101 protein-coding genes (2 of these 101 cut by a window edge) are annotated in these 115,343 nt (G+C 31.6%); 59 read left to right on the plus strand and 42 right to left on the minus strand.

The window, feature by feature from the left end; translation table 11 throughout:
- The 13 genes from ACP15M_RS01005 to ACP15M_RS01065 all read left to right on the plus strand — a co-directional run.
- Positions 1 to 1,012, plus strand: partial view of a PDZ domain-containing protein gene (locus tag ACP15M_RS01005; RefSeq protein ID WP_425075300.1) — the 3' portion only. Its footprint begins 359 nt before the window's first position; 1,012 of the gene's 1,371 nt are visible here — the last part of the coding sequence; its start codon lies off the left edge, out of view; it ends in the stop codon at positions 1,010 to 1,012.
- The gene (locus ACP15M_RS01010) at positions 1,013 to 2,548 is read left to right on the plus strand and encodes a hypothetical protein (RefSeq protein WP_425075301.1); all 1,536 of its coding nucleotides are present in this window, start codon (positions 1,013 to 1,015) and stop codon (positions 2,546 to 2,548) included. It abuts the gene before it with no gap.
- Position 2,549: 1 nt separating this feature from the next.
- Positions 2,550 to 3,035, plus strand: coding sequence for a hypothetical protein (locus ACP15M_RS01015; protein WP_425075302.1), 486 nt, complete (start codon positions 2,550 to 2,552; stop codon positions 3,033 to 3,035).
- Positions 3,036 to 3,143: 108 nt separating this feature from the next.
- A complete protein-coding gene (locus ACP15M_RS01020) occupies positions 3,144 to 4,349 on the plus strand; it encodes a DUF885 domain-containing protein (RefSeq protein ID WP_425075303.1) in 1,206 nt (401 codons plus the stop codon).
- Positions 4,350 to 4,610: 261 nt separating this feature from the next.
- Positions 4,611 to 5,408, plus strand: coding sequence for a sulfite exporter TauE/SafE family protein (locus ACP15M_RS01025; protein ID WP_425075304.1), 798 nt, complete (start codon positions 4,611 to 4,613; stop codon positions 5,406 to 5,408).
- A gap of 1 nt (position 5,409) precedes the next feature.
- A complete protein-coding gene (locus ACP15M_RS01030; RefSeq protein WP_425075305.1) occupies positions 5,410 to 6,015 on the plus strand; it encodes a methyltransferase domain-containing protein in 606 nt (201 codons plus the stop codon).
- An 81-nt stretch (positions 6,016 to 6,096) separates the two neighbouring features.
- Complete coding sequence (locus tag ACP15M_RS01035; protein WP_425075306.1) at positions 6,097 to 6,246, plus strand: hypothetical protein; 150 nt, start codon at positions 6,097 to 6,099, stop codon at positions 6,244 to 6,246.
- 152 nt (positions 6,247 to 6,398) lie between these two features.
- The gene (locus ACP15M_RS01040; protein WP_425075307.1) at positions 6,399 to 10,829 is read left to right on the plus strand and encodes a PQQ-dependent sugar dehydrogenase; all 4,431 of its coding nucleotides are present in this window, start codon (positions 6,399 to 6,401) and stop codon (positions 10,827 to 10,829) included.
- 68 nt (positions 10,830 to 10,897) lie between these two features.
- Positions 10,898 to 11,236: a DUF4870 domain-containing protein gene (locus ACP15M_RS01045; protein WP_425075308.1), complete on the plus strand. Its 339-nt coding sequence runs from the start codon at positions 10,898 to 10,900 to the stop codon at positions 11,234 to 11,236.
- A gap of 213 nt (positions 11,237 to 11,449) precedes the next feature.
- The gene (locus ACP15M_RS01050) at positions 11,450 to 14,275 is read left to right on the plus strand and encodes a histidine kinase (protein ID WP_425075309.1); all 2,826 of its coding nucleotides are present in this window, start codon (positions 11,450 to 11,452) and stop codon (positions 14,273 to 14,275) included.
- Positions 14,276 to 14,278: 3 nt separating this feature from the next.
- Positions 14,279 to 15,031, plus strand: coding sequence for a LytR/AlgR family response regulator transcription factor (locus ACP15M_RS01055; RefSeq protein ID WP_425075310.1), 753 nt, complete (start codon positions 14,279 to 14,281; stop codon positions 15,029 to 15,031).
- A 104-nt stretch (positions 15,032 to 15,135) separates the two neighbouring features.
- On the plus strand, positions 15,136 to 17,673 hold the full coding sequence (locus tag ACP15M_RS01060; RefSeq protein ID WP_425075311.1) for a T9SS type A sorting domain-containing protein: 2,538 nt from the start codon (positions 15,136 to 15,138) through the stop codon (positions 17,671 to 17,673).
- Positions 17,674 to 17,752: 79 nt separating this feature from the next.
- On the plus strand, positions 17,753 to 18,295 hold the full coding sequence (locus ACP15M_RS01065) for a hypothetical protein (RefSeq protein WP_425075312.1): 543 nt from the start codon (positions 17,753 to 17,755) through the stop codon (positions 18,293 to 18,295).
- 126 nt (positions 18,296 to 18,421) lie between these two features.
- Here the strand turns inward: ACP15M_RS01065 and dnaN are convergent, their stop codons facing one another.
- The 6 genes from dnaN to ACP15M_RS01095 form a co-directional block, all read right to left on the minus strand.
- Complete coding sequence (dnaN, locus tag ACP15M_RS01070; protein WP_425075313.1) at positions 18,422 to 19,540, minus strand: DNA polymerase III subunit beta; 1,119 nt, start codon at positions 19,538 to 19,540, stop codon at positions 18,422 to 18,424.
- A gap of 146 nt (positions 19,541 to 19,686) precedes the next feature.
- A complete protein-coding gene (gene gldG / locus ACP15M_RS01075) occupies positions 19,687 to 21,357 on the minus strand; it encodes a gliding motility-associated ABC transporter substrate-binding protein GldG (protein WP_425075314.1) in 1,671 nt (556 codons plus the stop codon).
- Positions 21,357 to 22,088: a gliding motility-associated ABC transporter permease subunit GldF gene (gldF, locus tag ACP15M_RS01080; RefSeq protein WP_425075315.1), complete on the minus strand. Its 732-nt coding sequence runs from the start codon at positions 22,086 to 22,088 to the stop codon at positions 21,357 to 21,359. The genes gldG and gldF overlap by 1 nt, the downstream gene beginning before the upstream one ends.
- A 47-nt stretch (positions 22,089 to 22,135) precedes the next feature.
- Positions 22,136 to 22,369 (minus strand): hypothetical protein, encoded by a 234-nt coding sequence (locus ACP15M_RS01085; RefSeq protein WP_425075316.1) that lies wholly within the window; start codon positions 22,367 to 22,369, stop codon positions 22,136 to 22,138.
- 51 nt (positions 22,370 to 22,420) lie between these two features.
- The gene (locus tag ACP15M_RS01090) at positions 22,421 to 22,717 is read right to left on the minus strand and encodes a putative quinol monooxygenase (protein WP_425075317.1); all 297 of its coding nucleotides are present in this window, start codon (positions 22,715 to 22,717) and stop codon (positions 22,421 to 22,423) included.
- 3 nt (positions 22,718 to 22,720) lie between these two features.
- The gene (locus ACP15M_RS01095) at positions 22,721 to 23,593 is read right to left on the minus strand and encodes an SAM hydrolase/SAM-dependent halogenase family protein (RefSeq protein ID WP_425075318.1); all 873 of its coding nucleotides are present in this window, start codon (positions 23,591 to 23,593) and stop codon (positions 22,721 to 22,723) included.
- A 208-nt stretch (positions 23,594 to 23,801) separates the two neighbouring features.
- Between ACP15M_RS01095 and ACP15M_RS01100 the strand changes: the two genes are divergently transcribed.
- The 4 genes from ACP15M_RS01100 (at position 23,802) to ACP15M_RS01115 (ending at position 27,089) form a co-directional block, all read left to right on the plus strand.
- The gene (locus ACP15M_RS01100; protein ID WP_425075319.1) at positions 23,802 to 24,755 is read left to right on the plus strand and encodes a PhoH family protein; all 954 of its coding nucleotides are present in this window, start codon (positions 23,802 to 23,804) and stop codon (positions 24,753 to 24,755) included.
- Between the two features lie 109 nt (positions 24,756 to 24,864).
- Positions 24,865 to 25,824 (plus strand): phosphoribosylaminoimidazolesuccinocarboxamide synthase, encoded by a 960-nt coding sequence (locus tag ACP15M_RS01105; protein WP_425075320.1) that lies wholly within the window; start codon positions 24,865 to 24,867, stop codon positions 25,822 to 25,824.
- A gap of 24 nt (positions 25,825 to 25,848) precedes the next feature.
- The gene (locus ACP15M_RS01110) at positions 25,849 to 26,331 is read left to right on the plus strand and encodes a hypothetical protein (RefSeq protein WP_425075321.1); all 483 of its coding nucleotides are present in this window, start codon (positions 25,849 to 25,851) and stop codon (positions 26,329 to 26,331) included.
- 11 nt (positions 26,332 to 26,342) lie between these two features.
- Positions 26,343 to 27,089: a S41 family peptidase gene (locus ACP15M_RS01115; protein ID WP_425075322.1), complete on the plus strand. Its 747-nt coding sequence runs from the start codon at positions 26,343 to 26,345 to the stop codon at positions 27,087 to 27,089.
- A gap of 105 nt (positions 27,090 to 27,194) precedes the next feature.
- On the opposite strand, the gene ACP15M_RS01120 is transcribed toward ACP15M_RS01115, so the two are convergent.
- Positions 27,195 to 27,440 (minus strand): hypothetical protein, encoded by a 246-nt coding sequence (locus tag ACP15M_RS01120; RefSeq protein ID WP_425075323.1) that lies wholly within the window; start codon positions 27,438 to 27,440, stop codon positions 27,195 to 27,197.
- Positions 27,441 to 27,461: 21 nt separating this feature from the next.
- Positions 27,462 to 28,532, minus strand: a complete 1,071-nt coding sequence (locus tag ACP15M_RS01125) for a serine hydrolase domain-containing protein (RefSeq protein ID WP_425075324.1) — start codon at positions 28,530 to 28,532, stop codon at positions 27,462 to 27,464.
- Between the two features lie 131 nt (positions 28,533 to 28,663).
- Between ACP15M_RS01125 and ACP15M_RS01130 the strand changes: the two genes are divergently transcribed.
- From ACP15M_RS01130 to ACP15M_RS01190, 13 genes are all read left to right on the plus strand, one after another.
- The gene (locus ACP15M_RS01130) at positions 28,664 to 30,469 is read left to right on the plus strand and encodes a helix-turn-helix domain-containing protein (RefSeq protein ID WP_425075325.1); all 1,806 of its coding nucleotides are present in this window, start codon (positions 28,664 to 28,666) and stop codon (positions 30,467 to 30,469) included.
- Between the two features lie 559 nt (positions 30,470 to 31,028).
- A complete protein-coding gene (locus ACP15M_RS01135; protein WP_425075326.1) occupies positions 31,029 to 31,925 on the plus strand; it encodes a T9SS type A sorting domain-containing protein in 897 nt (298 codons plus the stop codon).
- Between the two features lie 85 nt (positions 31,926 to 32,010).
- A complete protein-coding gene (locus ACP15M_RS01140) occupies positions 32,011 to 32,481 on the plus strand; it encodes a hypothetical protein (RefSeq protein ID WP_425075327.1) in 471 nt (156 codons plus the stop codon).
- Between the two features lie 163 nt (positions 32,482 to 32,644).
- Positions 32,645 to 33,268 carry a hypothetical protein gene (locus tag ACP15M_RS01145; RefSeq protein WP_425075328.1) on the plus strand — a complete coding sequence of 208 codons (624 nt, stop codon included), beginning with the start codon at positions 32,645 to 32,647 and terminating at the stop codon, positions 33,266 to 33,268.
- 159 nt (positions 33,269 to 33,427) lie between these two features.
- Positions 33,428 to 33,802: a DUF2200 domain-containing protein gene (locus ACP15M_RS01150; protein ID WP_425075329.1), complete on the plus strand. Its 375-nt coding sequence runs from the start codon at positions 33,428 to 33,430 to the stop codon at positions 33,800 to 33,802.
- 146 nt (positions 33,803 to 33,948) lie between these two features.
- A complete protein-coding gene (locus tag ACP15M_RS01155; protein ID WP_425075330.1) occupies positions 33,949 to 34,116 on the plus strand; it encodes a hypothetical protein in 168 nt (55 codons plus the stop codon).
- 66 nt (positions 34,117 to 34,182) lie between these two features.
- Positions 34,183 to 36,252 carry a glycosyltransferase family 9 protein gene (locus tag ACP15M_RS01160; RefSeq protein WP_425075331.1) on the plus strand — a complete coding sequence of 690 codons (2,070 nt, stop codon included), beginning with the start codon at positions 34,183 to 34,185 and terminating at the stop codon, positions 36,250 to 36,252.
- 67 nt (positions 36,253 to 36,319) lie between these two features.
- Entirely contained in the window at positions 36,320 to 36,898 is a 579-nt protein-coding gene (locus ACP15M_RS01165) for a Crp/Fnr family transcriptional regulator (RefSeq protein ID WP_425075332.1), read from the plus strand.
- A gap of 64 nt (positions 36,899 to 36,962) precedes the next feature.
- Positions 36,963 to 37,427: a carboxymuconolactone decarboxylase family protein gene (locus ACP15M_RS01170; RefSeq protein WP_425075333.1), complete on the plus strand. Its 465-nt coding sequence runs from the start codon at positions 36,963 to 36,965 to the stop codon at positions 37,425 to 37,427.
- Between the two features lie 11 nt (positions 37,428 to 37,438).
- On the plus strand, positions 37,439 to 38,188 hold the full coding sequence (locus ACP15M_RS01175) for a DJ-1/PfpI family protein (RefSeq protein WP_425075334.1): 750 nt from the start codon (positions 37,439 to 37,441) through the stop codon (positions 38,186 to 38,188).
- A 125-nt stretch (positions 38,189 to 38,313) separates the two neighbouring features.
- Positions 38,314 to 38,739 carry a lipocalin family protein gene (locus tag ACP15M_RS01180; protein WP_425075335.1) on the plus strand — a complete coding sequence of 142 codons (426 nt, stop codon included), beginning with the start codon at positions 38,314 to 38,316 and terminating at the stop codon, positions 38,737 to 38,739.
- 11 nt (positions 38,740 to 38,750) lie between these two features.
- Positions 38,751 to 39,137, plus strand: coding sequence for a hypothetical protein (locus ACP15M_RS01185; protein ID WP_425075336.1), 387 nt, complete (start codon positions 38,751 to 38,753; stop codon positions 39,135 to 39,137).
- Between the two features lie 36 nt (positions 39,138 to 39,173).
- Positions 39,174 to 39,806 carry a hypothetical protein gene (locus ACP15M_RS01190; protein WP_425075337.1) on the plus strand — a complete coding sequence of 211 codons (633 nt, stop codon included), beginning with the start codon at positions 39,174 to 39,176 and terminating at the stop codon, positions 39,804 to 39,806.
- 26 nt (positions 39,807 to 39,832) lie between these two features.
- On the opposite strand, the gene ACP15M_RS01195 is transcribed toward ACP15M_RS01190, so the two are convergent.
- Positions 39,833 to 41,107 (minus strand): acyloxyacyl hydrolase, encoded by a 1,275-nt coding sequence (locus tag ACP15M_RS01195; RefSeq protein ID WP_425075338.1) that lies wholly within the window; start codon positions 41,105 to 41,107, stop codon positions 39,833 to 39,835.
- A gap of 94 nt (positions 41,108 to 41,201) precedes the next feature.
- Between ACP15M_RS01195 and ACP15M_RS01200 the strand changes: the two genes are divergently transcribed.
- Genes ACP15M_RS01200 through ACP15M_RS01210 form a run of 3 tightly spaced genes read left to right on the plus strand, consistent with a single transcriptional unit; the run spans position 41,202 to position 45,163 of the window.
- On the plus strand, positions 41,202 to 42,572 hold the full coding sequence (locus tag ACP15M_RS01200) for an alanine/glycine:cation symporter family protein (protein WP_425075339.1): 1,371 nt from the start codon (positions 41,202 to 41,204) through the stop codon (positions 42,570 to 42,572).
- A gap of 55 nt (positions 42,573 to 42,627) precedes the next feature.
- Positions 42,628 to 44,535: an acetate--CoA ligase gene (gene acs / locus ACP15M_RS01205; RefSeq protein WP_425075340.1), complete on the plus strand. Its 1,908-nt coding sequence runs from the start codon at positions 42,628 to 42,630 to the stop codon at positions 44,533 to 44,535.
- 10 nt (positions 44,536 to 44,545) lie between these two features.
- A complete protein-coding gene (locus ACP15M_RS01210; RefSeq protein WP_425075341.1) occupies positions 44,546 to 45,163 on the plus strand; it encodes a DUF2306 domain-containing protein in 618 nt (205 codons plus the stop codon).
- A 4-nt stretch (positions 45,164 to 45,167) separates the two neighbouring features.
- Here ACP15M_RS01210 and ACP15M_RS01215 read toward each other — a convergent pair whose 3' ends face one another.
- The gene (locus ACP15M_RS01215; protein WP_425075342.1) at positions 45,168 to 47,345 is read right to left on the minus strand and encodes a DUF3857 domain-containing protein; all 2,178 of its coding nucleotides are present in this window, start codon (positions 47,343 to 47,345) and stop codon (positions 45,168 to 45,170) included.
- A gap of 2 nt (positions 47,346 to 47,347) precedes the next feature.
- On the minus strand, positions 47,348 to 49,270 hold the full coding sequence (locus ACP15M_RS01220; protein ID WP_425075343.1) for a transglutaminase-like domain-containing protein: 1,923 nt from the start codon (positions 49,268 to 49,270) through the stop codon (positions 47,348 to 47,350).
- Positions 49,271 to 49,403: 133 nt separating this feature from the next.
- Here ACP15M_RS01220 and ACP15M_RS01225 point away from each other — a divergent pair, with 133 nt between their 5' ends.
- A complete protein-coding gene (locus ACP15M_RS01225) occupies positions 49,404 to 50,354 on the plus strand; it encodes an NAD(P)H-dependent flavin oxidoreductase (RefSeq protein ID WP_425075344.1) in 951 nt (316 codons plus the stop codon).
- Between the two features lie 91 nt (positions 50,355 to 50,445).
- On the plus strand, positions 50,446 to 52,212 hold the full coding sequence (locus tag ACP15M_RS01230; RefSeq protein ID WP_425075345.1) for a serine hydrolase: 1,767 nt from the start codon (positions 50,446 to 50,448) through the stop codon (positions 52,210 to 52,212).
- Positions 52,213 to 52,269: 57 nt separating this feature from the next.
- Here the strand turns inward: ACP15M_RS01230 and ACP15M_RS01235 are convergent, their stop codons facing one another.
- Positions 52,270 to 53,130: an AraC family transcriptional regulator gene (locus ACP15M_RS01235; protein WP_425075346.1), complete on the minus strand. Its 861-nt coding sequence runs from the start codon at positions 53,128 to 53,130 to the stop codon at positions 52,270 to 52,272.
- Between the two features lie 200 nt (positions 53,131 to 53,330).
- Between ACP15M_RS01235 and ACP15M_RS01240 the strand changes: the two genes are divergently transcribed.
- Entirely contained in the window at positions 53,331 to 53,651 is a 321-nt protein-coding gene (locus ACP15M_RS01240; RefSeq protein ID WP_425075347.1) for a YtxH domain-containing protein, read from the plus strand.
- On the opposite strand, the gene ACP15M_RS01245 is transcribed toward ACP15M_RS01240, so the two are convergent.
- Positions 53,648 to 54,220 carry a GNAT family N-acetyltransferase gene (locus ACP15M_RS01245; RefSeq protein WP_425075348.1) on the minus strand — a complete coding sequence of 191 codons (573 nt, stop codon included), beginning with the start codon at positions 54,218 to 54,220 and terminating at the stop codon, positions 53,648 to 53,650. The genes ACP15M_RS01240 and ACP15M_RS01245 overlap by 4 nt on opposite strands.
- 5 nt (positions 54,221 to 54,225) lie before the next feature.
- Positions 54,226 to 54,861, minus strand: a complete 636-nt coding sequence (locus ACP15M_RS01250; protein ID WP_425075349.1) for an alpha/beta hydrolase — start codon at positions 54,859 to 54,861, stop codon at positions 54,226 to 54,228.
- Between the two features lie 40 nt (positions 54,862 to 54,901).
- On the opposite strand from ACP15M_RS01250, the gene ACP15M_RS01255 reads away from it, so the two are divergent.
- The 5 genes from ACP15M_RS01255 (at position 54,902) to ACP15M_RS01275 (ending at position 59,585) form a co-directional block, all read left to right on the plus strand.
- Entirely contained in the window at positions 54,902 to 55,327 is a 426-nt protein-coding gene (locus tag ACP15M_RS01255) for a PaaI family thioesterase (protein ID WP_425075350.1), read from the plus strand.
- Positions 55,328 to 55,329: 2 nt separating this feature from the next.
- Complete coding sequence (locus ACP15M_RS01260) at positions 55,330 to 56,445, plus strand: chorismate-binding protein (protein WP_425075351.1); 1,116 nt, start codon at positions 55,330 to 55,332, stop codon at positions 56,443 to 56,445.
- A gap of 28 nt (positions 56,446 to 56,473) precedes the next feature.
- A complete protein-coding gene (menD, locus tag ACP15M_RS01265; protein ID WP_425075352.1) occupies positions 56,474 to 58,234 on the plus strand; it encodes a 2-succinyl-5-enolpyruvyl-6-hydroxy-3-cyclohexene-1-carboxylate synthase in 1,761 nt (586 codons plus the stop codon).
- Between the two features lie 86 nt (positions 58,235 to 58,320).
- Positions 58,321 to 58,659 (plus strand): DUF2853 family protein, encoded by a 339-nt coding sequence (locus ACP15M_RS01270; protein ID WP_425075353.1) that lies wholly within the window; start codon positions 58,321 to 58,323, stop codon positions 58,657 to 58,659.
- Positions 58,660 to 58,754: 95 nt separating this feature from the next.
- Positions 58,755 to 59,585 (plus strand): CvfB family protein, encoded by an 831-nt coding sequence (locus ACP15M_RS01275; RefSeq protein ID WP_425075354.1) that lies wholly within the window; start codon positions 58,755 to 58,757, stop codon positions 59,583 to 59,585.
- On the opposite strand, the gene ACP15M_RS01280 is transcribed toward ACP15M_RS01275, so the two are convergent.
- Complete coding sequence (locus ACP15M_RS01280; RefSeq protein ID WP_425075355.1) at positions 59,577 to 60,005, minus strand: hypothetical protein; 429 nt, start codon at positions 60,003 to 60,005, stop codon at positions 59,577 to 59,579. The genes ACP15M_RS01275 and ACP15M_RS01280 overlap by 9 nt on opposite strands.
- Positions 60,006 to 60,386: 381 nt before the next feature.
- On the opposite strand from ACP15M_RS01280, the gene ACP15M_RS01285 reads away from it, so the two are divergent.
- Both ACP15M_RS01285 and menA read left to right on the plus strand, forming a co-directional pair.
- Positions 60,387 to 61,226, plus strand: a complete 840-nt coding sequence (locus ACP15M_RS01285; RefSeq protein ID WP_425075356.1) for a 1,4-dihydroxy-2-naphthoyl-CoA synthase — start codon at positions 60,387 to 60,389, stop codon at positions 61,224 to 61,226.
- Between the two features lie 15 nt (positions 61,227 to 61,241).
- Positions 61,242 to 62,147: a 1,4-dihydroxy-2-naphthoate octaprenyltransferase gene (gene menA / locus ACP15M_RS01290; protein WP_425075357.1), complete on the plus strand. Its 906-nt coding sequence runs from the start codon at positions 61,242 to 61,244 to the stop codon at positions 62,145 to 62,147.
- 70 nt (positions 62,148 to 62,217) lie between these two features.
- Here the strand turns inward: menA and ACP15M_RS01295 are convergent, their stop codons facing one another.
- Positions 62,218 to 62,700 carry a nuclear transport factor 2 family protein gene (locus ACP15M_RS01295; RefSeq protein ID WP_425075358.1) on the minus strand — a complete coding sequence of 161 codons (483 nt, stop codon included), beginning with the start codon at positions 62,698 to 62,700 and terminating at the stop codon, positions 62,218 to 62,220.
- Positions 62,701 to 62,741: 41 nt separating this feature from the next.
- Positions 62,742 to 63,818 (minus strand): 3-dehydroquinate synthase, encoded by a 1,077-nt coding sequence (gene aroB / locus ACP15M_RS01300; RefSeq protein ID WP_425075359.1) that lies wholly within the window; start codon positions 63,816 to 63,818, stop codon positions 62,742 to 62,744.
- A 95-nt stretch (positions 63,819 to 63,913) separates the two neighbouring features.
- Here aroB and ACP15M_RS01305 point away from each other — a divergent pair, with 95 nt between their 5' ends.
- Positions 63,914 to 65,086 (plus strand): proline dehydrogenase family protein, encoded by a 1,173-nt coding sequence (locus tag ACP15M_RS01305; protein ID WP_425075360.1) that lies wholly within the window; start codon positions 63,914 to 63,916, stop codon positions 65,084 to 65,086.
- Positions 65,087 to 65,123: 37 nt separating this feature from the next.
- Here the strand turns inward: ACP15M_RS01305 and ACP15M_RS01310 are convergent, their stop codons facing one another.
- The 5 genes from ACP15M_RS01310 to ACP15M_RS01330 form a co-directional block, all read right to left on the minus strand.
- Positions 65,124 to 67,472, minus strand: coding sequence for a GumC family protein (locus tag ACP15M_RS01310; protein WP_425075361.1), 2,349 nt, complete (start codon positions 67,470 to 67,472; stop codon positions 65,124 to 65,126).
- Positions 67,473 to 67,484: 12 nt separating this feature from the next.
- On the minus strand, positions 67,485 to 68,303 hold the full coding sequence (locus ACP15M_RS01315; protein WP_425075362.1) for a polysaccharide biosynthesis/export family protein: 819 nt from the start codon (positions 68,301 to 68,303) through the stop codon (positions 67,485 to 67,487).
- 21 nt (positions 68,304 to 68,324) lie between these two features.
- The gene (locus tag ACP15M_RS01320; protein ID WP_425075363.1) at positions 68,325 to 70,217 is read right to left on the minus strand and encodes an SDR family NAD(P)-dependent oxidoreductase; all 1,893 of its coding nucleotides are present in this window, start codon (positions 70,215 to 70,217) and stop codon (positions 68,325 to 68,327) included.
- Positions 70,214 to 71,338: a DegT/DnrJ/EryC1/StrS family aminotransferase gene (locus ACP15M_RS01325; RefSeq protein ID WP_425075364.1), complete on the minus strand. Its 1,125-nt coding sequence runs from the start codon at positions 71,336 to 71,338 to the stop codon at positions 70,214 to 70,216. Before ACP15M_RS01325 ends, ACP15M_RS01320 begins: the two co-directional genes overlap by 4 nt.
- A gap of 207 nt (positions 71,339 to 71,545) precedes the next feature.
- A complete protein-coding gene (locus tag ACP15M_RS01330) occupies positions 71,546 to 72,550 on the minus strand; it encodes a polysaccharide deacetylase family protein (protein WP_425075365.1) in 1,005 nt (334 codons plus the stop codon).
- Positions 72,551 to 72,675: 125 nt separating this feature from the next.
- Between ACP15M_RS01330 and ACP15M_RS01335 the strand changes: the two genes are divergently transcribed.
- Entirely contained in the window at positions 72,676 to 73,926 is a 1,251-nt protein-coding gene (locus ACP15M_RS01335) for a GNAT family N-acetyltransferase (RefSeq protein ID WP_425076054.1), read from the plus strand.
- Position 73,927: 1 nt separating this feature from the next.
- Here ACP15M_RS01335 and ACP15M_RS01340 read toward each other — a convergent pair whose 3' ends face one another.
- From ACP15M_RS01340 to ACP15M_RS01355, 4 genes are read right to left on the minus strand one after another with little or no spacing between them, the layout of a single operon-like run.
- The gene (locus ACP15M_RS01340) at positions 73,928 to 74,944 is read right to left on the minus strand and encodes an ATP-grasp domain-containing protein (RefSeq protein WP_425075366.1); all 1,017 of its coding nucleotides are present in this window, start codon (positions 74,942 to 74,944) and stop codon (positions 73,928 to 73,930) included.
- Entirely contained in the window at positions 74,945 to 75,565 is a 621-nt protein-coding gene (locus ACP15M_RS01345) for a sugar transferase (RefSeq protein WP_425076055.1), read from the minus strand.
- A gap of 2 nt (positions 75,566 to 75,567) precedes the next feature.
- Positions 75,568 to 76,716 carry a glycosyltransferase family 4 protein gene (locus ACP15M_RS01350; protein ID WP_425075367.1) on the minus strand — a complete coding sequence of 383 codons (1,149 nt, stop codon included), beginning with the start codon at positions 76,714 to 76,716 and terminating at the stop codon, positions 75,568 to 75,570.
- Positions 76,717 to 76,723: 7 nt separating this feature from the next.
- Complete coding sequence (locus tag ACP15M_RS01355) at positions 76,724 to 77,830, minus strand: glycosyltransferase (RefSeq protein WP_425075368.1); 1,107 nt, start codon at positions 77,828 to 77,830, stop codon at positions 76,724 to 76,726.
- A 333-nt stretch (positions 77,831 to 78,163) separates the two neighbouring features.
- Between ACP15M_RS01355 and ACP15M_RS01360 the strand changes: the two genes are divergently transcribed.
- Positions 78,164 to 79,132 carry a methyltransferase domain-containing protein gene (locus tag ACP15M_RS01360; RefSeq protein WP_425075369.1) on the plus strand — a complete coding sequence of 323 codons (969 nt, stop codon included), beginning with the start codon at positions 78,164 to 78,166 and terminating at the stop codon, positions 79,130 to 79,132.
- A gap of 28 nt (positions 79,133 to 79,160) precedes the next feature.
- Here ACP15M_RS01360 and ACP15M_RS01365 read toward each other — a convergent pair whose 3' ends face one another.
- The 8 genes from ACP15M_RS01365 to murJ all read right to left on the minus strand — a co-directional run bounded on the left by ACP15M_RS01365 (position 79,161) and on the right by murJ (position 88,964).
- Positions 79,161 to 79,892 carry a DUF2334 domain-containing protein gene (locus tag ACP15M_RS01365; protein WP_425075370.1) on the minus strand — a complete coding sequence of 244 codons (732 nt, stop codon included), beginning with the start codon at positions 79,890 to 79,892 and terminating at the stop codon, positions 79,161 to 79,163.
- 30 nt (positions 79,893 to 79,922) lie between these two features.
- Positions 79,923 to 81,008, minus strand: a complete 1,086-nt coding sequence (locus ACP15M_RS01370; protein ID WP_425075371.1) for a glycosyltransferase — start codon at positions 81,006 to 81,008, stop codon at positions 79,923 to 79,925.
- Positions 81,009 to 81,015: 7 nt separating this feature from the next.
- Positions 81,016 to 82,863, minus strand: coding sequence for an asparagine synthase (glutamine-hydrolyzing) (gene asnB, locus ACP15M_RS01375; protein ID WP_425075372.1), 1,848 nt, complete (start codon positions 82,861 to 82,863; stop codon positions 81,016 to 81,018).
- Between the two features lie 10 nt (positions 82,864 to 82,873).
- Positions 82,874 to 83,938, minus strand: a complete 1,065-nt coding sequence (locus ACP15M_RS01380; RefSeq protein ID WP_425075373.1) for a glycosyltransferase — start codon at positions 83,936 to 83,938, stop codon at positions 82,874 to 82,876.
- 20 nt (positions 83,939 to 83,958) lie between these two features.
- A complete protein-coding gene (locus tag ACP15M_RS01385; RefSeq protein ID WP_425075374.1) occupies positions 83,959 to 85,572 on the minus strand; it encodes a glucosamine inositolphosphorylceramide transferase family protein in 1,614 nt (537 codons plus the stop codon).
- A gap of 43 nt (positions 85,573 to 85,615) precedes the next feature.
- Positions 85,616 to 86,341 carry a hypothetical protein gene (locus ACP15M_RS01390; protein WP_425075375.1) on the minus strand — a complete coding sequence of 242 codons (726 nt, stop codon included), beginning with the start codon at positions 86,339 to 86,341 and terminating at the stop codon, positions 85,616 to 85,618.
- Positions 86,342 to 86,485: 144 nt separating this feature from the next.
- Positions 86,486 to 87,592, minus strand: a complete 1,107-nt coding sequence (locus tag ACP15M_RS01395) for an O-antigen ligase family protein (protein WP_425075376.1) — start codon at positions 87,590 to 87,592, stop codon at positions 86,486 to 86,488.
- Between the two features lie 19 nt (positions 87,593 to 87,611).
- Complete coding sequence (gene murJ, locus ACP15M_RS01400) at positions 87,612 to 88,964, minus strand: murein biosynthesis integral membrane protein MurJ (protein WP_425075377.1); 1,353 nt, start codon at positions 88,962 to 88,964, stop codon at positions 87,612 to 87,614.
- A gap of 443 nt (positions 88,965 to 89,407) precedes the next feature.
- Between murJ and ACP15M_RS01405 the strand changes: the two genes are divergently transcribed.
- A complete protein-coding gene (locus ACP15M_RS01405; RefSeq protein WP_425075378.1) occupies positions 89,408 to 94,447 on the plus strand; it encodes a T9SS type A sorting domain-containing protein in 5,040 nt (1,679 codons plus the stop codon).
- Between the two features lie 58 nt (positions 94,448 to 94,505).
- Here ACP15M_RS01405 and ACP15M_RS01410 read toward each other — a convergent pair whose 3' ends face one another.
- On the minus strand, positions 94,506 to 94,889 hold the full coding sequence (locus ACP15M_RS01410; protein WP_425075379.1) for a hypothetical protein: 384 nt from the start codon (positions 94,887 to 94,889) through the stop codon (positions 94,506 to 94,508).
- Between the two features lie 27 nt (positions 94,890 to 94,916).
- Positions 94,917 to 96,116: an alanine dehydrogenase gene (locus tag ACP15M_RS01415; RefSeq protein WP_425075380.1), complete on the minus strand. Its 1,200-nt coding sequence runs from the start codon at positions 96,114 to 96,116 to the stop codon at positions 94,917 to 94,919.
- Between the two features lie 98 nt (positions 96,117 to 96,214).
- Here ACP15M_RS01415 and ACP15M_RS01420 point away from each other — a divergent pair, with 98 nt between their 5' ends.
- Entirely contained in the window at positions 96,215 to 96,787 is a 573-nt protein-coding gene (locus tag ACP15M_RS01420) for a hypothetical protein (RefSeq protein ID WP_425075381.1), read from the plus strand.
- 4 nt (positions 96,788 to 96,791) lie between these two features.
- Positions 96,792 to 97,433: a hypothetical protein gene (locus ACP15M_RS01425; RefSeq protein ID WP_425075382.1), complete on the plus strand. Its 642-nt coding sequence runs from the start codon at positions 96,792 to 96,794 to the stop codon at positions 97,431 to 97,433.
- Between the two features lie 4 nt (positions 97,434 to 97,437).
- Here the strand turns inward: ACP15M_RS01425 and ACP15M_RS01430 are convergent, their stop codons facing one another.
- The 5 genes from ACP15M_RS01430 to ACP15M_RS01450 all read right to left on the minus strand — a co-directional run bounded on the left by ACP15M_RS01430 (position 97,438) and on the right by ACP15M_RS01450 (position 101,017).
- On the minus strand, positions 97,438 to 97,794 hold the full coding sequence (locus ACP15M_RS01430) for a hypothetical protein (protein ID WP_425075383.1): 357 nt from the start codon (positions 97,792 to 97,794) through the stop codon (positions 97,438 to 97,440).
- A 284-nt stretch (positions 97,795 to 98,078) separates the two neighbouring features.
- Positions 98,079 to 98,612, minus strand: a complete 534-nt coding sequence (locus tag ACP15M_RS01435) for a hypothetical protein (RefSeq protein ID WP_425075384.1) — start codon at positions 98,610 to 98,612, stop codon at positions 98,079 to 98,081.
- Positions 98,575 to 98,718, minus strand: coding sequence for a hypothetical protein (locus ACP15M_RS01440; RefSeq protein ID WP_425075385.1), 144 nt, complete (start codon positions 98,716 to 98,718; stop codon positions 98,575 to 98,577). Before ACP15M_RS01440 ends, ACP15M_RS01435 begins: the two co-directional genes overlap by 38 nt.
- Positions 98,719 to 98,865: 147 nt before the next feature.
- Entirely contained in the window at positions 98,866 to 99,330 is a 465-nt protein-coding gene (gene tsaE, locus ACP15M_RS01445; RefSeq protein ID WP_425075386.1) for a tRNA (adenosine(37)-N6)-threonylcarbamoyltransferase complex ATPase subunit type 1 TsaE, read from the minus strand.
- A gap of 133 nt (positions 99,331 to 99,463) precedes the next feature.
- Positions 99,464 to 101,017 (minus strand): response regulator, encoded by a 1,554-nt coding sequence (locus ACP15M_RS01450; RefSeq protein WP_425075387.1) that lies wholly within the window; start codon positions 101,015 to 101,017, stop codon positions 99,464 to 99,466.
- Positions 101,018 to 101,052: 35 nt separating this feature from the next.
- On the opposite strand from ACP15M_RS01450, the gene ACP15M_RS01455 reads away from it, so the two are divergent.
- The 10 genes from ACP15M_RS01455 (at position 101,053) to ACP15M_RS01500 (ending at position 115,005) form a co-directional block, all read left to right on the plus strand.
- Positions 101,053 to 102,276 carry an HD domain-containing protein gene (locus tag ACP15M_RS01455; RefSeq protein WP_425075388.1) on the plus strand — a complete coding sequence of 408 codons (1,224 nt, stop codon included), beginning with the start codon at positions 101,053 to 101,055 and terminating at the stop codon, positions 102,274 to 102,276.
- A gap of 128 nt (positions 102,277 to 102,404) precedes the next feature.
- The gene (gene lpxD / locus ACP15M_RS01460) at positions 102,405 to 103,433 is read left to right on the plus strand and encodes a UDP-3-O-(3-hydroxymyristoyl)glucosamine N-acyltransferase (RefSeq protein WP_425075389.1); all 1,029 of its coding nucleotides are present in this window, start codon (positions 102,405 to 102,407) and stop codon (positions 103,431 to 103,433) included.
- The gene (locus ACP15M_RS01465) at positions 103,420 to 104,826 is read left to right on the plus strand and encodes a bifunctional UDP-3-O-[3-hydroxymyristoyl] N-acetylglucosamine deacetylase/3-hydroxyacyl-ACP dehydratase (protein ID WP_425075390.1); all 1,407 of its coding nucleotides are present in this window, start codon (positions 103,420 to 103,422) and stop codon (positions 104,824 to 104,826) included. Before lpxD ends, ACP15M_RS01465 begins: the two co-directional genes overlap by 14 nt.
- Before the next feature lie 9 nt (positions 104,827 to 104,835).
- Positions 104,836 to 105,621: an acyl-ACP--UDP-N-acetylglucosamine O-acyltransferase gene (gene lpxA / locus ACP15M_RS01470; protein ID WP_425075391.1), complete on the plus strand. Its 786-nt coding sequence runs from the start codon at positions 104,836 to 104,838 to the stop codon at positions 105,619 to 105,621.
- Positions 105,622 to 105,684: 63 nt separating this feature from the next.
- Positions 105,685 to 106,251 (plus strand): elongation factor P, encoded by a 567-nt coding sequence (gene efp, locus ACP15M_RS01475; RefSeq protein ID WP_425075392.1) that lies wholly within the window; start codon positions 105,685 to 105,687, stop codon positions 106,249 to 106,251.
- Positions 106,251 to 107,189, plus strand: a complete 939-nt coding sequence (locus ACP15M_RS01480) for a UDP-3-O-(3-hydroxymyristoyl)glucosamine N-acyltransferase (protein ID WP_425075393.1) — start codon at positions 106,251 to 106,253, stop codon at positions 107,187 to 107,189. Before efp ends, ACP15M_RS01480 begins: the two co-directional genes overlap by 1 nt.
- On the plus strand, positions 107,186 to 107,590 hold the full coding sequence (locus ACP15M_RS01485; protein ID WP_425075394.1) for a nuclear transport factor 2 family protein: 405 nt from the start codon (positions 107,186 to 107,188) through the stop codon (positions 107,588 to 107,590). The genes ACP15M_RS01480 and ACP15M_RS01485 overlap by 4 nt, the downstream gene beginning before the upstream one ends.
- Positions 107,591 to 107,673: 83 nt before the next feature.
- Complete coding sequence (sucD, locus tag ACP15M_RS01490; protein ID WP_425075395.1) at positions 107,674 to 108,546, plus strand: succinate--CoA ligase subunit alpha; 873 nt, start codon at positions 107,674 to 107,676, stop codon at positions 108,544 to 108,546.
- Positions 108,547 to 108,648: 102 nt separating this feature from the next.
- Positions 108,649 to 111,621, plus strand: coding sequence for a M16 family metallopeptidase (locus tag ACP15M_RS01495; RefSeq protein ID WP_425075396.1), 2,973 nt, complete (start codon positions 108,649 to 108,651; stop codon positions 111,619 to 111,621).
- A 111-nt stretch (positions 111,622 to 111,732) separates the two neighbouring features.
- The gene (locus tag ACP15M_RS01500; RefSeq protein WP_425075397.1) at positions 111,733 to 115,005 is read left to right on the plus strand and encodes a WD40/YVTN/BNR-like repeat-containing protein; all 3,273 of its coding nucleotides are present in this window, start codon (positions 111,733 to 111,735) and stop codon (positions 115,003 to 115,005) included.
- Between the two features lie 92 nt (positions 115,006 to 115,097).
- Here the strand turns inward: ACP15M_RS01500 and ACP15M_RS01505 are convergent, their stop codons facing one another.
- On the minus strand, positions 115,098 to 115,343 hold the final stretch of the coding sequence (locus ACP15M_RS01505; RefSeq protein WP_425075398.1) for a PorP/SprF family type IX secretion system membrane protein. The gene runs 759 nt beyond the window's last position; 246 of the gene's 1,005 nt are visible here — the last part of the coding sequence; its start codon lies beyond the right edge, outside the window — the gene reads right to left on this strand; its stop codon occupies positions 115,098 to 115,100.

Consider the following 115,343-nt stretch of genomic DNA (forward strand, 5'->3'; position numbering starts at 1 on the left):
AAAAGGTAGACCTATTGAAACTTTTGAAAATGGAAATGTTACTTATGGTGAAGTTGTATATAAAGATAATATGTTAAGAAGTATTTTAGTAACGCCTAAGCATGTTCAAAAAGCACCAGTCGTATATTTTTTGCAAGGTTACACATGTGGCTCTATTGAAACAGTTTCTAACGACAACCCAATGAAAAAACTAATGAAAGATTGGTTAGATGCAGGTTTTGCTGTGTATAGAGTGGAGAAGCCAGGTGTAGGTGATAGCCAAAGTAAAAAGCATTGTTCTGAAATAAGTTTTGATGAAGAGCTTACTGCGTTTAAAGAAGGTTATAAAGACTTGCTTAAACAAGAAGCAATAGATGCAAATAATATTTTCATGTTCGGACATTCAATGGGAGGCGTAATTGCACCTCTTTTAAATGAGGTAAAAGCACCAAAAGGCATTATGGTTTACGGAACTGTTGGCAAAAACTGGTACGATTATATGGTGGACTTATACACTGTACAACCAAAACATTTTGGAGTATCTGACGCTCAAATAAAAGAGGATAATAAGGTGAATTTAAAGTTTAATGATGATTTCTTAATTAATAAACTTTCTGGAGAGGAAATGCTTGAAAATGATGCTTATGTTGCGTTTTTTAACGCAGCAGATTTTGAAAGAAACCAGTATATAGGACGTCATTTTAAGTTTTGGCAAAATTTGGCAGATGTTAATATTCCTAATGCTTGGTCTAAAGTTAAAACCAATGTGTTTGCTATGCATGGTGAATTTGATATTCAGGCAATAAACTCAAAAGGCGCAAAAAAAATTGCTGAGATCGTTAATAAAAATGGAGGTAAAGGAGATTTTATATTAATTAAAAATACTGATCATGGTTTTGTAAGTTTTAAGTCTATGCAGCATAATGTAGAAACCTTGGGTAATGGTAGTTATATGACTCATGCACGTGATAATTACAGTGTAATGTTAGGTAAGGAAAGTGCACGTTGGATGTCTTCAAAAATCAAACAATAAATGAATGTTAAGATTTTAGTCGTATTAGGTTTTATCCTTTTATCGTATACAACAAGCTCTCAAGAAGTTAATTTTAATATTGATCAAAAATCTTGGGAGGAAGACTTTCAGTTTTTAAAAAAGAAAGTAGAAAAAATAGTACCTCAATATCAAAATAAAATGTACAAAACTAGTTTTGATGCTGTGTACGATATAATAAGTGATTCAGAAGTTGGTAATAATAAAGAAGATGTGGTTTTTGCCTTACAACGATTGTTAAATACCTTAAATGATGAAGGTTGTAATGTGCCATTGTTTCAAAAAGGTGTGGCATTACCAGTATCACCTATAAAAACCTATTGGTTTAATGATGGTTTATATATTCTTGATGCAAGTGATAACTATAAAGATGTGATTGGTAAACAAGTTGTAAAAATTAATAATACAACCATAGAAGAAGCTTTTAAAAAGCTAAAACCGTTATTGAATGCAGATAATGATTATTATAAAAAATACTTGTTTCAGATTTACGGTTTTATGCCATCAATGTTAAAGTTTCTTGGTGTAGAAAACAATAATGATGAAGTGTTAGTAGAATTTGCTTCAGGTGAGTCAATACAAATTAAAGGAAGTACAATTCAAGAGTACTCAAAGTTATCAAGGTTATTACCTAATGATGAATTTTTCAGTGCTTCAAATACAAGTTATAAGAATAAAAACTATTGGTTTGAGTTTTTGCCGAATACCAAATCACTATTTATACAGTTGCAACAAATATCTAATAATGAAAATGGTGATTCGTTTTCAGGATTTGTGGATAATATTGAAAATATTATTGAGAACAACAAAGCCAATAAACTCATTATTGATTTAAGATATGGAGGAGGTGGAAATGGTTTTAAACTAAAACCACTAACAGACATGTTAAGAGATTCAAAAGTTATTAATAAAAAAGGCCATTTGTTTGTACTAACGAGCAAAGCCACTAGAGGAACTTTACTTGAGCTTGCTTCAATATTAAAGTTAAATACTAAGGCAGTTATTGTTGGTGAACCTACAGCAGAAGGAGCTAATACAGTAGGAGATATAAAGTATGTTACACTACCAAATTCCGGTTTAATCGTATCATTAACGCATACACTTTGGCCAACAAGTTGGAAAAATGATACTAGCACATTTTTGTTACCAGATGAACAGGTTACGTTTAATTATTCTGATAAAGTTAAAGGAATCGATCCTTGGCTAAATGCAGTTGGTAATTATAAGGTTAGAGAATCCCAAATACCTGTTCCGAATGATTTGAAGAATAAACTATTAGGAACCTATAAAATAAATGGAAGAAAAGTTACCATAGCAGATAAAAATGGTAGATTACTTTTAATGATGAATCGAAAAATGAAAAGCTTTTTTGAAATTCATACTGAACTTCATTTTCAATCTGAAGGCGTACTTTCTACAGATATTGAAGGTGTTACTTTAAACTATACTACAACTAATTTAAATGAGGTGACATTGCAGTCGTTGCATTGGAATCAAATGGTTTTAAAAATTCAATAATATGAGATTACAGATTTTTACACTTATGTTTATGATAACCCTATTTTTAGGATGTTCTGAAAGCGAAGTAGATTATACAATTACAGAAGCAGATAAAAAAGAAATCGAAGCGCTTAAAAAAAATATCCCTTTAATTCTCGCTAATGAAGGATGGGAAGCATACGAGAAAACTTTTTCTAAGAATTATAAAAATTGGCACATGCTTGGAGATCAAGTTCGTCATAGAGACGAGTATCTTTCTCTTGTAAAACAATGGTATGATGCAGGTAATAGAGCTAATGATAGCGAAGTGCAATCTGTTGCATTTATTCCAATAGCCAAAAACAAGGTCATGTACTTGCATAAACAAATAGAGCGTTTTGATTTAGTCAATACAGAAGAGAAGCAGCTTTCTAGAGATATTCGGTTTATTGGCATTTTTATAAAAGAAGAAGGAGAATGGAAAGTAGATTTTACTGCTTTTATGGATGCACCTCAAAATAGTTAATCTAGAAACATATAGTAAATAGAAATGATAATGTATAGAAAAAGAAATATAGTAGTAATACTTTTATTTGCATTTCAAATAATATTTTCCCAAAACACAAGTTTTGAGATGCTTAGAAAGCAATTTCTAGAAGGCTACACTGCATTAGATATTCCTAATTTACAAGTCAATTATGTACAGAACTTAATGGCTATTAAATCTGTTGAAGATGTAAACAATCAAGAAGTTTTTTTTAAAGCGATTAAGGAACAATTAGCACGTGTCAATACGTTAAATTTAGAAGAATATGAGCGTTTAGATTATTATATCATGACCTATGAAGTTGAATTGAACTTAGAGCGCATCGCTTTAGAAAAGCAATGGAATTATGACACGCAACTAGATGATTCTAAAAGTATTTATGCTATTGAAAAAGGTAAAAATTGGTATGCCTATTTGTTAAAGCGTTGGGTAAATGCTCAAGTTAAACCAGACGATATATTTCAATTCGGACTTGAAGAAATTAAGAAGGTAAAAGCTGAAATGAAAAAGATACAAATTCAGTCAAAGCTTTCAGAAGAAACCTTTAAGAGGCATTTAAATGATTCGTCTTTCTTTTATTACAATGTCAACGATGTTGAACAAGCATTTAATGATATTAAAATTGAAGTTGCTAAAATATCAGCACACATTTTTCCATATATAAAAGACATTTCAGATGTAGAGATTGCACAAGGTTCTAATCCTTCATTAGCACAAGTACCAGCTCATTATAACAACGGAACATTTTACTTTAACTATTTTGACAAACCTTTTAATAAAAGGCAAATCGATTGGATTTACATTCATGAAGGAATACCAGGACATCATTACCAAATAATGATAAATAATATCATAAAGAGAACAGAAATTCAAAATCTATTTTGGTACTCAGGATTTGTTGAAGGTTGGGGAGCTTACGTTGAATATCTTGGTAAAGATTTAGGAGTGTATAAAACCATATATGATGAATATGGAAAATGGGAATGGGATTTAATTAGATCTGTAAGAGTTGCTTTAGATGTTGGTATAAATTATTATGGTTGGTCTGATGACAAAGCAATTAGCTTTTGGAAAACACACATAGCAAATCTTGATGATATTGGATGGAGAGAGATTGCTCGTATGAAGCGTTGGCCAGCTCAAGTTGTTACCTATAAATATGGATCTGACATTTTTTTACAACTTCTTGATGAAGAAAAAAAGCATGATAAATTTGAGTTTTTAGCATTTCATAAAAAACTATTGCAGTATGGTGATATTCCAATGTCTGTTTTTAAACAAGTATTAAAATAGTTGTTCTAACCTAAGAGAACAGGTTTTCAATACGATTTTTCGTTCTTCAAAATCACTTTAACTGAGGCTTAAGGAGTTATTAATTAATATTATCTAATGGTTCATCTTGTATTTCATATTTATTTTTGAATCTCGTAAATTGCTTTGCTTTTTATAGTTTTTGTTATACTTTGTGCAGACAATATTGCCTTTACAATTTCAAATCCTTAAGGTTGTTAGAAATATTAAATTGAGTGCACTTTTGATTGACATAAAACAAACATGAACATTGAGCAGTTATTAGGTTATTTTGGAGCTTTGCTCATAGGCGTTGTTTTAGGACTCATTGGTGGAGGTGGCTCTATTCTAACGGTTCCTATTTTAGTGTATTTACTTTATGTTAATCCTGTAACTGCTACTGCATATTCATTGTTTGTTGTTGGTATTTCTGCTTTGGTTGGTGCCATTAGAAATATTCAAAAAGGCTTGGTCGATTTTAAAACTGCCATTGTATTTGCAATTCCTGCTTTTATTGCTGTGTACTTAACGCGAAAATATTTAGTGCCAGCTATTCCTGAGGAATTATTTTCAATAGCAACTTTTGTAGTTACTAAAGATATTGCTATCATGCTCTTTTTTGCTATTATTATGCTTTTGGCTTCGGTGTCTATGATACGTAATAAAAATAACGTTCTTGAAACGAATACTCAAGTTGCTTATAATTATCCCTTAATAATTGCTGAAGGATTGGTTGTTGGTGTTTTAACTGGAATTGTAGGAGCAGGAGGAGGATTTTTAATTATTCCAGCATTGGTGTTATTGGCTAAGCTTCCTATGAAAAAAGCCGTAGCGACTTCACTACTAATCATTGCTATTAAATCTTTAATCGGTTTTATTGGCGATGTTGAAAATTTGACTATCGATTGGCAGTTTTTACTCACTTTTACAGCTGTTTCAGTTTGTGGTATTTTTTTAGGAATTTATTTTTCAAAATTTATTGACGGAAAGCAACTAAAAAAAGGCTTTGGCTGGTTTGTGCTTGTAATGGCTATATATATTATTTGGAAAGAATTATCGTAATATGGAAACACTTGACGAAACGTATTGGGACAATCGCTATAAAACCAACGCTACTGGTTGGGATCTTGGAGAAATATCAACTCCGCTTAAAACATACATAGATCAGCTTACAGATAAATCTTTGAAGATTTTAATTCCTGGAGGTGGTAACTCTTATGAAGCGGAATATCTTTTTAATAACGGATTTAAAAATGTATTTGTTGTAGATATTTCTGAAACAGCATTGCAAAATATAAAAGCGAGAATACCTAAGTTTCCTAAGAAACAATTATTGCATTTAGATTTTTTTGAATTAGATAACACGTTTGATTTAATTATTGAACAGACTTTTTTTTGTGCATTGCATCCTAATCTAAGACCTAAGTATGTACATAAAATGCAGAATCTTTTAAATACAGAAGGGAAACTAGTTGGACTTCTGTTTGATGTTCCTCTCTATAAAGATCATCCTCCTTTTGGTGGTTCGAAGGCAGAATATATTGCACTTTTTGATAAGTATTTTAAAGTATTAATAATGGAAACTGCTTATAACTCTCATCCAGCTAGAAAGGATAGAGAATTGTTTTTTATTTTAAAGAATGAGGATCTTATTTGTTTGAATTCATAATTTTTTTTGAATACTGACAATTATCATAGTTGCTGTCATTTTGCAATATTAACTTTGGTGCAATAACAAACACTATATATTATGATATCTCAAAGCATTGCCTTATATAACTGGACTAATGGCGTTATTATGATTGCTATTTTTGGACTGGTTTGTTTAACACTTATTGGGTTTTTGGTAAAATTTATGACCACAAGTGATAGAGGTAAAAAGGATACTAAAAAGCAATAGTTTTTAGTTTTCAGAATTATTTCTCTCAACTTTTAGTCAATTATCGATTTTATTATCCGTTTAAATCATTTATTTTTAGATTGATAGCAATCTCTGTATTTTTATACTGATTAATAGCAACATACACTTCTCCCAACCAAAAATACTTAATTATGTTTAGCTATAATCGTATTCCAAAAATACAGACACTATTTTTTATTGGTGTGTTCTGTTTCTTATTTTCAAATGTATTTGCACAATTACCAACAGGTTTTACAGCTTCCGAAGTTCAAAATGGTTACAATACTATTATGGGTGTTGTATTTAATAATGATGGAACAAAAATGTTTGTTTGGGAAAAACGTGGCCATGTATATGTCTCAAATTGGAACGGAACCACATATGTAAAACAAACGACTCCAGTTCTTGATATTTCAGATGAAGTTGGCGATTGGAGAGATTTCGGATTTGCTAGTTTTTGTTTGGATCCAGATTTTGAAACCAATGGTTTAGTTTATATGTATTATATGGTTGATCGTGAGCATTTAATGAATTACGGAACACCAAGTTATAATCCTAATGATAATGATTATTATGAAGCGACTATTAGTCGATTAACTCGTTATCAATTAAATATTGGGAGCAGTCCACTAACGACTAATTATGCTTCACGAACAGTGCTTTTGGGTGAGTCTGTTTCCACAGGAGTACCTTTAACCCATGAGTCACATGCAGGAGGAACTGTTATTTTTGCAAATGATGGCACTTTATTAGTGTCTACAGGAGATAATGCGAGTTATAATTCTGTCGATACAGGAAGTGCAAATGAAACCTATTGGCAACAAGCAATTAATGATGGAATTATGCGTCCTGAAGAAAACGTAGGTGCTTTCAGAAGTCAGATGATTACATCACTTTGCGGTAAAGTACTACGTTTAGATCCAGATACAGGAGATGGTATTCCTTCTAATCCATTCTATAATGCATCAAATCCAAGAGCACCAGAATCTAGAATGTGGGCAATGGGATTACGTCATCCTTTTCGAATGTCAATTCAACCAGGAAGCGGAAGTACCAATCCAGCAGATGGTAATCCTGGAATCATTCATGTTGCAGATGTAGGTTGGGGAACTTGGGAAGATTTACACATTTTTGATAAAGCTGGTTTAAATGGAGGTTGGCCTTTATATGAAGGGTTAACACAACACAATGGCTATTATAATAGTGGAACTACAAATCCTGATGAAGGCAATGCGCTTTTTGTAGATAATTGTCCGCAGCCAACATCGTTTGCAGATCATACAAATCCAGCGTTAAGACGTTTTGTACATGATAGACCAGAAGTCGCTTGGAGACATGGTGGACAAAATGAAGCACGTGTGCCTTGGTTTAATGGGACAACACCAACAAATCCAAGAGTTGGCTCAAATGGTTCGCCTACTACTGGAATAGAATTTAGAGGAAACACTGCTATTGCTGGTGTTTATATTCAAGGTGATGCCTTAGGAAGTAATATGAACGGAAAATATCTTTTTACAGATTATGTTAGAAATTGGATAAACGTTGCTACTCTTACCGATGGAACGCTAAATTGGATTAGTGATATTTCTGAATTGGCACCTTTAAACTTTGGAGATGGAATTGTGCATATGATGCAAAACCCATTAGATGGTTTTATCTATTATGTGAATATTTTTGACGGAACACTCTTTCGTATTTCTTTTGTTGGTCCAACATGGACTAATGAGCCTTCAAATTTGACCTTGCAGTGTGATGCGATTTCAAATCCTACAGATGAGTTCAATAATTGGTTGTCTAATGTTTCAGGAAGTGTACTCTGTGGTAATGCAACACTTACCAACGATAATACTGGATTGAATTTTTCGTGTGGTTCTTCAACTTCTGAAACAGTAACATTTACTTTGGCTGACGATTGTGGAAATGAAATTACTAAATCTGCTACGTTCACTATTGAAGACAACGAAGGACCAAGTTTTAATGAATCGCTTCCAACAAATGCAACAGTTAATTGTGACAACATTCCTTCAGCAGAAACACTAACAGCAAGTGATGTTTGTGGAACCGCTTCAGTAGGTTTTAATGAGACTACCACTTCAGGAGTATGCTTAGGAGATTATACGATAACCAGAACATGGATAGCTATAGACGATTGTGGTAATGAAACCGTTCATGTGCAAACCATTACAGTTGAAGATAATGAAGGTCCAAGTTTTAATGAGTCGCTTCCAACAGATACAACAGTCGTTTGTGATGCAATTCCTTCAGCAGCAACCTTAACAGCAAATGATGCTTGTGGAACCGCTTCCGTAGATTTTGATGAAACTACAACTTCAGGATTGTGCTTAGGAGATTATACAATTACCAGAACATGGACTGCTACAGACGATTGTGGTAATGAAACCATTCATATACAAACCATCACAGTTGAAGATAATGAAGGACCAAGTTTTAATGAGTCGCTTCCAACAGATACAACAGTCGTTTGTGATGCAATTCCTTCAGCAGCAACCTTAACAGCAAATGATGCTTGTGGAACCGCTTCAGTAGATTTTGATGAGACTATCACTTCAGGATTATGTGCTGGAGATTATACGATAACTAGAACATGGATAGCTACAGACGATTGTGGTAATGAAACCGTTCATGTGCAAACCATTACAGTTGAAGATAATGAAGGACCAACATTTAATGAGTCGCTTCCAACAGATACAACAGTAGATTGTGATGAGATTCCTTCAGCAGAAACTTTAACAGCAAGTGATGCTTGTGGAACCGCTTCAGTAGATTTTGATGAGTCTACCACTTCAGGAGTATGTGCTGGAGATTATACGATTATAAGAACATGGACAGCTACAGACGATTGTGGCAATGAAACGATTCATGTGCAAACCATCACAGTTGAAGATAATGAAGGACCAACATTTAATGAGTCGCTTCCAACAGATACAACAGTAAATTGTGATGAAATTTCTTCAGCAGCAACTTTAACTGCAAGTGATGCTTGTGAAACCGCTTCAGTTGATTTTAATGAAACTACAACTTCAGGAGTATGTGCTGGAGATTATATGATTACAAGAACATGGACTGCCACAGACGATTGTGGTAATGAAACCATTCATGTGCAAACCATCACAGTTGAAGATAATGAAGGTCCAAGTTTTAATGAGTCGCTTCCAACAGATACAACAGTAGATTGTGATGAAATTTCTTCAGCAGCAACTTTAACTGCAAGTGATGCTTGTGGAACCGCTTCAGTAGATTTTAATGAGACTACCACTTCAGGAGTATGTGCTGGAGATTATACGATTACAAGAACATGGACAGCTACAGACGATTGTGGTAATGAAACCATTCATATACAAACCATCACAGTTGAAGATAACGAAGGTCCAAGTTTTAATGAGTCGCTTCCAACAGATACAACAGTCGTTTGTGATGCAATTCCTTCAGCAGAAACTTTAACTGCAAGCGATACTTGTGGAACCGCTTCAGTGGATTTTGATGAGACTACCACTTCAGGAGTATGCTTAGGAGATTATACGATAACCAGAACATGGATAGCTATAGACGATTGTGGTAATGAAACCGTTCATGTGCAAACCATTACAGTTGAAGATAATGAAGGTCCAAGTTTTAATGAATCGCTTCCAACAAATGCAACAGTTAATTGTGACAACATTCCTTCAGCAGAAACACTAACAGCAAGTGATGTTTGTGGTACAGCTTCAGTAGATTTTAATGAGACTACCACTTCAGGAGTATGTGCTGGAGATTATACGATTACAAGAACATGGACAGCTACAGACGATTGTGGTAATGAAACCATTCATATACAAACCATCACAGTTGAAGATAACGAAGGTCCAAGTTTTAATGAGTCGCTTCCAACAGATACAACAGTCGTTTGTGATGCAATTCCTTCAGCAGAAACTTTAACTGCAAGCGATACTTGTGGAACAGCTTCCGTAGATTTTGATGAGACTACCACTTCAGGAGTATGCTTAGGAGATTATACGATAACCAGAACGTGGACAGCTACAGACGATTGTGGTAATGAAACGATTCATGTGCAAACCATCACAGTTGAAGATGCGACAAGTCCAGTTTGGGATGATGTACCAGAAGATGTTATAGTCAATTGTAGTGAAGCTTATCAAACTGCTTATGAGAATTGGTTGGATAGTTTTTCGGGAACTGATGCATGTGGTACAGCAATAGTATTACATGATGGACCAGCAACTATATCTTGTCCTGATTCGGTTATAGTAAATTTTGAGTTAACCGATGATTGTGGAAATTCTTCAGTTGCAACAGCTACCTTTACTGCAGAAGGGACTTTAGATATTTCAGAAGTTGAAGCTAATACAATTAAAATGTATCCAAATCCTACGCAAGAGGTTTTAAATTTTAAAGGACTTAAACCAAATAGTAGTATTGAAATCTATAATATTTTAGGTCTAATTAAATTTAAAGGAGCTATCAACAATACTAAAGCACTTCACCTTGATCTAAACTCTGGATTGTATCTTGTTAAAATTATTTCTGGAGAAAAAGGAATCACTAAAAAGTTGATTGTTAGATAAAAATTGTAACATTTTAAAAATTGTTGCGTCAAACAAATGAATTCAATCAAAACAATCGCAATAAAAAAATGAGACAAGATAATCAACTTATCGTTTTAACACATTTAAGTCAGTTACTAACCTTCATTACAGGTTTTGGCGGATTAATAGTTCCGTTAATAATTTGGAGTACACAAAGGGATAATGTGTATAAAATGGATGAACAAGGAAAGCATATTGTAAACTTTCAGATTAGTATGTTAATATATAGTTTAATCTGTATTCCACTAATATTAGCTCTCGGATTAGGTGTTTTAGGACTCATAATCTTGTGTATAGTATCATTCATTTATCCAATAATAAATGCTATAAAAGCTAGTCATGGTGAAACACCAAGATATCCTTTATCTCTTAATTTTATTAGTTAGTTATTTTATATAGAGATAAATAAGAACGCGCACTTGTATAGTGCGCGTTTTTTATATTCAGAAAAAAAAATGACAGTTACAGAAAAATAAGACAAGCATTGTGAACATAAATATTAAGTTTGTTGATTGATATTTATGTGGCGTTATTTAAAATACATATTATTTTTACTCTTACCAGCTTTTGCAATTGCTCAAAATCCGGTAACACAGCATATGTCTAAAGTTTCAAATCTTCCAGATGTAGAATTTTATGACATTGCCCAAGACCACCAAAATTACATATGGTTAGCCGCAAATAAAGGTTTATACCGTTATAGTGGAAAAGATTACAAGCGATTTGTTCATCCTGAACAAAAATCGAATTCCCTTTTTCAATTAAAATTTGATACTGATAACAAACTGTGGTGTAACAATATTTACGGCCAGTTATTTTATGTAGAAAATGATAGTTTAAACTTGTTTTATGATGCGAGTAAATTAGTAAAAGGACAACTAGCACCTTATGCAATACACAAAGATTATATCCGATTATTTACCGTAACTGGTGTTTATGATATTGATTTAACAACAAAAAAAATCAATAAGCTTTTTGATGGCATGTGTATTAGTAACTCAACCATTAATGATGCCGATTACACCTTTGCTATTAGTTTTGAAGACAATTTAGAGCGTCATCGCATTTATACATTTAATAAAAGTAAATCCACAAAAATATTTGAAATAACAAGCACAAAAAGAATACAATCTCCAAAACTATTTGCTTTTAATACTACTATATTCTTTACGCACAAAAGCGTTAATGGTAATGTTTTGTATTCTGTGAATAAAACAAATAATGATGTAACCAAACTAAAAACACCAACGCAAATACAACATGAAACTATTTATAGTCTTCTAAATTTTAGCGACGAGTATTGGTTTTTAACCAGTTCTGGTGTGTTTATTTATACTTTTAAAAGTGAATTGTTTACGTTTAAAGAGCAACTTTTTAAAGCTGAATCTATTACAGATGTTCAAAAAGATTTCAATAATAATTATTGGTTTACAACTTTAGACAATGGTGTATTTGTATCGCCAAATCTTAATATTCGTCGTGTAGAGTTATCTCATATTGAAGCAAAAATCACAGCTTCTGCTGCATTACAAAACAATCATTTTGTATTTGGAACCAATGACGGAAAACTACTGTTTTATCATCAAAATCAACTAACAAAAACACTACAGTTACCAGGAAAAAAGATCATAGGTAAATTGTATTTTGATGCGTTAAAAGCAAAATTAATTGTAAGTATTAATGCTTCAGAATCGTTTGTGGTCGATTTAAAAACGGATAAAATAACCGACGTAAATAACCGATTTTCGGTTGCAAAAACCTTTTCTAAAATAGATGATAAGACCTTGTTTTATGGTAATTATCGTCAAGGTATTGTGTATAAAAACCCGTTTAGTAATCCTGAACAACAAATTCTTAAAGAAAGTCGTGTAAAAGCTTCTGTTGTTTCAGGAAACACTTTGTTTGTATCTTATATAGATGGACTTTATAAATACAACACCAAAACATTTGCTTCCGAAGAAATTACGTTCAATTCAAACGGTCTAATGGTTAATTCAATTGCAAATACTAACGGAATTATTTGGTTAGCCACACAGCACAACGGATTGTTAAAATACGAGAACCATATTTTAAAACCTTCAGGAATTAAACTTCCAGAGAACCTTCAAATAAATAGAATACATTCAGATGGACTTGTATTATGGATTTCAACCGATTCTGGTTTGTTTCAATATCATACAAAAACACAGCAACTTCAATCGCTAAACGCGCAAGATGGTTTAAACACAGCGGTTAATGATTTTTTGGTACTTCAAAATCAAATTATTGTAAGCTTACCAAAAACGTTTTATACACTTCCTAAGGCAAACGGTTTGTTTAAAACCTTTAAAACAGCAAAGGTTAGGGTAGAAGGGGTTTCGATAAACGATCGGGACACTTTAGTTGCGAGCAACTACAAATTGCCACACGATTTTAATAAAATAGAACTGACTTTTAATTCCAACGGTTTTCAATCTAACAAACATGTCAACTATCATTATCGTGTAAAACAGCTAGATACCAGTTGGCAAAACATTCCTTTAAATACGCATTTTGTTAACTTTAATAGTTTGTCTAGCGGAACCTATACTTTTGAATTAAAAGCGAAAAACATCAGTGCTAAAAATCCTGTTTTTGCAGCACCAATAACCTTTATAATTGCCAAGCCCTTTTGGGAAACCTATTGGTTTTATGGTCTAGTCTTAGTGTCAATTATAGGTTTAGTTTGGTTGTATTTTAGATGGCGATTACAACAAAAAGAACAACAACGTATTGCCGAGATTGATAAAATTTTAATCGATAAAAAAATCACGAATTTAAGGTTGGAAAATTTGCGCTCTCAAATGAATCCGCATTTTATTTTTAATGCTTTAAATTCCATTCAAGATTATATTATTTCGAATGAAAAAGAATTGGCAAGCTCGTATTTAGTGAAGTTTAGCCGATTAATCCGTATGTATTTAGATTACAGTCAGCAAAACGAAATTACTTTAGAAGAAGAATTAAACGCTTTAAAACTGTATTTAGAATTAGAAAAAGTCCGTTTTGAAGATGAATTGGAATATACTATTTCTGTTGATAATCAATTGAAGACAAAACAGATAAAAGTACCATCATTATTCATTCAACCCTATGTTGAAAATGCTTTAAAACACGGATTATTACACAAATTAAGTGACCGAAAATTGCATATTGAAGCAAAAATTATTCAGCAAAATAAATTAGAAATTACCGTTGAAGACAACGGAATTGGTCGCGCACAATCCGAAAAATTAAAACGACCAAACCAACAGCACAAACCCTTTGCTACCAAAGCAAACGAAGAACGTGTGCATCTTTATAAAAATAAATTAAAACGTGATATAGCCATAACGACCAACGATTTGTATGACGAAAACGACGCTGCTGCAGGTACAAAAGTGGTCATCACCATGTCAATACATTAAGATATGAAAGCGATAATTATAGACGACGAAAAACGCGCCAGACATTTACTATCAAACTTGTTAACCGAACATTGTGCAAGTATTACTAGCATTGAAGAAGCGCAAGATTTAGCATCTGGTGTAGATTTGATTAAAACCAGTAAACCAGATGTTGTTTTTTTAGATATTGAAATGCCAAATCAGTCAGGATTAGATATTTTAGAATATTTTCCAAATCAGATCGATTTTAAAATCATTTTCGTGACGGCATACAATCAATATGCCATTGAAGCTTTCAAACTGTCGGCTGTAGATTATTTGTTAAAACCAGTGGACACAACCGAGTTAAAAGAAGCGGTTGCAAAAGCTGAAGAAGCCATAAAGACCAACAATTTAAACGACCAGCTAAACAAGTTACGCGACTCGTTAAAGCAGCTCTCAATGGATAAAATTGCTTTAGAGATACCTAAAGGGATCATGTTTGCATCGCATAATGATATCGTGTATTTTGAAGCTGATGGCATGTACACCAACGTACAACTTATGGATGGCAAACAAAAAACCATTTGCAAACCGTTGAAGCATTTTGTAGAGCAGTTAGAACGTAATGCGATGTTTTTTAAATGTCATCGTTCGTATTTAATCAACTTAAAATATGTAGACGAATTGGTTAAAGATGATGGCGATTATTTACTAATGAACAATCAAAAACGCATTCCAATTTCAAAATCTAAACGCGATCAGTTTTTAGAAGTGATTAAGGAAACGTTTATGTAATTTTTATTCAGAAAAAAAATAGGGCTTTTCAGAAAAATCCCACTTAAATTTATTCTATAGGATTGTTGTTTTGTAGTTGAAAATTAATATTAATCTCAACTACAATGAAAAAAACATTACTCTTATTAACGACCTACCTATGTTTGGGTGTGTCGGCATTTTTTGCTCAAAATGTAAACATACCCGATGCTAATTTTAAAGCGTATCTTGTTGGTGATGCAGCAATTAATACCAATAGCGATAGCGAAATTTCTGTTGCAGAAGCGCAAGCTTTTTCAGGTGAATTATTGGTAAATGGATTATCTATTTCAGATCTAACAGGTATTGAAGCTTTTGTTAATATTACGCGCTTAGATTGTTACAGTAATAATCTAACGTCTATCGATGTAAGCAATAATCTAGCATTAACACGTTTGCACTGTGCTGATAATCAAATTGAAACGTTGGATATTAGTGCGAACACATCAATTACAGATATACAATGTCATAACAATGGTGTTTTATATGAATTAAACATTGCTAATGGTAATAACAGTAACTTTAGCTATATGAAAGCCTATGGTAATAGTTTATCATGCATTCAAATAGATGCAGGTTATGCGCCACCTACAGATGCTGGAATTTACAGTCTAGGTTGGACAAAAGGTAGCTCAGCATTTTATAGTGAAGACTGTGCTGCATTAAATCAAATAGTAAACATTCCAGATGCTAATTTTAAAAGTTATTTAGTAAACAATAATAGCATCAATTTAAATGGTGATACTGAAATTACAGTGGCTGAAGCACAAGCTACAACAGAGCTACTTATCAATGGTTTGTCAATTTCAGATTTAACAGGTATTGAAGCCTTTACCAATTTAACACGTTTAGATTGTTACACAAATAATTTAACGACTATAGATGTTAGTAATAACTTAGCCTTAACGCGTTTACATTGTGCTGATAATCAAATTGAAACTTTAGATATTAGTGCCAATACGCTAATTACAGACATACAATGTCATAACAACGTTGTTTTATACGAATTAAATATAGCTAATGGTAATAACAGCAATATAAACTGGATGAAAGCTTATGGTAATCCAAGTTTAACTTGTATTCAAGTAGATACTGGCTTTTCGCCACCAGCAAACAGTGGTTTGTATGTGGCAGGTTGGACTAAAGATAATCAAACAAGTTATAGCGAAAATTGTATACCAGCAGTGTATTATGTAGATGCAAATGCAACAGGCGCCAACGATGGTAGTTCATGGACAGATGCTTTTACAAACGTAACAGACGCTTTAGCACTTACCAATTTAAATGATGCTGTTTGGGTAGCAAAAGGAACCTATACATTAGCAGATAAAAACATACCAATAGCTGTTAGTACAAACGAAGTAGATATTATTGGAGGTTTTGCAGGAACCGAAACGACTCTAGCAGATAGAGACTTAACAGCTATTCATGCTACAAATGCTACCATTTTTACTGGTGATATTAATGGTGATGATATTGATGGAGATTTCTCTTCGAATAAAACCGATAATGCAGAGCGTTTATTTGAATTAAGAACAAGCAACGTCACTTTTGATGGTATTATTTTTGAAAACATTTACGACACCTCGCAATCTGGTGGAGTACATGAAAACGGTGTTATATTTATACCAAATAATTTAAATGCTAATAACTTAAAAATTAAAAATTCGGTATTTAGAAATAACTATTCTAATGGCTATTTACTAAAAATTAGAAAATTTAATCAAGGATTACTTATTGAAAACACCAAGTTTATCAATAACACCATTGTTAATATGGGATTGGTTTATGTGCAATCTGATAGTACAAACGGTTATATTTTTACACGTTGGGCAAATGTTTTGGTAGCCGATAACGATATTAATCTTTCGGCATTACATATTTTCAGATCAGATTGGAATAACGGAAGCACTTTAGATGTTGTAATTAATAATAGTACGTTTGTTAATAATGATTATAATGGTACTTATGGCAATTCTATAACGGCATCAGGTAATGGTAGTGTTAACCTAAATGTTAATAATTCTATCTTTTGGCAGAATACAGTCAATGGTACAACAGCAACAAGAGATATTTCCGACGGAATGAATTCTACTTACGATGTGTTTATTAGAAATTCTATTGCAAATGTATCATCAAACGCTGGAACTTACGGGACATTTAGTGCGACAAATGTAACCACTTTAGATCCAGCAACAGATAATTTAAATTTAGATACTGAATATAAACCAACATCAGCTTCAAATTATATTGTTGATCAAGGAGATAACGCTTACTACGATGAAGCTTTATTTGGTGATTTAGATTTATCAGGTAATGATAGAATAGTTAATACTACCATAGATTTAGGTACTTATGAATATAATTCTACATTAGGTGTTGGCGATGTTGTTTTGAATGAGAATTCAGTAAAACTATTCCCAAACCCAGTTAGTGATAGATTATTTATTAAATCTACAGCGCAAATTGAAAGCGTAGCTATTTATAATATTAATGGGCAATTAGTAAAACAAGCTAATACAATAAATAGAGGCATTGATGTATCTAATTTAAACACTGGCTTATATATCATTCAAATAAAAACATCTAAAAATTCTATTAACAAGAAGTTCCTTAGGAACTAAGTTGATATGATGTCAACTTAATCTAGCGCTCACAACTGTGAGCGCTTTTTTTACCAAATTTTTCAAAAACAAATTTATTATGAAACACTTAAAACATTTTACAATTGTATTACTTGCAATAATAGTATCATCATGCGCTTCAGATGATAGTTCAAACGCTTCCGAAAATAATTTTATAAGCGTGGGTGAGTCTTCTTATGAGATGAGAGCAGCAATTATAGAACCTACTTTAAATTCAGTATTTTTAAGTTTAACCAATAGTACAGAGGCAGAAACAACCGCTTCATTTGAAGGAACTACGCTTAATAATGTAGATTATTTTTCAGCAAGAATCAATCATTTTGATCTTTCATCAGGTGAAACTTATAATTTGTCAGATATTTCTAGTTTAGAATTTGTTGTTAATGGAGATGTCATTAATTCTGAATTTGAAAACGGTTTTAGTCAATTTTATAAAAGTGGGACTAACGCTGATTTAGAAGTTACTTCTGGTAGTATTACTATTATAGATTATACGGTAGATTCAATTAGTTTATCGTTTTCTTTTACCAGAGGAGATGGAACAGAAATTACAGGAACTTACGAAGGCGGATTCTTATATATAACTTCGGTGGACGAATAAACCGTTTTTAGTACAAAAAATAAAGGTTCATCAAAATTATAATGATGAACCTTTTTTATAAAAAAAAGACTCACCATTACAGTGAGCCTTTTAATAAGTAATTATTGAAATAGCAATATTATTAGCCTAGCTATTAAGCATTACAGGCATAACAAGCATTGTTACTTGTTCACCTTCGTCTAAACCATCAATTGGTGTAAGAATACCAGCTCTGTTTGGTAAGCTCATTTCTAGTTGAACTTCGTCAGCATTAAGATTGTTTAGCATTTCAGTTAAGAAGCGAGAGTTGAATCCAATTTGCATATCGTCGCCTTGATAATCGCACGTTAAACGCTCTTCAGCTTTGTTAGAGTAGTCAATATCCTCAGCAGAAATGTTCAATTCTGATCCAGCAATTTTCAATCGGATTTGATGTGTTGTTTTATTTGAGAAAATGCTCACACGACGTACTGAATTTAAAAACTGTGTTCTGTCTATAGTTAATTTATTAGGATTCTCTTTTGGAATCACAGCTTCGTAGTTCGGATATTTTCCATCAATTAAGCGGCAAACCAATACAGAATTATCAAAAATAAATTTAGCATTAGAATTATTGTATTCAATAGTTAGCGCATCATCGCTAGTTGCTAAAATTCCTTTTAAAAGGTTTAAAGGTTTTTTAGGCATTATAAATTCTGCAACCTGATCTGCTTTAACATCTTCACGAGTATATTTTACCAGTTTATGAGCATCTGTTGCAACAAAGGTTAAACCTTCGGTAGAAAACTGAAAAAAGACACCACTCATCACTGGACGTAAATCGTCGTTTCCAGCAGCAAAAATAGTTTTGCTAATTGCAGTTGCTAAAATATCTCCAGCAATGGTTGTAGTACTCGGATTATCAAGTTCTACAGCCTTTGGAAACTCATTACCATCAGCATAAGCAAGTGCATATTTACCATGATTAGAACTAATTTCAACAGTGTTATTATCTTCAACAACAAAAGTTAAAGGCTGTTCTGGAAATGTTTTTAAGGTATCTAAAAGTAAACGAGCAGGTAAGGCAATGCTTCCGTCTTCATCACTTTCTACATCTAAAGTAGAAGCCATTGTGGTTTCGAGATCACTTGCAGATACAGTAAGTTTTGAATCTTTTAATTCAAAAAGAAAATTATCTAAAATTGGAAGTGTATTCGAATTATTAATGACACCACCTAATACTTGTAATTGTTTAAGTAAATATGTACTGGATACTATAAATTTCATCTGTGATTTAAATAATAGAATTGAACAACAAATATATTTTATTAACTGGTAATATAAAGCCTTATTTATACATTTTTATTAACACTTAATATTGGGATATGTATTAGCGTTTTAAATTATGTAAAAGTCTTCAACACACAAGAGTATTAAGCATATTTTCTTTTTCGAAAGAAGTTAAACACAAACCCGAATAAGACTAAAATAATTAAAGGTAAAGCGATATTAACAATTTGCCATTTGGCTTTTTCTTTCTCTATTTTTTGAGGATCTAAAAACTGAAGCGCAACCTCTTTAGTTCTTAAGTTTATGAGTCCGTCATCATTTAATAAATAATTCACTGCATTCTGAAGAAACTCTGTATTTCCAAATCGACGACCAGTCATACGATCAAATCCAAGTTCTTGTGGTTTGCCTTTTATAACGTCATTTTTAATAACATCACCATCTGCAATGACAATCATTTTAGTAGATTCACTTTGGGTTTTATCGTCATTGAGTTGAAATGGTTTTACTCTGTTTTTATAAACAGATGCAAATTCGCCTTCTAATAGAACCGCTAAGGTTTGATGCGGATTTGTATATGTTTTAGGATCTGGTTCTTGAGTTACGATATCTAAATCTACTTCATTTGGAACACCAACAAGCTTTGTTAATTGTGAGCTTCGTAATAAAATGGTTTTATCTACCGAATTTTTTAAGGTATCTATTTGACTTGCAAAATCAAAACGAACAGGATTTATATTTGTGGTGATTGGATGATTAGGATTATTAGCAGCCAAAGGCGAATAAGGCCATTGCACAGGTTGAAATTGAGCGTTGTTTCCTTCTCCAATAGCTAAAGTTATTGGAGCAGAGTAGAGGTCGTTTACCATTACAGGATTTATACGTACACCATATTTGAAGAAAAAATCGGTAAGATTCAAATCTTTCATAATAGCAACTGCTTTTCCAGAATTGTTATACAAACTGTCTTTGTCCATCACAACAGCTTCAGTCAGCCAAAGACTTTTTCCGCCTTGCATGGTATACTGATCAAGGACATATTTTTCTTCCTCTGTAAAAGGTTGCATAGGTTTAGCCGAAATAATCAAATCGTAATTACTAAGGTCTTTTAAAGTTTTTTGAGGATGGCTAGCTACACTATCTAAGGTAAAAGGTGCTAAAAAATAATGCTCACCTAGTTTCTGAAGAAAATCGGCAACATAAGCATCTGCGAGTTGTTGATTACCTCTTAAGACTGCAATCTTTTTTTCTTTAGGAGTGACTAGTTTTTTAAAAGCTTCGGCAAACACATACTCTAAGTTCTGTATAGAGCCATTAACCAATTCTTGGTCTGAAGCACCAATTTTATTTTTAATTAGCGGAACAATGACAGTTTGTTCGTTATAACTTGCCAAAGCCCAAGGAATCACAACTTCTTGAGAGGTTTTTCCGTTTTCTTGAACTGTAATCTGAAAGGGTTGCATACCTCTTTGTGCCAATTGCTGAAGGTTTCTTTGGCGAGTAGCTTCTTCTTCAATCGGATTGATAAAATTAAATACCAAGTTGGAATTTGAAACTGCAAATTCTTCTAGTATTTGACGAGTTTCATCACGAAGTCGTCTAAATTCTGAAGGAAAATCACCTTCTAAAAACACATCAATAATTATTGGAGCATCAACTGAAACTAAGGTTTGTTTCGCTGCTTCAGAAAGTGTGTAACGTTTATCCTTTGTTAAATCAAAACGTTTATAGACATTACTAGAAATTAAATTAACAATAAAAATTACCACTAAGGTAATCACTAAAGTTGTGATGTATTTTTTATTAGCTACCATTAAGCGTTATGAGTTCTTGATATGTTTAATTTGGTTAGTACAACAAATAATGCTGTAATGCTCAAAAAATAAATAATGTCACGAGTATCTAAAATACCACGACTCATACTTTTAAAATGCGATTCCATACCTAATGTTTCAATATAAAATGCATCACCAAATAAGTTGTAGTTAGAGAGACCTTCAAATCCGAAATAGAAAAAGAAGCATATAAAAACCGCAATGATAAATGCTACAATTTGATTGTCTGAAAGACTAGAAGCAAAGATACCAATAGCAGTATAAGCAGCAATTAAAAATAATAACCCAAAGTACGAACCCATCACACTACCAACATCTAAATTGCCTTCAGGATTTCCTAGTTTTGAAATGGTATAAGCATATAACAAAGTCGGTATTAAAGCGATGATAATTAATACCAATGCACCAAAATATTTTCCTAAAACGATCTGCAAATGGCTAATAGGTTTGGTAAGTAATAACTCAAGAGTGCCTTGTTTTTTTTCATCTGCAAAACTTCTCATGGTTACAGCAGGTACTAAAAAAATGAGAATCCAAGGCGCTAAAAGAAAGAAACTTGACAAATCTGCAAAGCCATTATCTAGAATGTTAAACTGCCCTTTAAACAACCAAAGGAATAAACCGTTAAGCAAAAGAAAAACAGCAATCACCAAATAACCAATTGGTGAAGTAAAAAAGGTATTGATTTCTTTTTTTAGAATGGCGTACATTAATTTTAGTTAAAAATTTTTAAGTTGGAAAGTTAAACGTTTATGAGTTAATCATGAATTTTTACTTGTGGTTTTCTTTTAAGATTTTTTTTGAATTTAAACATTTGAATACTTGTATAGACCATAAAGGTAAGACCAAGAATAGAACCATAGAATCCAAACATATAAATCGATCGACTACCAAAACGATAAATTAGTTGTGATATTATAAGAATTAACAATCCAATTATAAATGGTTTAAAAAGATTATTCCAGCTTTGCTTTATGTCGTTTTCTGTCATTAATTAATAATTTTACATTCAACGTTATAACCTTACAACTTTCAAACTCTATTACTTCAGCGAAGCAACTTTATCCACACTCCAAGCTTCAGGTTTAGCGTTAAATAAAGGTTTTGTATTTGCCCAAACACCTTTAAATAATTTAGAATGTCTGTAATTTTCTAAATCGGTTTCAGACGTCCAATAACTATACGTAAAAAAAACGTTTGTATTGTGTTTATCGCGATACAGTTCTAAAAACTGACAACCTTCAAAAGCTCTAATCTTATCTTTGACAACTTCAAAATTAGATAAAAACTCATCAATCTTTAGTGGATCAAATTCCATTTTTACAATTCTTACAAACATATATTATCGTTCTAACAGTTCTTTTCCTTTAGGCATAACAGGTGTGGCTACAAAGTTTACTGTAACCGTATCTCTTAATTTTAATCCCATTAAACTTGTGGCACTGCCTACAGTATTACAATCGCTTTTATAAACTGCAATTTCTAAATAACCTGCCGAATTAAAAACCACTAAACCTTTACCAGCATCGTAGCGTTTTTCTTCAGGAATATCAAAATTAATGGCATCGCTATACTTATCATAAATATGCTTGAACTTATAATTTCGAGCCGAAATTTCATAATGACGTGTCTTTTGAACCGATTCAAAAAAAACACGTTTTATATTAGTAACGACATTACCATAGTTATCGATATAGATCACGCTACCAATAATTTGATTTTTTTCATCATTTACAAACGGATTCAAATTCTTGATAGGCTTAATAGTATGAATTATTTTACCAATAACTTCAAGTGTACCTCCTCGAGCAATATGGCAAGCCACATTGACAAATACATCGAGCACAGGAAAACTTGTAGCCACACGATCGTGAATGTTAATTTCTACTATTTTTTGTGGCGCAATATCTTTACAAATCATGCTCATAATACCATTATTGGCACAAATAAAATAGTGATCGTCTAATTGCACAGCAATATGTTTATTTTCAGGATTAAGCTCAGAATCGATTCCGATCATGTGAATCGTTCCTTTTGGAAAACTACTATACGCATTTTGAATAATATAAGCAGCTTCAGGTACATTAAAAGGTGCAACAGAATGTGAGATATCAACAATTCTCACATCAGGCAATTCGCTATAAATAGCACCTTTTATGGCACCAGCAAAGTGGTCTTTTTCGCCAAAATCGGTTGTTAATGTGATGATTGCCATAAATAGATTACCATAAATAGGTTACATATAAAAGCTCAATATAATTATCAAATAAAACTGTTAAAAACTAATCAATATTTTAATTCAATGGTAAGCATGTGAATTAAATAGTTTAATTATTTTTGGTTAAGATGATAAAATGAGCTTCATTTTCTCTCATCACAAAACTAATAAAAGAAAACAGATTAATTTATAAATCAGATAGCTTTTGAATGAACTTATTTTAGAACTGGAAGAAATTACTCCTAAAGAATTTTTCGGAGCTCAAAACGCTAATATTAAAATCTTAAAACAATACTTCCCAAAACTCAAAATTGTTGCCAGAGGAAACAAAATTAAAGCCTATGGCGATGAAAACTTATTAGAAGAATTCGACCGTCGTATGGAAATGCTTATGGTGCATTTTGGTAAGTATAACAAAATAGATGAAAATGTTATTGAACGTGTGCTAACCAGTCAAAGTAGTGATGACTATACAACTTCAGACCAAAGTGGCGAAGTAATTGTTCATGGTGTTAATGGACGACTCATTAAAGCGCAAACCGTAAACCAACGTAAGCTTGTTGAAAGCATGCGTAAAAACGATATGGTGTTTGCTATTGGACCAGCAGGAACTGGAAAAACCTACACAGGAGTTGCCTTAGCCGTTAGAGCATTAAAAAACAAAGAAGTAAAACGAATCATACTAACACGACCAGCAGTAGAAGCTGGAGAGAATTTAGGATTTCTTCCTGGAGATTTAAAAGAAAAACTCGATCCTTACATGCAGCCTTTGTATGATGCACTTCGTGATATGATACCAGCAGAAAAATTAGCAGCATTTATCGAAAACGGAACCATTCAAATAGCACCTTTGGCATTTATGCGTGGACGAACTTTAGATAATGCCTTTGTAATTTTAGATGAAGGTCAAAATACAACACATGCGCAAATGAAAATGTTTTTAACGCGTATGGGAAAAAACGCAAAATTCTTACTCACAGGAGATCCTGGTCAGGTCGATTTGCCAAGGCGTACCATTTCGGGTTTAAAAGAAGCGCTTTTAGTGCTCAAAAATATTGAAGGCATTGGCATGATTTATCTTGATGATAAAGATGTTATTCGTCATAAATTAGTAAAGAAAGTCATTTCAGCATACAAGAGTATCGAAAATAGAGATTAATTTTTTTAGGAGCTTATTCCAGCTTTCAGCAGTCGCTCTTTTCAAGGAGCTCCAACAAATGCTTCAATCTGGGCTAGGACATTTTAATAACCTTACAAATTGTTCATTCGTGGCAAATCAAAATCAAACGATAACAGAATCAAATTTTAATTTTCCAAACCAAAAAAGTGTTTATAAAGGAAAAGTACGAGAAGTCTATAATATTAATGACGAAGCACTCGTCATGATTGCAACCGATCGCTTATCGGCTTTTGATGTAGTGATGCCAAAAGGAATTCCGTATAAAGGTCAAATCTTAAATCAAATAGCAACCAGCATGATGAAAGCTACTGAAGATTTAGTACCTAATTGGTTAACCGCAACACCAGATCCTAATGTAGCAGTCGGTCATTTATGCGAACCCTTTAAAGTAGAAATGGTCATTCGTGGTTATCTCTCTGGTCATGCAGCACGTGAGTATAAAGCAGGTAGACGCTTACTTTGTGGTGTTGAAATGCCAGATGGCATGAAAGAAAACGATAAGTTTCCAGAACCAATCATCACACCAGCCACTAAAGCCGAAATGGGAGATCACGACGAAGACATTTCTCGAGAAGACATTCTCAAAAAAGGCATTGTTTCAGAAGACGACTATCTTGTTTTAGAAGATTATACCCGAAAGTTATTTCAACGAGGAACCGAAATTGCAGCATCAAGAGGTTTGATTTTGGTAGATACCAAATACGAATTTGGTAAAACAAAAGAAGGTAAGATTGTCTTAATTGATGAAATTCATACGCCAGACTCATCACGTTACTTTTATGCAGATGGTTACCAAGAACGTCAAGATAAAAACGAACCACAAAAGCAACTATCAAAAGAATTTGTAAGGCAATGGCTTATTGCTAATGAATTTCAAGGACTTGAAGGACAAACCGTTCCAGAAATGAGTGACGATTATATTGAAACGGTTAGTGAACGTTATATCGAGCTTTATGAAAATATCATGGGAGAACCTTTTGTAAAAGCAGACGTATCTAATATACAGAGTAGGATAGAAGCTAATGTTTTGCAATATTTGGGGCAATAGATACTGCGTAAAAATCAACTATATATGATTAGATTTTTAATTGCTATTTCCATTTTATTCATTTTTTCAACTGCTTGTGCTCAACCTACAGATTCTAAGCTTTGGATTGAAGACCTTGAATTGTATAGAACCAATCTTGAAAAGTATCATATTGAATTATATAAGAATATCAGTAAGGTCGAGTTTGAACAAGAATTAGAGCAGATAAAATCAAACTTAAACAAAAAAACAGATACTGATATCATCATTAGTTTAATGCGGCTAACACGAAAAATTGGAGATGGACATACTGCATTTTCTTTAAGAGGAATAGAAACTCATTTATATCCCATTGAAATTTCCAAAATAGAAGAACAATGGAGAGTTATTAAAACGACCAATGCGCATGAGCATCTTTTGGGCAAAGAATTGATAGCAATTGACGGAAAAACAATGATGCAAATCGAAAATGAAATTGGTAAAGTTGCTCAATATGTTGAAATGAACAATCCAAAGTTATTAGAGTAGCTCAATATTCAATGATATCTGAATTACTTTATGGATTAAATTTAACAAATAACAAATTTGATGCAGTTTTCTCATTTTTAGATGACAACAAAAAGAGAACAGAGTTAACATTAAAAGCAATAAATAGTAACGATTATTATGAAAATGTTGAGTTCAAGACACTTGAAATTGTAATTCCTGAAATAGAAAAACCAATCGACCTAAAACAAGATTATCTTTGGTTTAGCCCTATAAAAACTACGGAAGCGATTTATATAAAATTTGAAAGTTATCCTTCGTTTGAGGACATGGATATGTTTGGAGAATCTGTTTTAAACTATATCAATAAAAATAACATCAAACAAATTGTCATTGATTTAAGAAATAATCGTGGTGGAGATTTTTTTGTAGGCACATTTTTAGCATATTATCTAAACTTAGCAGATAGTATTGATTGGAAATCGGGAGTTTATGTACTAACAGATAAAGTAACTTTTTCTGCAGCCACTAGTAATGCTTCACAATTTAGGCAAATGCTAAATGCAAAAATTGTTGGAGAACCAACAGGTTCTAATCCGACAGGATATCAAGATATGGGACAATTTAAACTTCCAAATTCAGGAATGATAGTTACATACTCAAAACGCCTTTTCAGATTTCAAGAAAAAATAACCCAAGGAGTTCAACCCGATGTTTTAATTGAATATGATTGGGAAAGCTATTCTAAAGGAAAAGATAATATGATGCAATGGATTATTAACGACCTAAAAGGAAAATAGCAGTTTAGACATATAAAACAAGAGTATAAAGCCCAAACTCATAGAAAAGAGTTCTAAAGAGCACAATAAAGGCAAATACACTACACCTTTATTGTGCTTGTTATCTTAATACCAGTTAAAACCTACTCCTATAAATATTGTTGCAGCATCTCTATATCCATCTCCTTTTAAAAAAGTTCTGCCTAAAGTAGTTTGAAGTTGAAAATCTAAAGCAAAATTGTCCTTTTTATATAGTTCATAACCTGAAGATAAACCAATAACAAAACCTTTCCGATTAGCAACTTCCTTTTCTTGTGCTTCTAATATAAAGCTTACTAATATTAAGGCAATTGTTAAAAATACTGTTCTCATTTTTTGATTGTTCTAATTATATTAATTAAATTCATTCATTAACAATCCCTGAATTATCGTATTACGCTGTGAACCTGTATCATCTTGTTCATTACTTAACAATACAATTGTTGCATTATATTGTGGCAAAAAGCCAATCATACTCCAATAACCATTAATATCGCCTCCATGCCAAAACATTGTAGTATTACCTTCTTGTGTAGTAAACCAACCTAAGCCAAAATCAACAAAACCACTAGGAACATTTTCAATAAATATTTCTTCTTTTTCAGATTCGGTAAACCAATTTGTTTTTACAGCATTGGCCCAAATTTCCATATCTTCAGGTGTACTACTAAAATCGCCAGCACCAAATGCAATAGTCATTGGGTAAGTACTATTACTATTGCCTATATGATAACCTTCTGCATGAGTGTTTTGATCAATTATATTGTTGCCTTTGTAGGTGTTAATCATTCCTAGAGGAGTTAATATGTTTTGCTGAACATAATCATGGTAAGACATTTGAGATAATTCTTGAATTAACAAAGCAGCAATAAGAAAATTAGAATTGCTATACTGTTTATTATTACCTGGTGTAAAATTGAGGCCGTTTTCTGAAATCATATCAGTAATTAGCTCATAAATATCTTCTTCATCAAAAGTTTCACCTTGCTCATAAGCTTCTTCAACTACAAATTGATAATCTGGAATACCAGATTGATGTGATAATAAATGCGCTATAGTAATTTGATTTCCATTTGGAAATGCATCATCAAATTCATTTAACGTTTGACTAAAACTACTAATCATACCGTCACGCTTTAATTGTACAATTGCAGCAGCTGTTAGCGTTTTAGATACAGAACCAATACGATAAGCTAGGTCAAAATCTTGCGGCAGAGCTGTGCTTTTGTTTGCTAACCCAAAGCCTTGGCGAACTAAATCATTGCCATCTTTAGTTACAATGGCATAACCTTGAAAATTAGTTTCAGTTAAAAGAGTTTCAACGTTGGTGTAATTGGTTGTTGCTAAATTATTATCATCATCAGATGAGCACCCAAGAAAAATACTTAGAATAATAAAAAATGAAATTGTTTGTAATGTTTTCATAATGAATAGTTTTCGATTTATATGATGCAAATATGCTAGCATTTATTACATCAAAAGTTCTGTTAGTTATTCAATAAGTTCTGAAATGTAATTCAGAACATTTTTTATATTTTAGCATTCAAGAAATTGAAATGACTGACCAAAATAAATCTATAGTAGTCCTCCCATTTGTAAACATGAGTAGCGATGAGGAAGCTGAGTATTTTTCTGATGGAATAACTGAAGAAATTATTAATGCGCTTACTGCAATTCCAGACTTAAGAGTCATAGCTCGTACCTCGGCATTTTCATTTAAAGGAAAAAATTTAGATGTTCGAAATATTGCCAATCAACTTAATGTAAATACTGTTTTAGAAGGAAGTGTAAGACGTTCGGTCAATAGAATTCGTATCACTGTACAGTTTATTAATGCAGAAGACGGAAGCCATTTCTGGTCTAAAAATTATGATCGAGACTTAGATGATATTTTTACTATTCAAGATGAAATTAGCTTATTAATAGCTGAAAAAATTCGTGAAAACTTTGGTCATTTTGAAGTTGCAGAGATGCTTGGTACAGTTTCACAACAACAATACTCTACTTACGATTTATATTTAAAAGCAAAATATGAGCTTCATAAATTTAATGTAGAACATGTTAATAGAGCAATTAGTATTTTAGAAGAAGTTATAAAACTAGACCCTAATTTTGCTGAAGCTTATGTTAGCTTACATTATGCTTATAATATTTTAGCCGCTGGCGGATTAGCTCCTGTTGGTGAATCCTTAAACAAAGGCGAAAACTACCTCAATTTAGCCTTAAAACTAAATCCTAACTTACCAGAAGCATACCATTCGTTGGGTTGGCATGCTTTAAATTACCATTGGGATTTTAATTCGGCCGTAAACTATTTAAGAAAAGCAATAGATTTGCGTCCAGGTTATGCAGACGCTTATAACAAACTTTACATTACCTTAGAATTGGCAGGCTGTCATGTGTTAGCAGAAAAACAAATACAAAAGGCTTTAGAACTAGATCCTCTTTTACCACTTAACAATTATTTTTCTGCCTATCATAATTATATTAAGGGAAATTTTGAAGTTACAAATGCTCTTTTTAAAAGAACATTTGAGTTAGATGCTTCTTTTTTAGTTGGTTACTCTATTAATGCTTTAGCTTCAGCTCATCAAAATAATTGTGAAAGTATAATTAAATTGGCTAAAAATATTCCTGAAATTGAAGGCGCTCATTTAGAGCGTTCACAAATGATGGCTATTGCTTATGCATCACGATTAGATAAAAACATGGCTCAGCCTTTTATTGCTGACCTAGAAAAGGAACTTAATGGTAAAAATAGAGAACGTATACGTTTCTTTTTAATATATGTCGAAACTTTATTGGGCAATTTTGAAAAAGCATTTAAACATATTAGCAATGGTATAAATTACCAAGAGCCGCTAATAACATTAATTAAAATAGACCCTTTATTAAAACCTTTACATAGTTTTAAACAATGGCAAGAAGCTCTAAATAAAATTTACAGTAAATGTAATAACATAGAGCAATTGATGATAGATAAACCTAATTCAAATATTCTATTAACTCCAAATGAAGTAGAGGCACTTAGCAAAAAACTAGACCGTTTAATGCGTCAAAAGGTTTTGTTTACAGATGCTCAACTCAATTTAAAAACACTTGCCCAACACTTACAAATATCTTCTAATAAACTGTCTTGGTTACTAAATACATACTATCAAAAAAACTTCAAAGAATATCTCAATCAATACCGTTTGGCAGAGTTTAAGGAAAAAGTTGTTTTGCCAGAAAATCAAAATTTAACATTAATCGCCTTAGCTTACGATTGTGGATTTAATTCAAAAACAGTGTTCAATACTTATTTTAAAAAAATGGAAGGTGTTACGCCTAAAACATGGTTAAAAAATCATGTAAATAGATAGTGAAATTGTATTGGTAATTAAAATGCATCTGTCTTTATTTAATAATCTAATTTTGAGTTGCATTAGTAATTAATATAAAGTACAACCAAAAGAATACTTTAAAACAGGAGAAGATACCATGATGCAACCTGTACCAAAAAATGTAGAAAACCACCTAAGTTACTTGTTTTACATATGCCATAATAGTTAGAGATTAATAATGACACAATGTATATGCAAAATATATTAAAAACAAATAGTTGATACAATTTGATACAAATTGACACAGATTGATACAAATTGACACAGATTGACACAATTTTTCGCCCAAAAAGCGTTTTTTGATGGGTTTTCTTCGAGTGTTGTTCGAGACTTGTTCGAGAAAAGCTTGTATGCATATTTTAAAAATTCGATGTTTTAGGAGCAATCCCGAACACATCTTGAAGCATCTTAGAAAAGCCTTTTAAAATGTAAAAAAAGAGCTACAAATAACTAGTGTTTTCATTTTAGATGAAGTATATTTATGGCTTATTAAAATACGTTAGCAAACATTAAAAACAACAATCAGAAACAATAAAACATGAATAAAAATTACACTTTTAAATTTAATGGATTTACAATTTTATTAGCCTTAATATCAACTTCACTTTTTGCACAAGTAAATGACGAAAACTTTGATGCCTTAGCTCCAGCTTTAAGAGGTCTTGACTTTACTACAAACGGAATTAGATTCCAGCAGATATCTCCAAATTCTATTAGTCAAATGGCTTCTCTCTCTGAAAGTTCTGATTTTATCATTACACCATTTGCTAATGATTTAGGTTTATTATTTAACATTGATAATTCTGGAACAGTAAATGGTCCAAATATAGGAGTATTTGATTATAGACTAGGAAGTGCTGATGGTTCAGAATTTAAAATTGTATCTATGGAAGCTGATATGTCTGCTAAGCCTTCTGCAAATGGTTATGTCTTTACCGCAACTATTACAGGATATCGAGATGGAACAAGTATTATTAGTGATAATATAGATTTTACAACAAGTGACACAAGTAATTCTGTAACATATACTAAAGATTCTAATCCTGCTGCAAATGGTGGCACTTTAACTTTTTCTTCCGCTTGGGAGAATATAGATGAAATTCGTTTTACTGGAGGTACTCCTACAGGCTCTATATCACTTTTAATGATTGATGAATTAGATTTTTCAATACCTGTGTTAAGTGTATCAGAAAATGCTCTTGATGAAAAAATTTCTATATATCCAAATCCAACTCAAGATGTCATAAATTTGAATTTTGGAGATCTAAAAAATATAGACCTTAAAGTATTTAATGTTTTAGGTGATATCGTTTATCAAAAAAGAAATATTACTGAAGCTTTATATCAGTTAAAATTAAACCAACCTTCAGGAGTCTACTTTATTCAATTAAATTCTAAAGATAAGCAACGACAAATTAAGATTATTAAAAGATAACAGTAACTGCCTGATACATAAATGTGTTAGCAAACATATGAGAAAAACGATATTCATAATAGTACAATTGGTTTTCATTTTTACAATGAGTTGTAAAGCTCAAAATACTACTAATGAAGCTAAATTAAAACGTGACGATTTAAAAAAGAACAAACTGGCAATGGATACAGTGGCAGAATCTGAAAAAACATCAGCATATAATTTTGCATATCAAACCTTTATAAATTGCGATTCTTACGATTTTCCAAAGCTAATAACCGAACACGCTACGGAAAGATTAGTCAAGTTGTGGGAAACTGAAAAACCAAAAGTGGTTGAAACTTGCGACAACTATAATGCTACTTACGGAAAGTTAACAAAACTAAATTTATCAGAAATTTTATCTGACAAAACGGGTTATAAATATTTTAGATATAAAGCTACTTTTTCTAAAACCAAAGAAATTGCAGAAATTAGAGTGTATACAAACTCTAAAAATAAACTGGACGGAATAATAATTAAACCCAAATGGAATAATGAATATTCTGAATGGAATGAAAACAATAAATCGGAATAAAAAGTACGTTTTATAATACCTTATATAATTTATTACGTCTCATTTTCATCATGCAAAACTAATGACAGTTTTTATTTATTAAATTTGTTAACAAAGCAACGCAGCATGCCATAAACAAACACATTGACGTAATAGAAATACAACATTCTAAAAAAATAAATAAATGAACAAAACACTATTTTTCGTCTTCTTTTTATTTGGATTATTAAACATATATAGTCAAGATACGATATACTTAAAAAGTGAAAAAGAACCTATTATTTCAAAAATTATAGAAATCAACTCTTCCGAAATAAAATATAAAAAATTCAATTATCAAGATGGAGCTTTATTTATAATTAATAAAGATGAAGTTGATAAAATTAATTTTAAAAATGGAGATACTCAAACTTTTACAAAAAAAAATACACGCCAAGAAAGTAAAAGTTTAATTGAGAATTCAAAGATATATCTGCAATATTTAACTACAAAAAAGAAAAAAAATGTAAAAAAAATTGATGCATTAAATATCTTGAGAAGAGAAATAAATAATTTGGCAAGTTGCAAAATTGTAAACTCAATCGAAGATGCAGATTTTGCAATTGAAATTCAAGCTACAAAATATATGATTACAAAGAGAAGAGTTAAACTCAAAGTAATCCATCTTTTAACTAAAGAAAATGTATTTGAATCTGAATGGGAAAAAGGCGCTCCAAGTGAGTTTAATGGATTTTCAGGAACAAGACAAGCTACTGGAAGAGTAATTAAAAGGCAATTATTATATGCTTTTCCTGAAATTGTAAAGTAAAAAACTATTACGTCAACAGTCTAATAATTCATTACTTGTTCTTTGTCCACTCATAGAATCCTAGCTAATTGTGAGAGAGTTTACTATCTTTAGGCAAGTCAAACTTAACGAACAATAACATAAAAATGTGGGCTTCAATTAATTCAAAATCCATTAAAAATGAAAGTTACAGCCAAAAAAAATGAACAGGTTGCCAATATGATATTTGCATCTATTTATCCACTATACTTGAATAGGTTAGAGAAAAATGGTAGAACAAAAGAAGAACTCAACCAAGTAATTGAATGGTTTACTGGTTTTGATGAAGATGCTTTACAAACACTTATAAAAGAGAAAGTAACTTTTGGTACTTTTTTTCAAAAAGCTAAAATACATCCTAATGCACACTTAATTAAAGGAGTCGTTTGTGGTTATCGAATTGAAGAAATAGAAGACGAATTTGAATTATATAAACAATGCAGACGTATGGAAAAACTCATTGATGAGTTGGCAAGAGGTCGTAAAATGGATAAAATTTTACGTGAAGAAAAGTAATAAACAGTTGTTCATAATAGATATAATCGAAAACTCAGTTTGTGTACTCAGAAAATTATAACCGATTTCCCTCTGATTCATTTTATTTTACTAACTTAGACCTAACCAATCCAACTAAACAAATACAGCATTAAAACCGTTCAATTATGAATAGAAGAAACTTTATTAAGAATTCAGGGAAAGCTTTGTTAGCATTGTCAGCAGTTACTATTACTGCGTCATTGGCTTCATCTTGTAGTTCTGATGATGATGATGGCGATGATTTTTTTAATGACGGTTATTACGATGATGGTTACTACGATGACGGTTATTAAGAGATTAAAATGTTTTAAATAAGCTTATTCAAAAATTCTATTTTAATCGTTAAATGCTTTTTAGACTTGAAATGCATATTATTTTTACATGACACAACTTTAGATACGCCTAGAGGTGCAGAATTAACCATTAAAGAATTAATGGTTTTTGGAAAAGAAAAAGGTTATGAAATAATGCATGATGCTCTAAAAAGTTTTGATGCTACAAAAACTCATATAGAACTTGCTGATCTTGTCATTATTAACAGTACTTCTCGATGTACATACGAGAAAGATTTAATCACTTATATTCTATCAAAACAACTTTTATATATTAAAGTTGAGTACGATTACAATTTTTGCATTAGAAGAAATATATTATGTACTGTTGATAAAGCAATAAGAAATTGTTGTGATACAGAAAAATTTCACCTGTTTAGATCTTTATTTGCAAAAGCAAAACTCAATGTTTTTCAATCTCCAAAACACTATCAAGCTCATTTCGAATTTTATGGTGAAGCACTTAATAATTACCTTATTATGCCACCTATGGTTGATATCAATAATTTGAAACCATCAGAAATAAAAGAAGATCAATCGATTCCGTTTTTTGGTAATTTAAACTATTTGAAAGGAGGAAATGACTATGTTGATTATGCTAAGGAACATCCAAATAAAACTTTTCCAGTTTATGGCAGAAATACATTAAAAAGAGAGCTGCCTACTAATATTACATTTCATGAGCCAATAAGTAATACAGATGTACTTAAGATTTTGGGTAAAACCAAAACGTTTTTCTGTAAACCTGTATGGCCAGAACCATCAGGAAGATTGGTAGCTGAAGCTTTTTTGTCTGGTTGTGAAATTATATCTAATGATAGAATTGGTACATTTTCATTCGATTTTTATCCTAATGATAAAGAAAGCGCAATAGAAGAAATGAGGTTGGCACCTCACAACTTCTTTCGTGAAATCGATAAAATTATTACAGAACATTCTAATACGCATCCTCAGTCACTAGGTAAAGTTTTGGTTTACAAAAGTTATGGTGGTTTAGGCGATATTTTCTTTTGTCTTCCTGCCATTTTAAAATTATCTAAAGTATCCACTGAACTTCATTTTGCTGTCGCTCCACGTTTGGTTGAATTTTTCACTATTTATTTTAAAACGGTAACTATTGTTAATGAAGAAGACGCTAGAAAAAATGAAGCAAACTACGATAAGGTTTACGAACTTGGTAATTATCCTGCATTTAGAGGTTATGATTTGCCTCATGCATTAATCTATCCTACTCATAAAAAAGTTAAGCAACACGCAATTCAGCATTATATTGATACGGTTTCAAAATTACATATTTCAATCGAAAATCATTTAGATAGATATCCATTTTTTCAACAGTCAAAAAATCCTAATAAGCCATATTTTGTGGTGCATCATGGTGCTGGTTTCCTTTTAAAAATTTGGCCAACACAAAAATTTGCAGAGCTTATTGAAAGGCTTAGTAATCTTTTTCCAAATTTAGGTTGTAAGATTATTCAAGGACCTGAAGATCCAAATATAACACAACATTTTTCAAAAGAAATGCAACATGTTGAATTAATAACAGGAGGTATGACAGAGGTTGGGAAAATTATGTCTGGTGCTTTGTTTCACATTGGTAATGATGCTGGAATCACTCATGTTGCTGGAAGTTTTAATATTCCCACTGTTGGTATTTATGGTCCAACAGGTCCAGGAAGTTGGGGAAGTTTTGCAGAACATAATGAACTCATTTGGGGAAAAAAGGGAGTTTGCAATTTAAAATGTAATTATGATGTTATTCTCAATTGTGACCATAGAATATGTCTGACATCTATAACTGTTGATAGAGTTATTGAAGCATTGTTTAAAGTTCTTAAAAAAGGTTATCCAAACACTAATAGTATTCTTAGAATAAACCCTTTGGTTTTGATTGATTTTAATGAAAATGATTGTTTGATAACTTTAAATGATAATGAATTTTTAATAGAATATCACAGTGATGAAATGAAATCTAATGTTGAAACTTTATTAAATGAGCCGTTTAGAAAACTTCAAATTAATGATCAACTTCAATCAGTAGTAGATCTTTTCAAAAACCATAACATTTTATTAGACGTTCCAAGTTTTCAATATTAAATAAGAATAGAATGTCACAACATAGAAAATCCATATACAAAGCTTAATTATATTCTAATACAAGCAAATGAGTGAAAGTGTTTTAATTAGCCATATAAAAAACTACTTAACTATTTCAAAAGAAGAAATAGATGGAATTTTACATTATTTCGATTTGCATTCGTACAATAAAAAGGAAACACTAGTACATGCAAAAAAACGATGTGACAAGTTGTTTTTTGTTGAAAAAGGATGCTTACAACTGTATTTTATTGATGATTTTGGAACCAAGAAAACCTCTCAGTTTGCTATAGAGAATTGGTGGTTATCAGATTTTTTAGCGTTTCAAAACCAAATGCCATCAGATTTCTATATTGAGACCGTCGAAAACTCAAAAGTGTCATCCATAACGTTTTCAAATTATCAAGAGTTATTAGATAAGTTTCCTAAAATGGAAAAATATTTCAGATCTATTTATGAAACTGCTTATGGTTCAGCATTACTACGTTTAAAATACATAAATAGTCTTTCTAAAGAAGAAATGTACATTCAGTTTAGAGATCATTTCCCAGAGTTTGTTCAACGTGTACCACAATATCTTCTTGCTAGCTTTCTTGGTTTAACGCCAGAATATTTAAGTGAAATTAAAAGAAAACTACTTTCTTAAACCAGCTTAAGTAATTTTAAAGGTTTCTACAATAGTTTTGTTTTAAACATATAAATTAAAACTAATGGAACGAATTATGTACCAAGATATTCCTAGCGGAATGTTTGAAAATTTACGAGCAATTGAAACCTCTATTGAAAACACATCATTAAGTATTACACTATTAGAACTTATCAGATTGCGAACTGCTCAATTAAATGGTTGTGCTTACTGTGTAGATATGCACTACAAAGAATTAAAACATTTAGGAGAAACCGAATTGCGATTATCATCGCTTTGCGTATGGGAAGAAACACATTATTTTTCAGAAGAAGAAAGAGTCGTACTTATGCTAACTGAAACACTTACTAAACTGAGTCATCAACCTATAAATGATGAAACATTTAATACCTTATTAAATCACTTCACTAAGGAAGAAATTTGTTACTTAACTCTGGCAATCTCACAAAGTAACACATGGAACCGTTTAATGAAAGTCTTTAGATTTACACCTGGAAATTACAAGATAAACCAATTTAAAACCAACTAAAAATTCCACAAATGAAAACAATAGTCACATTAGTAGCCATAGTCGCTTTTCTAACGAGTTGTAATTCCAACAAAAAAGAGCAAGTATCAAAAACTAATTTAACGCAACAAGAAGTTAAAACAGTTAATAAACAAGCAAAACACTTAAAGCCGTTTAAATCAGAATTGCCTACAATAGGTCTTTTAATGTTTGATGGTGTTTTACAAGGTGAAGTAATAGCAACATCAGATGTTTTTGCTAAACCAAATCAAGATTTTGAGCAGCTCTTTAACGTGATTACTATCGCTGAAACTAAACAACCAATTACAACTGAAGAAGGCATGCACTTTATTCCAGATTACACATTTAACGATTGCCCTAAACTAACTGCTTTATTTGTTCCGAGTGGTTACGATATGTATGCTCAAGTACGAAATAAAAAAATGATAGACTTTATAAAACAAAAAAATAAAGAGACTAAGTATATTGTAAGTAATTGTGCTGGTGCACAGCTTATTGGTGCTTCTGGAATTGCAGATGGACATAAAATTGTAACCTATATTGGAGGAGGAAAACAACTTCAAGAAGATTACCCAAATTTAAAAGTTCAAAATGACAGTTTAGTAACCTTTGTAGAAGATGGAAAATTTAGTTCGTCAAACGGAAACTTAACAAGTTATATATCTGCTCTTAATTTGTTAGAAAAAATGACAAGTTTAGAGCATAGAAAATTTGTTGAAAGTTACCTATACATTGATAGGCTTAACAACTGGAACGAATAAAAAATAGCTTATAAAACCTATTATTACAAGTAACAACTATTTAGAAAATATCGATATGTAGCTTTTAAGTTTACTTTCTTTTATTAATTTAGTTCTATCAAATGCAATACTACATAGACTTTATAATGAAGAAAAGAATCTTAACCTACGGAATTGGAGCTATTATTAGTTTTTTATCCATTACCAACTGCTCAAGTGACGATAGCAGTAATGAAAGTGACACCAATATAACACTAATAGGAACTTGGTTGGGTGTATCAAGTACATTTAATGGAAACAATGCTGGTATACCTGATAACAATATTGTAAAATTCACTTCAAATAATCGCGCTGAGTTTATTTATGAAGGCTTTGGTAATAATGGAGAAGACATATCAGAATTTGGAGATTGGTCCAGAAATGGTAATACATTGATTCTAAATTGGGATGAAGCAGATTCAGGAAATGAAACTTACACGCTACAAATTATTGAATTGACTGAAAATTCACTAAAATGGGAAACTGAAATTAGTGGAGAAGGAACTTTAACCGAAACATTTGAACGAAATTAATACTTGTAATAATGAAAAATAGTTTATCAAAATTTATAGTTGTAACATTTTTATCAATCTTCATTTTAAATTGTAGCAATAGTGACGACGATAATAATGAGCAAAGTTTTCTAACAGATATAGAAGGAACTACTTGGTATCGTCAAGAAACAACAACTCAATCTGGACAAACAATAGAAATTGATTTTTATTTGGTTTTCGAAACATTTGATACTGGATATTTAGAAGCTGAAACAAATTCTGCTGGTACGAATATTATTCAAACGTATGACTTTATCTATGTTTATTCACAAGGAAACGGAACAGCTGAGTTTGACGATAACAATATAGGAGTACAAAACTTTTCAGTATCTGGAAATCAATTAACACTAGATGGAGAAACTTTAACCAAACTATAAATACGCATAATTAACTTTTACAAGTCGAAGTCCCAAATGACAAATAAGATTACATTTTTTAGGTTTTCAAATTCAAAATCTTCTTTTGATTATGAATTAAAAGAAAAACAAATTGATGAACAAAATACACTTGAAGCACATAAAAACTATTTAAAAGACAATCCAAACAGGAGTTATAAAAAGTTAAATGATAGTGATTTAACAGCGTTACATAAACTTAATGAATTAAAGAAAGATTTTAAAGCAGGTTTATCATACAAAGATCAAACCTTATTAGACGCTTATAATATTGAAGAACGTTTATTGAAGCCAGAATTAAATAATAACTCTGTAAAGGAGCGCTTTCATACTAAAGTGCTATCTGAATTTAATTTAGATGACTTAAAAGAATTGATTTCACAGAAAAATTATAATAATCATTATGAGAGTTATGAAGAATCTAAAAAAAGAGTTTCTGATACTGATTTGCATGAAAGAATAGAGGTTAAAGACATGACTGAACTTAACGAGTTGATAGATGAGATGAATAAAAAAGGTTGGTCTGTTAAGCAAATAGAAGGTATTCAATCTGGACGATTTAATGTTAATTTTGGTGACTTTCAAAGTGGAGGAGGAGGATATGGATATGGGTTTACTGAAGGAATTATGATTTTATGGGAATACAGGTAAGCTTTACACTGTAAAGATGAATGGCATCAACGTTCCTTAAAATTGAATTTTCGAATGTAACCAACACTAAATTCGGTAAAATCGGCTTGACCAAAATTTGAATTGATAAAAGTGCCAAAATAAAAATCATGATTTGATTTTTTCTCAGTACCAATAAGGTAGTATTTAAGTCCGAATCGACCAGAAATCAAGCGTTTTAATTGGTAATAAGAGTCTAATTCTCCAAGTGCATATTCAGTGCCATGATCTTCTGGAATCTCTCTAGGAACAATACCATAACCTTGATTAAGTGTCCAATCTATTCTGTAGGCTGGTTTATGAATGTTAAACCCAAACTGTACATCAATACCAAAATGATTCATTAAAATTTCACCATTAAGAGTTAATCCAAAATTGGTAGCATTCCAAAACGGACTGCTCTTTAAATAATCAAACGCTCTACCATCTTGAACTAAAGATTCGTTATTTTTTATGTAATCGTAGTAATTCTGATAAAATCTGTAATAAAAACCGATGCCTAATTTAAACGTATTATTGATTAGCTTACCATATTCACCAGAGAGGTTGTACACAGCTTTTTTGCTTCCGAAGGTTTCTGATAACGCATTGATTCCTAAACCAAAATTTACAATATAATAATCTGAAATACTTTTATTGAATGACTTAAGCGTTGATGTCTTATTTTTTGAAGGTGAAGACACCGATTTAATATCGGCAGAAAGACTAAATAAAAATGAATTATAACCTTGATTTGGTAAACGTGTATGACCATTTGAATGATGCGCGTAACCAAGACCAATTCTCCAGTCTATAGTTTCAGTTGGAAACAAATTATAATACGAAAACAATCTAAACGACCAAGTTAAATCGGTAGACACAGCTCTGTTGAAGAAGTTGTGTTTAAAATCATATTGTGTATTAAAATAAGACACTCCAGTACCAATATGAACTTTAAAGCGCTCTTGTTTAAAACCATTAAATTCAATAAAAGGCAAAACAGAAAAAGCATAGCCTAGTTTGTCATTATTTCCAAAATTGGTATATCCTAAACTTAAACCTGTTCTTGGATGCTTAAGTCGTTTTGCCCATTCTTGGTCACTATTAAAATGATTCCAGCCAAAACTAACTAGAAACTGTTTTTGCAACGATCGGTCTGGAAATTCTGAGTTAGACTCTCCAGTGATTCCAATTAGCAATTCTGGAGTTATAATAAAATCATTAGACAAAGATGTTGTGTTAGACTCTTGACTAAAACTGAAAAAAGTAAAAAATATAACGATTAGAGTAGTTGCTTTATTCAAAAAGAAATAATTTTAAAAGCCGAAAGATACTTTAATTTTTGTGAATGGATAAAACTAAAATAATATCTTAGAGCTATATTTTTAAATTCTGATAATGGAGCAACTTAATGTGATTTCTGAAAAGTTTTCTTCACTAGCTTGGGGAATTCCATTGCTTGTATTGCTCATTGGTGGAGGTTTGTATCTACTTATAATCTCACGTTTTTTGCCTTTTCGATTTTTTGGTCATGCCATTCAAGTGCTTCGTGGTAAATATGACAACCCGAATGACTTAGGTGAAATTAGTCACTTTAAAGCTTTAACAACAGCATTATCTTCTACAATTGGTATGGGAAACATTGCTGGTGTTGCTCTTGCCATTTCAGTTGGTGGTCCTGGAGCTATGTTTTGGATGTGGATTAGTGCTATTGTTGGTATGAGTACAAAGTTTTTTACATCTACGTTGGCAATTATGTATAGAGGAAAAGATAGCAATGGAGAATTGCAAGGTGGACCAATGTATTTTATTAAACAAGGTTTAGGGAAAAACTGGACATTTCTCGCCATTATGTTTTCGGTTTTTGGAATGTTTGGCGCATTACCAGTCGTTAATGTTAATCAGTTAAAACAAGCCATTAATGATATCGTTTTAATTCCGAATGGAGTAGAAGTATCACTAAGCTCTAATTTGATCATAGCCGCAATTCTAGTTTTACTCACTTCCATAGTCATTTTAGGAGGCTTAAACCGAATTAGTACAATTGCATCTAAGCTAGTTCCATCAATGGTGATCCTATACTTTGTTTTAGTACTTATCATTCTTGTAATCAATTACAGCGAAGTCCCAAAGTACTTTATAATGATTTTTACAGATGCGTTTTCAGCAGATTTTATTAAGGGAGAAAAAGTATTTGGAGGCATGTTAGGTGCTTTAATTCTCTTAGGTGTAAAACGAGGTGCTTTTTCAAATGAAGCAGGTATAGGAACTGCTCCTATGGCTCATGGTGCTGCAAAAACAGATGAGCCTGTTCGTGAAGGACTCGTTGCCATGCTTGGTCCAGTAATAGATACACTAATAGTGTGTACATTAACAGCTTTGGCTATTTTAGTGACTGGAGTTTGGGAAACAACATCTAATAATGGTGTGAGCTTAACAGCTTCAGCGTTTCAAAATGCAATACCAAAATACGGACAATACTTACTTATGATTTGTGTGTTTGTTTTTAGTATATCATCACTGTTTTCATACGCGTATTATGGAACAAAATGTATGTCTTTTGTATTTGGAGCAGATAAGAAGCACTATTACAATTACTTGTATATTTTGAGTATTATTCTAGCAGCTACAACCTCGTTTAGTACCATGATAAATTTTATTGATGGCATATTTGCATTCATGGCTATTCCTACAATGTTGGCCACAATTATATTGGCTCCAAAGGTTGTAAAAGAGATAAAAGCCTATAGAACTCGTATTAAATCGTAAATTAATATCATTTTTTTTCTAATAATTATTAAATTGACGTTCTAATCAACTATTTATGAGTAATTATCATATAAAACATCTTGAAGAATACTACCAAGTATATCGTAAATCGGTTAGAAATCCTGAAGTCTTTTGGGAAGAAATTGCCGAAGAGCATTTTATGTGGCGAAAAAAATGGGATCGTGTTTTAAATTGGGATTTTACCAAACCCGAAATAAAATGGTTTGAAGGTGCTCAGTTAAACATCACAGAAAATTGTATCGATAGACATTTACCAACTCGTGGTAATAAAACAGCCATTATTTTTGAACCTAACAATCCTAATGAAGAGGCACAGCACATTACATACAATCAATTACATGAAAAAGTTTGTAAGTTTGCTAATGTCCTGAAGCAAAACGGAATCAAAAAGGGTGATCGTGTTTGTATTTATCTACCAATGATTCCAGAATTAGCCATTTCAGTTTTAGCATGCGCAAGGATTGGAGCAATACATTCTGTTGTGTTCGCTGGATTTTCTTCAAACGCATTAGCAACTAGAATCAATGATTCTGATTGTAAAATGGTTATTACTAGTGATGGTTCGTTTAGAGGAACAAAAACCATCGATTTAAAAAGTATTGTTGACGAAGCGCTTAAAGATTGTTCGTGTGTAGAGTCTGTATTAGTTGCCAAACGAATTGATTCTGATATAAGCATGAAAGAAGGCCGAGATTATTGGTTACAACCTTTACTTGATAAAGCCGATTCTAATTGTCTAGCCGAAACAATGCATGCCGAAGATCCGTTATTCATTTTATATACTTCTGGTTCTACAGGACAACCAAAAGGAATGGTTCATACTACAGCTGGTTATATGGTGTATACAGCCTATACGTTTAAAAATGTATTTCAATACAGAGAAGAGGATGTGTATTGGTGTACTGCAGATATAGGCTGGATTACTGGTCATAGTTATATTGTTTACGGACCACTATGTAATGGAGCTACAACAGTGATGTTTGAAGGTGTGCCAAATTATCCAGATTTTGGACGTTTTTGGGATATTGTTGAAAAACATAAGGTAAACCAATTTTATACTGCGCCAACTGCAATAAGAGCTTTAGCAAAAGAAGGCGTAGAACACTTAGATAAATACGATTTATCATCTCTTAAAGTTTTAGGAACTGTTGGCGAACCAATTAATGAAGAAGCTTGGCATTGGTATGATGATAATGTCGGAAAGAAAAAAGCACCAATAGTTGATACTTGGTGGCAAACTGAAACAGGAGGCATTATGATTACTCCAATTGCGTTTGCTACACCAACAAAACCAACCTATGCTACATTGCCTTTTATTGGTATTCAGCCAGCTTTAATGGATGAAAACGGACAAGAAATTAAAGGTAATCAAGTAAATGGTCGCTTGTGCATAAAATTTCCATGGCCAAGTATAGCACGAACTATTTGGGGAAATCATCAACGTTATAAGCATACCTATTTTTCTGCTTATAATAACATGTATTTTACAGGTGATGGCGCTTTACGTGATGAAGTAGGTTATTACAGAATTACAGGTCGCGTAGATGATGTTATTATAGTTTCAGGACATAATTTAGGAACAGCTCCTATTGAAGATGCTATTAATGAGCATCCAGCTGTAGCAGAAAGTGCCATTGTTGGTTTTCCTCATGATATTAAAGGAAACGCATTGTATGGATATGTGACGCTTAAAGATATTGGAGAAAGTAGAAATCAGGATAATTTGCGACAGGAAATCAATCAAATTATTACAGAACAAATTGGTCCAATTGCAAAATTAGATAAGATTCAATTTACTAACGGATTACCAAAAACACGTAGTGGTAAAATTATGCGTCGTATTTTACGTAAAATCGCAGAAAAAGACACTAGTAATTTGGGAGATACAAGTACACTTTTAAATCCTGAAGTTGTACAACATATTATTGATAACGCTCTATAAGTTTAATGCAATGACTAAAAAACTCGGTTATATTATTTTTGTTGCCTTATGTATTGTAATTGGTTTATATCCAGCTTTATATTTTTTGATTGAATCAAAGTTTGGCATCTTGAAAACTAAAAGTAATTTATTGCTAGGTAATGGACTTTGGAATATTGCTTTTTATGCACATATTTCACTTGGAGGACTTGCACTGCTTATTGGTTGGACTCAATTTATAGAAAAACTTAGAAAAAATAATAGAAATTTACATGGTAACTTATTTACGGTGTATCTCATTTCTGTATTGTTTAGTAGTTTTTCAGGTTTGTACATTGCCTATTTTGCTACTGGTGGAATGATATCTACAATCGGGTTTTCAATCTTAGCAATTATTTGGCTGTATTCTACATCTAGAGCTTTTCTAGAAATAAAAAATGGGAGTAAAAGAAAGTTTCAAATTTTTATGATTTATAGTTATGCAGCTTGTTTTTCGGCAGTAACTTTACGATTTTGGATGCCAATAATATCATCCTTTTTTGATAATCATATCACTGTGTATAGAATTGTAGCTTGGTTGTGTTGGGTACCTAATATTATGGTTGCTAATTTTATGTCAAAACCCTACAAACTAAGTAAATACAGATAATTTTTTATAGTTTCTTTAGTAACACTTTTTCGTTAGTAAATTGATTAGCTTCGTCTAAAAACACAATCATTTTTGACCAATCACTGTTAGATTCATAATAGTTTTTATAGCGTTTAGAAGTTGTAACTATTAATTGGTCACCTTCAATTTTTGCAGTACTAATAAAAGCTCCAGTAGAATTATCTACATTTTTGTTTAGCTTGTCTAAACCAGCTACTGTAAAACCTTCAGGAATATTAAAAACAATTTTATAATTATAAACTCTTGGGTGAGCTAAGTATATATTTTCAGTTCGTTTACGCTCTTTGTCTTCTAAATCTATTTGACCACCAATAAGTTTTCCGATTTCAAAAATATAATTCGGACCAGCTTTTTTAAGCAATGCATTGTTTGCTGAAAACCCTTCGGTAAATGTAAAATAACTATCAAATGCATATCGACCATTATCATTAATAACAAAGGAATAATCTTCGATATTTTCAATACCATATTCGCTTTTTGCACTGCTTTCAAAACGTTCCTTTTGTTTGGTTTTTAGTTTATCGATTAAAGCATCCATTTCTTTTTGAAACTTGATTTTATTCTTTTTTCCTCGAGTCATTTCAATCCAAGATTCAGTTCCATATTTTTCATAATCTTCAAATACATAATCACTAAATAGTAATCTGTCGTATTGTTCATCAGATTTTTGATGTCCTTTAAAACTATTAACAGATGATAATGTTAATGTTGAAAAATCATCATTTAAGCTAACCGTTACTACCTTTTTAGTTTCATTATCTTCATAGCTTGATGTTGGTAATGTGCCACGATCAATTTTGTCTATGATACGTTTTGTCTTTTTTGAAGACAATAAAAATACATCTGTACCTTCCATAAGAGGAGAGAACTCATTAATGTTAGTATGCGGACTAAAAAACTCTGCATACATTGGCTGAGTTGTATTTACTTTTACCATGACGTTTACATTACGCTCAATAAGTAATTCATCAATATTACCATCGTATCGTTTTTTTCCAACGACGATATTGTAATTGATGTCTTGTCTCTTAAGAAATTCTGTAAAATGTCTGATGAATTGTTTTTGGTTTTGAATGAAGACAGCATCATTGCCGTAAACCATAAAAGGATAAGTCGAAATACTAGCTTCTCGAGCATAAAACGCTTCTAAATAACGTGTTAAATAATAATGCCTCATGTAATAGTAAGCTGCTGTTACTTTTTCTGCATCAGAATTAAATGTCTTTCCTTTAAAAAAAGATTTTACATCACCTACGTCTCCATTAGGCTTAAATCTACTATCATAAAGATCTAAAACTTCTTCGTCTGAAACACTAGTCTTAATAATATCTTCTTTCTCTGGTAAAAACGCTAAAGCGCGATCTTCAAATTTTCCAGAACGTGCAAAATAGACTTGAAATTTATAAGAAGGTAACTCAACCAAAGGATAAAACCAACGTGTGTATTCTCGCTTAGGAATGTTAGTTTCAGTTAATTCATAACGTCTCATGTTCTTTTTCTCTGTAGGAATTTCTTTTAAATCTGGAGCGCCATTAAAGGACTTGAAATTGATAAAGAAGTCGTTTTCAGTTTCAAAAAACAATTTAAAATCCATGATTGGATATTCTTCATTTAAACTCGTTTCAACAGGATCAAAACCAAAAGCATACGTACTTTTAAAAGGCTCATTTTTGTAATAGTAATAATCAATAATATCTCCAACCTCTAGGTTAGAAATGGCTAATTTTGTTTCGCCATCGACTTCTACAGCATCATTTTCGACATCTATTTCAGTGACACTACCATCTGGTTTAATTACTTTCACACCAACATAAGTATCTCCTTTTTTTCTCCATGAAAAACGGCCTTTTGATGATCTAAAACGTTTTACAAAAGAAAACTCAGAGAATTCTTCAACGGCAGCTTTATCTAATAACTTAATACGTTTTCTAACAGAAGTGGTATAGGTTACATTTTTGCCAAATTTGTGAAAGTCGTAATTGGCATTTTTATAAATGACTACTGCAGATTCGTTAGACCATTCTGCTGGAATATCATTGGCATTTTTATAGGCATCATTTGCTCCCCAAAAAAACTCTTTAGCAGCTAATTCTTCTTTAGATTGAGAATAAACACTTGTTGATATTACAAGCATGAACAGAAGTAAATATTTTGAAGTCATAGTTAGTCTTTAGTTAAGATAATTTGTTCGTTATATAAGGCATCGAGTTTTTTGATAAAACCATTCCATTTTTCAAAATCTGCTGTTTCAATTTTAGCATGTTTGATACGGAATTGCTTTTTGTAAATAATAACATTATTCTCTTTTGAAAAATTAACACTCATATCAAAATTGTCATTGGTAACCGAAATATTTTCAGGCAAATGCGAGATGTTATAACCTTGAGGTATTTCTAGTCGTGTCGTAGATTCTAAATCTTTTTTAGAGCTAAAAATGTAATCTGTTTTGCGTTCTTCTAAAACAAAATTTGATAATTCTTTATCAAAATCAAGATCGACATACACTTGATTATCAAATGATGATACTGCATTTTTAACATCAACATTGTAGGCAATATTGATGTTTTTATCTCGGTTTTGTAAATCGGAAGTTTCTATATTAGACACTTTTATATTGCTATTTCCTTTATTGAGGTAATACTCTAAAAATTCGTCTTTTTTATCATTTTTTAAACTGTTGAAGTAATAGAGTAGACTTGACCTGCTTTCTCCATTAAAGGTTTTATTTACTTGGCCAATAATATTATCTTCTGAAAGCTTTAAACTGAAATCAAATTGCTCTTTATTAAATGCTGCTTCAGCACTTGGCACATATTCTAAAATATAATCGTCTCCATTTTCTATCAATACTTGTTTCCCTTGAATGCGGTCTGCATATTCACCAAAAGCATTAAACTTTTCTGTTCCATCTAAGAAAATGGTTTTTCCATCTTTAAATAAAGTACATATCATATGATTATCAACAGATAGGCTAGGCGTAGAGTAGTCGTAAGCTATTCGTTTTGTGCCAATCCATGTTAAACGTGCATCAAAACCAGCTTCAATGAGCATTTGCTTGGTTAGGTTTGCCATGCCTTTGCAATCGCCATAACGCTTTGTAAATACATTAGCAGCTTCATCTGGTTTAAAGCCAGCAATTCCATCTTCAAAAGCGATATAACGAATGTTATCTTGAACCCAGTAATAAATGTTTTTTATTTTCTCATCATCTGAAGTTGCATTCTCTGTAAGTTCTTTAACCTTAGCTTTTATAGGAGTCACATCATTTTCTAAGCTATTAACCAAAGATTTATACCAATTATAAAGATCTTGAGTCTCTTTAAAAATATTTACAGTTTCATTATTATTGGTATACGATTTTGCCAAAATTAAAATATGAGGATAGATATAAGTTGGTCCAGGAGTAGCTTCCTCTTTATACATTCCTGATATGTCATTTAGTGTGTAAGTGTAAATTTTACCATTGCCATTTTGGTTCGGACTTATCGTTTTATCAATGTCGTAACCTTCAAAATTTAGTTCTTTTAACTCCATATCTAACCAATTAGGAACTTCAATACGAATGGTTTTTTTAGCAGTAGGATAGTCGCCATTAAAGTAAAGTTTAGTAAAATATTTGATGTCTTTATAGTGCTTTTTAATAGACGTTAAATAGCGATAACCTTTTAGAGGAAAATCGATTGTTGCATATTTAACACGACTATCATTATGGAATAAATCATCACTAGTATAAGCATCATCTTTAACATGGAAATTGGCTTGCTTTTGATTTCTATATTTAATTTCAAACTCTTCAATAGTAGATTCTCCATCGTAAAAATGATACACTTGAATATCAGCACGAGAATCAATATTTATCATGTTTTCACTTACATGATGTAATACTGTTACTTTTTTATCACGCTTATTAAAGCCAAACGTCACTTTGTCTTTACTGCTTATTAACGCTACATTGTCGTCAGGAAATTGTTCTTTTAGGCTGTTTGCGAGTGTGATATCTTCTGTAGTTGGTTCAATTCGTTTTTGTGAAAAAGCCGAAAGAGATAGTGTCAAACATAAGAAAATACTAAAGATGTTTTTAATCATGAGCTAGAGTTAAGAATGCTAATATATCATTCTCAAAAGATAAACTAAAATTTATCTAGTTCATTGGTTATTATAATAGATGTATTTAATTATGCATGCATAGTATTTTTTATATCTTTACAAAAAACTTAGTATGACACCAACAAAACTAACAGAACTACTTAAAATTAAGTATCCAATCATTCAAGCACCAATGTTTTTGGTATCTAATGTTGCTATGGTGAAAGAAGCCATGAATGCTGGTATTGCAGGTTGTATTCCAGCTTTAAATTATAGAACATTAGACGAATTACGAACTGCGATTAAAGCATTGAAAGCTGCTAAAGTTGAAGGAGGTTCTTTTGGATTTAATTTAATTGTTAATAAATCTAACATAAAATACAAAGGTCAGTTAGAGGTGTTATGCGAAGAAGGATGCGATTTTATAATCACGTCTTTAGGCAGTCCTGAAGAAACAATCAATCAAGCACATGCTGTTGGTATTAAAGTGTTTTGTGATGTTACCGATTTAAAATTTGCTAAAAAAGTTGAATCTTTAGGAGCAGATGCAGCTATTGCTGTTAACAATGAAGCTGGAGGTCATCGAGGAAATTTATCTCCAGAGGCATTAATTAAAGAATTAAAAGACAATTTGTCCATTCCAGTAATTTCAGCAGGAGGAGTAGGTTGCAAAGCAGATATTGACAAAATGCTTGGCTATGGAGCTGAAGGTGTCTCCGTTGGAAGTCCGTTTATTGCTTCAGTTGAAGCAGGAGTTACCAATGAATACAAACAAGCTTGTGTCGATTATGGAGCTAAAGATATTGTTATGACCGAACGAATTTCTGGTACACCTTGTACTGTAATCAATACACCTTATGTTCAGAAAATTGGAACAAAATCTACTTGGATTGAAAACCTATTGAATAAAAACCGTAAACTCAAAAAGTGGGTTAAGATGATTCGTTTTTCTATTGGTATGAAGGCAACAGAAAATGCGGCCAAAAAAGCGACGTATAAAACGGTTTGGGTTGCTGGTCCTAGCATAGAACATACAAAGGCCATTTTACCTACAAAAGATATCGTTGCTAATTTGATTGAATAATTCTTGATTATTGATTTTTTTAGTATTGTGTAACCAAAAGAGCAATGCTTCGTCTTATATTTATAGTAATAAAAAATCAATCAAATCAATCATGAAACAAAATCTAAGGAATCAATTATTAAAAAAAAGTGTAGCTGTACTCTCGGCATTTTTGCTATTAGGTCAATTAAGTTTTTCGCAAACTAAAATTGATAAAATCGACGAACTAATTAGCACTTATGCTGAATATGGCAAGTTTAATGGTTCGGTATTAGTATCAGAACAAGGAAAAGTTATTTATAAAAAAGGCTTTGGTATGGCGAATATGGAATGGGAAATTCAAAATCAGCCAAATACAAAACATCGCTTAGGTTCTATCACAAAACAGTTTACTGCAATGCTTATTTTACAATTAGTAGCAGAAGGGAAATTAGATTTGCATGAGCCCATATCAACCTATCTTACAGATTATCCTAAAAACACAGGACATATAATTACCACACATCATTTATTAACACATACATCTGGAATACCAAATTACACAGCATTTCCTGATTTTTTTAGAGACAAAGCTCGTAATTCGTATACACCAGAAGAATTTGTAAAAGAGTTTTCTGATAAAGAATTAGATTTTACTCCAGGAGAAAGATTTAGTTATAGTAATTCTGGTTATTTCCTATTAGGAGTCATTATAGAAAAGCTATCAGGAAAATCGTATGAGCAAGCGCTTCAAGATAATATATTTTCACCTTTAAACATGAATGATTCTGGCTATGATAATCATGCAGATATTCTTAAAAATAGAGCAACTGGTTATGATAAAAATGGAATGACGTATAGAAATTCTGGATATATAGATATGTCTATCCCTTATGCTGCTGGATCACTATATTCAACAGTTGAAGATTTATATAAATGGGATCAAGCATTGTATACAAATACATTAGTGTCAGAAAAATATATGAAACTGTTTTTTAAGCCTTACGTTTCTGCATTTGGAAATAGTCATTATGCTTATGGTTGGGGAGTTGGTAAACAGCAAATTGGTAAATCAACAGATAGCATATATACTATTGGACATGGAGGAGGTATTCATGGATTTAATACAAATATTTCTAGAGCACCTTCCGATAAATCTGTGATTGTCTTATTAAGTAATACTGGTAGAGCTCCACTTAATTCAATGACTCGTGCTATACGAGGAATTATGCATAACAAGGAATTTGATATGCCAAAAAAATCGGTTGCATATGAATTGTTTTCAGTAATTGACGAAAAAGGCATACAAAAATCAATAGCTCATTATGAATCGATTAAGGATTCTGAAAATTATGAACTCATAGAATCTGAAATGAATAGTATTGGTTATCAACTTTTGAGTTCTGATAGAGTAGAAGCAGCAGCAAAAGTGTTTAAACTTAATGTTGATGCTTTTCCTAAGTCTTCAAATGTATATGATAGTTATGGTGAGGCTTTAATGAAATTAGGAAAGAATGATTTAGCCATTGAAAATTATAAAACGTCTGTTGAGCTAAATCCTAACAATCACAATGGGATTGCTACTTTAAAAAAGTTAGGAGCAGATGTTAGTATGTATGTAAATGATGTTGTGGTGTCTGATGAAACTTTAGCATTATATTTAGGTAAATATGAGTTGATGCCAGAATTTATAATCACGATTACAAAAGATGGTAATCAATTAAAAGCACAAGCCACAGGACAACCAGTCTTTGATATTTTTCCTAAGTCTGAGAATGTATTTTATTTAAAGGTCGTTAAAGCACAGTTAACCTTTAATAAAAACTCAAAAGGTGTTGTTGATAGCGTTACTTTATTGCAAGGAGGACGAGAACTTACAGGCAAAAGAATTGAAGAATAAGTTTTTAGCATTTAAAAAGATAAAAGGGATTAATTTATAATTAATCCCTTTTTATTGCTACTTAATAGGAATATAAAATTCAGTTTTTAGCTTGTCTTCTGCAACACGTTCAGGATTGCTAATGTACTTTTCTCTAACAGGAGCTTCACGTAGCTCATAGTCTGTATTTAGTAGCCATTCATTAAACATATAGTCGTAAACTTGTTCGAAATATTTATAACTTCCTTGATACAAGAATACTGCAAATGTTCCACCTTTAAGTGTTTTAACACCAATATCACCTGATGGTTTGGCGTCTTTATGTATCACTAAACAAGCATCATAACTTACGTTGTCTTTATCTGTAACTTTAGGATCATCATGTGGCAAGCCTAACATTTCTATGCCTTTGGTAAATAGTTTTTGAGATTTAATTTGCTGCCAAAGTTTTTCCCAAGCTCCAGAATAATCTAAAGTTTGATAATTTCCTTGCATTCTATAATACAAACACTGTTTGTCTTCGACGTTAATGATTTTTGGTTTTTTGATGTTTAATTGTACTTCCATACTGTTGTGTGTTTTGATTATGAATAATTTCTTTTTGCGATACTCAGTTGGTGAAATTCCAAAATGATGCTTAAACTTTTTAGATAAAGAGGAAGGTGTTTCAAAACCTACGCTGTAGGCAATACTTTCAATATCTAAGCTTGTATAACGAATCATTTTTGCAGCAGTTTCTATACGCGTTCTAGAAATATATGCTCCAATAGGTTCACCTAACATAGCTCTACTAATACGATGAAAATGAAATGTTGAAAAATGTGAAATTTCGGCTAGCATTTTTATGTCAATCTTACCATCTAGATTATTATGGATGTACTCTATAATGACATTGAGTCGCTCTTCATAAAAAGCTTTGTTATTTTTTTCTAAATTCATTTCCTTAATATTGATGCTTCAAAAATACATCAAGATAAAGAGAAGTACTTTTCCAAACTTGCGCAATTCTTAAAAGAGATTTTTCATCTTTCAATAAAATTTTAGCCCTATAAATTATTGATTTATAGATTATTTGTAACAATTCATAACGTTTTGATACCTATCTATTAAACAAGTATAATTAAAAACATAAAATTGTTATGATACATAAAGGAGCAATTGTATTAGGTGTTTTAGCTGGAGCAGCAGTTGGAGTTTTATTAGCTCCAGATTCAGGAAAAAACACTAGAGCAAAATTGAAGAAAGAAGGTAAAGATCTTAAAAATCAAATTACTGAAGATTTTAAAGAAGTTAAAGACGACTTGTCTAAAGCCGCTAAATCTGGTAAAGATAAGTTTAAAGACGACTTAAAAGAATTTGCCTCTAAGTCAAGCTACAAAACAGAACAAGCGATTACATTTCTAGAAAAACAGTTAGCAATTCTCAAGGAAAAGAATAAAACATTACAGCAAACAAGCTAAAAATTTTTAAAGATAGTGGTCTTTATATGAGACCACTCTTTTTTTAGAATACCATAACAACAGGTACTTCGCCTAAAACCATCAGTCATTAAGGTGTCTTGTCGTAAAATACCTTCTAATGTTGCACCCAATTTTTCAACGGCTTTTCTAGACTTTTGGTTGCGTTCATCTATTCTAAACTCTACTTTTTCAAAAGCTAAGGTTTCAAATGCATATTGTAACATCAAAAACTTTATATGTGCATTTAAACCAGTGCCTTGAAATTGATGACCAAGCCATGTCCATCCTATGTGAAGCACTTTGTTTTTCCAATTTATCAGTCCAAACCGTGTGCTTCCAGCAAATTGCTCATGTTGCTTATCATATATAATAAAAGGCAAAACGGTTTTAGTTTGAAATCCTTCAAGAGCAACTTCTACATAATGTCGTAATGATTCTGGAGTTGAAATAGTACTTGGCGAATAATAGATAAGGTTTGGTTCTTTAGCTATATCAATAAGATTATGATAATTATCAAGAGTTAAAGGTGATAGTTTTACACGTTCGTTTTCTAGAGTTGGTATGGTCATATCAATTACACTAAGCTATTAATGAGTTCTACATTAACAACATGTTTTCCTTCAAACGGAAGAATCGTTAAATTATTTCCAAATAGAGATTGAGCTCTTTCTGTTTCGTAAGTAATACGCTCTTCATTTAAAAATTCATCTTGAGTTCCATAAATTAGACTCACTTTAGCATTTAAAAATTCAAAATGTTCTGGTGTTAATTCTTTTGGAATGCCTCCAGAATGTAAGACAAGCTGATTGCATTGCAATTTCCGCTTTGCTAGATAACGCATAGCCACACTCACACCTTGTGAATAGCCAAGTACAATTAAATGTTTATCCTTCGGAATGGTTTCTTTTTCAAACACAGCATCAAAATAATTCATTACATTTTCAGTTTCAATCAATGTATTTTCCTTTGTTAGCCAGCTTGCTCCAACATGTTTAAATTTTGGCGTTTGATAGTATTTACTTTGTGCTTGTGGAGCAATTATATAGTTTTCTTCAGGATGTAAACCTTTAAAATATTGTATAAAATAACGACTTAAAAATCCCATACCATGACAAACAAACCAAACGTTTTTTGTGTTTTGACTAAGCGTATTTAAAGTTGAATAACTGTTAGTAATGCTGTAATTTATTTCCTTTTCTGTTGAATTCATTTTGTACTTTTGTTAGCGACTTTAAAAATACAGTAATTCTATGCAATTATCTAAAGAAGAAATATTGGTTCAAGCAAATAAAGTGTGTAAAAACACATTAATGGAAACACTTTCTATTGAAATTGTTGATTGTGGTGACGATTTCCTTGTCGCACGAATGCCAGTCACTCCAAAAGTTTACCAACCAGATGGTGTGTTGCATGGTGGAGCAACTGCTGCTTTAGCTGAAAGTGTCGGAAGCTTTGCTGCACATATTTTTATTGATACTGAACAGTTTTTTGTTCGTGGTATAGAAATTACTGCCAACCATTTAAAAAGTGTTACTGAAGGTTTTGTGTATGCAAAGGCTACATTTATACATAAAGGAAGAACAACACAACTTTTTGATATAAAAATTACAGATGATAATGATAATTTGGTGTCTGTTTGTAAACTATCTACCATATCGCTTCCTAAACAAAAATAAGAATGCTTCAGAAGGATTTCTTTTCGCATATAGAACATCACTATTCTAAAAACTTACCTTTTGTTATTTATAGAAAACCAAAGGTTTCATCAATCAATGCTTTTCTTCAAAATACCGAAGAGTTATTTACCACTAAAGATTTTAAAGCAAGCGGATTTGTGTTTGCGCCTTTTGATAGTGCTTCGCAAACAGTGTTAATTCCGTTAGAACATTCAAAAATGTTAACTTGTAAGATAGAATCTGAACCAAAAAACGAGTTATCAAAAAGCAATATTGAACCAAACACTGAAGGTAAAGCCATTCATTTAAATTTAGTGCAACAAGGTGTTAATGCCATTCACGAAACACCGTTGCAAAAAGTAGTGTTATCAAGATGTGAAACCTTAAACATTTCAGATAAAAATCCGTTCTCTATTTTTAAGCAATTAATAGACAATTATCCTAAGGCATTTGTGTATTGTTGGTACCATCCTAAAATCGGACTTTGGCTTGGTGCAACACCAGAAACCCTTATTAAAGTAAATGGTAAGCGCTTTGAAACCATGGCTTTGGCAGGAACACAATTGTATCAAGATACTTTAAATGTCACATGGCAACAAAAGGAAAAAGAAGAGCAACAATTTGTAACCGATTTTATTGTTGAAGCTCTAAATACATCAGTAAGTCATTTAATAGTTTCTGAAGCAAAAACTATTAAAGCAGGAAGTCTTTTACACTTACAGTCAAATATTAGTGGCATTTTAAATGCTGAATTGCAAACGATTTTAAACCGATTACATCCAACTCCAGCTGTTTGTGGTTTGCCTGTTAAAGCAGCTCAAGCCTTTATTATACAGCATGAACCATACAATAGAGAATATTATACAGGCTTTTTAGGAGAGCTCAATTTAAAAGAATCTACATCTAGAAATACCAACAGACGTAATGTTGAAAATAATGCCTACAGTGCCATAAAAACTGTAAGTCATTTATTTGTCAATTTACGTTGTATGCAAATTAAAAACCAACACGCATTAATTTATGTTGGAGGTGGAATTACAAAGGATTCTAATTCGCAATTAGAATGGGAAGAAACAGTTTCAAAATCTGCAATTATGAAACGTGTTTTAATACAGTAAACTATCTATTTTTATTACATTTGTGTTCATGATGCATTCAAAAATTCCACTAGCACAAACTGTTGTTCAGTTGTGCAAGCTTAAAAACATAAAACATATTGTTATTTCTCCAGGAAGTAGAAATGCACCACTTACAATTGGTTTTACTAATGATGATTTTTTTAAGTGTTATAGTATTGTAGATGAACGTTGTGCTGCGTTTTTTGCGCTAGGTATTGCACAACAATTACAAGAACCAACAGCAATGGTTTGTACCTCTGGTAGTGCGTTATTAAACTATTATCCAGCAATTTCTGAAGCGTTTTATAGCGATATTCCTTTAGTTGTACTTTCTGCAGATCGACCAAAGCATTTGATTAATATAGGTGATGGGCAAACCATTAATCAGAAAAATGTATATAGCAATCATATCTTATATTCTGCCAATTTAAAGCTCGATATTAAAAACGAAAACTACTTATCAAAAAAAGAAGAGCTTCCAATTTTTAAAAATTTAGAAAATAAATTGGAACGTATGCTTGGACTTCAAGAAAGTATTCAAACTTATAATGAATCTGAAATTAATACAGCCTTAAACTTAGCTCAGTTTAAAAATGGACCAGTTCATATAAATGTTCCTTTTGATGAGCCATTGTATGAGTTTTCTAAAACTTTAACTGTAAAACCTAAAGTTAAATCTTTAGAGCTAAAACCTCATAAAATTGATGATGCTGAATTAGATGATTGTCTTGACGAATGGTATGTAGCCAAACGAAAAATAATATTGGTTGGTGTTTTAAAACCCAATTCTGTTGAGCAAAAACTGTTAGAAGATTTAGCAGATGATGATGGTGTGTTGGTATTTACTGAAACAACATCAAATTTACATCATCCTAACTTTTTTCCAAGTATAGATAAGATGATTGCACCTTTATCTGAAGAAGACTTAAAAGCACTTCAACCAGATATTTTAATCACCTTTGGAGGCATGATTGTCTCTAAAAAAATTAAAGCCTTTTTACGACAATATCAACCAAAACAGCATTGGCATATTGATGAGAAAAAAGCTAACGATACGTTTTTCTGTTTAACAAAGCATATTGAAGCCTCTCCCAATCAATTTTTTTCAGCGTTTATACCCAAAATTACACATCTAGCAAAGAGTACTTATTTTGATACTTGGACAGCAGTTAAAAAGCATAGAAGTAAAAAACATTTGGAATACATAAAAGAGATTCCGTTTTCAGACTTTAAAGTATTTCATCATGTGTTAAAAGCCATTCCAAACAAATCAATTCTTCAATTAGGAAATAGCTCTACAGTGCGCTATGCTCAATTGTTTAATTTAAATGCTTCCTTAGAGGTATTTTGTAATCGAGGAACAAGTGGTATTGATGGCAGTACATCTACAGCTATTGGTTGTGCATCTGTTTCTAATAAACAAACAGTTTTTGTTACTGGAGATTTAAGTTTCTTTTACGATAGTAATGCCTTGTGGAATAATTACATTCCTAAAAACTTCAGAATTATAGTCATTAATAATCAAGGAGGAGGTATTTTTAGAATTCTACCAGGACATAAAAATACTGATAACTTCGATAATTATTTTGAAACCATACATGATTTGACAGCTCAGCAGCTTTGTGAGATGTACAAATTTCAATATAGTAAAGCTTCAACCGAAGCAGAATTAGTAGAGTGTTTAAATGGTTTCTTTAATGCTTCTGAAACTCCTAAACTATTAGAGGTGTTTACACCTAGAACCATTAATGACGAGGTGCTTTTAGAGTATTTTAATAGTATTAAGTAATTGTTATTTGTGACTTTTTAATAATTTTAGTGTCTAAATAATTAGCTATCTTTAGATAGTATTTTTAACAATAAACGTATTTACATATGAGCAAAAGAGACGAATTAATTACAAAGTATGCTGCAGATTTAAAAGATAAATGTGGTGTAAATCCTGATATGGATTTATTAACTAAAGTAACTATTGGTTGCGGACCAGCAATTTATAATGCAGATTCAGCTACTGTTTCAGGATCTGACGAGTCTGAATTAGAAACTGTGAAAAACAATTTCTTGATCAAAAAACTAGGATTAAGTGATGGTGCAGATTTAGACAAAGGTATTGATGCAGTTATGGAAACCTACGGAAAATCTAATAGAAATAAATACAGAGCAGTCGTTTATTATTTATTGACAAAGCACTTCAAAAAAGAGTCGGTATATTAATTACTTGCTTATAGCAAAAATTAAAAGCGTTGTGATTTAAACAGAATTGCAACGCTTTTTTTAGTTCTAACATGTAATATCTGTATCTTTGCGGCATGATAAAAATTGGAGAATACAACACCTTAGATATAATTAGAGAAAGCGAGCAAGGTATTTATTTAGCTGATGCAGATGGAAATGAAGTGCTCTTACCTAACAGATATGTTCCTGAGTCGTTTAAAATTTGGGAATCAATAGATGTTTTTGTCTATTTAGACAACGAAGAACGACCAGTTGCTGTCACAGATCAACCTTATGTAACAGTCAATAATTTTGCTGTTTTACGTTGTAATCAAGTAACACGTCATGGTGCATTTTTAGATTGGGGAATGGTAAAAGAACTGTTTTGTCCTTTTAAAGAACAGGCATTTAAAATGAAAGCTGGTGGATGGTATTTGATTTATTGCTATCTAGATGAAGAAACCAATAGGTTAGTCGCTTCTAGCAAAACCAATAGTTTTTTAGATAATAGCAAACTTACCGTTAAGCAGTTTGATGAAGTCGATTTAATTGTATCTCATCCATCAGAACTTGGAATGAATGTTATTGTTAATGAACATCATCATGGCTTAATTTACAAAGATGACATCTATAAAGAGTTGAGTGTTGGTGATAGACTTAAGGGCATCGTTAAAAAAGTACGTCACGACAATAAATTAGACATAACTTTAGGTCAAATAGGTTATAGAAATATTGAACCTAATGCCGAAAAAATCCTTCATCATCTTGAAGACAGTGAAGGTTTTATTCCATTAACCGATAAGTCTAGCCCAGAACTCATAAAAGACGAATTAGAAATGAGTAAGAAAAGCTTTAAAAAAGCTATTGGATCACTTTACAAACAACGACTAATTACCATTGATGCAGATGGTATCAGACTAGTTTAATGTAAAATTAAGCTTGTTTGTTACATTTTTGTAAACCGTATCTAAAGCTTCATACAAATTATCATAGCTAATATTTTCACTTAGGCAAAAACTATTTTCTACAAGTGCATTCATACGACCAGCTTCATTATGACTAACAACACCATAAGAAACTAAGTTTGGGAAAATGGATCTTACTTCGGCAGTTTCTAATAAAGAAATAGAGTAGGAATTTACTCTGTTTGCAACTAACCCAAAAGGTTTTTGATTTCCAAAATACTTCATTAAATCTTCAATGGTTTTCTTAGCCGAATTTAAATCAACATGAATACCTTCATAAAACTCCACCACAGCAATATGGTTAAAAAAGTGAAGCATCCCAGCTTCAGATTGTTCTTGCTTTACAATTTGTGAAGCTACATTTGAATCTGTAATTTTCATATCCCTAAATATATTTATTGTTAAACTAATTTTATGATACTTAAAACAGTATCAGCACATTAGACACTTTTTAATATAAATTGGTCACATAGTAATGATGTAATTCATTTTTAAATCGTTAAAAGGTGTTATTTTATCGGTAAAATACAATGTTAGGGTTTGCTCTTGTTCGAGAATGGTTCGACAATCCTTCGAGAGTTCTTCGAGAAAAGCCCCATTTTACAAAGGAAACCCGAACAATCCTCGAAGGATTCTAGAAGAAGCCCTCTAAAAGACTAGAAAAAGTGTAAATGAATGACTAAATATTTTATCATGTTTATAACGTTTTTGAGTTTACATATTATTTTAAAAGCAGTATTTTTGCTACAAAACAACTAAACTATGAGTACAGCAAAATGGGTTACTGCAAAAACCTATGAAGACATTACTTATCAAAAATGTAATGGTGTTGCTAGAATAGCATTTAACAGACCTAATGTTAGAAATGCGTTTCGACCAAAAACAACAAGTGAATTATATGATGCATTTTATGATGCAAATGAAGATGTGAATATTGGAGTCGTATTACTGTCTGCAGAAGGTCCTTCTACTAAAGATGGTATTTGGAGTTTTTGCTCTGGAGGAGATCAAAAAGCCAGAGGACATCAAGGTTATGTAGGCGATGATGGATATCACAGATTAAATATTCTAGAAGTGCAGCGTTTAATTCGATTTATGCCTAAAGCAGTAATTGCAGTGGTTCCTGGTTGGGCTGTTGGTGGAGGTCATAGTTTGCATGTGGTTTGTGATTTAACTTTAGCGAGTAAAGAACATGCTATTTTTAAGCAGACTGATGCAGATGTGACGAGTTTTGATGGTGGTTATGGATCTGCATATTTGGCTAAAATGGTCGGACAAAAAAAGGCTCGTGAAATATTTTTCCTCGGAAGAAATTATTCTGCACAAGAAGCTTACGACATGGGAATGGTAAATGCTGTAATTCCTCATGATGATTTAGAAGCAACAGCTTATGAATGGGCTCAAGAAATATTGGCTAAGTCGCCAACATCGATTAAGATGCTTAAGTTTGCTATGAACTTAACCGATGATGGTATGGTTGGGCAACAAGTGTTTGCTGGTGAAGCTACACGTCTGGCATACATGACAGATGAAGCTAAAGAAGGTCGAGACGCGTTTTTAGAGAAACGCAAACCTAACTTCGATAAAAAATGGATTCCATAAATAGAAATCTACTGTATGTTTAAAAAAATTAAACCTTGGATTTCTGCATTTCGATTGCGAACCTTGCCTTTATCAGTTTCAGGAATTATTATTGGTGCTTGCTTGGCAGCACATAATGGTGCTTTTAATATTTTCATTTTTGTTACTGCTATATTATTGACTATTAGTTTGCAAATTCTTTCAAATCTAGCCAACGATTATGGTGATGGAGTAAAAGGAACCGATAACGAAAATAGAGTAGGTCCAGAACGAGCTATTCAAAGTGGAGCTATTAGTGAAGATGAAATGATGTTGGGCATCAAAAACAATATCTTAATTGTTGTTGCTTTGGCTGTAGCTTTAATTTATATGTCTTTTGGTGTAAGTCATTTATTATTATCACTTTTATTTTTCTTATTGGCAGGACTTTCCATTTATGCTGCAATAACATATACTGTTGGAGATTCGGCTTATGGTTACAGAGGATTAGGAGATGTTTTTGTGTTTATATTTTTTGGATTGGTAAGTGTAGGAGGTAGCTACATCTTATTTGTAAAGCAAATAGACCATCATATTTTCTTACCAGCAATTTCATTAGGCTTATTAAGTGCAGGTGTTTTAAACCTCAATAACATGAGAGATATAGAGTCTGATAAAGTTTCAAATAAAATAACTTTAGCAGTAAAACTAGGAAAATCAAAAGCTAAGCGATACCACTTTTTTTTGATAATATCGGCAATCATTGTATCAATGCTTTTTGGAATACTATACTTTTCATCCTTTTATAATGTCTTGTTTTTTATAGCATATATTCCTTTGGGTATTCATATTTTTAAGATTAAAAATGCTAAGTCACCAAATGACTTTGATTCTCAGTTAAAAGTATTAGCATTAACCACATTTTTATTCTCCTTGCTTTTAGGTATTGGTTATATTTTATAACCTTTTGTGTCTTATAATCACTCGATTTAATGTTTCTTAAAAACAAGCTTAACCTATAAGCTACACTAACTTAAAAAGTATTGGCTTTACTTTTTTTCTTTTCAAACTTGTTTAACAAGCTATTGGTTTGTATTTGAAGCTTGTTTTTAAAAAATGACGTATGTCCTAAAAGATATCCTTTTAAACCTAAGGCTTGCTTAGACCATTTATAAAGATTGAAGGTGTCTATATGTTTGATGACCTTTCCATCTTTAAATTCAAAGTTTGCTTCAATAACATTATGCACTTTTCTTCCTGTTTTACTAAAAGTATAGAAAGCTTCCCAAGATGCAAACCCTTTATCTTCTGAAGTTTTAATTTTTGAATATATAATATGAAAATCTTTATCTTTTTGCGATTCACAAAGCATTCTCCACATGTTCTTTGCGCGATTTCCTTTTAGAACACCAAACGCTGGATCTTCAAACACAATGTCGTCATGATAGCATGACACCATAGTTTCGGCATCTAGATTATTAAAAGCTTTATAAAATCTTGTGATTACGTTTTCCATGACTCGTTTATAAGCATCAAGATACGCAATTTGTTTTGTAATTAAACAACTAAACTGTTATAGTATTTAAAGGCTTCAATAATTAGTTCGTTAGACACTAAACAATCAATTTTAGGTTGGCCAATGGCTTCCAAAAGGACAAAATTGACATTGCCATGCTCATTTTTTTTATCATACTTTAAAAGTTCAATAATAGGAGCGTAATCTTCATCTTTAAATTGTACAGGTTTATATATTGAATTGATGGCTTTAGAAATGCTTTCTAGATCATTTTTTGAAAACCCTAATAATTCCGCAGATAAATAGCATTCTAAAATCATACCAATAGCAATCGCTTCACCATGTAGTAGCTCTTGCTTGCTTTCAGATTCTAAAAAATAAGATTCAATAGCATGACCAAGAGTATGCCCAAAATTAAGATGTTTTCTAACACCTTGTTCCTTTGGGTCTTCTAAAACAATATTCTTTTTTATAATAACAGAATCATATATTAATGCATCTAAATCATTTAGTGTAAGCTTCGACAAATCGGTCAAGGTTTCAAAATAAACACGGTCTTTAATGAGTCCGTGTTTTAGCATTTCAGCCAAGCCAGACTTTAAATGATTTTGTGGTAATGTATCTAAAAATGATGTATCAATTAAAACCATGTCACCAGAATTAATTACACCAATTTGATTTTTAACAGCACCAAGATCAACACCATTTTTTCCACCTACAGAAGCATCAACCATTGCTAAAAGAGATGTTGGAATGTTAATATATTTGATACCACGTTTAAAGGTACTTGCAACAAAACCACCAAGATCTGTAACCACACCACCTCCAAGATTGAGCAAAAGGCTTTTTCGGTCGGCATTTAATTCAGATAGAGCATTCCAAACACCAACACAAGTTTCAATTGTTTTGTATTGCTCGCCAGCTTCAATCTCAATAATTTCAATATCTATATGTGTTTTTAGATGTGACATGAAAGTAGCAAGGCAAAACTCATGAGTGTTAGTATCGACAAGAACAAACACTTTAGAAAAATAATGCTTATCAATATATTGATTTAGTGCTTTATAGCCAGTAGAATTAAAATGAACGGTATATGTTTTAGTTTCTATGGAATTCATAGTCATTTTGTCGCTTTATATGAATGTGGAAAATTAGCGGTTTTTAGTAAAATAATAGCAACCAAATAATTATTTTTGATGTATATTTTTTTTAAATGAAAACAAATACACTTTTCAATAATACTGAAGTCGCTTTTGCTCTAAAAAACGATGCTCAGTTAGAACGCGCTTACTTTTTGTTTAAAATGATTTCTCATCAACCTTTAGTTAGAATAGGAACCGCAGCTACAAATTTTGCTTTAAAAGCAAACTTACCAGTTGAAGGCTTAATTAGATCCACAGTATTTGATCATTTTTGTGGAGGGATTAATGAAGAAGATTGTCTGCCAGTAATAGACAAAATGTTTACTAAAGGTGTGAGTTCTGTTTTAGATTATTCTGTTGAAGGTAAAGAAGAAGAAGCCACTTTTGATGAAGCAAGAGATAAGATTTTAAAAATCATTCAATTTGCAGATGAAAAGGAAGCCATGCCAATAGTTGTATTTAAGCCTACAGGTTTTGGACGTTTTTACTTGTATCAAAAAAAGGGAGAAGGAAAGCCCTTTACTACTGAAGAGCAAAGTGAATGGGATAGAGTAGTAGCTCGTTTTGATGCAGTTTGTAAGTTAGCCAAAGCAAAAGATGTAGAGGTGTTGATAGATGCTGAAGAAAGTTGGATGCAAGATGCAGCAGATGAACTTTGTGAAGCAATGATGCAAAAATATAATCAAGACAAACCTATTGTTTATAATACATTGCAAACCTATCGTTGGGATAGATTTGAATATTTAAAAGGAATCCACGAAAGAGCAAAAGCTCAAAGTTTTAAAGTCGGTTTTAAGATTGTTAGAGGTGCTTATATGGAAAAAGAAAGAGAGCGAGCTAATGATCAAAATTATAAATCGCCTATTTGTAAAACAAAGCAAGATACTGATGAAAATTTCAATACTTGTATGACCTACATATTGAATCATCTAGATGCCATATCATTGTTTATAGGAACTCATAATGAATACAGTTGTTATCTCGCTATGGACTTAATGAAAGAAAAAGGCATCGATAAAACCGATAATAATGTATGGTTTGGACAATTGTATGGTATGAGTGATCATATTAGTTTTAATTTAGCAAAACAAGGTTATAATGTTGCTAAGTATGTGCCTTTTGGTCCAGTAAAAGATGTGATGCCTTATTTAATAAGGCGAGCAGAAGAAAATACTTCAGTAGCAGGACAAACCAATAGAGAGCTTAATTTATTGAAACAAGAAAAAGCTCGAAGAAAACTATAAAAAAAAGCCACAATGTTTAAGTTGTGGCTTTTTTATTTTATATAATTCCAAATTTCTTCTTTTTCCGTTGCGGATTATTTCCGTAGCCATAACCATAGCCTTTTCGTTTTAAAGTACCATTTAAAAGAACTGCCATATTTGGTAATCGTTTTTCTTCGTAAAGCGTCTGTGCAATATGCAATTCACGCTTGTCAATATTGTTAGCACTTACCACATACACAAAAATATCTGCATGATCACTTATAAGTAAAGTATCAGTAACTAAGCCAACAGCAGCTGTATCAACAACAATGTAATCGTAACTTTTTTTAGCGATATCAAATAATTCAGCTACACGTTCACTCATTAAAAGTTCGGCTGGATTTGGAGGAATTGCTCCAGAAGGAATAACATCTAAAAACGGATTGTCTTTTATCGTAAAAGTAACATCAGAAACACTTAATGAAGCATCTGAAATATAATTGGTTAAGCCTTTGTCTGGTGTAATGTCTAAATAATCATTAACTCTTGGAACTCTAATATCGGTTTCAATTAACAGTACTTTCTTTTCTGAAAAAGAAAATGACTTAGCAAGATTCGTTGAAGTATGCGATTTTCCTTCTTGTGCTTTTGTAGAGGTCACAAAAATTGTTTTACAATCACTTTTGTGTTTTTGAAGAAGGAAGTTGATATTAGATCTAATGATTCTAAAAGCTTCAGCTTTAGGAGAATAATCTACTCGTTTTATCATTAAGTTTTTCTTATTAGATTTAGGAATATCTCCTAAATACGGAATACTTACAACTTTTTCTAAATCTGCTTTAGACTCAATAGTGGTGTTTAATAAATCTTTAGTATAAATAAGTCCTATTGGTAGTGCTAATCCTAAAATAAAAGCTGCTAAGTACACTACCATTTTTTTAGGACTTACAGGATTCATTGTAGTATACGCTTTATCTACAATTTTTGCATTAGGCGAAGACATGCCTTGAGAAATCGCAGTTTCTTCACGCTTTTGTAATAAATATAAATATAAGGACTCTTTAATGTCTTGTTGACGCTTAACATCTCTAAACTGTCTTGCTTTAGTAGGAGCAGAGTAGAGTTGCGAACTAATTCTAGCATCTTCTCTGTTTAAGGCATTTAAAGTAATTGAATTAGCCGATTTGATATTGTCTAAACTCTGATTTAAGTTTTGTTTGAGCGCAGCAATTTGCTCATTTAAGTTAATTACTGTTGGATTTTTATCGGTTGAATTTTTTAAGATACGATCTCGCTGAAGCACTAATTCGTTATGACTTTTAGTGATTTGCATTACAGAATTATCAGCAATACCAACATCTGCTGGTAAAAGATCACTATCAGAATCATTGTTGTTTAAATGATCTTTCATGTAGTCAATTAACTGAATCTGGTTCGTGGTATTTATAATTTTAGCATCATTTGCTTTTTCACTCTGAAGAAAAATATCAGCTTGAGAACCTAAGGCAGTTAATCTGTTATTTTTTTGAAGGGTTTCAGCAGTAAAATCTACTTGTTCTAATTCATTTGACACTACGTTTAAACGATTGTTTATAAAGTTGGAAGTAGCTTCTACCACTTTTTCTTTATCTTCAATGACGTCATTATTATATTTTTCTACGAGTTTGTCGAGAACAAGAGCAGCCTTGTATTTAATATTTTCATTAAGACTAATTTTAATAATATTTGAACCTTTTTCATTAGAAGTCTTTACTTTTCCCTGATATTGCTCAACTACACGTGTAATGTCAGATAATTGAATCTTTAAACTAGTACCAGGTGTTATATCATATTTTCCAGTATTTGGCGTAATGATGAAGTCGCCAAAACCAGAAGTTATTCGATCACCAAAAGCATATTCTTTAGCATTATCGCCTTCATAATTAAAAATCTCACTGCCTTCTTCATTAGATAATGTAAACTTATTAATTGATTTCATTTTTAAAAACAGTGTGGTATCAACTGAATTTATGATAGAATCACTTTCAAAAAAGTTTAAAATTACTGGAGGATTTTTATAAACTTCTTGTTCTTTAATTTTGCCTTTAACGTAATATTTTATGTTAAGCTTTAAGTCTTCAACAACTTGACGTACTAAAGCTCTAGACTTAATAATTTCTATTTCGTCAGTAACATTAGTATAATCTGAAGAGAATAGTCCATAATCTTGTAGTGCTGAAATTTCAGGTAATTGTTTTTGCTGTTTATCACTATTAATTTTTATAATAGCTGTAGCTTGATATTGGTAATTGGCATATCTTAAAAACAAAAAGGCAATACCTAGTGCTAGTATTAAGCATGCTGAAATAAATTTCCAATGCGACAAAAATAAGTCTACTTTGTCTCTCAGTTCGTTTTGTAAACTGTTCGTTTTACTAGTATTCATAATCTTAGAAACTTATTTATTTGAGTTGATGATTATAGCTGTAATAGTTGCTAAAGTTGCAACTGCAGAAATAATAACTCCAGTAGTTTGGTTGTATGTTGATTGACGAACTCTAGAATTGTTTGGCTCTACATAGATAACATCATTTTGAGACAGGTAATACACAGGAGAATTAACTACATTAATAGAGGTAAGGTCTAATTTTGCGTATTTCTTTTGGCCATTAACTTCTCGTATTAAAAAGACATTATTTCTTTTTCCGTAAATGGTTAAATCGCCAGCCAAACCTAATGCTTCAGTAAGAGAAATACGTTCATCTTGTATAGTATACGTACCAGGTCTATTGACTTCGCCTAAAACAGTAACTGTAAAGTTGATAAGTCTGATATTTACAATAGGATCTTTTACATAAACTGTTAGTTTTTCTTTCAGCATCTCTGTAACCTCTGCTCGTGTTTTTCCACCAATGTTTAAAGTTCCTAGTACTGGAAATTCAATATTTCCATTTGGATCTACAAGATAGGTTTGTCTTAATACACTACCATTAGCATTTAAGCCTGCATTATTTAAATTTCCACCATTATTAGAATACATTACAGACGACAAGTTAAATGGTCTTACTGCGTCTGGATCTAATGCAGAAACATCGATAGTTAAGATATCGTTTGGTTTATATGAAAGTTCATAGTTGTTTTCTAAATGAGTTTCATCAGAAACTGGTTCATCTTGAAAATAAATAATATCTTTTCTTGAAGCACATGAAGTTAACACTGCTATTAATAGAATTGATAAAACTTTGATTGTGTTTTTTAGGCTGAATGTTGTATGCATCGTTTATTGGTTTAGGAGCAATTATTTTTTAGAATCTAAGACTTCAAATTTAGAATTATTTGAAATATATTCTGGTAAAACTTGTTTGATTAAAGATACAACCTCTAGGTTTTGCACTTTTGAGTTTACCATACATAAGTTGGCAATTTTCTCTGAAACATCATTCACATCTAGTGGTTTTGTTTTGGCAATCATTATTTTTTCATGATAGGTTGGTCTAGTATTTTCACCATCTGCTAAGAGTTCTTCATAAATTTTTTCACCTGGACGTAGACCAGTTATTTTAATATCAATATCTTCAGGATACCTTAAGCCAGAAAGTATAATCATGTTTTTAGCTAAGTCAAATATCTTAACAGATTCACCCATATCAAACACAAAAATCTCACCACCATTACCCATTGTAGCTGCTTCAAGGACTAGTTGACAAGCTTCAGAAATTGTCATAAAGTATCTTGTAATATCTTGATGTGTAACGGTTAAAGGTCCACCATTTTCAATTTGTTTTTTAAATAAAGGAATTACAGATCCGTTAGATCCTAATACATTTCCAAATCTTGTAGTAATAAATTTAGTTTGTCCTTTGCCTTGTAAACAATTCACATAAAGCTCTGCAATACGCTTGGTTGCTCCCATAACATTGGTTGGGTTAACTGCCTTATCTGTAGAAATAAGTATAAATTTATTCACACTATGCTTTACAGATAGGCTAGCCATATTTCTTGTACCACCAATATTAACACTTACAGCTTCATAAGGATTGTTTTCCATTAAAGGTACATGCTTGTATGCTGCAGCATGAAATACAATTTTAGGACGATAAATATTGAAAAGACTTTCCATGCGCTTCTTGTCTCGTACATCGGCTACAATGGCAGTAAAGTTTTTTATACCATCACGTATAAATTCTTGCTGAAGCTCATATAACGCAGATTCTGCAGTATCTATCAGAATTAATTTTTTATAGGCATATTTTGTTGTTTTTCTAGCAATTTCACTTCCAATAGAACCAGCTGCACCTGTAATAAATATAATTTGATTTTCATATTCATGCACTAAAGCAGGATTAGTTATCATTATTGGTTCTCTTCCTAAAAGATCTTCAATGTTTACATCTTTAATTTGTCCTACACTTAAATCACCATCAATCCAAGTTTGAACAGGAGGAACAATTTTAACTTTTAAGCCTAACTCAAAGAGAATACTAGAAATTTCAAGAAGCCTTGATGGTTCAATATTTTGAATTGAGATAATAACTTCTTCAATGTTTTGCTTATTGATTAAATCTGGAGTTATTTTTTTTAAACTATAAACATATAGTGTGTTTATTTTTTTGCTAATTTTTCGCTCATTATCATCAATAAAACCAATAACTTCATGACTATTTTTAGGATCATTAGTAATGGCATCATAAGTTAACATACCAGAACTTCCTGCGCCATAAATCATGACTCGTTTTTTGTTTTTAAAATCTTGCATAACATGATTATACACAGATTTTACAAATAGTTTTAATCCAATTAGAAATAAAATATTAAGCATCAAATGAATGTAAATCACTGATCCAGAAATATTAAAAATACTATCGTAATTGAATTTTCTACTAAAAAATGTTGTAACAATTAAAATGGTTGCTAGTATATTGACACCAATTATAATGTTTACGACGTCTTTAAATCCAGTAAATCTAACAACGCCTTTATAAGAACCAACAAGAAGAAAACTTATGAATGCAGCCAAGAAAACAAATGGTATTTGTTTAAACATGACAACAACATCAAAGTTTATTTGAAAGTTAAATCGAATAATATAAGCAATGATAAACGTAAATGCTACAACGCATAAATCGAATAACATTACCAGCCATTTGGAGGCATATTTTTGCGATATGTTTTGAAGTTTACGTTTAATCATGCTCTAAAATACGCTTTTATTGCAGAAATCACCCTATTCAATTCATTTTCAGTTAAGTTTGAACCGCTAGGCAAACATAACCCTTTTTTAAATAAATCATCTGAAACACCGTTTAAATAACAAGGAGCAGCACTAAATACTGGTTGTTGATGCATTGGTTTCCAAAGTGGTCTCGACTCAATGTTGTGCTCTAGAAGCTTTAACCTTAAACCTTCTCTAATGGTTTCCGAAGGCGTCAAAATGCAACTCAACCATCGATTAGAATAAAATCCTTCTGGTTCATCTAAAAAAGTAATTTCATTTATATCTTCTAAATGTTGCGTGTAAGATTTATAAACCTTGCGTCTAGCCAAAACACGATCATTTAAAACTTCCATTTGTCCTCTACCAATGCCAGCCAGAACATTTGAAAGTCTGTAATTATAACCTATTGATTTATGATGGTACTCGACTGCATTTTCTCTAGCTTGTGTTGCTAAGAATACAGCTCTGTTTTTCCATTCGGGATTTTTAGTAATTAATGCTCCACCACCAGAAGTTGTAATGATTTTGTTTCCGTTGAAAGATAAAATTGCAATATCGCCAAAGGTACCACACTTTTTGTTTTTATATGAACTTCCTAATGATTCAGCACTATCTTCTATGATAGGAATGTTATAAGCGTTTGCAATACTATGAATTTCTTCAACCTTGTATGGCATTCCATATAGGTGTACAGCTACAATTGCTTTTGGTTTTTTTCCTTTTTTAATACGATCTTGAATGGCATGCTCCAAAAGTTCTGGTGACATGTTCCATGTTTCAGCTTCACTATCAACAAATACTGGAGTTGCACCTTGATATACGATTGGGTTTGCAGATGCAGAAAATGTCTTGCTCTGACAAATGACTTCATCTCCTTGTTTTACATTAAGTAAAATTAAAGCTAAATGTAGTGCTGCAGTTCCAGAACTGAGTGCTGCAACTAAATTGTTGTCGTTAAGGTAGTTTTGAATATCTTCTTCAAATCCATTCACGTGAGGTCCAAGTGGAGCAATCCAATTTGTTTCAAAAGCATTTTGAACATAATTTTGCTCACGACCACTCATATGTGGTGACGACAACCATATTTTAGATTCCATAATCAAAATTGCTAAGTAAGTTTATTACTATTCAACAGTGTTGTGCCTATTGAGGGATTTGGGCGTAAGATTTAAAATAATGATGCTTTAAGACATCAAATTCTTGGTTAAATATGCATTAATAGCATAAAACTCACCAAATAAACACGATAAAAAACAGTTTTTTACGTTGATTAATTGACTTTCTAATAAATAAAAACTACTTTTTTAAAGTGAAGCTTTGATTTTATTGGTTAGTTCAGTCATTGTTGAACTTTCAAAATTATAGTCTTTATTTAAAGATTTGTAAGTCTTAAAGATTTCTTCAAGATTAGCAAAATTTTGTTCAGTTTGAGCACCAAAGTTATGAGGATGCCACCACAAATGAAACATCTCGTTCTTTTTTGCTGCTTTAGTCATGCCTTTTTTAATGCGCTTTAGTTTTAAAGATTCAAACTTTTTAAACTTGTTGCTATAGGCTCTAAGCATACGACTTGATGGTAAATTAATTAAAGATTTGTCGTTGTTAATTTTAAATACATCGTACGTGTTTGAACCTGTAATATTTACATAAGCATCTAAAAACTTTAAGACTTTAAAAATTAACCAGTTTTTGTAAAATTTTGTGATGTGTATGTTATAAATGAATGAATTTTCTTTTCCTCTAAATGAAGCAATGCCATGTTTTTTTAAAACATCTAAAATTGGCTGATCTACAGCTTTATGAGGATCAATCATATTTCTTGGAAATACGAGACTCTTAATTGGTACCTCTCTTTTTTCTGCAATTTTTATGGCAGAATTTAAATCATCATCAAATTGCGCTATGTTTTGACCAGGAATATGACAATAGTAATGGCAAAATGTATGTGTCCCTATTTCATGGTTGCCATCTGCTTTTATCTTATTAATACCTGAAAGTGCATAATGAAAAGGATCGTCGTTTTCATCATGTCCTATAGAATCTAACATAGGATATGGTGAAAATTTCTTATCGTTATAAGTTGGTTTATTTTTTGGACTAAATGCTTTCAATTCGTCTTTATCTTTAGCAAACAAAAAACCTACAGTAGCGAATGTAAGCTTTACATTGTATTTTTTACTAAGTTCAAGAAGTCTATCAATTACAAGACCTACATTTTGAAGGTTTTGTTTATAATCTTCAACAGATCTTTTATCAAAAACGCCCCAATGTATCTCGTAATCTAATGAAATAACAAAATGTCCATTCATAGCTTTGCAAATAATTGCCTCAAAAGTAATTAAAATTAACAGTTTATTTTAATTCTATTAATTGATTATAAGTAATCAAAAATGTTACTTTTGCACTATCATACTCTAACAAATGTTTCATTTTGATGAGATCCAACCCGTTTACAACATCTATTTATGAGTCCATTTGGTCAAAGCACTTCAACGAAGGCAAAACGCTTGAGCATTTTGAGTTTATCAATGGAGTTAAGTTTGTAAAGAACTCAAAAGATGGTGTTTATGTAAATGCAGCAAGAAATTTAACTAAAGGAATTTTCTATGAGTTAGATCACACAAAATCAGATTATAAAGGAAAAACGTTTTTGCTTTATGATGTTCCAGAGTATTTTAAGGTAGCGGAATTTAATCCACCTTCAAGTTCTTCTTTAAAGCTTAAAAAGATATTTCAATATCAAGGATTTTTGATGGATGTTTCCAACTTTGAAAATCAAGACGACTATATTAATGCTCAGTTTAGTTCTAAAAACAGAAGAGAATTTAGATCTAACATGAGACGTCTTGAGCAATGTTTTAATGTTCGTTATGAATTTATTCACGAGGCAATGGAAGCTTCTGATTTTGAAATCCTTTTCGAGCAATTTTATACTTTATTAAGCAAACGATTTGCTGGAAAACAAACCAACTACCATCATTTAAGTCCGAAAAAATGGAATTATTACAAAGAGTTGGTTTTTAAGATGCTACAAGAAAAAAAAGCATCATTGCTAGTTATTTATAATGAAAATACACCTATAGGAATCACGTTAAATTTTCACGCTGAAGATGTGCTTTTTGAAACCATTACGGTTTTTGATTCTGATTATTACAAATTTAGTATAGGGAAAACTTCAATTATAAAACTTTTAGAATGGTGTTTTGAAAATAAGTATCGCATTTCAGATTTTTCTAAAGGAGATTTTGACTACAAGCACAAATGGAGTAATGTTATTTATAATTTTGATTATCATGTACTATATGATTCAAAATCTTTGGTTTCTATATTGAAAGCCAAGTATGTTGAAACTTATTTTAAGTTGAAATTATATTTACGACGAAAAAAAGTTAATGAGTTATATAGGAAGTATAAGTTTATGTTGGCTGGTAACTCTGAAGCTTCAACCACAGCACCTCAGGCTATAAAATTTGAAAAAATTGAAGCGTTTGATTCTTCTTCAAAAGATGTTATTGAAGTTAATTATCAAGAAGAATCTGATGATTTTTTACTTCAATATGTGTATACATTTGCATTTGCTAATCCTGAACCTATTGAACATATAAAAGTATTTAAATTGGTTAAAAATGATAAAGAAATTATAATTTCTGGTTCAAAAAAAGCTCAAAAAATCACTTTTGCTTAGTCTATTTTATTTCCAGCATTCTATCGCATTTAGAAAATAATTTTCCAGCTTTATATTGATTATAAGCTTCAACGTTTTTGTTTCCTTTTAACCATTCAATGTATAAAGCACACGTGTCAACTCCTGCTTCATGTGAAAACGGATAACCTCCTCCAAATCTTGGATTTAACTCTAAAAGATAAAGCTGATTATTAGCAACAAAAACATCACAATCAAGATTTCCTATATGCTTTAAATTTTCAGAAACTATACGACCTAAAGTTTCAAATCGTTCATCAATAACAGAGATGGCTTTATCGGTTTCTCCAGAGCGCATATTTAATTTTTTTCTAACAAAGGTTCCGAAGTAATTGCCTTCAAAATCATTAACAATATCTAAACCATATTCCTGACCGTTCATTTTTTCTTGAATAAGAATAGCATTGTCTAAATCCTGTTCGCTTGCCGTATTTAAAATAGATTTCTTCAGTTTTATATGCTGAAGCTTAAATGCTAAATCTAATTCTTCTTCAGTTTCAGGAAAATCAATTCCTATTGACGCGCTTCCCCAACGTGGTTTAACAACAAGAGGATAACTTAGTTTTTCTTCAGCTATAGCGCTTTTGGCTGTAATTAGGTTAGTATAAGTTAAAGGTGTTTGTAAACCTATTTTTTGAATAAAATTGAAGGTCTTTATTTTATCAAAGGCAATGTCTATTACATTTTCATTAGATACAATAACTTTCACACCTGTAGACTCTAACTCTGATTTGTGTTTTGATAGAATAGGTAATTCTAAATCGTTTAAAGAAATAATAGCATTAATTTGATGCGCTTTTACAATCGTTTTTAAAGCATCGATATAATTAGAATCATAAATGCTCGGAACAATTAATGCCACATCTGCATCAACCATTGCAGGAGCAGTATCACTCATATCTGCAGCAAAAATTTGTCCTTGCCCTTTTATAGCTTCTTTAAAGTAATTGATTAAGTAGTTTCTGCGTCCTGCACAAGTAAAAAGTAAGTGTAATGCCATTTAATTATCTTGATTGGTTTGAGTACCCATAAAATCTGGGACAATATCATTTTCTACACTATAAATTCCGTCTTTTTTAAAGACTTTATAGACGGTTAAAAATAGAATTTTTAAATCTAACATAAAAGACAAATGTTTTACATACCATACGTCGTATTCAAACTTTTGCTCCCAACTAATAGCATTTCTACCATTAACTTGAGCCCAACCTGTAATGCCAGGTCTGATATTATGTCGTTGTTTTTGAAAAGCGTTATATCGTGGTAAATATTTTACTAATAAAGGTCTAGGACCAATTAAACTCATGTCGCCTTTAATAACGTTTAGTAATTGCGGAATCTCATCTAAGGAATACTTTCGAACAAAAATACCAGCTTTTGTAAGTCGTTCTGAAGGTGGTAAAAGTTCTCCATTAGCATCAGTTTTATCGTTCATGGTTTTGAACTTAATAATTTTAAAGATGCGTTCATTTTTTCCTGGTCGTTCTTGAAAGAAAAAAGCACTTCCATTATTCTTTACAAGCAATACAATCCAAACCACAGTAAAAATAGGAGAGGCTAGTAGGAAACCAATTGTTGCTGCGACTAAATCTAAAAGACGTTTTATGAAGTTTTTATAGATCTTCATGATTCTAAAGTTTGATATAATTTTAAAATTTCGTTCCATACAAACTCTTGTTTGTAGCGCTTCATAATTCTTGATCTCGAATGTGTTATCATGGCCTGACGCTTTTCGGGATGATCAATCATAAATTGCATAGCATCTTCAATAGCATTTGTATTTTTAACAGGAATAATTAATCCGTTAACATCATGCTCAATAATTTCATTACAACCGTTAATATTACTTACAATACAAGGTAATTCCATACAGCTACACTGAAGCACTACATTAGGAAATCCTTCACGGTAACTAGGGAAAGTAAGTGCGTGAGAAATGGCTACATAAGGTCTGATATCTTTTTGAACTCCTGTAGCAATAATTTGCGGATTCTCTTTAATTAATTGTTCGGTTTCTGGCTGTAAAGGATCTAAATGATTTTCTCTAGGTCCAACTAATAAGAGTTTCGAATTTAAATGCTTTTTTGACAGCGAATTAAATGCTGAAACCAATTCGTTAATACCTTTGTCTTTTACTATTCTGCCAATAAAAATAAAAACAATGTCTTTTTCGGAGATCTTGAGTTCTGCTCTTAAATTTTGTTTTTGTGTTTCTGAAACCAAAGCTGCATCATAATGTGTTGTGTCAATTCCGTTGGAGCTTCCATTTCCAATTACTTTAAGCTTTGAAGCTTTAGTGAATTTTTCATCTAGAATAATACGTTCTAATCCGAAAGAATTCGGAAGAATACCTGTAGCACAACTGTAGGTGAATTTTTCAACAGCATTTAGAATTTTTCGCTTGAATCCTGAAGCTTCAAGCAATGGCATTCCAGCAATAGTATGTAATCGATGTGGTACACCAGCCAATTTAGCTGCTAACATGCCTACAGTTCCAGCTTTTGGTGTATGTGTATGCACGATAAAAGGCTTTTCTTTTTTTAAAAATTTATATAGTTGAAAAACAGCTTTTAAATCTTTGATAGGAGTAATGGTTCTAGTCATTTCTACAGCATGTGTTTTAATGCCTTCGTTTTCTCTAACTTCTCTAAGAGGATCGCCTTCAGTTGCAATACCAATAACATCGTAATGCTTATTCATAAAGCGATGTTGTCCTCTTAAAAGTGTTCTTAAAGAGGAAGGAACCGTTGTAATACGAATAAGTTTTTTCATGGATTTGTTAATTGATTTGGTTTAGCATTGCTTCTACGAAGTTATCAATTGACCTAGACTTAATGTAATCTTTAAAATATAATGTTTTGTTATCTGTAGTATTTGCTAATCCTTTTTTCATGGCATCTTTTAAGGCTTCACTATTATGAGTTTCACAAGTTTCAATGCCTTTAATGTTTGCAATTTCTCCAGCACATAATGAGCTTACAACATTATTATTCTGTGACATCATCTGCAAAAGCACATTTGGAAACCCTTCAATTCTAGAAGATACTACACAAAGTTTCGCTTTTTGAAAAATTGGATATACGTTATTAGTGTAACCATATAAAATAACACGATCTTGTAAGTCAAGAGCGTCAATTTGATCAATTAGTTTTTGTTGCTCTTCATCAGAACCATTTCCTAAAATGACTAATTTCAAGGACTTATCATCTAAAAGATGAAACGCATCAATAAGAATGTCAAAACCTTTTTCTGGTATTAATCGACCAGCTGCTACAATAAAATTATCAATATTGAAATCTGTGTTTTGATTAGCTTTAAAAGCAATTTCATCTAAATTTACTGGATTAGGAATCACAACTACTTTATTTTCTTTTGACAACCAAGGTAAGGCTTCAAGTAGTTGTTGTTTCATTAACTCAGTTTGACAAATGATGACATCAGCATATCGATAACCCATTTTATAGGCCGTTTTGTAAAGCTTTAATTTAAATCCGCTAAAGCGTAAAAAAATTGAAGTCGATTCTCTCAACACAAGCTTAGTGTGCTTTAAAACCTTTACTTTTTTCAAAAAACCTAGAAGTCCGTTAATTAGAGCTTGAGAACTTATGGCATGCTTAATACGATGCGTTTTTGATAGTCTTTTTATATACTTAAATGCACCAAAATAGCCTTTATATACTGAGTTATAATCAAGATATACAATATTACATTTGCTTTCTAAAGATTCCCAACCATGATGCTTTTTTCTAACCGTAAATATTACAGTACATGTTTTTCCTTGTTTTATAAAATGATTGATGATGGTAAATAAAACTTGTTGTGCTCCACCACCAATTAAATCATCTGGAAGTACAAAAAGCCAATCTATATCATCTTTATTAGCCATAAGGTTCTAATTAAATTTTATTTTAAAGGAAGTAAATAATATGAGTTTGACATTTAGAATTTAGATTTTTCATAAAGAAAAGGCAACGTATTTAATGTGTAAGATGTTTGCTTTCAATGTCTTGAGTTGTGAATCTATATATGATTTAAAACATTACAAGTTATCATTTTTTTTATATTTCAAATGGTTATTTAAAAGAAATGCTATTGATTCTTAATTATAAGATTGTTATTTCAATAAAATATATAGCAAAAAGTAAAATTGAACCATAACTAATTTGTAACTTTTGTTGCATAAATAATTTGTACCAGCCATAATTTAAAGATTTTGAATATGAAAATAAAATACTTTTTAAAAGGTTACATAAAAGGAAAATTGAGAAAAGTGTTTTTGTTTTTAACTAAAAACTCCTCTATAGCTAGAAGGTATTTGATAAATCATGAGAGGGTTGGAGGTAATAGTCTTTATTGTTATAGAGTTTGGATGAAGCATTTAAAATATTGGTCACTTGTTAATGACGAAGTTCCAAAAGTAGTTGTCGAATTTGGACCAGGAAAATCTTTAGGAGTAGGTCTGTCTGCATTAATATCTGGTTCAGAAAAGCTGTTTGCTTTAGAAAAAAACCAATATTGGAATATAGAAGACAATGTCAAAGTTTTTGATGAATTAGTAGAACTGTTTAAAGCAGAAACTAAAACAGAAAGTATAAATGCGACATTTGAAAACACATCTAATAAACCATTAGATTTTCCTTCAAAAATTTTAAACAACACACATTTATCAAATAGTTTAAAAGCTGATAGAATACAGAGTATTCGTAAAGAGCTTTTTGATCCATTTAATCCAAACAATACGTATATAGTGTCTTTAATTCCTTGGGAAAAAACAGACGTAATACAAGAGAATACAGTAGATTATATTGTTTCACTTACTGTTTTACAACATATAGATAACTTGCCATTTGCATACGAATCTATGCATCGATGGCTAAAAAATGGAGGTTTTGTTTCTCATAAAATTGATTTTAAGTCTATGAATCGTACAAAAATATGGAATGAGCATTGGACACTTAGTGAATCGGAATGGGATTTTGTTACAGGTCAGTCATTTGTAATAAATAGAGAACCTTTATCATCTCATTTAAAATTATTGGAGGCTAATGATTTCAAAATTCTTAATGATGTACGAGATTCTAGCAAAAATGAATTTGAAAGAAAAGATTTAGATGACAAGTTTAAACACCTTGATGATAAAGACTTAACAACTAGTGGATATTACTATTTTGCTCAATTACAAAAGTAAGCTTCCTCATTGAAACGTTGTGCATTTTTCAGTTTTTAAGCCAGTTTCTACATTTAAAAAACAGCCAATATAAATAGTTAAAAGTTTTATCTAAAAGTGTTCGTTTACCGTATTGTAAGGTATCAATATCTATAAAATGGGACGTGTTTTTTTGTATGAACAATTTTATGTTTTCAATATCATTTTCAGACATGTTATTTGGATGTAAGCAAATTGTCCACAATCCGAAAGGCATTTTGTATGGACTGCTAATTTGCTGAGGAATCCAGTTAAAATCATATAATTTATATGTGCCTAAAGCAATTCCGTCACTTATAATATTAATGCTGCTTTCTGTTTTTAAAGCTTTTAAAGTATTTAAGTCGAACGTATGAGAAGGAGCAACCCAAATATTTGTTTCAATATTATGGTTCTTAAAAATCTCAATGCCTTTTTTTATTTTTTCTAATTGTATTTTTAAGGGTAATCCAGCAAATTCAGAATCGTTGTTCTTAGGAATTAATCCACCATTAGACGAAATATAAACATGATTATAACCATGTAATGCTATTTTGTAATTTTTGTTTTGCCATGCTTTTACTTTTTTCCAAAAATTAGCATTGGGCTTATCTACCACTAAAGATTGGTCTTCGTTATGTGGTATGACTGCCATAATTGGCTTTATATTATAAAGATCAAAAATATCTTCTAATTGTTGCCATTTAGCCAAATTCATAGTTGGACAGGCATCATCTAATCTTATAATATATTTAGCAGGCATATTTTTGTGTTTTCAAAGCAACTTATTGTATTACTCATTAATTATTTGGTTAAACAGCGCTTCATATTGATTTAGAATCTTTTCTTTTCTGAATCGTCGTTGAACAGATTCACTGATGTCTTTTGGATTCCATTCTTTATTGAAAAGACTATGCTTTATTTTTTCTGAATAATCTTCTTCAGAAACAACTAAATAACCATTTATATCATTTTGTATTATTTCTTTAGTACCTCCAGGAGCATCAAATGCAATAACTGGAGTGCCTACAACGCAACTTTCTAATAGTGCATTAGGAAACCCTTCAACATACGAGCCTTGCAAATATAAATCTGAAGCCGAAAGATAATCATCTACTTTATCTGTTTTAGGAATGTGTATTATGTTGTCGGTTAATTTATAATCGTCAATAAGTTGTAAAAATTCTGAACGTTCATCACTATCACCAATAATTGTGTATTGAAATGGAAAATTTAATGTTGCTAATTGTTTCAGTATTCTTTCGTAACCTTTCTCTTTACTAAGCCTTCCTACAGTTATTAATTTTTTAATTTCAGTTGAATCATTTTTACTTTTTATCTTAATATGCTGAGTAATAGGATTATTAATTAAAACTAACTTTTGTCTTTTCACTTTAAAGTTATTTGACAAATCGTTAACCATGTCATTAGACTGACAAACTATGGCATCTAACCAATTATAGCCATTTTTAATTAGTTTACTATAGTAGTTCGAACTGTTATCTGAATTGCCTGAATACAGTCGCATTACCGAATTAACACTTGCTTCTCTGCCAATAAATTTTGTTTTCCTAAAAAAGAGAGAAATAAAAGCCATAACCAAGTTTAAATGCGATATTGAACTAATAACAACATGTTGTTTGTTCTGTTTTAAATACAAAAACAACGAAGGAATGGCGTTTAATACTCTAGACTTGTTTAAAAACTTTAAATGGATGCCTTCAACTTTATAGCCAGCATCTTTTTTATAACCAATAATTAAGAGCGTCGCTTCAAATTTATCTTTATCTAAATTTTGAGCCACAAACGACATTATTTTTTCTGCTCCATGCGGTTTTAGAGTTGGTAAAACAAATGTGATTTTAATTTTTTTGTCCATGTAGTACTTATCTAATAGAAAGTCCTTTTCCGTTTGTATTAAGCCATTGTTTTAATACCAATAGTTTCCAAATTAATGGATACTTATTCCAGCTTCCATCCATATGTTGGCTAATCATCAATTTTACTTTTTCTACATTAATACATGGTATAGATTTTAAGGCATCATCGTTGAGTTCTTCTAAAACAAAATCTTTTAAATCTTCTCTAAACCAGCGAGAAAAAGGCATTGTAAATCCAGATTTAGGTCTGTCAAATATAGATTTAGGAACTTTTTGATACACTAAATCTTTTAAGATTCGTTTTTGGTTCTTTTTATCATATTTAAAATGTGTTGGAAGCGAATTTGCAAAATCTACAACACGATAATCTAAAAAAGGCGCTCTAGCTTCTAATGAATATGCCATTGAAGCTCTATCTACTTTTGTATTAATATCCCAATTGAGATACGTTTTAGTATCAAAATCTGAGATACGTTCAAGCAGGTTTTTATAATTATGTTGCAAATATTTTACTTCTTCTACATCGTTAAAATCGTGATTTGATGTAATCCATGAAGGATCTAAAGAGGTCATTAAATTCAGATAAAAATCATCTGGATTTTTAAAACCTAGTGATTGAGAAATTACTTTGAGTTTATAATTTGGCATTGCATTTAAAACCTTAGCCAAAACTTTTCTAGAACCCAAAGGGATTTGATAAATACTATTTATTTTTTTTGCCCAATTGTAACGATGATAACCAAGGAAACTTTCATCTCCAGCATCACCAGAAAGTGCAACAGTAACATGCTGTCTCGTATATTTTGAAAGTAACATTGAAGGTATTGCAGACGAATCTGAAAAAGGCTCGTCATAATAATGACAAAAATCTTTTATTAAATCGATACCTTCTTCATAATTACATTCTATAGTGTGATGATTTGTATTTAAATGATCTGCAACTTGTTGAGCATAGATGCTTTCGTCGAATCCTTTTTCATTAAATTTTACAGAAAAGGTTTTAATTTTTGAATCAGTGGATTCTGTAGCCAATGCAGCAACAAGTGAAGAATCGACACCTCCAGATAAAAATACACCAACAGGAACATCTGCATATAATCGCGTGGAAACTGCATCTTTTAGAATGGCATTTAATTCTTGTTTTGCATCGTCATAAGTGCCTGAAAACGGATTTGTGTTTTTATAATCAATATCCCAATATTGATAATCTTCAAACTTTCCAGTAGCTAAATCAAAAGTAAACGAATGTCCAGCTTTTAACTTTTTTACTTCATTAAAAATCGATTGTGGATCTGGAATATTTCCCCAAACCAAATAATATGTAATGGCTTTTTCTGAAATAGTTAAATTATTATGGTGTGTTTGAATAGAAGAAACCTGACTAGAAAATTCAAATTCTTTACCATTGTGATAATAGTAAAAGGGCTTTTGACCTAATCGATCTCTAGCTCCAAAAAATAGCTGCTTTTTTTCATCATAAATAACAAAACCAAACATGCCATTAAAATGGGTAACACAAGCTTTGCCATATTCAATATATGCTGCACAAACGACTTCAGTATCACTAGTTGTATTAAAAGTGTAGCCTTTACTTTGAAGTGTTTTACGTATGGCTTTGAAATTATAAATTTCACCATTGAATGCGATATGAACGTGATTATAATTAAAGGGTTGATTTGATCTTGGATCTAAATCTATAATAGATAATCTATTGTGACCAAAAGCAATTCTTGAAGTTTTTGAATTATAAAACTCAAAGCCTGTTTGATCTGGACCTCTAAAGGATGTACGTTTAAGCTTATCCTTAATTTGAGATTCATTATAGTTTATATTGGTTCCGTAAATTCCACACATACAGGTAGCATTATAGTATTGATTGGTATACTTTCAAGTGTTCTATATAAACACTATCGATGTTAAAAATGGATTTAATTTCTTGATATAATGTTTGAGATTTTTCTTTAGCAATATCGTAATTTTCAATAACAGAAATCATTTGTTTAGAGAATGAATTTACATCACAAACTATAGCATTTGACTGATTTAAAAAATCAGGAATACTACCAACAGGTGTTGCAATTACAGGTAGTTTAGATGCTGCAGCTTCAATAATAGCTACAGGCATTCCTTCCCATAAGGAAGGTAGTATTAAACAGTGTGCATTGTCTATGACTGATTTGATATCATTTTTAAAACCAAAAAGAATAAAATTGTTTTCTAATTGATTTGCTGCAATAGCCTCTTCTAACTCTTGTCTCATATAACCATCACCAACAACATGAATGACAAAATTATGAAGCTCTTTTTCTTTTAATTGATTTGCAAATGTAATTAAAGACAATGGGTTTTTAGGCGTATTTAATCGTCCTAAAAATAGAAACACAAAAGGTTTAGAGCTGTTGAAAACCCTCTCTTTTTCAGAATTAAAAGTATTAAAATCTACACCATTAGGAATAACAACACTATTTTTTAAATACCATTTTTTTGAATTCTCACTAAAAATAATGTCTTTTTTTCTGAAAGGTTTGGTTAAAAACAAGAGCCATCTTCTGCCAATTGATGCGACTTTGTTAGTATGCATTGTATATGCAATAGGTATCTTTTTATACTTTAATCTATAGATAATGCCAAGAAGACCACCATGATATTGGTGACAATGAAACACAACATTTTCGTAATCCTTTATTATTTGGTGAAGTTGATTTAAACCTTTTGTTAAGGTAGAATTTCTAAATGAAGTAATATTTAAAAAGTGAACTTCAATGTTTTCCTGAATAAATTTTTCTTCAAGTGTGTTTAATTCAGAAATTGAAATCACAATAGTTTTGGTATTTGGATTACTTTGCTTAGCGAGTTGAAACACCATTTGTTCGGCACCACCACCACCTAAACTACTCGATATATGTACTATTGTAATTGGTTTTTGCATTATAATTTTTTGCAACTTCTTTAGCGCTTTCTTTTAATTTTTGCATCAATAACTGTTAGAGTTTCAGATGCATTTATAGTGTGCGTTGAGAACATGTCTTTGCTCCAATTTGGATATATAGATTGTTCTAAACATTCTTTATAACTATTAGTATTTAAGGTTGTTATCTTATTAATATTCATGGCATAACCATAATGTTTTGTACAGTTTTGAGCTGGTCTAAAAATACAATTTTCGGACATATAAAGCTCACCTGCAGGTCTCGAAGAACTTTTATCTGTAACAATCGGATTTTGTTTATGAGCAATCCAATGATCATTTAATAAACTATCGGAATAAAATAGGTGCAACTCACTTTGCATTTTAGTGCCATTTAATTCTTCAATATTTGTAAATAACCAGTACTTGTTATCATGTTTAAAAATTGTGGAATCAACAGCTTTAATGTTATTCATTATTACTTTTTCTAATTCCCATTTATAAGGAAACGCTATGCATTTATATAACTCTATCGTATTATTGCCCATAGTTTCTGGTAGCATATACAATTTGCCATCATCTTCAATTAGAAAAGGATAGGAGAGGTGATAAGGTTGCTCTATAATGGTTTTTGGAGATTTATAATTTCCATCTTTATCCATTTCAATTACTGCAATTTTTCCGAAAGGTTCGTTAAACAATAGTTCTTCAATAAAAATGTAGTAGGTGTCGTTACGCTCAATAACAAATGGATCTGCCCAAATTCGGTCTTTTGGTGGTAATATTCTTTTAAAATTTTCAAAAGATTTGGGACGCTTTTTATTTGAATGCATTTGAAAAAGCAGTATCCATTGTTCAAAATACGAACGTCTTTCAATAACACCTTTAAATGCTTTAAAGTACAACTTTGAAACTGCTTTTATCGTTTGAAAATTACTAGGAATTTTATAGTCTTGATGCTTTTGAATTTTAGATTGATCATATTTATCTAACCATTTTTTAAAAAACTCATCAGGTTTAGATTTATATAATTCTTCAAGCATTCTAGGAAGCATATTTGCAGCTTTCCAATATATCGTATGAGCATGTCTATTGCTATACAATTTATCGTTTGAAAATGAAGTTTCATAAAGTATTGAATCTTGCTCAACTGGATGTCCTTTTAATAGTATCGAAACCTTAGTGTCTATTTGATTTTCAAAGAGTTCCCATATTCCAAAAGGACCTTTTCTTTTTTTACTGCAATCACCAAAATAGTATGACCATACGCCAAACTTAACATGTTTTAGAAGTTGCTCTGGAATTGAATTTTTGTCTAATTGAATAATTAAATCGAGCTGTTTTAAATCTTCTATTTCAACAGTATTCACTGAGCTTTCCTTGCAATTACCTAAAATCGATTTTAGGTTTTTTTGAGCTAAAGCATCAGGATAAGGCTTATGAATTTTGTTTTCTATTGCTTTAAACACAGCATAAGAAATCTGATTTATCTTAGAAATAAAAGTGGCTTTTTTTTCTGAAGGATATTTAGTCTTGATAACCAATACAATTTCAGCATATTTAGAATGTATTAACGATTCAATACAATTGAATGACCAAGAGGATAAGTTATTACTTTCTACAAGTAACCCAATTCTTAATTTATGTTTAGTCATTTTATTTTCTGTATCTGAAATCAAATAGTTTCACAAAATGTACTTACTTTAATTTACGTTTATAAACATATTGAAATAAGTACGTATCATGATTTTCAGGTTTCAATAGTATAAAATATAAGTACCATACAAAGCAACTCAGTACGACCATTTCGCCACCATCTTCTAACAACACTATAAAAAGTAAGGTATAACGATTATGATTTATAAATTCATGAATCATATCTACACCAATTCCAAAAAACAAAAACACAGCAAATAATAATCCTAAATCAATAGCTGTTTTTCTGTATTTTTTATCTCCATAATAATAACCTCCTACTAAAAAAAAGAGCAGTATAGACCCAAAAAGGGCTACATAAGTTAGCTCACCTAAATCTTGAGCTCTCAAACCAAACATTGGTGTATAATTAAATTTTTCAGTAACCCAAGCTCCAAAGCGTTCATGAAATTTCAATGAGTCATCTAATAGCATTAAAACAAATAATATAAGCCATGACACATAACCCATTTTTTTAGTTTTAATAAGTAATTTAATAAGTATGATGATTCCTATTACAAATTGTAAATACTGAAACATTTCAGGATAACCATCATCATTATTTAAATAAAAAGGAGCAATAGACCAACCGAGTTCTATTCTTTTAAATACTAAAAACACAAACAAAGCATGTAACAATACAAACAACACATCAATACTTAATAATATCTTAAGCAATCTACTTGCTTTAGGAATGCTAAAATGTTGTTTGAAAAATTGAAAACTCATTTAATGTTCTATTGGTTTGAAAGATAAATGTATGACATAAAAATAAAACAAGAGTTTTATTGCTGAAAATTCGATAAAACGCCAATTTTTATCCTTGATGAAGAGTTGGTAGGCATTTTTTTGGTTGAACTACAATAGCAGCATTTAGTCTAGATTTTTTATGTCATCAGCTTCTTCATTTTCATTTTCAATAACTCTAAGATATAGCCATATAGAAACAAAGGTCACATGATGTATGGTGTCAAAATTATGATTTGTTAATCCTACAATAACCAATCCAATAGCCAATAAACATTCGTAAGGTTTTATTTTGAAGGTTTTAAAACTTTTAAATAACATATAGAGGTAAATACCAACAAAGATTAAAAAAGGAATTATTCCGCTTTCTCCAATAACTCTAAGGTAGTTGTTATGTACTCCAACTTCATAGATGTTATCACTTTTAAAGGATTCGTAACCATTTCCAACTATAGGAGAATCAAAGATTAAGTCGTAGTAATTTGACCATGTTTCTGTTCTAGAATCATTATTTACAGAACTATTAATTTTTCCTTCTCCAAAAGCACTGTCTAATAAATTGAGCCTGTCTGTATTAAGACTTAAGGTACTTGAAATGCTTAATAAAAGGAATATCGCTAAAAAACCTGCAACAAATATGCTCACATTTTTACGGTTTTGAAATGTAGAAATTAGAATTATAATTACCCATAATAATATAAATGTTCGTGAAAAGGTTAGTGCTCCACAAAACGTAAAAAATAATAACGATATATATTTCCATTTATCTTTTTTAATGGAAAATGTTAATATAACTCCAATAAGGCAAGCAAATCCAGCAGCATTAGGATCTAAAAAGAATCCACTATACCTTCCGTAATCCATAGGAAAAAAGAAAGCATTAATAAAGATACTAGAACACGCTATAATGAATAAAATAAACAATTCTTTTACATTAGTTCTTCTAGCTAATTCTGTACCACAAACAATTATAATCAAGTATTTTATAAAATCTATATAATAGTATTTTTCATCAGGAACATACACTAAACCAGATATAACATAATACAAAACTGCAAATATTATAAAAGGCCATAATAAAGCATGTTTTGTATTTATTGCATAAAAAAAGAGTAATAATGAAAGTGTTAAATAACTAAAAAGACTTCCCATACTATCTCCAAAGTTGAGCAATATAACTCCAGGTATATTACAAACTAATAGAATTGAAATGATGTAACGAAGTATTTTCATGTAATGGTAAACAATTTTCTTAACTAGTTACGTTTGCTTTTTGTTCTTTATTTATATGACTAATATAAACGTATAAAATTAAACTATTAATAATTGCAACTGCAGATGTTGCTAAAGCTAATCCGTAAACTCCAATATGTTGTATTAAGAAATAATTAAAAGTGACGTTTAACACTAAACAAATTACAGCAGCTAAAACCATAAATCCATTTTTATTAATAGATTCTAAAAAGCGTACCATAATAATTGTAGTAATGTACGCTGGTATTTGAAGTAAATATAACTGTTGTATCCTAGAAACGATTACTGTATCGTCACTTGTAAAAGCATTTCTTTCAAATATTAAAGAGATTAAAGGTGACGATAATACAATTAAGATGACTGCAATAATGCTACTACCAATGAGTAAGAATTTTAAAATTCGCTTTAGTTCCGAATATGCTTTCTCACGATTTTCAATTACTTTTTTTGAAAAATAAGGCAATAAAACATTGCCAAGAGCTAAAGTGACTAATCCTATAGAGAACATTGGAATTTTTACACCATAATTAAGAGCAGCAATAGAACCTATAATAAGTTGAGCAGCAAAATATTGATCAATTATAGGGTTGATTCCTGTTAAAATATTTGCAGAAAGTTTTGCTGGTAGTTGAACAAATAACTCTTTAATATTCTTTGAGACAAAATCAGGAACTCCAAGTTTTATTGTTTTCTTTTTAAGAGATACAATTAATAAAAATAAAAAATTGAGAACGCTTCCTATTAAGGTTCCTTTCGCTAAAACTAAATTACCCAACTCTTCTTTAAAAAAGAAAAGGCATATCATTATGCTTATAGGTGTGAATACAGAATTCATCGAAGAAAACGTGAATTCATCATATATGGTTAATATTCCATTTAGCATTGAAGATAATCCCCAAAATATGATACAGGGAATTACGTAATAAAACTGTGCTTTAATCAACGCATAGTAACTTTCAGAATGTCCCGAAAAAAAAGTTTCGAGATATACATCTGTAAATAAAATAGCAATTAAACAAAAGACTAAAGCAACCGCAATAGTAACTAAAAAACATGTGGTTTGAAATGCTCTAATATTTTTACCGCTATTGAGTTCTATAACATAATTAGGTATGAATACACTTTTAAAACCACCTAAAAAGACATTACTCATAAAACTAGGTATGAGTATGGCTATATAAAAAGTATCTACAAGTTCAGATAAACCAAAGCTATCAGCTATAACAGCTTCTTTTAAAAAGCCAAGAACTTTAACGCATAACGTTACTACGCCAACAATTATAATATTTGTAATTGTTGGATTCTTTAAACTCTTTTTTAAAAACTCAATGATGTTAAACTTTGAAATCAATGGGTACTATTATTTTTTAAAAATAAAAGGAAGTTTATAAAGCTTGCCCTATAATACTTTGCATTGCGAAAATAATTTTTTTTTCTTTTCCAATGCCTATATGCTTATCTGATTAGACTAAATGATAATAAATTGGTGTGAAATACAAGTTTATTGCATTCATTTTTCTTCTGTTCAATTTTTAAGACATTTAATTGTTATGTGAATAAAATGTTAAAATATAGTGTTAAAAAATCCATTTCGTGCTTTTGGTCGTATTTATTGCATTGATTATCGATTATTTTATTGAATTTAAGTTTAATTTCTTATTAAAAATCCTACATATGTAGGAATAAACTTTCTTTTTTGTATCACTTTATCGAATAATTAATACTTTAATCGTTAAAATAGATAACGTTTTTATAGATTGGTCAAATAATTAATGCCCCAAACGTTAATAGCAAATGAAAGCCCTAAATCCCCAATGCCAATTTATTGGCAGTAAACATTATAGTGTTTACTTTTTATTAAGCATATTTTTACTTTGTATTAGTAATTATTCTTTTTCACAACAATTAGCATTCCCTTCTGCTGAAGGCTTTGGGAAATATGCTAGTGGAGGAAGAGGAGGACAAGTTATTAAAGTCACAAACCTTAACAACTCTGGAAGTGGTAGTTTAAGAGCTGCTTTAGATGCTTCTGGTACAAGAACAATTGTTTTTGAAGTTGGAGGAACAATCAATCTCAACTCAAACATATATGTAGACAATGGTAATTTAACCATAGCAGGACAAACTGCTCCAGGCGATGGTATTTTAATCAGAGGTGGAATGATTCAATTTGAATCTTCAAATGTTATTGTTAGATACATGAGATTTAGACCAGGTCCTTCAGCGCCTTCAGGTTCAGATGCGGTTAGTATTACAGCTTGGTCTGGTTCTATTGTAGAAGATGTGATATTTGACCATTGTTCGTTTAGTTGGGCAGATGATGAAAACTTTAATATTCGTGGTGTTAATGGTGGAATCGTTAGAAATGTAACGGTTCAAAATAGCATTGTTTCTGAAAATACTTATGGTTTTTTAACCAGTACAGGTTGCTATAATATTAGTGTATATAGAAATTTATTCGCTTTAAATTCTGAACGAAGTATAAGAAGTAATGAACCCGTTTCTGGACAGCTTGAATATGAAATGATAAACAATTTAGTATATGGATTTAGAAGTGCTACAAAACCTAGTTATGGAACTAAATTTAGCGTAGTGGGCAACCACTATAAATTATCTTCGCAAGTAAATCCTTATGATAGTTTTGTTATAGATGCCTCAAGTACAGATCAAGGTATTGTATCTGAAACTTATGCTTATGAAGATGATAATTTAGTTACTGGATCAATAAATACATTAGACACTGGTTTTAATTCTTATGTAGAAACAACGCCTTTTATACCATTAACTATCACACCAATAGCAGCATCTTCGGTAGAAACAGCTATATTAGATTTTGTAGGCTGTAGCTATCCTTCTAGAGATAATGTGGATAGTAGAATAATTAATCACTATACTTCAGGTAATGGAAGCATTTCATCATCTGGAACTTATCCAACAATATCAAATGGAGTAGCTCCAAATGATACTGATAATGATGGTATGCCAGATTTTTGGGAAGCCGAAAATGGATTAAATAGTAATGATGCTTCAGACAGAAATATTGTGCATGCTGAAGGTTATACAAGTTTAGAATATTACATAAATTTTATGTCATTAGGAACTGCTCCAAATCAAGTTGATGCAGGTCAAGATATTATTATTTGCGAAGGAGATACAATTACATTAACTGCTTCTGGAGCTGATTCATATGTATGGAATCCAGGAGGAATAAGTGAGGCTTCAATTGATGTAAGCCCAACTGAAACTACAACATATACTGTAACTGGAACACATTCTGACGGAAGTACTTCAACAGACAATGTTCTTGTTACTGTTAACCCAATTCCTGTTGCTGATGCTGGTGAAGATGTTGAAACATGCCAAGGCACAGCTGTTACTTTAACAGCGAATGGAGGAACAGGATTTTTATGGAATACAGGAGCTACAACTCAAAGTATTTCAGTAAATCCGAATTCAACAACAACGTATTCAGTTGAAGTAACTCAAAATGGATGTTTAAGTAATCCTGATGAAGTTACTGTAACAGTAAATCCGCTTCCAAATGTAGATGCTGGATTGGATGTTTCGGTTAATTTTGGAGAATCAATTGTATTAACTGCTAATGGAGCAGATGCTTACGAATGGAGCAACGGAGAAACAACACAAAGTATAACAGTAAGTCCTACAGTTGAAACAACTTATACTGTTACTGGAACCACAGGAACTTGTCAAAATACAGATTCGGTCACGGTTTTTCTCGTAGGCAGCGAAGTCGTTGCCAATGCAGGAGAGGATCAAACCATATGCAATGGCTCACAAACTACGTTAACCGCTACAGGAGGAGCTGCTTATGTTTGGAATACTGGACAAACGACTGCAAGTATTGATGTGAATCCAACAAGTACAACAACATATACTGTTACTGCTTTTGATAGTACAGGAACCGTTTCAGATAGTGATGATGTAACAGTAACTGTTAATGCTTTACCAAATATAGATGCAGGAATCGATGTCACAATCACAGAAGGAGAAAGTACTACATTAACAGCAAATGGAGCAGATACTTATCAGTGGAGCAATGGAGCTACAACACAAAGTATAGCAGTGAGTCCAACAAGTACAACAACTTATTCAGTTACAGGATTCTTAAATGGTTGTGAAGCTTCAGATGATATTACAGTAACTGTTCAAACAGAAACAGTAGTTGCTGATGCTGGATTAGATCAAACGATTTGTGAAGGAGAAACTGTAACCCTTACTGCTTCAGGAGGATCTACTTACCAATGGAATACAGGAGCAACAACTTCAAGTATAGAAGTGAATCCAAGTACAACCACAACATATACAGTAACTGTATTTAATGCACTAGGAACAAATTCAGATAATGATGATGTTACAATAATTGTTAATGCTGTACCAAATGTAGATGCAGGAATCGATGTTACAATTACAGAAGGAGAAAGTACTACATTAACAGCAAATGGAGCAGATACTTATCAGTGGAGCAATGGAGCTACAACACAAAGTATAGCAGTGAGTCCAACAAGTACAACAACTTATTCGGTTACTGGATTCTTAAATGGCTGTGAAGCTTCAGATGATATTACAGTAACTGTTCAAACAGAAACAGTAGTTGCAGATGCTGGATTAGATCAAACGATTTGTGAAGGAGAAACTGTAACCCTTACTGCTTCAGGAGGATCTACTTACCAGTGGAATACAGGAGCAACAACTTCAAGTATAGAAGTGAATCCAAGTACAACCACAACATATACAGTAACTGTATTTAATGCACTAGGAACAAATTCAGATAATGATGATGTTACAGTAACTGTTAATGCTTTACCAAATGTAGATGCAGGAATCGATGTTACAATTACAGAAGGAGAGAGCATTACATTAACAGCAAATGGAGCAGATACTTATCAGTGGAGCAATGGAGCTACAACACAAAGTATAGCAGTGAGTCCAACAAGCACAACGACTTATTCAGTTACAGGATTCTTAAATGGTTGTGAAGCTTCAGATGATATTACAGTAACTGTTCAAACAGAAACAGTAGTTGCTGATGCTGGATTAGATCAAACGATTTGTGAAGGAGAAACTGTAACCCTTACTGCTTCAGGAGGATCTACTTACCAATGGAATACAGGAGCAACAACTTCAAGTATAGAAGTGAATCCAAGTACAACCACAACATATACAGTAACTGTATTTAATACACTTGGAACAAATTCAGATAGTGATGATGTTACAGTAACTGTTAATGCTTTACCAAATGTAGATGCAGGAATCGATGTAACAATCACAGAAGGAGAAAGCATTACATTAACAGCAAATGGAGCAGATACTTATCAGTGGAGCAATGGAGCAGTAACACAAAGTATAGCAGTGAATCCAACAAGTACAACGACTTATTCAGTTACTGGGTTCTTAAATGGATGTGAAGCTTCAGATGATATTACAGTAACTGTTCAAACAGAAACAGTAGTTGCAGATGCTGGATTAGATCAAACGATTTGTGAAGGAGAAACAGTAACACTTATTGCTTCAGGAGGATCTACTTACCAATGGAGTACAGGAGCAACAACTTCAAGTATAGAAGTGAATCCAAGTACAACCACAACATATACAGTAACTGTGTTTAATGCACTAGGAACAAGTTCAGATAGTGATGATGTTACAATAATTGTTAATGCTTTACCAAATGTAGATGCAGGAATTGATGTGACAATCACAGAAGGAGAAAGCATTACATTAACAGCAAATGGAGCAGATACTTATCAGTGGAGCAATGGAGCAGTAACACAAAGTATAGCAGTGAATCCAACAAGTACAACGACTTATTCGGTTACTGGATTCTTAAATGGTTGTGAAGCTTCAGATGATATTACAGTAATTGTTGAGCCAATAGTTTTTACAGCGAGTGCTGGTGAAGATCAGTCTATTTGTGAAGGTACATTCACTACCTTAACCGCTTCAGAAGGAGATGCTTACTTGTGGAGTACAGGTGAGACAACTCAAAGTATTAATGTGAATCCTTGGACGACTGAAACTTATACAGTAACTGTTTTTGAAGGAAATGAACAAGCTCAAGACGATGTAACAGTTCACGTGAACTTAAATCCGAATGTGGTGATTTTGAATGGTGATGAAGTAACTATTTTAGAAGGTGAATTTGTGACACTTTCAGCAAATGGTGCAAATACATATGAATGGGACAACGGAGCAACACAACCAAATATAGCAGTTAGTCCTTCAGAATCTAGAACTTATACAGTAACAGGTTATATTAATAATTGTGCTGATCAAAAATCGGTTGCAGTAAACGTAGTAGAAACGGTTGAAGCTTATGCAGGTGAAGATGTTACTACATGTGCTTTAGAAATGGTTACATTAACTGCTGATGGAGGAGTTAATGGAAATGTTCAATATTTATGGAACAATGGAGAAACAACTCAAAGTATTGAAGTTGCTCCTGGAACAGATACAGAATATTCAGTTTTGGTTTACAACGAATTATCTTCAGATGAAACATCAGTTATGGTTTATGTTACTGATTGCAGTCCTACAGATCCTCCAGTGGTTAATGAAGAATTTGATTTTTTAATTTATCAAGATGTAAATGCAGATGTTTTAAAGATTCAAATCTCTGGAATGGATAGAGTAGATGTCGATAAAATTGTAATGTATGACCTTTCTGGAAAAGTTGTTTTCAGAGAACAATTAAAGCCAAACCAAGGCATACAATCACTAGATAAAGAAATTGATAGTTCTCAATTTTCGAGAGGTGTGTATGTTATTCGACTTATGTATGATGATACCGAAATACTGAAAAAAATCCCTATAAGATAAATCATTATTTAAGTGATAGTCTAATGCTAATATACTCGAAAGCATATATTAACATTTTTTATTCGATATCGTTTAAGAATTTAAGAGATAGAATTGTTGCTGTAGAATCGCAATTTTTAATTTGTAATTCTAAATTTTCGTCTTTATAAGTATTTTCTATGAGGTAGGTTTTACAACCCTCAGATTTGGTGTCACTTTCAGAAAAATTTACATCACCAGTTTTTATAAGTTCAGAAACTATTAATGTATCGATGTTGTGTCTATTCATTGTAGTCATTGCAACATCAGAATACATCTTCTTTTTAATGGAAATATTTTTGATGGTTCGAGCGTTAGGACTATAATCACAAGATGTTTTTTTTCCGCTTAAAAAAAAAGCAAGAACGATTAGTCCAATTGAAAAGCCACCTAAGTAGTAGCCTATTCGATGTATTAATTTCATAACTAAAGTTTCAGTATTTGGTGTTAGCTAGAATATTAACAAGTTGACGTCACTACAGTCTAAATCAAACCAATTAGCAACCGATTTGTTAGTTAAAATTCCGTGGTAAAAATACAACCCATTTTTTAAACCACGATCAAAACGTATGGCATTTTCAATACCTCCATCTTCTGCAATTTTTAGTAAATATGGAGTAAAGATATTACTGATAGATACCGAAGCCGAACGAGAATATCGTGCAGGAATATTTGGGACACAATAATGAGTAACACCGTTGTACTCAAATGTTGGCTTGTCGTGGTTGGTCACTTCGCTAGTTTCAAAGCATCCTCCCATATCAATACTCACATCAATAACTACTGCACCAGTTTTCATAGTGTCAACCATAGCTTCAGTGACAATAACTGGAGATCGGTTTTTCCCTCTTACAGCTCCTATAGCAACATCACAACGCTTTAAAGCTTTAATCAAGTTTTTTGGTTGTAAAGTTGAAGTGTAAAGCGTACGACCTAAATTAGATTGAATACAACGTAGCTTGGTGATAGAATTATCAAAGACTTTTACATTTGCTCCTAAGCCTATTGCAGATCGTGCTGCAAATTCGCCAACAGTTCCTGCACCAATAATAACAACTTCAACAGGAGGTACACCACTGATGTTACCAAACATTAAACCGTTACCATTGTTTACGTTCGAAAGCAATTCTGAAGCAATTAGTATTGAGGCTGTTCCAGCAATTTCACTAAGCGAGCGAACTGCAGGATAAGCACCATCATCATCTTTTATAAACTCAAAAGCTAGAGCAGTAATACGTTTAGAAGCTAAAGCCTCAAAGTATTTTTTGTGTTGCGTTTTTAGTTGTAGTGCAGAAATTAAAATAGTTTGCGGATTAATGAGTTTTATTTCATCTAAAGAAGGAGGTTCAACCTTGAGTATAATTGGACATGAAAATACTTTAGCCGTATCTTTTGTGACTTCAGCTCCAGCTTCGCTGTAATTCTTATCTTTAAAATTTGCGCCTTCACCAGCACCAGACTCGATCATCACACGATGACCATTAGTTACAAGTGCAGAAACAGCATCAGGAGTAAGGCAAACTCGTTTTTCTTGAAAGTGTGTTTCTTTAGGGATACCAATAAACAAGTTTCCTTTTTGTTTTAAAATTTCTAAAGTTTCTTCCTGCGGAAGTAATTGTGCTTTGGTAAAAGGAGATTTAGATTTACTCATTTAGCTAAAATTGAAGCCTCAAATTACAAATAATTATTTGAATTATTTATATAAAAGTTCATATATTAGACGTAGATAATTTTCTGTATTTTACAACTATGAGACATTTTAAATTAAAAGATTATATCATTTCTATTCTGATTGTCTCTGTTGCGCTTTTATATTTTTTTGTAGACAAATTAGTTCCAATAGATTCAAAAACAATCAATGTTTTTGGTTTTCCAGATACAGAGCATTTTGTTTACTATTCAAAAATGAAATTTTTGATTATTTTCTTTTCAATGACTTGGTATTTAACTTGTCAACATTGGTGGAAATCAGCTATTCTTGTAATTATTACGATTGAACTATTAAAGCTGATAACAGCTTTAAATGTCAATTCTGAATATTTTGATGAAATTGACTATATAACAAGCTTACCAATAACAATTCCGATTATTTTGGTCTTGATATTCGTGTCAAAGAAAATCAACACCTATAGTGGGTCTAAAAAGTTGTGTTCAAAGATTGATACCGAAATTGACAACGTATTTTTTGAACTTCAAAATATGGATAAAACTCAATTAGATTTTTTAGAAAAAAGCTATAAGAAAGCTAAGGTGAATAAGAACAAAGACACTTATAAAAAGCAATTGATTTTGATAAGAGATAAATTTTATAATAGGCAGTAATGATATGAAAAATCCATTAGTTAATAATAAAGAGTTAAAAAGAGATTTAGTAGTACTCATCATTATAATATTGTTGCCATTTACGTTTTATTTATATACTATTGTACCTACAAATGCGTCCTATTTTGATATTGGTTTTTTAACTATTAGTCCAGGTTATTATGATTATGTAGATTATTATCTTTGGCTCCTTTTTGTAAAAATCTTAACTATAGGAATTTTATCTATTTGGTTTGTAACTTGTAAGCATTTGTGGAAATATATTTTACTTTTTCCAATATTTTTAGAAATTCATAAGATTCTCTCTATTGTTGATTTTGCTAACAATGGAGTTAATGTCCCTTTTTCATTTATGTCCTTAGTTTCTGGTATTTTATTTTGGAAAATAATGCTTGTTTTTGTTCCGTATACTTTTATCTTAATTTTTATATCTATTCGTATGAATTATAATAATATAAATAGCATTAACAGAGAAAAAATTAATGAAGAAATAAACCAACAGCTATATGCAGTATCTAAATTTGATTATAAAGATTATAAACTGATTAATAAAGAACTTAAATTATTGAAAAAACAAAAGCTAACAATGGACAAAAAAGAATATTTGATTGCTTTAATAAGAATAAGAGATCGTTTAATGATTTAAAACATCATTTTTTTGAATCTTCAATTTCTTTTAATATTTCATTTAACAAAGCTTTCTTTTCTTCAGACCATTGCGATTTTAGACGCTTATTGATATAGTCTTCTATTTCGTCCTTAGACCTCACCTTAGGTTTTACATGCTCATCAATAAACATGTCTCCTTTACCTGTAATAAGCCAGACAAGATTTACTTGCGGGTATTTTTTGACAATACGTTCAATAACATCACTTCCTACAGAAGCATTGTTTTTTTGCATTCTTAAAATATATCCATTGGCTGTACCAATGGAAATGTCAAATTGACGAGCACTTATATTCAATTCTGAAATAAGCTGAATAATACGATGTACTGCTTTACTCATGTTATATTAGGGATTAAATTAGAGTAAATTATAAGTTATAATTTATACAAATGTAATTTTTTTTATCTAATATATCGTATTTAGTAGATTATTTTCTATATTAACATTGTTAATTCTAAAAATGAATTACAAAAAAGTAGTTTAGTTTTACGTTGTTATGAGGATTAATATATAACTAATAGTTAGTTTATCTTTGGCTTATAACTATTATAAGTGTCTAGCTGAATTTAGTCAGTAATGCACAGCTAATTATCAGCTGTGTTTTTATTATGGGTTGTATATGCTTAGAAGTACTGCTTTACTTTTCCTAAAAAAGATTTTGGTTTGTACATAAATTCTTCTTCAAGCTCTTGCATGGTTTTATCAACTTCATTTAGCTTATTAAACATTTTTGCTCTTATTAAATAGATAGAAGGAATTATTATCGCCATGAGAGGAACTAAATACAAGAGCTGAAACTCATCAAAAAAAACCATATCTTCATTTATGGCTCCAAAAATTTGATAAGAATACATTGCAATTGGTACTAATAAAGCATGGTACCACCAATGCCTACAAGTAAAAAACCAAGTAAAAAGTAGACACAAAGGAATCAATTTCATTAATATAGACCAAATTCCTATCCTAGCATCACCGTAAAAACTACTTTTATAGTCAAACAACCAAGTGTTCCATGTTTCAGATTCTGGTACATATTCGTATAAATAAAAGAAAAAGGGAGTAGCAGCTATAAATGTAGCTATTATACTCCCTAATAAAATACTTCTATTGCTGAATTTACTATCCGTGTGTACGGACTTTAAGTTTTCTTTTGTCAATTTCTGTTTTAATTTGTCCATCTAGGTTGATTAAATCAGTTGCTTGTGCTGTGAACGCAATTCCACCAATAATCGCAATGGCTAATACATACTTTTTTGTTTTCATAATATAAGGGATTAATTAATTAATAGTCCAAATATACTTCGAGATAGCAGTTTTGAACAGTTAAACGAGTGTTAAAAACAACTCCATTAATCGTCTTATCGTTACGGTTTTTCCGTAATTGCCAGTATTTATGCGGTATAAGGTGGTTTATTTATTTACGCGTTTGCAGTACTCATAAGCAGGGTTTTGGGTTAATAATTCGTTTTGGCTCAATTTGAGGGTTCTTGAGGTCTTATCTTTTAATCCTATTGTTATTTTACATATATCACTAGGAAGTAAGCTTGATATGTTTTCTGGCCATTCAATAAACAGCCAAGCATTGTCTAAATTTAAATAGTCTTCAAAACCAAAATTTAAGGCTTCAGCTTCATCCTCTATACGATACATATCGAAGTGAAAAATAGATCCATTTAAAGATTCATATTCATTTACTATTGAAAACGTTGGACTTGTAACATCATCATTACTTCCTAACGCTTTTACCATCGCTTTTATAAGTGTCGTTTTACCAACTCCCATATTGCCATGAAAGGCTATAGTTCTAGAATTAATTTGCTCTAAAAGCCTTGTAGCTACTAGTTCTAACTCATTTATGTTATAATCTATTTCCACAATTTATTCAATAGAATAAAGAACTTAAAGTACTTACTACTAAGTTCAATTATTAGGCAATAATACATATAATAAATGGAAAATCCTAGAAAAAAGTGTATTTCAACGGATTTTTTTGCATTACATAGATGTTTTACTTAGGATTCATGACCACAAATGGTATAATCATTTCCTCTAAAGATACACCTCCATGTTGATATGTGTTTCTGTAATAACTCACATAGTGATTGTAGTTGTTAGGATACGCTAAAAAGTAGTCACTTTTAGCAAAAATAAATGAACTACTCATAGTAATACTTGGCAAATAAATACTTTTAGGATCCTTAGCAACCAAAACTTCTCGGTCTTCATAAGTTAAACTGCGACCAGTTTTGTATCTCAAGTTTAAGCTAGTATCACGATCTCCAATAACTTTTGAAGGGTTCTTGACGTTAATCGTGCCATGATCTGTGGTTAAGATTAATTTAAAGCCGAGTTGCTGTGCTAGTTGAATCATTTCTAAAAGAGGCGAATTTTTAAACCAGCTCACAGTAAGAGAACGATAGGCTTTATCATTTGATGCAAGTTCTTTAACAACATCCATTTCGGTTTTTGAATGTGATAGCATATCTACAAAATTATATACTATTACTGATAGGTCGTTGTCTTTTAAAGTTTTAAAATTTTCAACTAATCGCTTCCCAGATTTTAGATTGGTGATTTTATGATATTCCGTTTTAAGATTTTGTAAACCTAAGCGCTTTAATTGTCCTTGTAAAAATTCATCTTCATGAAGGTTTTTTCCGCCTTCATCTGTATCATTTTTCCATAGGTTTGGATGCAATCGTTCCATATCACTAGGCATTAAACCTGAAAAAATTGCATTTCTAGCATATTGAGTAGCCGTTGGTAGAATACTATAAAAAGGAGTTTCAGACGATTTTTTATAATAATTATTTACAATAGGTTCAAATGCTTTCCATTGATCGTATCTTAAATTATCAATAACAACAAGTAGTGTTGGCTGATTATCACTTAACTCTGGAACCACTTTGTCTTTAAATAAAGTGTGTGATAAGGTTGGTGCATCGTTTCTGTGGTCAAACCAGTCTTTGTAGTTTTTTTCAATGAATTTCCCAAACTGATGATTAGCTTCGGTTTTTTGAGATTCTAATATTTCGGTCATACCAACATCTTCAATATCTTCCAGACGCAATTCCCAATAAATTAGTTTTTGATAGAGCTCACTCCATTCTTCAAAGGAATTTACCATAGACAAATCCATTGCAATTTTTCTAAATTCTTGCTGATAGTTTGATGTGGTCTTTTCAGAAACCAATCTAGAATGATCTAAATTCTTTTTTAAACTCAATAAAATTTGGTTCGGATTAACAGGCTTTATCAGGTAATCTGCAATTTTATTACCAATGGCTTCCTCCATAATATATTCCTCCTCACTTTTAGTTATCATAACCACAGGAAGATTGGCACGCTTTTCTTTTATTTCATTAAGGGTTTCTAATCCTGTTAATCCAGGCATGTTTTCATCTAAAAACACAATATCAAAGTTGGCGTCATCAATGGTTTCAAGCGCTTCGGTACCACTTTGACAGGTGGTTACCTTGTATTGTTTTTGTTCTAGAAAAAGAATGTGAGGTTTTAATAGATCGATTTCATCGTCAACCCAAAGAATATTTATAGTGTTCATGTATATTTGTTTAATATTAATGTAAACTTTAATGTTTGATGACAAGCAACAAACTTAAAATCTTTAACGACCCAATTTACGGATTTATTACTATTCCGAGTTCTGAAATTTTCGATTTAATAGAACATAAATACTTTCAAAGATTAAGAAGAATTACTCAAATGGGTTTATCGTATTTGGTTTATCCTGGAGCAAATCACACGCGATTTCATCATGCTATAGGCTGCATGCATTTAATGCAAAAAGCAGTGAATGTGCTTCGTTTTAAAGGAGTTACAATTTCTAAAGAAGAAGAACATGCTTTATACACAGCTATTTTATTACATGATATTGGCCATGGACCTTTTTCTCACGCTATGGAACACAGCATCGTAAATGGTGTTTCTCATGAAGAAATTTCGTTGCTATTTATGGAAAAACTGAATAAAGAATTTAACGGAAGTTTAACGCTTGCAATTAAAATATTTAAAGGTGATTATGAGCGACCATTTTTATGTGAGCTGATTTCGAGTCAGTTAGATATGGATCGAGCAGATTATTTAAAACGTGATAGTTTTTATACTGGAGTTGCCGAAGGAAATGTAAATAGCGAGCGCTTAATCACAATGCTAAATGTTGAAAACGACAGACTTGTTGTTGAAGAAAAAGGAATTTATAGTGTTGAAAAATTCTTAGTTGCTAGACGTTTTATGTATTGGCAAGTGTATCTTCATAAAACAGGTTTAGTTGCTGAACAGTTATTAACTCGTGTTTTAAAACGTGCAAAAGAATTGACTAATAATGGCGTTGAATTGCCTTCAAGTCAAGCATTAAATTATTTTTTAAATAATGAGGTGTCATCAACTAATTTTGATAACAACACGCTTGAAACCTTTTCTAAATTGGACGATATAGATATTATTTCGGCAATGAAAACCTGGCAATATCATGATGATTTTGTTCTCAGCAATTTGTGTGAAATGATTATTAATCGTAATCTTTTAAAAATCAAATTAAAGAACAAACCAATTAAGCAAAAAGTTTTAACTAGTCATCTTCAGGAATTAATGAAAACATATAATATTACTGAAGAAGAAGCAAAGTATTTTGTGTTTATAGATACCATTTCTAATCAAGCATATCAAACTAAAATGCAAACTATTAAGATTCTTCAAAAATCTGGAAAGGTTGTCGATATAACGAAAGCTTCAGATCAATTTAGTATTAAAGCCTTATCAAAGCCAGTAACTAAGTTTTATATTTGCTATCCAAAACCATAGTATTATTAAAGTTTGTTAGCAATATCAATACAGCAGAAGTGGATAACGTTGTATCTTCAGATTCTAAAATATTAACAACTCAAAAATCTACTATTAATATGTGCTACATTTTTTCTATTTTTGCGTGAATGAAGTTTACAGCACAACAAATAGCTGGAATCTTAGAAGGTGACATTGAAGGTAATCCTGATATTGAAGTTTCTAAGCTTTCAAAAATCGAAGAAGGTACAAAAGGGTCATTAACCTTTTTGGCTAATCCTAAGTATACATCTTATATTTACACGACTAAAGCTTCGATTACCATTGTAAATAAAACTTTTAAACCAGAGCATGATATCAATACAACTTTAATTAAAGTTGATGATGCCTATAAATCGTTTTCTAAGCTTTTAGAATATTATAATCAAGTAAAACTTAATAAACAAGGTATAGAACAACCTATATTTATGTCTGAATCTGTCACATTGGGAGAAGATGTATATATTGGTGCTTTTACCTATTTAGGAGATAACGTACAAATAGGAAATAATGTTAAAATATTTCCAAATACTTATATTGGAGACAATGTTTCAATAGGAAATAATACAATCGTGTTTTCTGGAGCAAAAATCTATTCAGAATCTAACATTGGTAATCATTGTGTAATTAATTCTGGAGCTATTATTGGAGCTGATGGTTTTGGATTTGCACCAGATGAAAAAGGAGAGTACAGCAAAGTTCCTCAAATAGGAAATGTGATTATTGAAGATTATGTAGATATAGGTGCAGCAACTACAATTGATAGAGCAACCTTGGGCTCTACAATTATAAGAAGAGGAGTAAAGCTCGATAATCAAATTCAAATAGCTCATAACGTAGAGATTGGTAAAAATACAGTTATCGCAGCTCAAACAGGTGTTGCAGGTTCTTCAAAAATTGGAGAAAACTGCCAAATAGGTGGCCAAGTAGGTATTGCAGGACATATTACTATTGGAAATAATGTCAAAATTCAAGCGCAATCTGGTATTGGACGCCATGTGAAGGATAATGAAGTTCTACAAGGTTCACCATCATTTAATTATGGAGATTGGAACAAATCCTATGTGTATTTTAAAAATTTACCTAAGATTGTTAAAACAATAAATGATATTGAAAAGAAAGTAAATGGCAATAATTAAAACAGACGTTAAACAACGAACAATAGAAAAAGAAGTGTCTCTAAAAGGCGTTGGGTTGCATACAGGAAAAGAAGTTACACTAACATTTTGTCCTGCTCCAGTTAATAATGGCTTTTCTTTTAAACGAGTAGATCTTGAAGGCTCACCTGTCATTGAAGCAGATGCAAACTATGTAACCAATACGCAACGTGGTACATGCTTAGAAAAAAATGGTGTAACAATTCAAACATCAGAGCATGTTTTAGCAGCTCTTGTCGGTTTAGATATTGATAATGCTATTATCGAATTGAATGCTTCTGAGCCTCCAATTATGGATGGTTCTTCAAAATTCTTTGTTGAAGCTCTTGAAAAAGCTGGAATTACTGAGCAAAATGATTTTAGAGAAGAATATGTTGTTTCAGACGTCATATCTTATGCTGATGAGGAATCTGGAAGCGAAATTATCGTAATGCCTGCCAAAGAATACCAAATAACTGCAATGGTAGATTTTGGAACTAAAGTTCTAGGAACTCAAAATGCAACACTTAATCATATAACAGATTTTAAAAAGAATATTTCAGATTCAAGAACATTTAGTTTTTTACATGAACTTGAAACTTTACTCGAAAATGGATTGATAAAAGGTGGTGATCTTAATAATGCTATAGTGTATGTTGATAAGGAGTTATCTCCTAACACCATGGAAAAACTAAAAGTAGCATTTAAAAAAGATACAATAGCTGTAAAGTCTAATGGAATTTTAGACAACCTTACTTTGCATCATCCTAATGAAGCAGCTCGACATAAATTATTAGATGTAATTGGTGACTTAGCACTTGTAAGAACAAGAATTAAAGGAAAAGTTATTGCTAACAAACCTGGTCATTTTGTCAATACGCAATTCGCAAAAAAAATATCTAAGATTATAAAAAATGAACGTCGTAACAATGTTCCTCAAATAGATTTGAATCAGCAACCATTGATGGATGTCAATCAAATCATGGATATGTTACCTCACAGACAGCCATTCTTATTAATAGATAAAGTATTTGAACTTACCGACTCTAGTGTGATAGGAATGAAAAATGTGACGATGAACGAAGAGTTTTTTAAAGGTCATTTTCCTGGAGCTCCAGTAATGCCTGGTGTTCTTATAGTTGAAGCAATGGCTCAAACTGGAGGTATTTTGGTGCTTAGTACAGTTCCAGACCCTGAAAATTACCTTACTTTTTTCATGAAAATTGATAAAGTAAAATTCAAACAAAAAGTTGTACCTGGCGACACACTCATTTTTAAATGCGATTTAATAGCTCCTATAAGAAGAGGTATTTGTCACATGCAAGGTTATGCTTATGCTAACGGTAAACTTTGTGCAGAGGCAGAGTTAATGGCGCAAATTTCTAAAGTAAAATAAAACAATCAAATGAATCAACCTTTAGCATATGTACATCCTGGGGCAAAAATTGCCAAGAATGTAGTTATCGAACCTTTTACTACTATATACAGTAACGTTACCATTGGTGAAGGCACATGGATTGGAAGTAATGTGACTATCATGGAAGGTGCTCGTATAGGTAAAAATTGTAACATATTTCCTGGTTCGGTTATTTCTGCAGTACCACAAGATTTAAAATATAATGATGAAGATACATTAACAATTATTGGTGATAATGTCACCATTAGAGAATGTGTTACCATCAACAGAGGTACTACAGACCGAATGAAAACCGTTATTGGTGATAATTGTTTGATTATGGCATATTGCCATGTGGCTCACGACTGTATTGTGGGTAACAACTGTATTTTTTCAAATAATAGTACCTTAGCAGGTCATATAACTGTTGGCGATTATGTGGTTTTAGCTGGTATGACTGCTGTACATCAGTTTTGCTCTATCGGAAACCATGCTTTTGTTACTGGAGGTTCATTGGTGAGAAAAGATGTTCCGCCTTATGTTAAAGCTGCTCGTGAACCTTTATCGTATGTTGGAATTAATTCTGTAGGATTGCGTAGACGCGGATTTTCTACTGAAAAAATTAGAGAAATTCAAGATATTTATAGAATCCTCTATCAAAAGAATTATAATAATACTCAGGCTTCAGATTTAATTGAAGCTGAAATGGAAGCCACTACTGAACGTGATGAAATTCTTCAGTTTATCAAGAACTCACATCGTGGAATCATGAAAGGCTATTTTAAATCAAATTAAATTAATAGTTAAAATAAATAAATTCAAACATCTTGAAATCAATTGTTTGAAAAATAAAAAATTATGGCAAGTACTTCAGATATACGAAACGGATTGTGCATTAGATACAATCATGATATTTATAAAATTATAGAGTTTTTACATGTTAAACCTGGTAAAGGTCCTGCTTTTGTAAGAACAAAACTTAAAAGTGTAACAACTGGAAAAGTTATTGATAATACATTTTCTGCTGGACATAAGATTGATGATGTTCGTGTTGAAACTCATAAATTTCAATATTTATATAACGATGGTGAGTATTATCATTTTATGAACGAAGCCGATTACTCTCAAATTCAACTTACTGAAGGTGCTTTAGACCGACCAGATTTAATGAAAGAAGGAGAGATTGTAACAATTCAGATTAATTCTGAAGATAATATGCCTCTTTCGGTCGACATGCCTGCAAGTGTCATTTTAGAAGTAACACATACAGAACCTGGAGTAAAAGGAAATACAGCTACCAACGCTACCAAACCAGCTACTGTTGAAACAGGAGCTACAGTTAATGTGCCTTTGTTTATAAATGAAGGTGATAAAATTAAAGTCGAGACAGAAAAAGGAACGTACAAAGAACGTATAAAGGAATAATGAAGTTTCCTAAACCGTATACGCTTAAAGACATTGCTACAATTATTTCTACCAAATATGTAGGAGCTGATGATTTCCCTGTTCTTGGTATGAATGAAATTCATGTGGTTGAATCTGGAGACATCGTTTTTGTTGATCATCCTAAGTATTACGACAAAGCTCTAGAATCTAAAGCAACTATTGTTTTAATTAATAAAGAAGTAGAGTGTCCTAAAGGAAAAGCATTGTTAATTAGTGACGATCCCTTCAGAGATTTCAATAAACTTACGCTTCATTTTAAACCGTTTCAAAATTCAAATACTGCTATTTCTCCATCAGCAAAAATTGGTAAAAATACAGTAATACAACCCAATGCATTTGTTGGTAATAATGTTGTTATTGGAGATAATTGTATCATTCATTCTAATGTAAGTATTTATGATGATACTATTATTGGAAATCATGTTACAATTCATTCTGGTGCTGTTTTAGGTGCTAACGGATTTTACTATAAAAAGCGTCCAGAAGGTTACGATCAATTATTATCTGGTGGACGCGTAGTTATTGGTAATCATGTAGACATTGGAGCTTGTTGTACGATCGATAAAGGTGTTACTGGAGATACAACCATTGGTGAAGGCTCAAAGTTAGATAATCAAATACAAGTAGGACACGATACTGTAATTGGGAAGAGGTGCTTAATTGCTTCTCAAACAGGAATTGCTGGTTGTGTGGTTATCGAAGATAATGTCACTATTTGGGGACAAGTTGGTACTGCTAGCGGAATCACTATAGGAAAAGGAGCTGTGGTTCAAGCACAAGCTGGAGTGACTAAATCTATCGAAGGTGGTAAAGCATATTGGGGAACGCCAATCCAAGAATTTAGAGCAGAATTAAAACGTTTGGCTTCTATAAAAGAAATTCCTAGAATATTAGACGAATTAAAAAAACTAAAATGAAAGCAAAGCAAGTAGTTAAGCGATTTTATGAATCAGACATTGCTAAAGATGTAAATCTTATGGATTTTTTCCATGAAAATTGTGAGTTGAAGTGGAATAGTAGCAAAGGGTACAAAGCCATCGATTTTCAAGGAATGGAAGAGATGCTTCACGGAATTCAAAAATCATATCATTCATTTAAGTATAGAGTAAGCCATCTTTTAGAAGAAGACAACACAGTAACGGCTAGATATACAGTTTATGCTACTACTATTGAACGTCCTGAAAAAGAAGATGCACTAGCACATTTCATTTCAATTTGGGAAGTTAAAGATGGTAAACTATATAAAGGTTTTGAAATAAGTCAGTTAGCAGATACAAGTGCAGAAAGTTTAAATTCTTATACTGAAATAAAAGTTTAAAAAGATTTATAAATCAGTTGCAAAAACTTATTTTTGCAATGCGAATTAAAAATATCAAATTCAAAAAATAAAAACAAACACAAATGAGCGTTTTAGTTAATAAAGATTCAAAAATTATAGTTCAAGGTTTTACTGGTAGTGAAGGAACTTTTCACGCTGGGCAAATGATAGATTATGGTACCAATGTTGTTGGAGGTGTAACTCCAGGAAAAGGAGGTCAAACTCATCTTGACAAGCCTGTTTTTAACACAGTACAAGAAGCTGTAGATCAAGTTGGAGCAGACACTACTATAATTTTTGTTCCACCTGCATTTGCTGCAGATGCTATTATGGAAGCTGCTGAAGCTGGTATTAAAGTCATTATTACTATTACCGAAGGTATTCCAGTTGCCGATATGATTAAAGCAGCAGATTACATCAAAGGAAAAGATTGCCGATTAGTTGGTCCAAATTGTCCTGGTGTCATCACACCTGAAGAAGCTAAAGTTGGTATTATGCCTGGATTTGTTTTCAAAAAAGGAAAAGTAGGAATCGTATCTAAATCTGGTACCTTAACTTACGAAGCTGCCGATCAAGTTGTAAAACAAGGTTTAGGAATTACAACTGCCATTGGTATTGGAGGAGATCCTATTATCGGAACTACAACTAAAGAAGCTGTTGAATTATTAATCAATGATTCTGAAACTGAATGCGTCGTTATGATTGGTGAAATTGGTGGTCAGTTAGAAGCTGATGCTGCTAAATGGTATCAAGAAAGTGGCAGCAAAAAACCAGTTGTAGGATTTATTGCTGGTGAAACTGCTCCTGCTGGACGTACTATGGGACATGCTGGTGCAATTGTTGGAGGTAGTGATGATACTGCTCAAGCTAAAAAGGCTATTATGAGAGAGTGTGGAATTCACGTTGTTGATTCTCCAGCCGAAATTGGAAAAAAAGTAGCAGAAGTGATTAGTTAAGCTACTGTTAAAATATATATAAAAACAATACGTTATCATTCCGTTAGCTTTATTTTAGCTAGCGGAATTTTTTTTAAACTAACAAAACACTATTACAATCACATGAAGTACATTAAATTATTTGCCTTAGTTGCATTTGTAACATTTGCTTTCAGTTGTAAAACCGAAAACAGCAACAAAGAGTTGGCATATACTGTCGAAACTCATAAAGATGCTAATGGTTTTTCTTACGAAACTGTAGCTAACGATCCAACTGGCTTACGTCTATATACTTTAGACAACGGACTAAAAGTCTATTTAAGTCAAAATAACGATGAACCTAAAATTCAAACCTATATCGCTGTAAGAGCTGGTTCTAATTACGATCCAAAAGAGTCAACAGGTTTAGCTCACTATCTAGAGCATATGGTTTTTAAAGGCACAAGTAAAATTGGGACTTTAGATTGGGAAAAAGAAAAGGTATACCTAGATCAAATTTCAGACTTGTATGAGCAACACAGAGCAGAATCTGATCCTGCAAAAAAACTAGAAATCTATAAAAAGATTGATGAAGTATCTTTAGAAGCTTCAAATTACAGTGTTGCTAATGAGTACGATAAAATGACAAGCTCTCTTGGAGCTACTGGAACCAATGCACATACTTGGTTTGAAGAAACAGTTTATAAAAACAAAATACCTGCTAACGAACTTGATAAATGGTTAAGCTTAGAAAGTGAGCGTTTTTCAGAGTTAGTTCTACGTTTATTCCACACAGAACTTGAAGCTGTTTTTGAAGAATTTAATAGAGGTCAAGATAATGATGGAAGAAAGCGTTATGCTGCAATGCTTGAAGGTTTATTCCCTAACCATCCTTACGGACAGCAATCTACTATTGGTATTGCAGAACACTTAAAAAATCCTTCTTTAGTTGATATTAATAATTATTTCGATAAATATTATGTACCTAACAATATGGCTATGGTCTTAGTAGGTGATTTTGATTTTGATGCAACCATTAAAAAAGTAAATGAAAGCTTCGGAAAATTAGAGAAAAAAGAAGTGGTTCATCCAACACTTCCTAAAGAAGAACCAATCACATCTCCTGTAATTAAAGAGGTATTTGGCCCAACGGCTGAAAGTGTTTCAATAGCATTTAGATCTAAAGGTGTTAATACCGAAGAAGAAAAGCTAATGACGGTTGCTGATATGATTTTAGCTAACGGAAATGCTGGTTTAATTGATTTAAACTTAAATCAAAAACAAGCTGTTCAATATGCTGGTTGTTCTCCAACATTTTTAAACGATTATGGTTATCACTCATTTAGTGGTGCTCCTAAAGAAGGTCAAACACTTGATGAAGTAAAAGATTTATTATTAGCTCAAATTGAAAAACTTAAAAAGGGTGAGTTTGAAGATTGGATGATTGATGCTGTAGTAAACGATTTAAAATTAAGCCAAACTCAACAGTATGAAAACAGTACAGCTTTGGCATCAATGTATTATAATGCCTTTATTCATCACGAAGATTGGTCTAGAAAAGTGAAGTTTTTAGACGATCTTAAAAAGGTGACTAAACAAGAAGTGATGGATTTTGCGAATCGATTCTATAAAGATAATTATGTAGTAACCTATAAGCGTCAAGGTGAAGATAACTCTATTGTAAAAGTTGCAAATCCAGGAATTACTCCTGTTAATGTAAATAGAGATAAGAGTTCTAAATACATGCAAGATTTTAACAAAATAGAATCTAAACCATTACAACCTAAGTTTGTCGATTACAAAAAAGCAATCAAAGAAACGTCAATGGATAATGGAATTAAGGTGTCTTATATTGAAAATGAATTAAACGATTTATTCGATATGAATATCATTTTTGATATGGGAAGTGATAATGATAAAAAACTATCTCTTGCTGTTGGTTATATGGAATATCTTGGAACTGATAAATATTCAGCCGAAGAGATTAAAAAAGAATTTTACAAACTTGGAATTAGCTATTATGTAAACTCAACAGCCGATAAGTCGTATGTTGGTCTTAACGGTTTAAAAGAAAACTTACCTAAAGGTCTTGAATTGTTAGAACATTTATGGGCTAATGCAATTCCAGATGAAGATGCATATAATAGCTATGTTGATCAAATCCTTAAAGGACGACAAGATGGAAAATCACAAAAAGGAAATATCCTTTATGGAGGTTTAATGAACTATGGCAAATATGGAGAGAATTCTCGTTTAAGAAACATTTTACAAGCTAATGAGTTAAAAGATATTAATCCACAATCACTAGTTGATATTGTTAAAGATTTAAAGAATTATAAGCAACGAATCTTTTATTACGGAAAAGATGTAGATGCTGCATTAACCGCATTAAACACCAATCATGTTGTACCTTCAGAGCTTAAAGACTATTCAGAGCCAATGGTTTATGTTGAAAAAGAAACTGGCGGAAATGTATACTTTGTAGATTACGATATGGTACAATCTGAAATGTTATTCTTAGCTAAAGGCGAACCTTTTAAAGCTGAAAATATGGCTGCTTCTACATTGTTTAACACGTATTTTGGAAGCGGATTATCATCTATCGTATTTCAAGAAATTAGAGAATCTAAGTCTTTAGCGTATTCGGCTTGGTCTAGTTATTCAAATGCGTCTAAAAAAGACGACTCTAACTATGTAATGGCTTATATTGGAACACAAGCTAATAAAATGCCTGAAGCAGTTGAAGCGATGATGAATTTAATGACAAACATGCCTGAAGCTGAAGAACAGTTTAATGCTGCCAAAGAAGCTACACTTAAAAAATTGGCTGCGCAACGTATTACAAAATCAAATATTTTCTGGACCTATGAGAGTTTAAAAAAGCGTGGTATAGAAAACGATAATAGAGAAGAAATGTATAACACCATTAAAAATATGACTATGGATGATTTACGTAATTTCTTCAACACTAATATTAGTGGAGAAAACTACAATGTTATGGTTATCGGAAATAAAAAAGATATTGATTTTAAATCTCTTAGTAAATTAGGAGAAGTTCAAGAAATGGATATTGATTATTTATTCAATTACGAAAAACCTGAAGAGGTAAAAATGTAATCTGCATAATGTTAAAGTATAAAAGGTAACCTCATTTAGACGTTACCTTTTTTTCTTTTAAAACAAATTACTTTCTTACCTTTAACTGCTATATTAAAAACTAATTTAAACATGAAAAAATCAACCCTCATTTTCTTTATTTGTACGTTGTTTTGCTTGCATTTTTCAATTGCGCAAAAATCAAAAAAAGAAGACAAACAGCCTTTAGATGACATAAAAATCAACGGACTAAAATGGCGAAGTATTGGTCCATCATTAACCTCAGGACGTATTTCAGATGTAGCTGTAAATCCTAATAATCCATTTGAGTATTACGTTGCAGCTTCTGCTGGTGGTGTATGGAAAACTGTAAATTCCGGAGTCACTTTTGAACCTATTTTTGATAATGAAGGTTCGTATTCTATTGGTTGTATTACCATAGATCCAAATAATTCCAATGTGATTTGGGTTGGTACAGGTGAAAATAATAACCAACGTTCGGTATCTTATGGTGATGGTGTATATAAATCTATCGATGGTGGTGCTACTTGGAAGCACATGGGTTTAAAAATGTCTGAGCATGTTGGTAAAATTATTGTGCATCCAGACGATTCTAATATCGTTTTTGTGGCAGCTATAGGTCCTTTGTGGAGTAAAGGAGGTGATCGTGGTTTATATAAAACAACTGATGGAGGAAAAACTTGGGAAGCTGTTTTAACAGTTGACGAACATACTGGAGTTAATGATGTTGTAATGGATCCTAGAAATCCAGATGTGCTTTATGCATCAACTTTACAGCGTAGACGTCACGTGTATACGTATGTTGGTGGTGGACCAGGTTCTGGATTACATAAAAGTGTTGATGGTGGACAAACGTGGACCAAAAGTCAAGTTGGTTTACCTTCAGTAGAATTAGGTAGAATTGGATTATCAATTTCTCCTGCAAACCCAGAAATTATTTATGCCATTGTGGAAGCTGCTGATGGTAAAAGTGGTTTTTTCGCTTCTACCAATAGAGGAGCAAGTTGGGAAAAACGTAGCTCTCATGTAACTAGTGGAAATTATTATCAAGAGATTATTGCAGATCCTGTAGATCCAGATACTGTTTATTCTATGGACACATGGATGTCTGTAAGCCATGATGGTGGACGAAATTTTGAAATGGTAGGCGAAGTATTTAAGCATGTCGATAACCATTGTATGTGGATTGACCCAAACAATAACCAACACTGGTTAGTTGGTTGTGATGGTGGAATGTACGAAACATTTGATGCTGCCAAAACTTGGGATTTTAAAGAAAATATTCCTGTGACTCAATTTTATAAAGTCGCTGTAGATAACGATTATCCATTCTATAATGTTTATGGAGGAACACAAGATAACTTCAGTATTGGTGGACCATCACGAGTGTTAACCAATCATGGCATTACAAATTTTGATTGGTTCATCACTAATGGAGGCGACGGATTTGAATCGCAAATTGATCCTGAAAATCCAAACATTGTTTATGCGCAATCGCAAAATGGATATCTAGTACGATTTGATAAATTAAGTGGTGAAATTGTAGGTATTCAACCTGCTGAACGAGATGGAGAAGATGCATATCGTTTTAATTGGGATTCGCCTTTAGCTGTGAGTCGTCATAAGTCTGGACGCTTATATTTTGCTGGAAATAAAGTGTTTCGATCTGACGATTATGGAAATAGTTGGAACGTAATTAGTGAAGATTTATCACAACAAATCAATAGAAATACTCTAAAAGTATATGATCGTGTTGTAAGTGTAGATGCTGTTATGAAAAATGGTTCTACATCACTTTTTGGCGCTGTTGTCGCTTTATCAGAATCTCCAATTGATGCAAATTTAATCGCTGTAGGAACTGATGATGGATTAATTCATATTACTGAAAATGGTGGAACTTCTTGGAGAAAAATTTCAAATATTCCTGGAGCTCCTAAACAATCGTATGTCAATTCTGTGTACTTATCTAAGCATGATGCCAATGTTGTGTATGTGGCTTTTAACCATCATAAATATGGTGATTTTAAACCGTATATTTTTAAGTCTTCAGATAAAGGAGCTACTTGGACAAACATTAGTGGAAACTTACCAAAAGGAAGTGTGTACTCTATTGAAGAAGATCATGTTGATAAAAACTTAATTTTCTGCGGAACAGAATATGGAGCATTTTTCTCTCCAAATCAAGGACAACGTTGGAAGGAATTGTCTGCTGGATTACCAACAATTGCAGTAAGAGATATCGCTATTCAAGAACGTGAAAGTGATTTGGTTTTAGGAACCTTCGGAAGAGGTTTCTATGTACTTGATGACTATTCGGCTTTGCGTTCAATTGAAAATAGCAAGCCTTCAGAAAAAGCCATATTATATCCAATTCGTGAAGCCTTAAGTTGGGAGCGAAGTTCACCTTTAGGATTACCTGGGAAGGCATTTCAAGGTGATAATTTTTATACGTCTGAGAATTTAGGTCCTGAAGCGATGATTACTTATTATTATAATGAAGATTATAAATCTTTAAAAGACCAAAGAACTAAAAAAGAAAAGGCATTGATTAAAGATGAAAAAGACACGCCTTATCCTAGTTATAATGAATTAAAAGCAGAATACGATGAAGCAAAGCCTCAATTGGTATTTACTATAAAAAATAGTGCAGGAACTGTTGTAAAGAAAGAGTTTAAATCTCCAAAACAAGGTGTGCAACGTTTTCACTGGGATTTGAGATACACGCTTCCAAACCCAATTGACTTAAGCAAGTCTTCATTCTATAATCCTTGGGCAGCAATTGATGAAGGTACGCTTGTTGAACCAGGAACCTATACTGTTCAAATGGATTTATTTGAAAATGGAAGTATGACTGCTTTAGTTGGTCCAAAATCGTTTGAAGTTAAAGCGCTTAAAAATACCGTTATGCCTGCAGAAGACAGAGCTGCTAAAGTAGTATTCCAAAAAGAAGTTGCGCAATTAGAAGCTGATTATGCAGCAACTCAAACCATAATGAATGAAACAAATAATAAGTTACGTTATATAAAATCGGCAATTAAGCGTTCAGAGCAACCTTATGAAGTATTGACTGCTTTAGTAATGTCAATTGAAGACAAACTTGATGCAATAAATATTGATTTATATGGAGACTCCGTTAAGAGAAGGTTAGACATAAGTCAGCCACAAACTCCAGCTAACCGAATAGGAACTATAAGCTATGAGCAAAAGTATTCAACCTCTGCACCAACAGAAACACACAAGAGTAGTTTTGCTATAGCTAAAAGACAAATTTCTGCTATTAAGAAACGAGTTGAAACAATCTATAATGTAGATATTAAACAACTTGAGCAAAAGCTAATCAATTCTGGAGCACCTTATACTCCTGGACGTGGTTATAAAAATTAATCTGTTAGTTTAACGTTATCAAAAAAAATCAGTTACTAAAAATGGTAACTGATTTTTTTTATACAATTATATGCTATCTAATAAATAGCAATTTAATTCCTATTCGTTCCGTTGTATCTATGCTTTCTATAACTTGTTCCTCGAGTACAAGCACATGCACTAATACCTTGCAGTAAATTGATACCAATGGTCACTACATGAGTACCAGTATTAAATGTAGACAAATCATTCATTGTAATTTGATAAGCATAAGCAAAATACAAGCCATTGTACATAATTCCAGCCATTGGACCAACATTTAAAGGCTTGAAAAATTGGTCGTTTAGAAAACGATATGA

Origin of the sequence: Psychroserpens sp. S379A (assembly GCF_049800755.1) — a bacterium.
GTDB lineage: Bacteria > Bacteroidota > Bacteroidia > Flavobacteriales > Flavobacteriaceae > Psychroserpens.

Excerpts from the sequence above, each read along its gene's own strand:
- ACP15M_RS01225 (WP_425075344.1), top strand. The coding sequence starts at position 49,404 with ATGACACCAACAAAACTAACAGAACTACTTAAAATTAAGTATCCAATC.
- ACP15M_RS01210 (WP_425075341.1), top strand. The coding sequence starts at position 44,546 with ATGACTAAAAAACTCGGTTATATTATTTTTGTTGCCTTATGTATTGTA.
- ACP15M_RS01155 (WP_425075330.1), top strand. The coding sequence starts at position 33,949 with ATGAATAGAAGAAACTTTATTAAGAATTCAGGGAAAGCTTTGTTAGCA.
- ACP15M_RS01395 (WP_425075376.1), bottom strand. The coding sequence starts at position 87,592 with ATGAAAATACTTCGTTACATCATTTCAATTCTATTAGTTTGTAATATA.
- ACP15M_RS01355 (WP_425075368.1), bottom strand. The coding sequence starts at position 77,830 with ATGGCTAATAAAGATGATATAGATTGGCTTTTTGTACTTCCAGATGAT.
- lpxD (WP_425075389.1), top strand. The coding sequence starts at position 102,405 with ATGAAGTTTACAGCACAACAAATAGCTGGAATCTTAGAAGGTGACATT.
- ACP15M_RS01050 (WP_425075309.1), top strand. The coding sequence starts at position 11,450 with ATGTCTAAAGTTTCAAATCTTCCAGATGTAGAATTTTATGACATTGCC.
- ACP15M_RS01350 (WP_425075367.1), bottom strand. The coding sequence starts at position 76,716 with ATGAAAAAACTTATTCGTATTACAACGGTTCCTTCCTCTTTAAGAACA.
- ACP15M_RS01235 (WP_425075346.1), bottom strand. The coding sequence starts at position 53,130 with ATGAATTTAGAAAAAAATAACAAAGCTTTTTATGAAGAGCGACTCAAT.
- ACP15M_RS01485 (WP_425075394.1), top strand. The coding sequence starts at position 107,186 with ATGAAAGCAAAGCAAGTAGTTAAGCGATTTTATGAATCAGACATTGCT.
- ACP15M_RS01040 (WP_425075307.1), top strand. The coding sequence starts at position 6,399 with ATGTTTAGCTATAATCGTATTCCAAAAATACAGACACTATTTTTTATT.
- ACP15M_RS01115 (WP_425075322.1), top strand. The coding sequence starts at position 26,343 with ATGATATCTGAATTACTTTATGGATTAAATTTAACAAATAACAAATTT.
- ACP15M_RS01015 (WP_425075302.1), top strand. The coding sequence starts at position 2,550 with ATGAGATTACAGATTTTTACACTTATGTTTATGATAACCCTATTTTTA.
- dnaN (WP_425075313.1), bottom strand. The coding sequence starts at position 19,540 with ATGAAATTTATAGTATCCAGTACATATTTACTTAAACAATTACAAGTA.
- ACP15M_RS01150 (WP_425075329.1), top strand. The coding sequence starts at position 33,428 with ATGAAAGTTACAGCCAAAAAAAATGAACAGGTTGCCAATATGATATTT.
- ACP15M_RS01310 (WP_425075361.1), bottom strand. The coding sequence starts at position 67,472 with ATGAATACTAGTAAAACGAACAGTTTACAAAACGAACTGAGAGACAAA.
- ACP15M_RS01190 (WP_425075337.1), top strand. The coding sequence starts at position 39,174 with ATGACAAATAAGATTACATTTTTTAGGTTTTCAAATTCAAAATCTTCT.
- ACP15M_RS01120 (WP_425075323.1), bottom strand. The coding sequence starts at position 27,440 with ATGAGAACAGTATTTTTAACAATTGCCTTAATATTAGTAAGCTTTATA.
- ACP15M_RS01060 (WP_425075311.1), top strand. The coding sequence starts at position 15,136 with ATGAAAAAAACATTACTCTTATTAACGACCTACCTATGTTTGGGTGTG.
- menD (WP_425075352.1), top strand. The coding sequence starts at position 56,474 with ATGATGCATTCAAAAATTCCACTAGCACAAACTGTTGTTCAGTTGTGC.
- ACP15M_RS01430 (WP_425075383.1), bottom strand. The coding sequence starts at position 97,794 with ATGAGTAAAGCAGTACATCGTATTATTCAGCTTATTTCAGAATTGAAT.
- ACP15M_RS01055 (WP_425075310.1), top strand. The coding sequence starts at position 14,279 with ATGAAAGCGATAATTATAGACGACGAAAAACGCGCCAGACATTTACTA.
- ACP15M_RS01140 (WP_425075327.1), top strand. The coding sequence starts at position 32,011 with ATGAGTTGTAAAGCTCAAAATACTACTAATGAAGCTAAATTAAAACGT.
- ACP15M_RS01285 (WP_425075356.1), top strand. The coding sequence starts at position 60,387 with ATGAGTACAGCAAAATGGGTTACTGCAAAAACCTATGAAGACATTACT.
- ACP15M_RS01340 (WP_425075366.1), bottom strand. The coding sequence starts at position 74,944 with ATGGCATTACACTTACTTTTTACTTGTGCAGGACGCAGAAACTACTTA.
- ACP15M_RS01365 (WP_425075370.1), bottom strand. The coding sequence starts at position 79,892 with ATGCCTGCTAAATATATTATAAGATTAGATGATGCCTGTCCAACTATG.
- ACP15M_RS01110 (WP_425075321.1), top strand. The coding sequence starts at position 25,849 with ATGATTAGATTTTTAATTGCTATTTCCATTTTATTCATTTTTTCAACT.
- ACP15M_RS01085 (WP_425075316.1), bottom strand. The coding sequence starts at position 22,369 with ATGACAGAAAACGACATAAAGCAAAGCTGGAATAATCTTTTTAAACCA.
- ACP15M_RS01420 (WP_425075381.1), top strand. The coding sequence starts at position 96,215 with ATGAGACATTTTAAATTAAAAGATTATATCATTTCTATTCTGATTGTC.
- ACP15M_RS01295 (WP_425075358.1), bottom strand. The coding sequence starts at position 62,700 with ATGGAAAACGTAATCACAAGATTTTATAAAGCTTTTAATAATCTAGAT.
- ACP15M_RS01250 (WP_425075349.1), bottom strand. The coding sequence starts at position 54,861 with ATGAATTCAACAGAAAAGGAAATAAATTACAGCATTACTAACAGTTAT.
- ACP15M_RS01390 (WP_425075375.1), bottom strand. The coding sequence starts at position 86,341 with ATGAGTTTTCAATTTTTCAAACAACATTTTAGCATTCCTAAAGCAAGT.
- ACP15M_RS01335 (WP_425076054.1), top strand. The coding sequence starts at position 72,676 with ATGAGATCCAACCCGTTTACAACATCTATTTATGAGTCCATTTGGTCA.
- aroB (WP_425075359.1), bottom strand. The coding sequence starts at position 63,818 with ATGAATTCCATAGAAACTAAAACATATACCGTTCATTTTAATTCTACT.
- ACP15M_RS01270 (WP_425075353.1), top strand. The coding sequence starts at position 58,321 with ATGAGCAAAAGAGACGAATTAATTACAAAGTATGCTGCAGATTTAAAA.
- ACP15M_RS01280 (WP_425075355.1), bottom strand. The coding sequence starts at position 60,005 with ATGAAAATTACAGATTCAAATGTAGCTTCACAAATTGTAAAGCAAGAA.
- ACP15M_RS01145 (WP_425075328.1), top strand. The coding sequence starts at position 32,645 with ATGAACAAAACACTATTTTTCGTCTTCTTTTTATTTGGATTATTAAAC.
- ACP15M_RS01200 (WP_425075339.1), top strand. The coding sequence starts at position 41,202 with ATGGAGCAACTTAATGTGATTTCTGAAAAGTTTTCTTCACTAGCTTGG.
- ACP15M_RS01090 (WP_425075317.1), bottom strand. The coding sequence starts at position 22,717 with ATGTTTGTAAGAATTGTAAAAATGGAATTTGATCCACTAAAGATTGAT.
- gldG (WP_425075314.1), bottom strand. The coding sequence starts at position 21,357 with ATGGTAGCTAATAAAAAATACATCACAACTTTAGTGATTACCTTAGTG.
- acs (WP_425075340.1), top strand. The coding sequence starts at position 42,628 with ATGAGTAATTATCATATAAAACATCTTGAAGAATACTACCAAGTATAT.
- ACP15M_RS01500 (WP_425075397.1), top strand. The coding sequence starts at position 111,733 with ATGAAAAAATCAACCCTCATTTTCTTTATTTGTACGTTGTTTTGCTTG.
- ACP15M_RS01025 (WP_425075304.1), top strand. The coding sequence starts at position 4,611 with ATGAACATTGAGCAGTTATTAGGTTATTTTGGAGCTTTGCTCATAGGC.
- ACP15M_RS01095 (WP_425075318.1), bottom strand. The coding sequence starts at position 23,593 with ATGGCAATCATCACATTAACAACCGATTTTGGCGAAAAAGACCACTTT.
- ACP15M_RS01380 (WP_425075373.1), bottom strand. The coding sequence starts at position 83,938 with ATGCAAAAACCAATTACAATAGTACATATATCGAGTAGTTTAGGTGGT.
- ACP15M_RS01305 (WP_425075360.1), top strand. The coding sequence starts at position 63,914 with ATGAAAACAAATACACTTTTCAATAATACTGAAGTCGCTTTTGCTCTA.
- ACP15M_RS01045 (WP_425075308.1), top strand. The coding sequence starts at position 10,898 with ATGAGACAAGATAATCAACTTATCGTTTTAACACATTTAAGTCAGTTA.
- ACP15M_RS01035 (WP_425075306.1), top strand. The coding sequence starts at position 6,097 with ATGATATCTCAAAGCATTGCCTTATATAACTGGACTAATGGCGTTATT.
- ACP15M_RS01230 (WP_425075345.1), top strand. The coding sequence starts at position 50,446 with ATGAAACAAAATCTAAGGAATCAATTATTAAAAAAAAGTGTAGCTGTA.
- ACP15M_RS01135 (WP_425075326.1), top strand. The coding sequence starts at position 31,029 with ATGAATAAAAATTACACTTTTAAATTTAATGGATTTACAATTTTATTA.
- ACP15M_RS01440 (WP_425075385.1), bottom strand. The coding sequence starts at position 98,718 with ATGAAAACAAAAAAGTATGTATTAGCCATTGCGATTATTGGTGGAATT.
- ACP15M_RS01180 (WP_425075335.1), top strand. The coding sequence starts at position 38,314 with ATGAAGAAAAGAATCTTAACCTACGGAATTGGAGCTATTATTAGTTTT.
- ACP15M_RS01480 (WP_425075393.1), top strand. The coding sequence starts at position 106,251 with ATGAAGTTTCCTAAACCGTATACGCTTAAAGACATTGCTACAATTATT.
- ACP15M_RS01030 (WP_425075305.1), top strand. The coding sequence starts at position 5,410 with ATGGAAACACTTGACGAAACGTATTGGGACAATCGCTATAAAACCAAC.
- ACP15M_RS01215 (WP_425075342.1), bottom strand. The coding sequence starts at position 47,345 with ATGACTTCAAAATATTTACTTCTGTTCATGCTTGTAATATCAACAAGT.
- ACP15M_RS01260 (WP_425075351.1), top strand. The coding sequence starts at position 55,330 with ATGCTTCAGAAGGATTTCTTTTCGCATATAGAACATCACTATTCTAAA.
- ACP15M_RS01325 (WP_425075364.1), bottom strand. The coding sequence starts at position 71,338 with ATGGAATCTAAAATATGGTTGTCGTCACCACATATGAGTGGTCGTGAG.
- ACP15M_RS01130 (WP_425075325.1), top strand. The coding sequence starts at position 28,664 with ATGACTGACCAAAATAAATCTATAGTAGTCCTCCCATTTGTAAACATG.
- ACP15M_RS01425 (WP_425075382.1), top strand. The coding sequence starts at position 96,792 with ATGAAAAATCCATTAGTTAATAATAAAGAGTTAAAAAGAGATTTAGTA.
- ACP15M_RS01010 (WP_425075301.1), top strand. The coding sequence starts at position 1,013 with ATGAATGTTAAGATTTTAGTCGTATTAGGTTTTATCCTTTTATCGTAT.
- efp (WP_425075392.1), top strand. The coding sequence starts at position 105,685 with ATGGCAAGTACTTCAGATATACGAAACGGATTGTGCATTAGATACAAT.
- ACP15M_RS01125 (WP_425075324.1), bottom strand. The coding sequence starts at position 28,532 with ATGAAAACATTACAAACAATTTCATTTTTTATTATTCTAAGTATTTTT.
- ACP15M_RS01240 (WP_425075347.1), top strand. The coding sequence starts at position 53,331 with ATGATACATAAAGGAGCAATTGTATTAGGTGTTTTAGCTGGAGCAGCA.
- sucD (WP_425075395.1), top strand. The coding sequence starts at position 107,674 with ATGAGCGTTTTAGTTAATAAAGATTCAAAAATTATAGTTCAAGGTTTT.
- ACP15M_RS01320 (WP_425075363.1), bottom strand. The coding sequence starts at position 70,217 with ATGATTAAACGTAAACTTCAAAACATATCGCAAAAATATGCCTCCAAA.
- ACP15M_RS01165 (WP_425075332.1), top strand. The coding sequence starts at position 36,320 with ATGAGTGAAAGTGTTTTAATTAGCCATATAAAAAACTACTTAACTATT.
- ACP15M_RS01255 (WP_425075350.1), top strand. The coding sequence starts at position 54,902 with ATGCAATTATCTAAAGAAGAAATATTGGTTCAAGCAAATAAAGTGTGT.
- ACP15M_RS01465 (WP_425075390.1), top strand. The coding sequence starts at position 103,420 with ATGGCAATAATTAAAACAGACGTTAAACAACGAACAATAGAAAAAGAA.
- ACP15M_RS01370 (WP_425075371.1), bottom strand. The coding sequence starts at position 81,008 with ATGGACAAAAAAATTAAAATCACATTTGTTTTACCAACTCTAAAACCG.
- ACP15M_RS01220 (WP_425075343.1), bottom strand. The coding sequence starts at position 49,270 with ATGATTAAAAACATCTTTAGTATTTTCTTATGTTTGACACTATCTCTT.
- ACP15M_RS01405 (WP_425075378.1), top strand. The coding sequence starts at position 89,408 with ATGAAAGCCCTAAATCCCCAATGCCAATTTATTGGCAGTAAACATTAT.
- gldF (WP_425075315.1), bottom strand. The coding sequence starts at position 22,088 with ATGTACGCCATTCTAAAAAAAGAAATCAATACCTTTTTTACTTCACCA.
- ACP15M_RS01185 (WP_425075336.1), top strand. The coding sequence starts at position 38,751 with ATGAAAAATAGTTTATCAAAATTTATAGTTGTAACATTTTTATCAATC.
- ACP15M_RS01450 (WP_425075387.1), bottom strand. The coding sequence starts at position 101,017 with ATGAACACTATAAATATTCTTTGGGTTGACGATGAAATCGATCTATTA.
- ACP15M_RS01385 (WP_425075374.1), bottom strand. The coding sequence starts at position 85,572 with ATGACTAAACATAAATTAAGAATTGGGTTACTTGTAGAAAGTAATAAC.
- ACP15M_RS01330 (WP_425075365.1), bottom strand. The coding sequence starts at position 72,550 with ATGAATGGACATTTTGTTATTTCATTAGATTACGAGATACATTGGGGC.
- ACP15M_RS01315 (WP_425075362.1), bottom strand. The coding sequence starts at position 68,303 with ATGCATACAACATTCAGCCTAAAAAACACAATCAAAGTTTTATCAATT.
- ACP15M_RS01065 (WP_425075312.1), top strand. The coding sequence starts at position 17,753 with ATGAAACACTTAAAACATTTTACAATTGTATTACTTGCAATAATAGTA.
- ACP15M_RS01020 (WP_425075303.1), top strand. The coding sequence starts at position 3,144 with ATGCTTAGAAAGCAATTTCTAGAAGGCTACACTGCATTAGATATTCCT.
- ACP15M_RS01410 (WP_425075379.1), bottom strand. The coding sequence starts at position 94,889 with ATGAAATTAATACATCGAATAGGCTACTACTTAGGTGGCTTTTCAATT.
- ACP15M_RS01175 (WP_425075334.1), top strand. The coding sequence starts at position 37,439 with ATGAAAACAATAGTCACATTAGTAGCCATAGTCGCTTTTCTAACGAGT.
- ACP15M_RS01415 (WP_425075380.1), bottom strand. The coding sequence starts at position 96,116 with ATGAGTAAATCTAAATCTCCTTTTACCAAAGCACAATTACTTCCGCAG.
- menA (WP_425075357.1), top strand. The coding sequence starts at position 61,242 with ATGTTTAAAAAAATTAAACCTTGGATTTCTGCATTTCGATTGCGAACC.
- lpxA (WP_425075391.1), top strand. The coding sequence starts at position 104,836 with ATGAATCAACCTTTAGCATATGTACATCCTGGGGCAAAAATTGCCAAG.
- asnB (WP_425075372.1), bottom strand. The coding sequence starts at position 82,863 with ATGTGTGGAATTTACGGAACCAATATAAACTATAATGAATCTCAAATT.
- ACP15M_RS01495 (WP_425075396.1), top strand. The coding sequence starts at position 108,649 with ATGAAGTACATTAAATTATTTGCCTTAGTTGCATTTGTAACATTTGCT.
- ACP15M_RS01170 (WP_425075333.1), top strand. The coding sequence starts at position 36,963 with ATGGAACGAATTATGTACCAAGATATTCCTAGCGGAATGTTTGAAAAT.
- ACP15M_RS01360 (WP_425075369.1), top strand. The coding sequence starts at position 78,164 with ATGAAAATAAAATACTTTTTAAAAGGTTACATAAAAGGAAAATTGAGA.
- ACP15M_RS01275 (WP_425075354.1), top strand. The coding sequence starts at position 58,755 with ATGATAAAAATTGGAGAATACAACACCTTAGATATAATTAGAGAAAGC.
- ACP15M_RS01245 (WP_425075348.1), bottom strand. The coding sequence starts at position 54,220 with ATGACCATACCAACTCTAGAAAACGAACGTGTAAAACTATCACCTTTA.